Annotated in this window: 109 protein-coding genes, 1 tRNA gene, 1 other RNA gene and 1 pseudogene (2 of these 112 cut by a window edge); 47 read left to right on the plus strand and 65 right to left on the minus strand. The window is 71.2% G+C overall.

Annotated features, from left to right (window positions below; all coding sequences use genetic code 11):
- Window positions 1-828 carry the 3' portion of a D-alanyl-D-alanine carboxypeptidase/D-alanyl-D-alanine endopeptidase gene (gene dacB, locus IW248_RS19600; RefSeq protein WP_196928153.1) on the plus strand. It extends 756 nt beyond the left edge of the window, so 828 of the gene's 1,584 nt are visible here — the last part of the coding sequence; its start codon lies off the left edge, out of view; it ends in the stop codon at window positions 826-828.
- Window positions 829-873: 45 nt separating this feature from the next.
- Here the strand turns inward: dacB and IW248_RS19605 are convergent, their stop codons facing one another.
- The 3 genes from IW248_RS19605 to IW248_RS19615 all read right to left on the minus strand — a co-directional run bounded on the left by IW248_RS19605 (window position 874) and on the right by IW248_RS19615 (window position 3,055).
- Entirely contained in the window at window positions 874-1,203 is a 330-nt protein-coding gene (locus tag IW248_RS19605) for a hypothetical protein (RefSeq protein ID WP_124820651.1), read from the minus strand.
- A gap of 117 nt (window positions 1,204-1,320) precedes the next feature.
- Entirely contained in the window at window positions 1,321-2,178 is an 858-nt protein-coding gene (locus tag IW248_RS19610; RefSeq protein WP_307788083.1) for a hypothetical protein, read from the minus strand.
- A 283-nt stretch (window positions 2,179-2,461) separates the two neighbouring features.
- Window positions 2,462-3,055 (minus strand): pentapeptide repeat-containing protein, encoded by a 594-nt coding sequence (locus tag IW248_RS19615; protein ID WP_196928155.1) that lies wholly within the window; start codon window positions 3,053-3,055, stop codon window positions 2,462-2,464.
- A gap of 97 nt (window positions 3,056-3,152) precedes the next feature.
- On the opposite strand from IW248_RS19615, the gene IW248_RS19620 reads away from it, so the two are divergent.
- Window positions 3,153-4,385 (plus strand): serine hydrolase domain-containing protein, encoded by a 1,233-nt coding sequence (locus IW248_RS19620; protein ID WP_196928156.1) that lies wholly within the window; start codon window positions 3,153-3,155, stop codon window positions 4,383-4,385.
- Between the two features lie 31 nt (window positions 4,386-4,416).
- Here IW248_RS19620 and IW248_RS19625 read toward each other — a convergent pair whose 3' ends face one another.
- Entirely contained in the window at window positions 4,417-4,881 is a 465-nt protein-coding gene (locus IW248_RS19625; RefSeq protein WP_196928157.1) for a PPOX class F420-dependent oxidoreductase, read from the minus strand.
- 42 nt (window positions 4,882-4,923) lie between these two features.
- Window positions 4,924-5,562 (minus strand): DUF6642 family protein, encoded by a 639-nt coding sequence (locus tag IW248_RS19630; protein ID WP_124820694.1) that lies wholly within the window; start codon window positions 5,560-5,562, stop codon window positions 4,924-4,926.
- 305 nt (window positions 5,563-5,867) lie between these two features.
- On the opposite strand from IW248_RS19630, the gene IW248_RS19635 reads away from it, so the two are divergent.
- Window positions 5,868-6,647: a D-Ala-D-Ala carboxypeptidase family metallohydrolase gene (locus IW248_RS19635; protein WP_196928158.1), complete on the plus strand. Its 780-nt coding sequence runs from the start codon at window positions 5,868-5,870 to the stop codon at window positions 6,645-6,647.
- Window positions 6,648-6,748: 101 nt separating this feature from the next.
- On the opposite strand, the gene IW248_RS19640 is transcribed toward IW248_RS19635, so the two are convergent.
- From IW248_RS19640 to IW248_RS19655, 4 genes are all read right to left on the minus strand, one after another.
- Window positions 6,749-7,102, minus strand: coding sequence for a hypothetical protein (locus tag IW248_RS19640; protein WP_231396361.1), 354 nt, complete (start codon window positions 7,100-7,102; stop codon window positions 6,749-6,751).
- A 145-nt stretch (window positions 7,103-7,247) separates the two neighbouring features.
- Window positions 7,248-8,672 (minus strand): ATP-binding protein, encoded by a 1,425-nt coding sequence (locus IW248_RS19645; protein WP_307788085.1) that lies wholly within the window; start codon window positions 8,670-8,672, stop codon window positions 7,248-7,250.
- Window positions 8,673-8,769: 97 nt separating this feature from the next.
- A complete protein-coding gene (locus IW248_RS19650) occupies window positions 8,770-9,501 on the minus strand; it encodes a response regulator transcription factor (protein WP_196930274.1) in 732 nt (243 codons plus the stop codon).
- A complete protein-coding gene (locus tag IW248_RS19655) occupies window positions 9,480-10,733 on the minus strand; it encodes a sensor histidine kinase (protein WP_196928159.1) in 1,254 nt (417 codons plus the stop codon). Before IW248_RS19655 ends, IW248_RS19650 begins: the two co-directional genes overlap by 22 nt.
- Window positions 10,734-10,865: 132 nt before the next feature.
- Here IW248_RS19655 and IW248_RS19660 point away from each other — a divergent pair, with 132 nt between their 5' ends.
- Genes IW248_RS19660 through IW248_RS19675 form a run of 4 tightly spaced genes read left to right on the plus strand, consistent with a single transcriptional unit; the run spans window position 10,866 to window position 13,904 of the window.
- Complete coding sequence (locus IW248_RS19660) at window positions 10,866-11,762, plus strand: ABC transporter ATP-binding protein (RefSeq protein WP_196928160.1); 897 nt, start codon at window positions 10,866-10,868, stop codon at window positions 11,760-11,762.
- Complete coding sequence (locus IW248_RS19665) at window positions 11,759-12,556, plus strand: ABC transporter permease (RefSeq protein WP_196928161.1); 798 nt, start codon at window positions 11,759-11,761, stop codon at window positions 12,554-12,556. Before IW248_RS19660 ends, IW248_RS19665 begins: the two co-directional genes overlap by 4 nt.
- 2 nt (window positions 12,557-12,558) lie before the next feature.
- Complete coding sequence (locus IW248_RS19670; RefSeq protein ID WP_196928162.1) at window positions 12,559-13,308, plus strand: YqeB family protein; 750 nt, start codon at window positions 12,559-12,561, stop codon at window positions 13,306-13,308.
- A 32-nt stretch (window positions 13,309-13,340) separates the two neighbouring features.
- Window positions 13,341-13,904, plus strand: a complete 564-nt coding sequence (locus IW248_RS19675; RefSeq protein WP_196928163.1) for an SOUL family heme-binding protein — start codon at window positions 13,341-13,343, stop codon at window positions 13,902-13,904.
- A 1-nt stretch (window position 13,905) separates the two neighbouring features.
- Here the strand turns inward: IW248_RS19675 and IW248_RS19680 are convergent, their stop codons facing one another.
- From IW248_RS19680 to IW248_RS19690, 3 genes are read right to left on the minus strand one after another with little or no spacing between them, the layout of a single operon-like run.
- Complete coding sequence (locus tag IW248_RS19680) at window positions 13,906-14,916, minus strand: hypothetical protein (protein ID WP_196928164.1); 1,011 nt, start codon at window positions 14,914-14,916, stop codon at window positions 13,906-13,908.
- Between the two features lie 42 nt (window positions 14,917-14,958).
- Window positions 14,959-17,388: an ABC transporter permease gene (locus IW248_RS19685; RefSeq protein ID WP_307788086.1), complete on the minus strand. Its 2,430-nt coding sequence runs from the start codon at window positions 17,386-17,388 to the stop codon at window positions 14,959-14,961.
- Window positions 17,382-18,131 carry an ABC transporter ATP-binding protein gene (locus IW248_RS19690; RefSeq protein WP_196928165.1) on the minus strand — a complete coding sequence of 250 codons (750 nt, stop codon included), beginning with the start codon at window positions 18,129-18,131 and terminating at the stop codon, window positions 17,382-17,384. Before IW248_RS19690 ends, IW248_RS19685 begins: the two co-directional genes overlap by 7 nt.
- 168 nt (window positions 18,132-18,299) lie before the next feature.
- Between IW248_RS19690 and IW248_RS19695 the strand changes: the two genes are divergently transcribed.
- Genes IW248_RS19695 through IW248_RS19705 form a run of 3 tightly spaced genes read left to right on the plus strand, consistent with a single transcriptional unit; the run spans window position 18,300 to window position 20,691 of the window.
- Window positions 18,300-19,457 carry a sensor histidine kinase gene (locus IW248_RS19695; RefSeq protein WP_307788087.1) on the plus strand — a complete coding sequence of 386 codons (1,158 nt, stop codon included), beginning with the start codon at window positions 18,300-18,302 and terminating at the stop codon, window positions 19,455-19,457.
- Window positions 19,454-20,122 carry a response regulator gene (locus IW248_RS19700; protein ID WP_196928167.1) on the plus strand — a complete coding sequence of 223 codons (669 nt, stop codon included), beginning with the start codon at window positions 19,454-19,456 and terminating at the stop codon, window positions 20,120-20,122. The genes IW248_RS19695 and IW248_RS19700 overlap by 4 nt, the downstream gene beginning before the upstream one ends.
- A 29-nt stretch (window positions 20,123-20,151) precedes the next feature.
- On the plus strand, window positions 20,152-20,691 hold the full coding sequence (locus IW248_RS19705; protein WP_124820668.1) for a DUF1697 domain-containing protein: 540 nt from the start codon (window positions 20,152-20,154) through the stop codon (window positions 20,689-20,691).
- A 43-nt stretch (window positions 20,692-20,734) separates the two neighbouring features.
- Here IW248_RS19705 and IW248_RS19710 read toward each other — a convergent pair whose 3' ends face one another.
- Window positions 20,735-21,715, minus strand: coding sequence for an MBL fold metallo-hydrolase (locus IW248_RS19710; protein WP_196928168.1), 981 nt, complete (start codon window positions 21,713-21,715; stop codon window positions 20,735-20,737).
- Window positions 21,716-21,869: 154 nt separating this feature from the next.
- The gene (locus tag IW248_RS19715) at window positions 21,870-22,796 is read right to left on the minus strand and encodes a serine hydrolase (protein WP_196928169.1); all 927 of its coding nucleotides are present in this window, start codon (window positions 22,794-22,796) and stop codon (window positions 21,870-21,872) included.
- Between the two features lie 52 nt (window positions 22,797-22,848).
- Here IW248_RS19715 and IW248_RS19720 point away from each other — a divergent pair, with 52 nt between their 5' ends.
- Window positions 22,849-23,814, plus strand: coding sequence for a LysR family transcriptional regulator (locus IW248_RS19720; RefSeq protein WP_196928170.1), 966 nt, complete (start codon window positions 22,849-22,851; stop codon window positions 23,812-23,814).
- A gap of 97 nt (window positions 23,815-23,911) precedes the next feature.
- On the plus strand, window positions 23,912-24,763 hold the full coding sequence (locus IW248_RS19725) for an aldo/keto reductase (RefSeq protein WP_196928171.1): 852 nt from the start codon (window positions 23,912-23,914) through the stop codon (window positions 24,761-24,763).
- 95 nt (window positions 24,764-24,858) lie between these two features.
- Here the strand turns inward: IW248_RS19725 and IW248_RS19730 are convergent, their stop codons facing one another.
- Complete coding sequence (locus IW248_RS19730; RefSeq protein ID WP_196928172.1) at window positions 24,859-25,701, minus strand: helix-turn-helix transcriptional regulator; 843 nt, start codon at window positions 25,699-25,701, stop codon at window positions 24,859-24,861.
- Between the two features lie 102 nt (window positions 25,702-25,803).
- On the opposite strand from IW248_RS19730, the gene IW248_RS19735 reads away from it, so the two are divergent.
- On the plus strand, window positions 25,804-26,556 hold the full coding sequence (locus IW248_RS19735) for an SDR family oxidoreductase (RefSeq protein ID WP_196928173.1): 753 nt from the start codon (window positions 25,804-25,806) through the stop codon (window positions 26,554-26,556).
- Between the two features lie 83 nt (window positions 26,557-26,639).
- Window positions 26,640-27,626, plus strand: coding sequence for an aldo/keto reductase (locus tag IW248_RS19740; protein ID WP_196928174.1), 987 nt, complete (start codon window positions 26,640-26,642; stop codon window positions 27,624-27,626).
- A gap of 23 nt (window positions 27,627-27,649) precedes the next feature.
- Here the strand turns inward: IW248_RS19740 and IW248_RS19745 are convergent, their stop codons facing one another.
- Window positions 27,650-28,165: a GNAT family N-acetyltransferase gene (locus IW248_RS19745; protein WP_196928175.1), complete on the minus strand. Its 516-nt coding sequence runs from the start codon at window positions 28,163-28,165 to the stop codon at window positions 27,650-27,652.
- Between the two features lie 130 nt (window positions 28,166-28,295).
- On the opposite strand from IW248_RS19745, the gene IW248_RS19750 reads away from it, so the two are divergent.
- From IW248_RS19750 to IW248_RS19760, 3 genes are read left to right on the plus strand one after another with little or no spacing between them, the layout of a single operon-like run.
- Window positions 28,296-28,850, plus strand: a complete 555-nt coding sequence (locus IW248_RS19750) for an NADPH-dependent FMN reductase (RefSeq protein ID WP_196928176.1) — start codon at window positions 28,296-28,298, stop codon at window positions 28,848-28,850.
- Window positions 28,851-28,877: 27 nt separating this feature from the next.
- Window positions 28,878-29,891: an ATP-binding cassette domain-containing protein gene (locus IW248_RS19755; protein WP_196928177.1), complete on the plus strand. Its 1,014-nt coding sequence runs from the start codon at window positions 28,878-28,880 to the stop codon at window positions 29,889-29,891.
- Entirely contained in the window at window positions 29,888-30,745 is an 858-nt protein-coding gene (locus tag IW248_RS19760; RefSeq protein WP_196928178.1) for an ABC transporter permease, read from the plus strand. The genes IW248_RS19755 and IW248_RS19760 overlap by 4 nt, the downstream gene beginning before the upstream one ends.
- Before the next feature lie 114 nt (window positions 30,746-30,859).
- Here the strand turns inward: IW248_RS19760 and IW248_RS19765 are convergent, their stop codons facing one another.
- Window positions 30,860-34,189 carry an ATP-binding protein gene (locus IW248_RS19765; RefSeq protein WP_196928179.1) on the minus strand — a complete coding sequence of 1,110 codons (3,330 nt, stop codon included), beginning with the start codon at window positions 34,187-34,189 and terminating at the stop codon, window positions 30,860-30,862.
- Between the two features lie 168 nt (window positions 34,190-34,357).
- On the opposite strand from IW248_RS19765, the gene IW248_RS19770 reads away from it, so the two are divergent.
- Both IW248_RS19770 and IW248_RS19775 read left to right on the plus strand, forming a co-directional pair.
- On the plus strand, window positions 34,358-34,810 hold the full coding sequence (locus tag IW248_RS19770; RefSeq protein WP_196928180.1) for a helix-turn-helix domain-containing protein: 453 nt from the start codon (window positions 34,358-34,360) through the stop codon (window positions 34,808-34,810).
- A complete protein-coding gene (locus tag IW248_RS19775; RefSeq protein WP_196928181.1) occupies window positions 34,803-35,171 on the plus strand; it encodes a DUF4180 domain-containing protein in 369 nt (122 codons plus the stop codon). Before IW248_RS19770 ends, IW248_RS19775 begins: the two co-directional genes overlap by 8 nt.
- Window positions 35,172-35,176: 5 nt before the next feature.
- Here IW248_RS19775 and IW248_RS19780 read toward each other — a convergent pair whose 3' ends face one another.
- Window positions 35,177-35,812 (minus strand): 8-oxoguanine DNA glycosylase OGG fold protein, encoded by a 636-nt coding sequence (locus tag IW248_RS19780; RefSeq protein ID WP_196928182.1) that lies wholly within the window; start codon window positions 35,810-35,812, stop codon window positions 35,177-35,179.
- 180 nt (window positions 35,813-35,992) lie between these two features.
- Here IW248_RS19780 and IW248_RS19785 point away from each other — a divergent pair, with 180 nt between their 5' ends.
- Both IW248_RS19785 and IW248_RS19790 read left to right on the plus strand, forming a co-directional pair.
- Window positions 35,993-36,826, plus strand: a complete 834-nt coding sequence (locus tag IW248_RS19785) for a hypothetical protein (RefSeq protein ID WP_196928183.1) — start codon at window positions 35,993-35,995, stop codon at window positions 36,824-36,826.
- 68 nt (window positions 36,827-36,894) lie between these two features.
- Window positions 36,895-37,116 carry a hypothetical protein gene (locus tag IW248_RS19790; protein WP_145787082.1) on the plus strand — a complete coding sequence of 74 codons (222 nt, stop codon included), beginning with the start codon at window positions 36,895-36,897 and terminating at the stop codon, window positions 37,114-37,116.
- A gap of 65 nt (window positions 37,117-37,181) precedes the next feature.
- Here IW248_RS19790 and IW248_RS19795 read toward each other — a convergent pair whose 3' ends face one another.
- On the minus strand, window positions 37,182-38,087 hold the full coding sequence (locus IW248_RS19795) for a hypothetical protein (RefSeq protein ID WP_196928184.1): 906 nt from the start codon (window positions 38,085-38,087) through the stop codon (window positions 37,182-37,184).
- Between the two features lie 195 nt (window positions 38,088-38,282).
- On the minus strand, window positions 38,283-39,209 hold the full coding sequence (locus tag IW248_RS19800; protein WP_196928185.1) for an S-4TM family putative pore-forming effector: 927 nt from the start codon (window positions 39,207-39,209) through the stop codon (window positions 38,283-38,285).
- A 250-nt stretch (window positions 39,210-39,459) separates the two neighbouring features.
- On the opposite strand from IW248_RS19800, the gene IW248_RS19805 reads away from it, so the two are divergent.
- Window positions 39,460-41,928 (plus strand): hypothetical protein, encoded by a 2,469-nt coding sequence (locus IW248_RS19805; RefSeq protein ID WP_196928186.1) that lies wholly within the window; start codon window positions 39,460-39,462, stop codon window positions 41,926-41,928.
- 19 nt (window positions 41,929-41,947) lie between these two features.
- Here the strand turns inward: IW248_RS19805 and IW248_RS19810 are convergent, their stop codons facing one another.
- Entirely contained in the window at window positions 41,948-42,445 is a 498-nt protein-coding gene (locus tag IW248_RS19810; RefSeq protein WP_196928187.1) for a peptidase inhibitor family I36 protein, read from the minus strand.
- Between the two features lie 235 nt (window positions 42,446-42,680).
- Here IW248_RS19810 and IW248_RS19815 point away from each other — a divergent pair, with 235 nt between their 5' ends.
- Complete coding sequence (locus tag IW248_RS19815; protein WP_231396362.1) at window positions 42,681-43,565, plus strand: cellulose binding domain-containing protein; 885 nt, start codon at window positions 42,681-42,683, stop codon at window positions 43,563-43,565.
- Between the two features lie 207 nt (window positions 43,566-43,772).
- Here the strand turns inward: IW248_RS19815 and IW248_RS19820 are convergent, their stop codons facing one another.
- Window positions 43,773-44,876, minus strand: coding sequence for an FAD-binding oxidoreductase (locus tag IW248_RS19820; RefSeq protein WP_231396363.1), 1,104 nt, complete (start codon window positions 44,874-44,876; stop codon window positions 43,773-43,775).
- Window positions 44,877-45,095: 219 nt separating this feature from the next.
- On the opposite strand from IW248_RS19820, the gene IW248_RS19825 reads away from it, so the two are divergent.
- Window positions 45,096-45,614, plus strand: coding sequence for a flavoprotein (locus tag IW248_RS19825; RefSeq protein ID WP_196928188.1), 519 nt, complete (start codon window positions 45,096-45,098; stop codon window positions 45,612-45,614).
- Here the strand turns inward: IW248_RS19825 and IW248_RS19830 are convergent.
- Window positions 45,580-46,467, minus strand: coding sequence for a hypothetical protein (locus IW248_RS19830; protein ID WP_196928189.1), 888 nt, complete (start codon window positions 46,465-46,467; stop codon window positions 45,580-45,582). The two genes, IW248_RS19825 and IW248_RS19830, sit on opposite strands and share 35 nt — an antisense overlap.
- Window positions 46,468-46,532: 65 nt before the next feature.
- Window positions 46,533-46,991, minus strand: coding sequence for a glycine-rich domain-containing protein (locus IW248_RS19835; RefSeq protein WP_231396364.1), 459 nt, complete (start codon window positions 46,989-46,991; stop codon window positions 46,533-46,535).
- A 156-nt stretch (window positions 46,992-47,147) separates the two neighbouring features.
- Between IW248_RS19835 and IW248_RS19840 the strand changes: the two genes are divergently transcribed.
- From IW248_RS19840 to IW248_RS19850, 3 genes are all read left to right on the plus strand, one after another.
- On the plus strand, window positions 47,148-48,605 hold the full coding sequence (locus tag IW248_RS19840; protein WP_196928190.1) for a helix-turn-helix domain-containing protein: 1,458 nt from the start codon (window positions 47,148-47,150) through the stop codon (window positions 48,603-48,605).
- Window positions 48,602-49,510, plus strand: a complete 909-nt coding sequence (locus tag IW248_RS19845) for an aminoglycoside phosphotransferase family protein (RefSeq protein ID WP_231396365.1) — start codon at window positions 48,602-48,604, stop codon at window positions 49,508-49,510. Before IW248_RS19840 ends, IW248_RS19845 begins: the two co-directional genes overlap by 4 nt.
- Before the next feature lie 87 nt (window positions 49,511-49,597).
- On the plus strand, window positions 49,598-52,681 hold the full coding sequence (locus tag IW248_RS19850) for a DEAD/DEAH box helicase (protein ID WP_196928191.1): 3,084 nt from the start codon (window positions 49,598-49,600) through the stop codon (window positions 52,679-52,681).
- Window positions 52,682-52,707: 26 nt separating this feature from the next.
- On the opposite strand, the gene IW248_RS19855 is transcribed toward IW248_RS19850, so the two are convergent.
- Window positions 52,708-54,861, minus strand: coding sequence for an MMPL family transporter (locus IW248_RS19855; RefSeq protein WP_196928192.1), 2,154 nt, complete (start codon window positions 54,859-54,861; stop codon window positions 52,708-52,710).
- A 221-nt stretch (window positions 54,862-55,082) separates the two neighbouring features.
- Here IW248_RS19855 and IW248_RS19860 point away from each other — a divergent pair, with 221 nt between their 5' ends.
- Window positions 55,083-55,520 (plus strand): VOC family protein, encoded by a 438-nt coding sequence (locus IW248_RS19860; protein ID WP_196928193.1) that lies wholly within the window; start codon window positions 55,083-55,085, stop codon window positions 55,518-55,520.
- A 22-nt stretch (window positions 55,521-55,542) separates the two neighbouring features.
- Here IW248_RS19860 and IW248_RS19865 read toward each other — a convergent pair whose 3' ends face one another.
- From IW248_RS19865 to IW248_RS19875, 3 genes are all read right to left on the minus strand, one after another.
- A complete protein-coding gene (locus IW248_RS19865; RefSeq protein WP_196928194.1) occupies window positions 55,543-56,760 on the minus strand; it encodes a hypothetical protein in 1,218 nt (405 codons plus the stop codon).
- Window positions 56,761-56,854: 94 nt separating this feature from the next.
- Window positions 56,855-57,388 (minus strand): WapI family immunity protein, encoded by a 534-nt coding sequence (locus tag IW248_RS19870; RefSeq protein ID WP_196928195.1) that lies wholly within the window; start codon window positions 57,386-57,388, stop codon window positions 56,855-56,857.
- Between the two features lie 45 nt (window positions 57,389-57,433).
- The gene (locus IW248_RS19875; RefSeq protein WP_196928196.1) at window positions 57,434-58,576 is read right to left on the minus strand and encodes a hypothetical protein; all 1,143 of its coding nucleotides are present in this window, start codon (window positions 58,574-58,576) and stop codon (window positions 57,434-57,436) included.
- A gap of 168 nt (window positions 58,577-58,744) precedes the next feature.
- On the opposite strand from IW248_RS19875, the gene IW248_RS19880 reads away from it, so the two are divergent.
- Window positions 58,745-60,286, plus strand: coding sequence for a gluconokinase (locus tag IW248_RS19880; protein ID WP_196928197.1), 1,542 nt, complete (start codon window positions 58,745-58,747; stop codon window positions 60,284-60,286).
- 9 nt (window positions 60,287-60,295) lie between these two features.
- On the opposite strand, the gene IW248_RS19885 is transcribed toward IW248_RS19880, so the two are convergent.
- On the minus strand, window positions 60,296-60,580 hold the full coding sequence (locus IW248_RS19885) for a putative quinol monooxygenase (RefSeq protein ID WP_196928198.1): 285 nt from the start codon (window positions 60,578-60,580) through the stop codon (window positions 60,296-60,298).
- A gap of 216 nt (window positions 60,581-60,796) precedes the next feature.
- Between IW248_RS19885 and IW248_RS19890 the strand changes: the two genes are divergently transcribed.
- Window positions 60,797-62,164 carry a serine hydrolase gene (locus IW248_RS19890; protein WP_196928199.1) on the plus strand — a complete coding sequence of 456 codons (1,368 nt, stop codon included), beginning with the start codon at window positions 60,797-60,799 and terminating at the stop codon, window positions 62,162-62,164.
- 7 nt (window positions 62,165-62,171) lie between these two features.
- On the opposite strand, the gene IW248_RS19895 is transcribed toward IW248_RS19890, so the two are convergent.
- The 4 genes from IW248_RS19895 to IW248_RS19910 form a co-directional block, all read right to left on the minus strand.
- Window positions 62,172-62,945 (minus strand): hypothetical protein, encoded by a 774-nt coding sequence (locus IW248_RS19895; RefSeq protein WP_196928200.1) that lies wholly within the window; start codon window positions 62,943-62,945, stop codon window positions 62,172-62,174.
- A gap of 53 nt (window positions 62,946-62,998) precedes the next feature.
- On the minus strand, window positions 62,999-63,757 hold the full coding sequence (locus IW248_RS19900) for a MerR family transcriptional regulator (protein ID WP_196928201.1): 759 nt from the start codon (window positions 63,755-63,757) through the stop codon (window positions 62,999-63,001).
- A gap of 50 nt (window positions 63,758-63,807) precedes the next feature.
- Window positions 63,808-66,063 carry a putative bifunctional diguanylate cyclase/phosphodiesterase gene (locus tag IW248_RS19905; RefSeq protein ID WP_196928202.1) on the minus strand — a complete coding sequence of 752 codons (2,256 nt, stop codon included), beginning with the start codon at window positions 66,061-66,063 and terminating at the stop codon, window positions 63,808-63,810.
- Between the two features lie 310 nt (window positions 66,064-66,373).
- Window positions 66,374-66,607 carry a zinc-ribbon domain-containing protein gene (locus IW248_RS19910; RefSeq protein WP_030490878.1) on the minus strand — a complete coding sequence of 78 codons (234 nt, stop codon included), beginning with the start codon at window positions 66,605-66,607 and terminating at the stop codon, window positions 66,374-66,376.
- A gap of 154 nt (window positions 66,608-66,761) precedes the next feature.
- On the opposite strand from IW248_RS19910, the gene IW248_RS19915 reads away from it, so the two are divergent.
- On the plus strand, window positions 66,762-67,079 hold the full coding sequence (locus IW248_RS19915) for a helix-turn-helix domain-containing protein (RefSeq protein WP_196928203.1): 318 nt from the start codon (window positions 66,762-66,764) through the stop codon (window positions 67,077-67,079).
- A gap of 39 nt (window positions 67,080-67,118) precedes the next feature.
- Here IW248_RS19915 and IW248_RS19920 read toward each other — a convergent pair whose 3' ends face one another.
- The 8 genes from IW248_RS19920 to IW248_RS19955 form a co-directional block, all read right to left on the minus strand.
- The gene (locus tag IW248_RS19920; protein ID WP_196928204.1) at window positions 67,119-67,400 is read right to left on the minus strand and encodes a hypothetical protein; all 282 of its coding nucleotides are present in this window, start codon (window positions 67,398-67,400) and stop codon (window positions 67,119-67,121) included.
- Between the two features lie 21 nt (window positions 67,401-67,421).
- Window positions 67,422-68,519, minus strand: coding sequence for an IQM protein middle domain-containing protein (locus IW248_RS19925; protein ID WP_196928205.1), 1,098 nt, complete (start codon window positions 68,517-68,519; stop codon window positions 67,422-67,424).
- Entirely contained in the window at window positions 68,497-68,838 is a 342-nt protein-coding gene (locus tag IW248_RS19930; protein WP_196928206.1) for a WXG100 family type VII secretion target, read from the minus strand. Before IW248_RS19930 ends, IW248_RS19925 begins: the two co-directional genes overlap by 23 nt.
- A 4-nt stretch (window positions 68,839-68,842) precedes the next feature.
- A complete protein-coding gene (locus tag IW248_RS19935) occupies window positions 68,843-69,238 on the minus strand; it encodes a YbaB/EbfC family nucleoid-associated protein (protein WP_196928207.1) in 396 nt (131 codons plus the stop codon).
- Between the two features lie 203 nt (window positions 69,239-69,441).
- Entirely contained in the window at window positions 69,442-70,311 is an 870-nt protein-coding gene (locus IW248_RS19940; RefSeq protein ID WP_196928208.1) for an SRPBCC family protein, read from the minus strand.
- Window positions 70,304-70,861, minus strand: coding sequence for a winged helix-turn-helix domain-containing protein (locus IW248_RS19945; RefSeq protein ID WP_124820022.1), 558 nt, complete (start codon window positions 70,859-70,861; stop codon window positions 70,304-70,306). Before IW248_RS19945 ends, IW248_RS19940 begins: the two co-directional genes overlap by 8 nt.
- A 100-nt stretch (window positions 70,862-70,961) precedes the next feature.
- Window positions 70,962-72,305 (minus strand): class I SAM-dependent methyltransferase, encoded by a 1,344-nt coding sequence (locus IW248_RS19950; RefSeq protein ID WP_196928209.1) that lies wholly within the window; start codon window positions 72,303-72,305, stop codon window positions 70,962-70,964.
- Window positions 72,302-73,699 carry an FAD-binding oxidoreductase gene (locus tag IW248_RS19955; protein WP_196928210.1) on the minus strand — a complete coding sequence of 466 codons (1,398 nt, stop codon included), beginning with the start codon at window positions 73,697-73,699 and terminating at the stop codon, window positions 72,302-72,304. The genes IW248_RS19950 and IW248_RS19955 overlap by 4 nt, the downstream gene beginning before the upstream one ends.
- Window positions 73,700-73,792: 93 nt before the next feature.
- On the opposite strand from IW248_RS19955, the gene IW248_RS19960 reads away from it, so the two are divergent.
- Genes IW248_RS19960 through IW248_RS19970 form a run of 3 tightly spaced genes read left to right on the plus strand, consistent with a single transcriptional unit; the run spans window position 73,793 to window position 75,349 of the window.
- Window positions 73,793-74,263 carry an aminoacyl-tRNA deacylase gene (locus IW248_RS19960; protein WP_196928211.1) on the plus strand — a complete coding sequence of 157 codons (471 nt, stop codon included), beginning with the start codon at window positions 73,793-73,795 and terminating at the stop codon, window positions 74,261-74,263.
- A gap of 37 nt (window positions 74,264-74,300) precedes the next feature.
- On the plus strand, window positions 74,301-74,585 hold the full coding sequence (locus tag IW248_RS19965) for a DUF427 domain-containing protein (RefSeq protein WP_124820018.1): 285 nt from the start codon (window positions 74,301-74,303) through the stop codon (window positions 74,583-74,585).
- A gap of 47 nt (window positions 74,586-74,632) precedes the next feature.
- A complete protein-coding gene (locus IW248_RS19970) occupies window positions 74,633-75,349 on the plus strand; it encodes an RICIN domain-containing protein (protein ID WP_196928212.1) in 717 nt (238 codons plus the stop codon).
- 19 nt (window positions 75,350-75,368) lie between these two features.
- Here IW248_RS19970 and IW248_RS19975 read toward each other — a convergent pair.
- Window positions 75,369-76,724 (minus strand): annotated as a pseudogene (locus IW248_RS19975) (MFS transporter).
- A 19-nt stretch (window positions 76,725-76,743) separates the two neighbouring features.
- Here IW248_RS19975 and IW248_RS19980 point away from each other — a divergent pair.
- A complete protein-coding gene (locus IW248_RS19980; RefSeq protein ID WP_231396366.1) occupies window positions 76,744-77,733 on the plus strand; it encodes a GlxA family transcriptional regulator in 990 nt (329 codons plus the stop codon).
- A 212-nt stretch (window positions 77,734-77,945) separates the two neighbouring features.
- Here IW248_RS19980 and IW248_RS19985 read toward each other — a convergent pair whose 3' ends face one another.
- The 7 genes from IW248_RS19985 to IW248_RS20015 all read right to left on the minus strand — a co-directional run bounded on the left by IW248_RS19985 (window position 77,946) and on the right by IW248_RS20015 (window position 85,551).
- Complete coding sequence (locus IW248_RS19985) at window positions 77,946-78,410, minus strand: hypothetical protein (RefSeq protein WP_124821484.1); 465 nt, start codon at window positions 78,408-78,410, stop codon at window positions 77,946-77,948.
- Window positions 78,411-78,438: 28 nt separating this feature from the next.
- Complete coding sequence (locus IW248_RS19990; RefSeq protein WP_196928214.1) at window positions 78,439-80,391, minus strand: vWA domain-containing protein; 1,953 nt, start codon at window positions 80,389-80,391, stop codon at window positions 78,439-78,441.
- A 2-nt stretch (window positions 80,392-80,393) separates the two neighbouring features.
- On the minus strand, window positions 80,394-81,854 hold the full coding sequence (locus tag IW248_RS19995) for a magnesium chelatase ATPase subunit I (RefSeq protein WP_196928215.1): 1,461 nt from the start codon (window positions 81,852-81,854) through the stop codon (window positions 80,394-80,396).
- A 57-nt stretch (window positions 81,855-81,911) separates the two neighbouring features.
- Window positions 81,912-82,988 (minus strand): hypothetical protein, encoded by a 1,077-nt coding sequence (locus tag IW248_RS20000; protein ID WP_196928216.1) that lies wholly within the window; start codon window positions 82,986-82,988, stop codon window positions 81,912-81,914.
- A 76-nt stretch (window positions 82,989-83,064) separates the two neighbouring features.
- Entirely contained in the window at window positions 83,065-83,715 is a 651-nt protein-coding gene (locus IW248_RS20005) for a response regulator transcription factor (RefSeq protein WP_196928217.1), read from the minus strand.
- On the minus strand, window positions 83,712-84,956 hold the full coding sequence (locus tag IW248_RS20010) for a sensor histidine kinase (protein WP_196928218.1): 1,245 nt from the start codon (window positions 84,954-84,956) through the stop codon (window positions 83,712-83,714). Before IW248_RS20010 ends, IW248_RS20005 begins: the two co-directional genes overlap by 4 nt.
- Window positions 84,957-85,011: 55 nt before the next feature.
- Window positions 85,012-85,551 (minus strand): hemerythrin domain-containing protein, encoded by a 540-nt coding sequence (locus IW248_RS20015; RefSeq protein ID WP_231396367.1) that lies wholly within the window; start codon window positions 85,549-85,551, stop codon window positions 85,012-85,014.
- A gap of 70 nt (window positions 85,552-85,621) precedes the next feature.
- On the opposite strand from IW248_RS20015, the gene mgrA reads away from it, so the two are divergent.
- Window positions 85,622-86,617 carry an L-glyceraldehyde 3-phosphate reductase gene (gene mgrA, locus IW248_RS20020; RefSeq protein WP_196928219.1) on the plus strand — a complete coding sequence of 332 codons (996 nt, stop codon included), beginning with the start codon at window positions 85,622-85,624 and terminating at the stop codon, window positions 86,615-86,617.
- Window positions 86,618-86,644: 27 nt separating this feature from the next.
- On the opposite strand, the gene IW248_RS20025 is transcribed toward mgrA, so the two are convergent.
- Window positions 86,645-87,571: a lytic polysaccharide monooxygenase auxiliary activity family 9 protein gene (locus tag IW248_RS20025; RefSeq protein ID WP_196928220.1), complete on the minus strand. Its 927-nt coding sequence runs from the start codon at window positions 87,569-87,571 to the stop codon at window positions 86,645-86,647.
- A gap of 124 nt (window positions 87,572-87,695) precedes the next feature.
- Here IW248_RS20025 and IW248_RS20030 point away from each other — a divergent pair, with 124 nt between their 5' ends.
- Entirely contained in the window at window positions 87,696-87,818 is a 123-nt protein-coding gene (locus IW248_RS20030) for a 50S ribosomal protein L36 (RefSeq protein WP_030490864.1), read from the plus strand.
- A gap of 78 nt (window positions 87,819-87,896) precedes the next feature.
- Here IW248_RS20030 and IW248_RS20035 read toward each other — a convergent pair whose 3' ends face one another.
- Together IW248_RS20035 and IW248_RS20040 are read right to left on the minus strand one after the other, a co-directional pair.
- The gene (locus tag IW248_RS20035; protein ID WP_196928221.1) at window positions 87,897-89,288 is read right to left on the minus strand and encodes a class I adenylate-forming enzyme family protein; all 1,392 of its coding nucleotides are present in this window, start codon (window positions 89,286-89,288) and stop codon (window positions 87,897-87,899) included.
- Complete coding sequence (locus tag IW248_RS20040) at window positions 89,278-90,816, minus strand: NAD(P)-binding domain-containing protein (protein ID WP_196928222.1); 1,539 nt, start codon at window positions 90,814-90,816, stop codon at window positions 89,278-89,280. The genes IW248_RS20035 and IW248_RS20040 overlap by 11 nt, the downstream gene beginning before the upstream one ends.
- A gap of 63 nt (window positions 90,817-90,879) precedes the next feature.
- Between IW248_RS20040 and IW248_RS20045 the strand changes: the two genes are divergently transcribed.
- The 7 genes from IW248_RS20045 (at window position 90,880) to IW248_RS20075 (ending at window position 99,375) form a co-directional block, all read left to right on the plus strand.
- Entirely contained in the window at window positions 90,880-92,394 is a 1,515-nt protein-coding gene (locus IW248_RS20045) for an aromatic amino acid ammonia-lyase (protein ID WP_231396368.1), read from the plus strand.
- Window positions 92,384-93,949, plus strand: a complete 1,566-nt coding sequence (locus IW248_RS20050) for an NAD(P)-binding domain-containing protein (protein WP_196928223.1) — start codon at window positions 92,384-92,386, stop codon at window positions 93,947-93,949. The genes IW248_RS20045 and IW248_RS20050 overlap by 11 nt, the downstream gene beginning before the upstream one ends.
- Window position 93,950: 1 nt before the next feature.
- A complete protein-coding gene (locus IW248_RS20055; protein WP_196928224.1) occupies window positions 93,951-94,940 on the plus strand; it encodes an alpha-hydroxy acid oxidase in 990 nt (329 codons plus the stop codon).
- The gene (locus tag IW248_RS33740; protein WP_196928225.1) at window positions 94,937-96,190 is read left to right on the plus strand and encodes a cytochrome P450; all 1,254 of its coding nucleotides are present in this window, start codon (window positions 94,937-94,939) and stop codon (window positions 96,188-96,190) included. The genes IW248_RS20055 and IW248_RS33740 overlap by 4 nt, the downstream gene beginning before the upstream one ends.
- Complete coding sequence (locus IW248_RS20065; RefSeq protein WP_196928226.1) at window positions 96,187-97,446, plus strand: cation:proton antiporter; 1,260 nt, start codon at window positions 96,187-96,189, stop codon at window positions 97,444-97,446. Before IW248_RS33740 ends, IW248_RS20065 begins: the two co-directional genes overlap by 4 nt.
- A gap of 64 nt (window positions 97,447-97,510) precedes the next feature.
- Window positions 97,511-98,167: a response regulator transcription factor gene (locus tag IW248_RS20070; protein WP_196928227.1), complete on the plus strand. Its 657-nt coding sequence runs from the start codon at window positions 97,511-97,513 to the stop codon at window positions 98,165-98,167.
- Window positions 98,164-99,375 (plus strand): sensor histidine kinase, encoded by a 1,212-nt coding sequence (locus IW248_RS20075; RefSeq protein WP_307788091.1) that lies wholly within the window; start codon window positions 98,164-98,166, stop codon window positions 99,373-99,375. Before IW248_RS20070 ends, IW248_RS20075 begins: the two co-directional genes overlap by 4 nt.
- A gap of 79 nt (window positions 99,376-99,454) precedes the next feature.
- Here the strand turns inward: IW248_RS20075 and IW248_RS20080 are convergent.
- Together IW248_RS20080 and IW248_RS20085 are read right to left on the minus strand one after the other, a co-directional pair.
- Window positions 99,455-99,527, minus strand: a tRNA-Ala gene (locus tag IW248_RS20080).
- Window positions 99,528-99,615: 88 nt separating this feature from the next.
- Window positions 99,616-100,206 (minus strand): YqgE/AlgH family protein, encoded by a 591-nt coding sequence (locus tag IW248_RS20085; RefSeq protein WP_112582369.1) that lies wholly within the window; start codon window positions 100,204-100,206, stop codon window positions 99,616-99,618.
- 322 nt (window positions 100,207-100,528) lie between these two features.
- Here IW248_RS20085 and mdlC point away from each other — a divergent pair, with 322 nt between their 5' ends.
- Entirely contained in the window at window positions 100,529-102,124 is a 1,596-nt protein-coding gene (gene mdlC, locus IW248_RS20090; protein ID WP_196928228.1) for a benzoylformate decarboxylase, read from the plus strand.
- 6 nt (window positions 102,125-102,130) lie between these two features.
- On the opposite strand, the gene IW248_RS20095 is transcribed toward mdlC, so the two are convergent.
- From IW248_RS20095 to pruA, 10 genes are all read right to left on the minus strand, one after another.
- Window positions 102,131-103,087, minus strand: coding sequence for a hypothetical protein (locus tag IW248_RS20095; RefSeq protein ID WP_196928229.1), 957 nt, complete (start codon window positions 103,085-103,087; stop codon window positions 102,131-102,133).
- A 45-nt stretch (window positions 103,088-103,132) separates the two neighbouring features.
- Window positions 103,133-103,639 carry a hypothetical protein gene (locus tag IW248_RS20100; protein ID WP_231396369.1) on the minus strand — a complete coding sequence of 169 codons (507 nt, stop codon included), beginning with the start codon at window positions 103,637-103,639 and terminating at the stop codon, window positions 103,133-103,135.
- A gap of 151 nt (window positions 103,640-103,790) precedes the next feature.
- Window positions 103,791-104,468 (minus strand): hypothetical protein, encoded by a 678-nt coding sequence (locus tag IW248_RS20105; RefSeq protein ID WP_196928230.1) that lies wholly within the window; start codon window positions 104,466-104,468, stop codon window positions 103,791-103,793.
- Window positions 104,469-104,539: 71 nt separating this feature from the next.
- Window positions 104,540-104,915, minus strand: a transfer-messenger RNA (tmRNA) gene (ssrA, locus tag IW248_RS20110).
- A 104-nt stretch (window positions 104,916-105,019) separates the two neighbouring features.
- On the minus strand, window positions 105,020-105,499 hold the full coding sequence (gene smpB, locus IW248_RS20115; protein ID WP_124821485.1) for an SsrA-binding protein SmpB: 480 nt from the start codon (window positions 105,497-105,499) through the stop codon (window positions 105,020-105,022).
- Window positions 105,500-105,647: 148 nt separating this feature from the next.
- Window positions 105,648-106,523 carry a permease-like cell division protein FtsX gene (gene ftsX / locus IW248_RS20120; protein WP_196928231.1) on the minus strand — a complete coding sequence of 292 codons (876 nt, stop codon included), beginning with the start codon at window positions 106,521-106,523 and terminating at the stop codon, window positions 105,648-105,650.
- 67 nt (window positions 106,524-106,590) lie between these two features.
- Window positions 106,591-107,271, minus strand: coding sequence for a cell division ATP-binding protein FtsE (ftsE, locus tag IW248_RS20125; RefSeq protein WP_030331491.1), 681 nt, complete (start codon window positions 107,269-107,271; stop codon window positions 106,591-106,593).
- Between the two features lie 118 nt (window positions 107,272-107,389).
- Window positions 107,390-108,511 carry a peptide chain release factor 2 gene (gene prfB, locus IW248_RS20130; protein ID WP_196928232.1) on the minus strand — a complete coding sequence of 374 codons (1,122 nt, stop codon included), beginning with the start codon at window positions 108,509-108,511 and terminating at the stop codon, window positions 107,390-107,392.
- Between the two features lie 64 nt (window positions 108,512-108,575).
- Window positions 108,576-109,091, minus strand: a complete 516-nt coding sequence (locus IW248_RS20135) for a PadR family transcriptional regulator (RefSeq protein WP_091393967.1) — start codon at window positions 109,089-109,091, stop codon at window positions 108,576-108,578.
- Between the two features lie 177 nt (window positions 109,092-109,268).
- A complete protein-coding gene (gene pruA, locus IW248_RS20140) occupies window positions 109,269-110,897 on the minus strand; it encodes an L-glutamate gamma-semialdehyde dehydrogenase (RefSeq protein WP_196928233.1) in 1,629 nt (542 codons plus the stop codon).
- A gap of 291 nt (window positions 110,898-111,188) precedes the next feature.
- Between pruA and IW248_RS20145 the strand changes: the two genes are divergently transcribed.
- A complete protein-coding gene (locus IW248_RS20145) occupies window positions 111,189-112,349 on the plus strand; it encodes a hypothetical protein (protein ID WP_231396370.1) in 1,161 nt (386 codons plus the stop codon).
- Window positions 112,350-112,374: 25 nt separating this feature from the next.
- Here IW248_RS20145 and IW248_RS20150 read toward each other — a convergent pair whose 3' ends face one another.
- On the minus strand, window positions 112,375-112,884 hold the full coding sequence (locus IW248_RS20150; RefSeq protein WP_196928234.1) for a DUF6912 family protein: 510 nt from the start codon (window positions 112,882-112,884) through the stop codon (window positions 112,375-112,377).
- Between the two features lie 216 nt (window positions 112,885-113,100).
- Between IW248_RS20150 and IW248_RS20155 the strand changes: the two genes are divergently transcribed.
- Window positions 113,101-113,292, plus strand: partial view of a helix-turn-helix domain-containing protein gene (locus IW248_RS20155; protein ID WP_196928235.1) — the 5' portion only. 36 nt of this gene lie beyond the right edge of the window; 192 of the gene's 228 nt are visible here — the first part of the coding sequence; its start codon is at window positions 113,101-113,103; its stop codon lies beyond the right edge, outside the window.

Consider the following 113,292-nt stretch of genomic DNA (forward strand, 5'->3'; position numbering starts at 1 on the left):
GTCGTGGTGACCGGTCAGATCGCCGTCGGCGACGAGCCCGCCAGCGACTGGGTCACCGTCTGGGAACCCACCGGCTACGCGGCCGACGTGTTCCGGGCGGCGCTGCACCGACACGGCGTTCGGGTTCTCGGCCGGACCGTGCTCGGCCAGCCCACCCCGGAGACGGCCCAGCCGGTGGCGCGACACGACTCGATGAGCCTGGGTGAGCTGATGACGCCATTCCTCAAGCTGTCCAACAACGGGCACGCCGAGGTGTTGACCAAGGAGATCGGTCGTGTCCTCTCCGGCTCGGGCACGTGGACGGCCGGGATCACCGCGATCAGCGAGTACGTCGCCGACACCGGCATGGACACCGGGAGACTGCGCCAACGCGACGGCTCAGGATTGTCCCGGCGCAACCTGGTCCCGGCGGCGGAGTTCGTCGACCTGCTGAGCGCCGTCCGCGCCGAACCGTGGTTCGCGACCTGGTACGCGGCGCTACCGATCGCCGGCCAGCCCGAGCGATTCGTCGGCGGCACCCTGCGCAGCCGGATGGCCGGCACGCCGGCGGCGGGCAACGTACACGCCAAGACCGGCAGCCTGACCGGTGTCTCCGGGCTCTCCGGTTACGTCACCAGCGCCGATGGTCGACTGCTGGCGTTCTCCATCCTGCTCAACAACTACCTGACCGCGTCGGTGAAGCCGCTGGAGGACCAGATCGCCGTGGCGCTTGCCGGTTTCCGCGAGGGTGGTGCGTCGGCGGCGCGGGTGGCACCGCCGTCGGCGCCGGAGACACCGCGCACCCCGGAGGGCGTCGAGTGCTCCTGGGTCAAGCCGATCACCTGCTGAGCGGCGGCCGGGAGGCGCGAACACGCCTCCCGGCCCGGCGAACGCTCAGGCCGGACGGTCCGGTGGGGGGACCACCGCCGTCGGGTCACCACGCTCGATGAGCGCGGCGATCTCGGCGGCCCGCAACCCGCGCAACGCCAGCACCTGCGTGCCCCAGCGGTGCAGGCGGCACGGGTGCGGGCTGGCATCGTTGCGACAGACCACACCCCCGGACCACCGCCGGGGGGCGTGCACCACCACCGCCCGTACGGCGAACTGGGTGTCCTCGCCCGTCACGTACGGCGGCAGTGGAATGTCGCGAAGAACCTCCCCGGACGCTTCACCGGTGCCGGACGAAGCGGCACGACGGACGCGGTGGGCGGTGCTGCTACTCATCTCCGCTGCCTCCACACTGGATGGTCGGATGGGGACAGCAGAAAGTTACGACGCGTTCGACGGTCCGCGACGGACAAACTGTCCCGGGGTGGCGACGCGCGGCGATCGATCAGTCAGTCAGCGCACGGCCACGGCCTGGAGGCCGACGTTGCCGCAGTGCGGCGTGAAGACCTTCTCGACGGTCCAGTTCAGCAGCAACCGAGCGCCCTTCGGCACTGTGAAGCGGATGGTGAACTGGGCACTCTGACTGGTGTAGGGGTCTTCCAGTCGAGCGGTGCTGGCGGGCCCACCGGTGGACAGCCGCGCTTCCAGTCGCCCCCGGGCCATCCAGATGCCGCCGTAGAGCTGGACAGTGCGCGGCTCGCCGCTGCCGGCGATGGCGAGGCTGAACCCGTTCCCGGCACCGCAGGTGTAGACGCCGTTGGAGCTGCCGTTCGTCGACCGCTCCGGCGTGCCGTCGGACCAGCGCACGTACTCCTGGTTGCCGTCCCAACCGACCCGTCGGCCGGCGCCACCCCCGTCGATGATCTCGCCGGAGCCGGAGCGCTTGCGGATCGTCGACCTGCCGCCACGCTCCCCCCAGTGCACCCAGTCCCTGGTGCCCACTGCGGTGAGGTCGACGGCGGCGGGCATCTCCCCCCGGCTCACCGACAGCGCCGGCGCGCCGGGCTTGGCCGGCGGCGGTGCGGGCGCGCTTGTCGACGGCGTCGGTTCCGGCGAGGGTGGGCGCTGGCGCGGACGCAGACCGGGAGTCGCCGGCCCCGCCTCGCCGGTGCGCCCGTCGGCGGCGGGGAGACCTGGGGAACGGGCGACCCCGGCGGGCACGCCGCCCGGACCCGCCCGGTCGTCGTCCGGCTCCGGGCCGGTCCGGGTGCTGAGGTACGAGATCAACACCACCAGGCAGACGAGTACGGCGACTCCCTCCACCGCCCAGCGTCGCCGCTGTCGGGCCCGGTGCAGCACGACGCGGATCACCCCGGTGGTAATGGCAGGCGGACGGTGCCTCGGCGGCGAGTCGCCAGCCCTCGAACCAGCCCGCGTGCGGTCTTCGTCCGCCACCGACCCCTCCAACTCCGCCGCCCGGCCGTTCTGGACCGCCGCGGACCACACCATCCACTGTGGGCCGATTCACGTTTATCCGGGCGTGGACGACACGCTAGATCCGGACTGCCGGACGTGTCCAGCCCACAACGGGACGCTGTCGGACAACCTGGCCCGCCCGGACGGACACTTCGGCGGACCACCAGCGCCTTTCGCGTCAACCGATCCGGAAACCCAGCAGCTGCGCGATGACCACGGCCTGCTCGACGTCGATGACGGCGCCGGCCCGCTCGACGACCGTCGGGTCCAGCGCGGTGAGATCGCTGCCCCGCAGGTCGGCGCCGCCGAGCCGGACGTTGGTCAGCTGCGCGCCGGAAAGATCGACACCGGTGACGGTAGCACCGGTGAGGTTGGCCCTCGTGAGGTCCACCTCGCGCATCCGCACGCCGGTCAGCCGGACGCCGCGCAGGTCGGCGCCGGGCAGCGCGGCGAAGGACCAGTCGCCGCCGTCCACCGTCAACGGACGCATGTCGCACTCGCTGAAGGTGCTGCCGACCAGCTTGCAGCCGGTGAATTCGGCCTCGAAGAAGTTGCACCGCCGAAAGACGCAACGGGTGAAGGCGGAGTCGACGTGTCGGGAGGCGTTGAACGCCACGTTGCCGAACGTGCACCCGGTGAAGACCGCACCTCTGGTCACCGCCTCGGTCAGGTCCACCCCGAAGAACTCGCAACCCACGAAGTGCCGGTCGGTCAACTCCTCGCCGTACCAGTCCTCGTTGCGGAAGGTCACGTCCTCGGTCAACTCCGGCATCCGGCCAGGCTAGTGGGCGGCGCCGACAGCCGGGGGCCGGCGTGGCCGGTGCCGGCCCCCTTCCGCTGTCGAGGTACCGGCGAGTAGGTTCGGCGGCGTGAGTGTGGCTCGGAGCAAGGACCCGGATCAGATCGGTTTCGACACGGCGCGCCTGGCACGGATCGACGAGCACTTCGGTCGGTACGTCGACGACGGCCGGCTCGCCGGCTGGCAGGTGGTGGTCACCCGTGGCGGCGAGGTGGCGCACTCCTCGACGTACGGGCTGCGCGACCGGGAGTCCGGCGCACCGGTCGAGCCCGACACGCTCTGGCGGATCTACTCGATGACCAAGCCGGTCACCTCGGTCGCGGCCATGATGCTGTGGGAGGAAGGCCGGTTCGAGCTGACCGACGAGATCAGCCGCTGGTTGCCCGAGTTCGCCGACCTGCGCGTCTACTCCAAGGGGTCGGTGCTCAAGCCGTACACCGTGCCGGCGGTCGAGCCGATCCGGGTCTGGCACCTGCTCACCCACACGGCCGGCCTGACGTACGGCTTCATGCAGACCTCGGTGGTCGACGGGCTCTACCGGGCCGCCGGCTACGACCTGCACCCGCCGGCGGACGTCGACCTGGCCGGCGCCTGCGCGACCTACGGCGAGCTGCCGCTGCTGTTCCAGCCCGGCTCGGCGTGGGGCTACTCCGTCGCCACCGACGTGCTCGGCCGACTCGTCGAGGTGGTCTCCGGGCAGAGCCTCGACGCGTTCTTCGCCGACCGGATCTTCGGCCCGCTGGGCATGACCGACACCCGCTGGTGGGTGGAGGGCGACGAGGCCGACCGGCTGGCCGCACTCTACGTACCGGAACCGCGCAGCGGCCGGGCCGTCCGCTACGACAGCCTCGGGTCGCTCGCGTTCAGCAAGCCGGCGCTGCTCTCCGGCGGCGGCGGCCTGATCTCCAGCGCCGCCGACTACCACCGCTTCACGCAGTTGCTGCTGCGCGGCGGCGAACTGGACGGCGTCCGGCTGCTCGGGCCGCGCACGGTCCGGTTCATGACCCGCAACCACCTGCCCGGTGGTCAGGACCTGGGCAGCCTGTCCACCGGCGGCTTCGCCGAGAGCACCCTGGACGGGATCGGCTTCGGCCTCGGCTTCGCGGTGGTCGACGACCCGATCCCCAGCCGGGTGCCGAGCAGCGTCGGCGAGTACTACTGGGGCGGGGTGGCCAGCACCGCGTTCTGGGTCGACCCGGCCGAAGAGATCACCGCGCTGCTGTTCACGCAGCTGATGCCGTCGAGCACCTACCCGCTCCGCTCCCAGCTGCGCCAGCTCGTCTACGCCGCCCTGGTCGACTGAGTTCGGCTCGGCGTCGGTCGGTCGAAGCGGGTCAGTCGGCGAGGCGGGCGGGGAAGCCGCCGGTGGCGATCGGGCCCCAGGCGTCGATGGTGACCCGGATCAGCGACTTGCCCTGGCGCACCATGGCCGCCCGGTAGTCGTCCCAGTCCGGGTGCTCGCCGGAGATGCTGCGAAAGTATTCGACAAGCGGCTCCAGCGCGTCGGGCAGGTCGAGCACCTCGGCGGTGCCGTCGATCTGCACCCAGGGGCCGTTCCAGTCGTCGCTGAGCACGCAGGCCGAGACCCGGGGGTCGCGACGCAGGTTGGTCACCTTGGCCCGCTCGGGGTAGGTGGAGACGACCAGCCGCCCCTGCCCGTCGACCCCGGCGGAGACCGGGGAGGACTGCGGGCGTCCGTCGGCCCGGGTGGTGATCAGCAGGACGCGGTGTCGCGGGCGGAGGAAGTCGAGCAGGCCGTCCCGGTCGACCCGGGTGTTCCTTGCGATGCTGCGTGCCATTCCCCGTTCCTACCAGGGCACGGGCGCAGCCGCAGCGGCGGGTCAGCTGGGTCGGGCCGCTGCCCGGTGCACCGACTGGGTGGGCACGCGGGGGCGGCCGGACGGCCGCCAGGCCCGACCGTTGGCGTAGATCACCCGAAAACCGAGGTACGACGCGAGCGGCGCCCAGTGCGCGGAGCCCATCCGCAGCTCGGCGGCGTTGTGTCGTTGGCCGTTGGCGAGCACGTCGAGGAGGACGGTTTCGAAGGCCGCCGATTCGACCCAGTCGACTTCGCGGGTGAAACCGCAGATCAGAGCCGCTCCGGTGACTTCCAGGAACTCGCGCAGCACCGCGTCCGAGGCGCGCAGCACCGAGCAGCTGCCGAAATAGAGTCGCCGGCCCTCGGCGCGGCCGGCCATCAGCTCGGCCACCTCGTTCAACTCGACCGACTGCCAGTCGGTGAGGCAGAGCCGGCTCGGCTCGCCGTGCATGGCGAAGAAGCCGACCCGGTGGTCGGCGTACTGCTTGAGCAGCCACCGGTCCAGGAAGTAGAACAACTCGTCGCGGGTGGCCGCGTCCTTGTGGATGAAGCGGATCTTGCCCAGCCGCTCCAGCAGCTCCAGCGTGGGCAGCACCGAGCCCCGCTCGTTGAGGTCACGGTGCCACTGACCCTCGACACAGAAGACGCCACCGCGTGCCACGCGCACCTCCGCCAGTCCGCCCATCCGAGGCTGACGTTACCGGCCGTCGTTGACCCGGGAACATCACCCTCCGTGTGACAGATTGCGACGTTCGGTGTCCTTGCCCGCAGGAGGGTCGATCGGCGGGAAATGACTGTTTCGCAAATCAGCCGAATTCCCAGGCAATACCCAGGGATAGCGGATTGTGAGCACGATTCTCGTTAACCACCTCCAACCGCACGGATCGGTGCGAGGGTGGAAATCGCAGGACTTCTCGGTCGATGTCCTGGAGCCACCCCATTCGCTCTCCTATCGGGAGGACTTCTGTGCGCGTAAACACCTTGAAGCGGGTCGCCGTCGCATTCGCCCTGGCGCTGCCCGGGGCCGCAATCGCCACGGTGATCGCCGCACCGGCGGCGCACGCGGACGGCTGTTACACCTGGAACCGCACCCTGACCCAGGGGCGTTCCGGAGACGACGTCCGCCAGTTGCAGATTCGGGTCGCCGGATGGGCCGGCTACCGGGACATCGTGGAGAACGACGGGCGCTACGGGCCGAAGACCGCCGCCGCGGTCAAGCGGTTCCAGCAGGCGTACGGGCTGCGCGCCGACGGCATCGCCGGCCCACAGACCTTCGCCAAGCTGTACCAACTCCAGGACAACGACTGCACGCCGGCGCACTTCAGCTACAGCGAGCTGGACAACGGGTGCGGCGGGAGCGGGTGGAGCGGCGGCCCGCTGTCGGCGAACCAGACCAAGCAGAACGCGCTGCGCACCATGTGGAAGCTGGAGGCGCTGCGTAAGGGCCTCGGCGACAAGCCGCTCAACGTGTCCAGCGGTTTCCGCAGCCGTGCCTGCAACAACCAGGTCGGCGGCGCGTCCGACAGCCAACACCTCTACGGCAACGCGGCCGACGTGACCTCACGGACGTCCTCGCTCTGCCAGGTCGCCCGCGGCGCCCGCAACAACGGCTTCAGTGGGATCTACGGGCCGGGCTACCCCGATCACGACGACCACGTGCACGTCGACTCGCGGCGGGAGAACAACAGCGACAACAGCTCGAACACGACGAACTGGTCCGCCCCGGACTGCGGGGTCGGTAACTGAGCCGCCCGCTCAGAGCGACGTCGGCCCGACGCGGAGGGGGAATCTTCGCGCCGGGCCGACGTCGTGTCGCCCCGGGTCGGGTGGGCGGAGGGGTAGCGCGCTCAGCTCGCCCGGGGCCAGCGCGGCGCGGTGACGGGGGGAGTCACCGGCCGGCCAGCAACGGTGGGCCGTATCCCCTGGGGGACGACCCGCGCGGCCTGTTGCCGCGACGGCCCAGTCGCCGTGAACGGGAACGGCACGTGCACGAACGGATTACCGTGCCGGATCAACGCCTCGATCTGCCGCTCGTTGAGCCCGTGTGCCTCCAACACCCGTCGCCCCCAGCGGTGCAGCCGGCACGGGTAGGAGGCGCCGTCGTTGCGGCACAGCGGCCCGGTGGGCCACTCCTCGGCGGTGTGCACGACCACCGCCCGGACCGCGAGCCGGACATCCTCCGGGGTCAGGGGTGCCGGCATTGGCACCTCACCCAGTACCTGATCGATGGGATCCGTCGACTGCTCACCAACTCGCACGGCAGGCCTCCCGCAGTTCGGCAGCGGTACGGCGGACCCACCGCACCGACATCCTCGGCCATGGGTACGGCGGACACTGGACGAAAGTTCAATTCCGGTACGCGGTAAGCAGATCCTCCGCCGACAACACCCGGATGCCGTCGACGGCAGTGCCGCTGCGCGACACGGCGAGGACCGGCACCGATTCGTCGGCGCCGGGGAGCCGAGACCGGTGCAGAAGTAGCCGGCCCAGGTCGTGGGCGTCAAAGGGGCGGTTCTCCTGCCACTTGACCGATCCGACGAAGCTGATGCTCCGAGCGACGGGCGCACGGTCGGCGCCGACTATGTCGATCTCCGGGTCGTTGGTCCGGGTCCAGTAGCCGCCGATCACCGCTGCCTCCGCCGGCAGGTGGTCACCGGGCAGCCGGCGCAGCGCCTCCCGGACGACAGGTTCGATGGCTCGACCTCGCCAGGACGCCCACGACCTGTCGATCCGGTCCAGGGTCAGGTCGCCCCGCCCCCGCTCGATCTCGGAGAGGTGCGACCCCAGGAACGACAGCCAGAAGCGCAGGTACGGGTCGGCCACCGCGTACCGGGTTTCCCGCGACGGCTTGGTCGACAGCGGAACGGTGATCTCCACGGCCCGCTTCTGCGTCAGCAGGCGCAGGGCCCGGTTGAGGGACGCCTGCGGAAGATCCCCCGCCGCGCGGGAGATCAGCGAGAAGGTCCGCTCACCGGAGCCGATGGCCCGCAGCACCAGACCCGCCTGGGACTGGGGCGGGAACTCCGCCGCCAGTGCCCGCTCGCCGCTGACCAGCAGGGCAGAGGTCGGATCTCGTACCGCATCGGTCAGGTATTCGTGGACCGATGCACCCGTCGGCCACTCGTCGAGGATCAGCGGCAGACCACCGGACACCAGGTAGGCGTCGAACGCGTCGGCGGCGGACAGGCCGAGCATGTCGCTGACGTCGGCCGGGCTCAACGGCGGAATGACCATCTCGGTGGCTCGCTGGTGGAACGGCCGGCCGTAGTCGTTGAGGGCTTCCATCATGGCCAGGTCCGAACCGACACAGATCAGCAGGACGGGTCGCTTGGACAACTCGCGGTCGAAGACCTTCTGCAGCGTTCCTTCGAAGCCCGGGTCGCCCGCGATGAGGTACGGCATCTCGTCCAGGACGACGACGCTCGGCCGGTCGGACGGCAGCGCGGCGGCGAGCAGGGTCAACGCCGCGTCCCAGGTCCGTGGTTGCTGCTCCCGAAGGATCTGTGCACCCGGCAGCGTCGAGGCGGCCGCCTCCTCCACGAAGAGGGCCAGCTCGGCTGCGACGGTCGGCTGCGCGGAGGCGGTGAAGAAGAGGTACGGCACCTCGGCCCGCTCGACGAACTCCTCGACCAGTCGGGACTTGCCTACCCGTCGGCGACCGCGCATGAGCAGGGCGCGCCCCGGCCGACCAGCGCGGCCACCGCGCTGCACCCGGCCGAGCATGCCGCCCAGGAGGTGGAGTTCACGGTCCCGTCCGACAAAGCCGTCCACGATCACCCCTGACACTACCAACGATGGAACAACCAAAAATGATTGTAACCTCTTCAGTATTGGTGTGCCTGATCATTCGGCCCGGCGAAACCGATCGTCAGACGAGGCCGGCGTCGTGCACGAGCAGCGCCACCTGGACCCGGTTGTTCAGCTCCAGTCGGGTCAGCAGCCGGGACACGTACGCCTTCACGGTCGCCACGCTCATGAACAACTCCCCCGCGATCTCCGCGTTGGTGTGGCCCCGCCCCAGCGCGACCGCCACCTGCCGCTCCCGCTCACTGAGCCCTCTGAGCAGCCGCAGTGCCCGCTCCCGGCGTGGGTCGGGACCGGCTGGTCCGGGAGTGGCGGCGGTCACGTGGGCGATCAGCGTTCGGGTCACCGTCGGGGAGAGCGTGGCCTCGCCGGCCGCCACCCGTCGTACGGCGTGCACGATCTCCGCCGGCGGGGTGTCCTTGAGCAGGAATCCGGCCGCCCCGGCGCGCAGCGCCCGCAGCACCTGCTCGTCGGCATCGAAGGTGGTCAGCACCAACACCTCCGGCGGGTGCGGCTGGGCGCGCAGCGCCTCGGTGGCGGTCAGCCCGTCGACCCGGGGCATCCGGATGTCCATCAGCACCACGTCCGGGGCGTACGCGGCGACCGCGGCGGGCACCTCGCCGCCGTCGGCTGCCTCACCGACCACTGTCAGGTCCGGCAGACCGCCGAGGATCATCGACAGGCCGGCCCGGACCAGTGCGTCGTCGTCCACGATCAACACGCGCACCGGCGGCGCAGTCACACCCGAGGGCCCGGTCACACCCGACGGCCCGGTCACGCCGGCCACGGCAGCCAGGCGGCCAGCCGGAAGTCGCCGGCGTCGTCCCGGCCGTAGGCCAGCCGGCCGCCGGCCAGCGTGACCCGTTCGCTGATGCCCACCAGGCCGGTGCCGGCGCCCGGCAGCGTGCCGCCGGGCGGTGCGCCGACCGGCCACCGGTTGCCGATCGCCACGGTCAGCCCGGCGCCCGGTCCGCCGGCCACGTCCACGGTGACGGCCGCGCCGGCCGCGTGCTTGCGGGCGTTGGTCAGCCCCTCCTGCACGATCCGGTACGCGGCCCGGCCCAGCGCCGCCGGTACCTCCCCCGACCGGTCGACGATGTCGCTGACGTTGACGTTGACGCCAGCCGAGCGCGACTCGGCGATCAGGGTCGGCAGGTCGGCGAGGGTCGGCTGGGGCGGCTCCGGGGCGTCGACGTCGTTGTCGCCCTCGGCGCGGAGCACCCCGATCACCTCCCGCAGGTCCTGAAGGGCGGCGTGCGCGCTGCCCCGGATCACCCCGGCCGCGCGAGCCACCTCCTCGGCCGGCGCGTCCGGGCGGAACTCCAACGCCCCGGCGTGCAGGCTGAGCAGGGAGATCCGGTGGGCCAGCACGTCGTGCATCTCCCGGGCGATGCGGGTGCGTTCGAGGTGGCGGGCCTGGGCGACCCGGAGCTGCTGCTCGGCCTCGGCCCGCTCGGCCCGCTCGCGTAGCGACACGATCAACTGCCGGCGGGCCCGGACGAACATCCCCCAGGCCAGCACGGCGAAGCTGAACACCACGCCCCACGACGCTGTCGCCCAGTACGGCCAGGCCGGGTCCGGACGCAGCCAACTGAAGACCAGGTTGGTGACCAGACCCGCGACGGTCACCGCCATCGCGATGGCGGTCCGGCGGTGCACCACCACCGTGAAGAACATGATCAACAGTGGGATCGCGGAGGCCAGCGAGAACATGGTCAGTGGCGTGGTGGCCACCAGCAACCCGAGCGGCCACCGCCGGCGCAGCCAGAGCAAGCCGCAGCAGACCAGCCCGATCAGGGCGTCAGCGACGGTCATCCAGTCGTGCGGGAGCGGGATCGCGATCGCCGGATCCGGCGACAGGGCGTCCGCGGTGACGAACAGCACCCAGAGCAGCGAACCCAGAAACGCGACGATGTCCACGATCCAGTCGCGGGTGGTGCGGCGCGGGTGGGTGCGCCCCTGATCGGCCGGCACGGCCAGCTCCCCTGGCAGCAGCCAGGGGTGCTCCGGGACGGCGAGGCTGGTCACCGCCCCATGCTAGGCAGCCGACGGGCACCACGACCAGCTACCAAAGTCGAGACCCAAACGTCGACCAAGGTCGACGTGGCGCCGACCGGTGGCCGCAGCGGATGGCCGGGCGGCGCGGGCAGGCTCAACAGCATGATCAGCGTGGAGAACCTCACCAAGCGATACGGGCCACACCCGGCCGTGGACGACGTCTCGTTCCAGTGCGAGCCGGGCACCGTCACCGGCTTCCTCGGCCCCAACGGCGCCGGCAAGTCCACCACCATGCGGATGATCTGCGGGCTCACCGCCCCGACCGCGGGCCGTGCCACCGTCTCCGGACACCCGTACCGGGAGCTGCCCAACCCGGGGCGGGAGGTCGGGGTGCTGCTGGACGCCTCCGCCCAACACGCCGGGCGCACCGGCCGCGAGGCGTTGACGCTGTCCGCGTACACCATGGGTTTGGACCGGCGCGAGGTCGCCGCGAAGCTCGACCTGGTCGGGTTGAACGCGGTGGCGGCGAAGCGTCGGGTACGGGCGTACTCGTTGGGCATGCGCCAGCGGCTCGGCTTGGCGCAGGCGCTGCTCGGCGACCCGCGGGTGTTGATCCTCGACGAGCCGGCGAACGGGCTGGACCCGGAGGGGATCTTCTGGATGCGCGGTCTGCTGCGCGACTTCGCCGACCGGGGCGGCACCGTGCTGCTCTCCTCCCACCTGCTGCGCGAGGTGGAGGCGGTCGCGGACCGGCTGGTGGTGATCGGGGGTGGCCGGATCGTGGCCCAGGGCAACAAGAATGAGCTGCTGGCCGGCGGCGGCACTGTGGTCCGGGCCCGCGACGGCGCGGCGCTGCGCCGGGCGCTGGAGGTAGCCAACCTGAGCGCCGCCGACAGCTCCGAGGGGCTGCTCGTGCAGGCCGACGCCGAGGCGGTCGGCCAGGCCGCCGCCGATGCCGGCGTCGCGTTGGCCGAGCTGCGCCCCGCCAGCGGCGGTGGCCTCGAACAGCTCTTCCTCACCCTGACCGCCGGCGAATCCACCAAGGAGTCCGTCCGATGACCACCACCACCGCGCCCGCCGCCGGCGCCGTCGCGCCCCGGCAGCACTCTTCGGTACGCCGCCCGTCGCTGCTTCGGCTCTCCGCCGTGGAGGTGCGCAAGCTCGTCGACACCCGGGCTGGCCGTTGGCTGCTGATCACCATCGGCCTGGCCACCGCCCTGATCGTCACCCTGCAACTGATCTACTCGAACGAGGCCGACCAGACCTTCCCCAACTTCTTCGTCCCCTCGCTGCTGCCGGTGTCGGTGCTGCTGCCGGTGCTCGGCATCCTGTCGATCACCAGCGAGTGGTCGCAACGGACGGCCCTCACCACGTACGCCCTCGTGCCCCGCCGGGAGAGGGTCGTCGTCGCTAAACTGATCGCCGTGATGCTGACAGCGCTCGCCTCGGTGCTGGCCAGCCTCGCCTTCGCCGCCGTCGGCACGCTTGTGGCGTCCGCCACCGGTGGCGCGGGCACCTGGCAGTTCGACTGGTCGCTGCTGCTGAACGCGGTGGTCATCCAGGTCACAAGCGTGTTGATGGGCGCGGCCTTCGGCCTGCTGCTGCTCAACCCGCCGCTGGCGATCGTCGGCTATTTCCTGCTGCCCACTCTGTGGGGGGTGCTCGGCGAGATGGTCAAGCCTCTGCGTGGCCCGTCCGAGTGGTTGGACACCAGCAAGACCATGGAACCGTTGTTCAGCAGCGACGCCGTCACCGGCGGGCAGTGGGGGCGGATAGTGGTGTCCCTGCTGGTCTGGATGGTCCTTCCGCTGGCCGCCGGTCTGTTCCGGACGCTACGCCGCGAGGTGTCCTGACCATGGACCTGGCCGGCGATCGACCACGGACCGTCGTCAGCGGCGGCGCCACAGAGCTGGCCGTCATGTGGGGTGGCTTCCCGCTGGTCGGCGCGGGCCTCGGGTGGCTCCTCGCGGCGACGACCGGCTGGCTGGCCCGGCTGCCCTGGGTGCCGTTCGGTGACCTGGTCGAGTGGCTGGACCGGCTGCCCGAGCCACAGGCCACCGCCGGCGCGGTCGTGGTGGGCGTGCTGGGCGGCCTGGTCGTCGCCGGGATCGGCACCGCCGAGCGGCTGATCGTCACCGTCGACGCGGCGCAGGTCCGGCTGCGCCGCGCCGACCAGGACCGGGCCGTCGCACGGGCCGACGCCCGGGTGGTCTTCCTCGCCGACAAGCACCTGGTGCTGCTCGACGCCGACGAAGCGGAACTGGTGCGGGAGTCCACCGACCTGCCGGCCGCGAAACTGGCGGCGGCGTTCCGGGCGCACGGCTGGGGTTGGGCGGACGACGACCCGCACCGATCGGCGTACCGGCTGTGGGTTCCGGACCTGCCCGGGTTGCCCGCCGGCGCGGACGCGCTGCTGCGCGCCCGGGAACGGGCGGTCGAGCGGGACCGCCGCGACGACGCCCGTGAGCTGCGCCGCGAGCTGGGTCTGCTCGGTGTGGTGCTGCGCGACGAGGGCAAGCGGCAGTACTGGAGGTTGACCGCGCGGGCCCTCGCCTCCGGGCCGGAGCAGCCGACTTCGGCCGAGCGGGAGCCGGACGGGCGGTAGCGTCTGTCCCAGCAGACCCTGGGAGCCGCGCGATGACCGAACAGCAGCCGTACCGGGTGGTGTCCCGACACCCCGGCTTCGAGCTGCGTCGGTACCCCGCCCACCTGGTGGCCGAGATGCAGATCCAGGCGTCTTTCACCCGGGCGCCGATCGAGGCGTTCCGGCCGCTCGCCGCGTACATCGGTGGCGCCAATCGGGCCCGGCACCCGATTGGTTCCGCCGCTCCGGCGATGGCGGCGGCCGGCGACTCGGAGAAGATCGCCATGACCGTGCCGGTGGTCCAGATCGAGGGCGAGTGGCCGGGCGCGTACCTGATCCAGTTCGTCATGCCGGCCACCTTCACCACCGCCACCCTGCCCGAGCCGGTGGATCCCCGGGTGCGGATCCATGCGGTTCCGGCGCGACTGGCGGCGGCGATACGGTTCTCCGGACGGTGGACGGAGCAGGCGTTCAGCCAGCGGGCCACCATGCTCGGCCGGTCGGTGACCGCCGCCGGGCTGCAACCGACGGGCGCCATCCGGTACGCGCGCTTCGACCTGCCGTGGAAGCCGTGGTTCCTGCGCCGCAACGAGGTGGTGCTGCCGGTCGTCGAGTGAGCTACCTGAGCTGCCGGCGGTCCTCCACGCTCGGTCGCGCCAGCAGCACTGCCATTCCGAGCCCGGAGAGCAGCCCGGCCAGGGAGACAAGCAGATCGGAGTCGGCGGCGTGGATCGGGCTGTTGCCGGCCAGTTCGGTGAACGTCGCGCCGATCGGCATCATGATCATCATGGGGATGGCCGTAGCCACCAGGAACGCCACCGGGCCCACAAGCGCGATGAGCGCGGCCAGGGCGTGGTGCCACCAGATCGGCCGACCACCCGGCCAGTCCCACGCCAGCAGTGTGACCCCGGTGAGCAGCACCGCCCCGAGAGCGACCTCCGGCAGGAGGCGTGTGCCGGGCGCGGTGGCACGGACCAGCCCGACGCCGAACAACGCCACCACTGTGAGACCGACCGCCAGCCCGACGCGAGCCCGGGTCCGCGTCGGAGCCGCCGCCAGCGCGGCGCCGACGGCCAGGGCCACCAGCAGCGCCGCGGTGACCAGGGCACCCTGGTTCAGTTCCGGCTCCCGGTCGGTCGGTGACTCCATGCCGGCCGCCACAAGTGTCAGCACCCCGGCCACGCAGGCCGCGCCGGTCAGCACCCGCCGGTCGGCGGCCGGAGTCGTGCCAGGCTCCCGCGTCTGCGGCGTGCGGCGCTCCCAGCACAACAGAATCGCCGCGACCACGCCGAGCACGGCGTAGCCGGCGGCGGCGAGCCGCACCGTCGCGTCGAAGCCGATCACGTCGGCCCGGTCGATCACCACGTCGGCGGCGACCCAGCAGCCGCCCAGCACCACCGCCGGGCCGCCCCACCGCACCTGCCCCCGCCCGGCCAGCACCAGACCGAGCGGCACCGCCATGATCGCCATGAACCGCAGGTCGCGCGCCCAGTAGGTGTTGTTGCCCGGCAGGTGCTCCGACCACGGTCCGAGTGGCTCGGTGAGCGGTTGCCACGTGGTCATGCCGTACGCCCAGAGCGCGACGGCGGCGGCGGAGAGGAGCAGCCCGACCGGGCGCGCGGATCGCATCCGTGGACGGTAACGGCCCGCCCGCCCGGGCGGGGGGCGCGGTCATCCGACCAGGCCGACCGGTGACCGGGCGGGGCGGTGACGCAGCAACCGCCACGTCGGCAGCACACTCGACACCACCGCGAGCAGCAGGCACAGCCCCACCACCCCGGCGACCACCGACCATGGCACCACCAGATCGACGGGGGCGCCGACCTGCTCGGCGAGGCCGGCGCTGATGCTGAGCAGACCGACGAACGCGACAGCCCCACCCAGCAGGGCGCCGATCAGGACCACCAGGGCGGACTCCGCCGTGACCAGCCAGATGACCTGCCGTCGGGTCGCCCCGGCCATCCGGATCAGCCGAAGATCCGCGGCCCGGCCGGCGGCGGCGAGCAGCAGCGTGTTGGCCACCGCGATGGCCCCGTAGCCGGCGGACACCCCGATCAGCAGCAGTGTGAAGAGCCAGACGAGGCGGTCCTCCGCGGCGTCCGCCTCGGCCGCCCAGCCCGGGACGTCGAGGATCCGCGCGCCGACCGGCGGATCGATGCGGTCCCGGACGTACACGGTGGACGTCAGCGCCGACGGGTCGTGCGCCCGCACCACGGCCCGGGGCACCAGCAGGTCGCCGGGGATCGAGGTGTCGTCGACCACGGCGACGACACGCAACGACACCGACGTCCCGTCGGCGAAGACCACCGGGTACGGCTCGGACGGCAGCCGGTTCGCCGAGGCGGTGACCACCACAGTGTCGTCGCCCTTCAGGTCGTTCAGCGAGCCGGCGACGACGGTGAGCACCCGGTTCGCGGCGGCGAAGCCCTCCGGTTCCACACCGAGCGCGGTCATCGGCCGGTCCCGTGGCGACGTTCCAGGATCGGTGCGGTAGACGGTGGTCGGCAGGAGGGCGGTGCCACCTGTCGCGGCGACGGCCCGGTCGGACAGGCCGGGCGCGCGGTCCGGCACGACGATCCAGCCGGCGTTCACGTTGTCCGCCCGACCGGCCGCGTACGCGGCGGTGGTGGTGCGCACCATGCCGGACACCAGCACCGCGAACGCGACAGTGAGCAGCACCGGCGCGGCGATGGCGGCGGTCCGCCGGGTCGCTGTCAACGCGCCGCCCCGGACCAGCATCCCGATCGCGCCACCGGGCCGACGCACCGGAGAACGCAGCAGCCACACCAGCGGCCCGACCACCACCGGGGCGAGCACCGTGGCACCGGCCACCAGCGCCATCACCGCGTAGAGCGCGTACTGCGCCCCGACCCGAGCCTCGTCGGCGGTCGCCGTGCCAACACTGAGCGCGGCCCCCGCCGCGACGAGCAGCACCCCGGTGGCGGCGCGCAGCCACCCGATCGGTCGCTGTTCCACAGCAGCCTCGCGCAACGCCTCCAACGGGCGGACCCGCGCCGCCCGTCGGGACGCCGACCAGACGGCCAGCAACGCGATCGCCGGCCCGGCGGCGAGCGAGACCGCGACCGGCCAGAGTTCGTAGCGGACCCGGAAGGTCGACGGTTCGTAGCCGACGTCGACCAGCAGCCGTCCCAGCAACGGGGCGAGCGCGGCGCCCACCAGCAGGCCGACGAGCCCCGCCGAGACGCCCACGGCGAGCGCCTCCGCGTACACCAGGCGGCGGACCTGACGCCCGGTGGCGCCGACGGCGCGCAGCAGGCCCAGCTCACGGCGGCGCTGCGCGATGGTGAACGCGAAGGTGGAGGCGACCACGAACACAGTGACGAAGCCGGCGAGGGCCGCCGTGGCGGTGAGCACCTGCATACCGATCCACCGGGTACGGGCGTCGCCGCGCGGCTCCAGCGCGCCACGGGCGTCGCCGGTGAGCACCCGCCCGTCCCCGCCGACGGCTCCGCGAGCCGCCGTCGCGACCCGTTCGGGATCGGCGCCCGGCGCGAGCACCAGCCCGATGGCCCGCACGCCCGGCGCGAGCGCGGCGGCGACAGCGTCCGCGACATGGACGCCGGGCCCGTCGACCAGACCGGAGACGGTGTACGACTCCGGGCCGCCGGCGGTCAGCACTGTGACAGGTGCACCGGCGCGCAGCCCGAGCGCGCTGTCGACGACCACCTCGCCGGGCCGGCGGGGTGGCTCGCCAGCCGTGAGGCGCAGTCCGCCCAGCTGGGCGCTGGACCAGCCGTGGCCCTGGTGGGCGTCCTCCCGCCGGGTGTCGGTTGCCGAGGGTCGGCCGTCGACGAGCGGCTGAGCGTAGAAGGTGCGGTCCGGCACCGCCGCGACCACGTCCGGCAGACCCGCCAGCCTGCGAACGAGCTCCGCGGCCGTGGTGGCGGACCAGGGCCGGCTCGGCACGAAGTCGTCCGGCGACGCGCCCGCCTCGGGGCTCTGCACCACGACCGCAGCCCGTGCCAGTCGGTCCGGCACCTGCGGACGCCCCGAAGCGAGCAGCAGTGTGGCCGCCGCGACAAGCGTGACCCCGATGGCGACGGCCACGAACGCGCTGGCCGACCGCCGGACGCTCACCACGACGACTCCGCGACGGTTTCCCGCTCGGCGATCCTCGCGGCGACGGCGGCGGCGCTGATCGGGCCGGTCAGCTCGTCGACGACGCGGCCGTCGGCCAGCAGGAGGACCCGATCGGCGTACGCGGCGGCGGCGGGATCGTGGGTCACCATCACGACGGTCTGCCCGTGGTCGTCGACGAGCGCACGCAGCAGCCGAAGCACCTGCCGGGAGGACGCGCTGTCCAGTGCCCCGGTGGGTTCGTCCGCGAAGACCACCGCCGGACGGGTGATCAACGCTCGGGCCACGGCGACGCGTTGCTGCTCGCCGCCGGACAGCTCACTCGGCCGGTGCCCGGCCCGGTCGGCGAGTCCGACGGCGTCGAGGGCGGCGGCGACGTCCCGGGCCGGCGGGCGGCGGCGGGCCAGGCGCGACGGCAACTCGACGTTCTGCGCGGCGGTCAGCGTGGACACGAGGTTGAACGCCTGGAACACGAAGCCGATCCGGTCCCGCCGCAGCCGGGTCAACGCGTCCTCACCGAGGTCGTTGAGGCGGATGCCGTCGATCGTGACGATCCCCTCGGTCGGGCGGTCCAGCCCCGCCGCGCAGTGCAGCAGTGTGGACTTTCCCGAGCCCGAGGGGCCCATCACCGCCGTGAACGTGCCGCTCGCGAAACCGGTGGTCACGCCATCGAGCGCCGTCACCCGCCGGGTTCCGGTGCCGTACACCGCGCGCAGCCCCGTCAGGGTCACCGTCTGTGTGGTCATGACCGTTACGGTCCCGAATGCGGGGCTGCGGCGCGTCGTGCCGGGGCGGGCACTTTCCGGCCCTCCCCCGGGTGGAGTCGGAGGCCCGGAAACGCCTGCACGTCGTCCTCCGGGATGACCACCCGCAGGCCGACGCGGCCGGCCCAGCCGGCCGATACCGTTCGACGGGTGACCGCTCCCCTGCTGACCCGACGGATGCGACCGGTGGACCTCTACACCGTGGACGCCCTGCTGGCGGTGGCCGTGGGCGGGCTGCTCTGCCCGTACGCGGCGCTGGAGTCGCCGATGCACGGTGGCGTACGCGAGCCGCTCTGGGTGTCCGTGCTGGTCGGGATGGCCCTCGGGCTGCCGTTGGCCGTCCGGCGACGGTGGCCGATGACGGTTGCCGTCGTGATCAGCTCCATCACCACAGTTGTCCTGGTCACCGGGGTGATACCCAACTTCGCGGCGGCCGCGCCGGCGTTCGCCATCGCCCTGTCCTTCTACACGGTGGCCGTGTCGACGCCCACGCGCCGGTCGCTGCTCTGCGCCACCGGTTGTCTCGCCCTGGTGAGCGTCGGCCTGGTGCTGACCGCGGGGGACCTCTGGTCGCGGACCGGCGCGGTCGCCTACGCCGCCGTCATGGTCGCGCCGGCCTGGGTGATCGGCTGGCTGGTCCGGGAGCGACGCGCCCTCGCCGCCCGGCAGAGTGACCAGTTGATCGTTCAGACCGCTGCGGAGGAACGGTTGCGGGTGGCGCGCGAGCTGCACGACGTGGTCGCGCACACGCTGAGCCTCATCGTGGTGAAGGCGGCCGTCGCCAACCACGTCGCCGAGGCGGACCCCCGCGAGGCGGGCGCCGCGCTGCGGGTCATCGAGGAGACCGGCCGCACCGCGCTGGCCGACGTCCGCCGGGTGCTCGGCGTCCTGCGCGAGGACACCCCGTACGCGCCGACACCTGGGCTGGACGAGTTGCCCTTCCTCGCTCGGCAGGCGGCGATCGGCGGCGTCGACGTGCAGCTCGACGTGCGGCGGGAGGAGCCGGCCGGCGCGGTGCCGGAGTCGGTGGGCCTCGCGGTGTACCGGATCGTTCAGGAGGCGGTGACGAACGTGGTGAAGCACGCCGCGCCGGCCGCCTGCCGGGCTACGGTGACCGTCCTGCCCGACGAGGTGCGGGTGGAGGTGACCGACGACGGCCAGCGGCCGGTCCTGCTCGGCGGGGAGGGACACGGGTTGATCGGCATGCGGGAACGGGTGGCGTTGCACGGCGGGGAGTTCCGCGCCGGCCCACGTTCCGACTGTGGTTTCACGGTGACGGCCAGCCTGCCCTACCGGGTGGCAGCGTGATCCGCGTGCTGATCGCCGACGACCAGGCGCTGCTGCGCGGCAGTTTCCGGCTGCTTGTCGACCTCAGCCCGGACTGCACCACGGTCGGCGAGGCGGGCACCGGCGTGGAGGCCGTCGCGTTGACCGGGCAGCACCGGCCGGACGTGGTGCTGATGGACGTCCGGATGCCGGAGATGGACGGCATCGAGGCCACCCGGCGGATCTGCGCCGACCCGGCGACGGCCGGCACCCGGGTCATCATCCTGACGACGTTCGACCTCGACGAGTACGTCTACGGTGCGCTGCGCGCAGGAGCCAGCGGCTTCCTGCTCAAGGACACCCCGCCGGCGGACCTGCTGACCGGCATCCGGGTGGTCGCCGCCGGGGATGGGCTGCTCGCACCGACGGTGACCCGCCGACTGATCGACGAGTTCGCCCGGCAGCCGGAGCCGACCCGGCCGCTGCCCCGCCAGCTCGACGGGGTGACCGATCGGGAACGGGAGGTGCTCGCGCTGATCGCCCGGGGCCTGTCCAACGCGGAGTTGGCCGCGCACCTCAACCTCAGCCAGGCCACCGTCAAGACGCACGTCGGGCGGCTGCTGACCAAGCTGGCGGTACGCGACCGGGCGCAACTGGTCATCGTCGCGTACGAGACGGGCCTGGTCGGGCCGGGCGGCCTACGCTGAGCCAGTCGGCCGCGAACCCAGGAGGAGCCATGACCCGGTACGTCGCCCTGCTGCGCGGGGTCAACGTCGGCACCACCCGGCTGGCGATGGCCGACCTGCGCCGGATCGTCACCGACCTCGGGCACGAGGACGCCAAGACGTACCTGCAGAGCGGCAACGTGGCCTTCGGCAGCACGGTGCGCGACGCGGAGAAGCTGGCCGCCGGGATCGAGCGGGCGCTCACCGACGAGCTGGCGTTGACGGTGCCGGTGCTGGTGCGCAGCGGTCGGGAGTTGGCGGCGATCGCCGGCGGCAACCCGTACGCCGATCGGGAGGACGACCCGACGCGCCTGCTGGTGGCCTTCCTCGCCACCGCACCGAAGAAGTCCACCGTGGACGCGCTGGCCGTGCCCGGTGGCGAGAACGTGTCGTTCACGGTGACCGGCCGGGAGGTGTTCCTGCACTACGTCGACGGCGGTTACGGGCGGTCGAAGTTCACGAACGCGTACCTGGAGAAGAAGCTCGGCGTGGTGGCCACCACCCGCAACTGGAAGTCGGTGCGGGCCCTGGCGGAGATGACCGCCCCCTGACCGGGGGTGGGGGCCGCGGCTCGGCGACCCCCACCGACGCCGCTCAGAAGTGGTAAGCGGTCTCGTACTCGGGCACCAGCACCCGGCTGCGCGGCGAGATCCGGCGCACCGCCGCGATCATCTCGTTCAACCGGGTGCGGTCGGTCGGGGCGACCGGCGGCGGGTTCTGCAACGCCGTCTCGAAGTTGTCGTAGTGCACCGGCACCACGACCTTCGGGTAGTCGAGCCCGGCCAGCAGTCGGGGCAGGTAGTCGCCGGTGGTGGTGGCGTTCTGCATGGCCACCATCGCCACGTCGGGTGCGAGGCCGGTGAGATTCCGCTCGGCGACGTCGCTGGCCCCGGTGAAGTAGACCGACGGGCCGCCGTCGACCCGCAGCAGGTAGCCCAGCGTGTCGCCCTCCGGCAGGTCCGCGATGGTGGCCGGCTGCGGCGGCGGGGTCACCCGCACCCCGGGAAAGGCCACCGAGTACGACGGGTTGCGGCTGTGCAGCGAGCCGACCACCTCGACACTGTGGTCGCCGAAGTCCAGCACCTCCCCACCTTTCACGGAGCTGAGCTGCGTCGACGGCAACCCGTAGGCCAACCCCAGGTGGTACGCGGTGAGCGTGCCGAACACCCGCGCGCCGGTGCGCTTGGCGATGTACGGCACGTCCATGAAGTGGTCCCAGTGGGTGTGCGTGACCAGCACCGTCATGGCCCGGTCGACGCGCGGGTCGATCACGTCGGTGCGCACGGTCAACGGGGTCTCCGTCTTGAACGGGCCGGTGAACAGCCCGGTGTCGATCCGGCTGAGGAACGGGTCGACGAGGACGGTGCGGTCGCCGATGTCGACGCGCCAGCCGGCCGTACCCCACCAGCGGAAGCTGACCGCGCCCTTGCGGCGGGCGGTCGGCGCGGCTGCGGCGGTCGGCGTGGGCGCGGCGTGGGCCGGGGTGGCGACGCCGGCGGCGAGGCCACCGGCGGAGACCAGGGCTGTGGTGGCGGCGGCGTCGCGCAGGAAGCGTCGGCGGTCGAGACTGGGCATGCGGATCTACTCCCCGTGGTCGGGCGATGTGTCGACCACGAGCCAACCAGCGGCACCGGGCCCTGGTCCAAGATCGAACGCCGCCGGCTCCGATACGTCAGCGGATATCGGTGCTGGTCGGTGGGGGTGCGGCGGCGCTCGGACGGGCGCGAAATCAGTAGCCGCGCAGCGCCTCGACGGCCGTCCGGGCCGCCTCGCCCATCGCCAGGTCCACGTCGATGCGACGCGGGGTCAACTGTTCGGCGCGGGCGAAGACGGCGATCGCGTACCGGCCGCCGTCGGGGTACTCGGCGACCCCGGCCTCCAGGTGGAACCCGGGCAGGGTGCCGGTCTTTCCGGACACCCGGACGCCCGGCGGAAAGCCGGCCGCCAGCCGGGTCCAGAAGATCTGCTGGGCCATCCAGGTGCGGACCATCGCGCAGGCCGCGGCCGGCCCGGCCTCGTCCCGCCAGATCAGCGTGAGCAGCCGGGTGATCTCCCGGGCGGTGCTGGACGTGGTGTGCGCGGGGTCGAAGACCCGCATGGCCCGGACCCGGTCCACCGGCAGCGTGGGGAAGATCCGGGCGAACTCCGCCTCGGTCCGGGCGCCCACGTCGGCGAGCATCATCTCGACCAGCTCCCGAGGCCCACCGAGCACACGGGTACGGGTCAGCCCCAGCTCGACGGCGAGCATCGGCAACAGATCCGGGCCGACCCGGCGCAGCAGCAGGTCGGCGGCCGTGTTGTCGGTGACCGACATGGCGAAGTACGCGAGGTCGCGCAGCGACACCTCGGCGTCGTCGGTGCAGCCGGCCAGACCCCACCCACCGAGCCGGTCGGCGGCGGTGACCAGTACCCGCTCGGTCGGATCCAGCTGACCGGCCTCGACCTGCCGGGCGAACTCCAGCACCAGCAGGATCTTGAAGATCGAGGCGATCACCACCTGCTCGTCGGCCCGCACCCCGACCTCGCGAAGACCGCCGCCGGTCGGGCCGCCACCCTCGACGGCGCTCAGGTCGACGGTGTCCAGGTCCACGACGTGCAGGCTGGCCGTCACCCCGACGGCGGCGAAGATGGCCTCGATGCGTTCCTCCACGTCCACGACAGCACGGTATCCAGCGACGGCGTGGCGGCGCTGGCGTAGGGTCCCGGCCGTGGATCTGCTCCGGCACCTGCGGCACTTCGTGGTGGTCGCACACGAACTGCACTTCGGGCGGGCCGCGGAGCTGCTCGGGATGGCCCAGCCACCGCTGAGCCAGTCGATCCAGCGGCTGGAACGGGAGCTGACTGTCGAGCTGTTCGACAGGTCCCGCCGCCAGGTACGCCTCACCACCGCCGGTGAGTTACTGCTCGGCGAGGCGGAGGAGCTACTCGCCGGCGAGGGTCGACTCCGCAGCCTGATGGGGCAGATCCGCGCCGGTGAGCTGGGCGTACTCCGGGCCGGGGTGCCACCGGAGACGCCCGCCGTGACGCTGCGCTCGCTGCTGGACGGGCTCACCACCCGGGCGCCCGGCCTGGACGTGGAACTGCACGAGCTGACCACTGCCGAGCAGGTGCGGATGCTCGCCGAGCGGACCCTGGACGTGGGGCTCGTGCATCACCCGGTGGCGGCGGAGGGGCTGCGTTTCGGCGCCCCTGTCGACGTACCCCTGGGGGTGCTGCTGCCGCGCACCTCACCGCTGGCCCGCGGCCGTGCGGTGACGCTCGCGTCGCTCTCCGACCTGGATCTGGTGGCCGCGCCCCGCGCCACCGCCCCCGGCTGGCACGACCACCTGCTGGCGGTGTGCCGGCAACACGGTTGGCGCCCGGCCCGGGTGCGCCCGGCCCGCAACCCGGAGTTCCTCTTCGGGCTGGTGCTGGCCGGAGGCGGGGTGGCCGTGGAACCGGCGGCGGTGGCCCGCCGGGAACCCCGGATGGCCTGGCGGCCGATCACCGAGGCGCCGCTGGCCAAGCGCACCTCGGCGGCCTGGCCGGACCGGTCGGCGCACCCGGCGGCCGCGATGTTCGGCCAACTCGCCGCGGAGGTGCTGGCCGATGCCGAACCCACCGCGCCCGCGCCGCCCGCGACGTCGGTGCCGGCGGAACGGCCGTGGCCGGTGCTGTTCGACACGACCGGGTGAACAGATCCGTCGTTGCGCTCGTCACCCCCGGTTGGGCGGTGAATCGTCCACCCACCCGGGTATGGATGACAGGTAACGAAGACGCGAAGGAGCCGCAGTGGCAATCACGATTCCCGACATCAGCCTGAACGACGGCACCACCATTCCGCAGCTCGGCTTCGGGGTGTTCCAGATCGAGCCGAAGGACACCGTCGCGGCGGTGACCACCGCTTTCGAGGCGGGCTACCGGCACATCGACACCGCCCAGATGTACGGCAACGAGGCCGAGGTCGGCGAGGCGGTACGCGTGTCCGGCCTCGACCGGGGCTCGGTCTACGTGACCAGCAAGCTGAGCAACGCCTTCCACCGCCCGGACGACGCCCGCAGGGCGTTCGACTCGACGCTCGCGGCGCTGAAGATGGACCACATCGACCTGTTCCTGATCCACTGGCCGCTGCCGACCCTGTACGACGGCGACTACGTCTCGACCTGGAAGGTGCTGGAGGAGCTTCAGCGCGACGGCCGGGCCCGCTCGATCGGCGTGTCGAACTTCCAGGTGCCGCACCTGGAGCGGCTGGCCGACGAGACGAGCGTCGTGCCGGTGGTCAACCAGATCGAGGCGCACCCGTACTTCGGCAACGACGAGGTCCGCGCCTACGGCCGTGCGCACAACATCCTCACCGAGGCGTGGTCGCCGATCGCGCAGGGCAAGGTGCTCGGCGACCCGACGGTGGTCGACATCGCCGAGCAGCTCGACCGGACCCCGGCGCAGGTGGTGCTCCGCTGGCATGTGCAGCGCGGCGACATCATCTTCCCGAAGTCGACCACCCCGAAGCGGATCGAGGAGAACACCCGGATCTTCGACTTCGAGCTGGACGACGCGGCGATGGAGCGGATCACCTCGCTGGACAAGGGCGAGGCCGGCCGCCAGGGCGCGAACCCGGACACCTTCGCCTACCTGCCCAACTGACCTGAGCCGCCGGCCGCCCGGCGGGTGATGTCCCGGTGAGCGCGATGCCTCAGAGTCATCATGATGACTCTGAGGCATCGCGCTCTTCGGCAAGGTCAGGAGCCGACACGTTCGGCGAGCCGGCGGACCACCGCCTGAGTGGGCGAACCGGGCTCGGGGACGTAGACGATCAGCCGCTGCTCGGTCTCCGGTACCAGCAGCACCCGGCACTCGAACTCCAACGACCCCAGGTGGGGATGCGGCACCCGCTTGATCACGGGACGGCGTTCCTCCACCTCGTGTTCCGCCCACAGTCGGGCAAACGAGGGCGAGGTGCCGAGCAGCTCGGTGACCAGCTCGCGGATCGCCGGGTCGCCCGGGTAGCGACCGTAGGCGGCCCGCAGGTCCGCCACCGTGCTGTGCACGAACCGGCGGGCGTCGGCATCGGTCCAGTGGCCCTCGGTCACCGAGTGCCGGAACGTCCAGCGGATCATGTTGCGCTCCGCGTCCGGCACGGCCGAGAGGTCGCCCATGAAGTACGTGGCAAGCCGGTTCCAGGCCAACACCTGGTACGCGGCGTCGACGAGGTACGCCGGAGTCTCGATCATCGCGTCGATCAGGTGCCGCAGCCCGGGGGTCACCTCCCGGCTCGGCCCGCCGGCCGGAAGCGGATTCTCCCCGGCGATCCGGAACAGGTACTCGCGCTCGTCCCGACTGAGCAGCAGCGCCCGGGCCATCGCGGCAAGCACCTGCCGCGACGGGTGCGGCCCGCGGCCCTGCTCCAGCCGGATGTAGTAGTCGATCGACATGCCGGCGAGCTGGGCGACCTCCTGCCGGCGCAGCCCGGGGGTCCGTCGGCGTTCACCCTCGGGGAGCCCGACCTCGGCGGGCCGCAACCGGGCACGGCGGGTACGCAGGAACGCCGCCAGTTCGTCACGCCGCAGGCCGCTGCTCGTCATGCCCCCAGCATGCCTCTGTCCGGGCCGACCAGGGTGGTACCGCCGGTCCCAGCCTCGGCCCGTCTCTCCCCGGACGCCGTCGGCGCGGACACGCTCGACGGCATGACGAACATGACAGCCCTGATCACCGGGGCCAACAAGGGGATCGGCTTCGCCACCGCCCGGCAGCTCGGCGCCCTCGGGATGACAGTCCTGGTGGGCGCGCGGGACGCCGAGCGGGGTCGGGCGGCGGAGCGGGAGCTGCGCGACGGCGGCGCGGACGCGGTGTTCGTGCCGCTCGACGTCACCGACGCCGAGTCGGTGACGGCCGCCGCGAAGCGGGTCGAGACGGAGTACGGCCGGCTGGACGTGCTGGTCAACAACGCCGGAATCGTCCTCGCCGACGGCGCTCGTGGGTTGCCCAGCGAGACGACAGTGGCGACGCTGCGCCGGCTGTACGAGACGAACGTCTTCGGGGTGGTGACTGTGACGAACGCGCTGCTGCCGTTGCTGCGCCGGGCACCCGCCGCCCGGATCGTCAACGTGTCGAGCGAGGTCGGCTCGATCGCGGTGATGACCGACCCCAACGGCGCCCTGTTCGAGCTGACCTCAGTGCCGTACCCGTCGTCGAAGGCGGCGCTGAACATGCTCACCGCGATGTACGCCAAGGAGCTGCGGGACACCCCGATCACTGTGAACGCGGCCAACCCGGGCTACTGCGCCACCGACCTCAACGGCAACAGCGGCTTCCGCACGGCCGAGCAGGGCGCCGAGGTGAGCGTGCACCTGGCGACCCTGCCCGCCGATGGGCCGAGCGGCCTGCTCTGGGGCTTCCAGATGGACGCCGGCGGCGGGTACGGCGTGCTGCCCTGGTGAGGATGAGCGCTTGACCTGGAGCGCGCTCCAGCCTGCAGGGTGATCTGTGCGCCCACCGGTAGGGCGCACGAGAGGAGATCCCCATGCGGTACCGCACGATCGGCTCCGACCCGGCGACCCGGCGCGAGGTCAGCGTGCTCAGCCTCGGCGCGATGCTCTTCGGCAGCGCCACCGACGAGGCCATCTCGTACGCGATCCTCGACCGGTACGTCGAGGCCGGCGGCACGTTCATCGACACGTCGGACAACTACGCGTTCTGGGTGGACGGCGGGCAGGGCGGGCAGAGTGAGGAACTGCTCGGTCGCTGGCGGCGCAGCCGGGGCGTCGGCGCCGAGATCGTCATCGCCACGAAGTTGGGCGCCCGACCGTTGGCCCCGGGCACCAGCTACCTGGACAACGCCGAGGGTCTCTCCGCCAAGGTGATCCGCGAGCCGGCGGAGCGCAGCCGGGACCGGCTCGGTGTGGAGCGACTGGACCTGCTCTACGCGCACATCGAGGACCGGACCGTGCCGCTCCAGGAGACCGTGGAAGGCTTCGCCGAGTTGGTCGCCGAGGGCACTGTGGGTCTGCTGGGAGCCAGCAACCACCGGGCCTGGCGGGTGGAACGGGCCCGCGCGTTGGCCGCCGCCGCCGGCCTGCCGGGGTACGAGGTGCTCCAGTACCACCGCAGCTACCTGCCGAACCGCACCGACCTGGTCAGCGAACTGGACCCGGACGGCGAGCCGGGTGGCGTCGGCGGTGACCTGCTCAGCTACCTGCGTGCCGAACCCGAGCTGACCCTGGTGGCGTACTCGCCGCTGCTCAAGGGGGCGTTCACCCGGGCGGACAAGCCGCTCAGCTCGGCGTACGACCTGCCGAGCGCGCCACGGCGACTGGAGGCGCTGCGGGAGGTGGCCGGGCAGAGCGGCGCGACTGTCAACCAGGTGGTACTCGCCTGGTTGCTGGGCGGCGAACTACCGTCCATTCCGCTGGTGGGCGCCTCCTCGATGGCGCAGCTGGAGGAGAGCCTGGCAGCTGTCGACCTGGAGTTGACCGCCGAGCAACGGCACCGCCTCGACACCACCTGGTGACCTGACCAGCCGCCCCGCCGACCTCAGCTCCCGGTCGGTGGGGCGGTCAGGTCGAGCTGCCAGTCGTTGGCCCGCATCATCTGCCCCGGCGGGTATTCGAAACCGGTCTCGCCGAGCAGCGTGAAGCCGGCCTTGCGGCACACAGCGTTCGAGGCGGGATTGTCGACCGAGGGGTAGGCGTGGGCGTAGTGCCGGTCCCGTCGGGCGCGGGCCACGTCGACGACCGCGCGCACCGCCGCGGTCGCCAGCCCCTGCCCCCGGTACGCGGGCAGCACCGCCCAGCCCATCTCGTACACCTGTCGCTCGCGCCACTCGCGGGCCCAGTAGCCGACGCTGCCCGCCCTCGCCCCGTCGGGCAGCACCAGCGTGAACATGCACCCCTGCTCGGTGCCGGAGAAGTGCACGTACCTGTCGTGTCGGGCGAGCACCTGCTCGTCGGTCTCCGGGCCGCCGGTGTGCTTGCGGGTGTCCGGTGAGTTGAGCTGCCGCAGCAGGTCGAGGTCGTCCTCGTGCCACGGCTCAATCCGTACCTGGGCCATCCGCTCCCCCGTTCGTCGACCCCAGTCAAGCCGATCCCACCGACATTTCGCCCCGAACCGCGCCCGCTAGATCGGATCTAGCGGGCGCGTGTCGTCACCTCGCGCCTTCAGTGTGGAAGGGGGGGTGGCCATGACGCAGTTGCGGATCGCCGTGATCGTCGGCAGCACCCGGGAGGGGCGGGTCGGCGATCGGCTCGCCCACTGGTTCGTGGAGCAGGCCGAGCGGCACGACGACCTGACGGTGACGGTCGTTGACCTGACCGAGTACGACTTCCCGGCCACCTACCCCGCCGAGCCGACCGCGTCCATCCGGGCGTTCGTCCGCGAGGTGGGCCGGGCGGACGCGTTCGTCGTGGTCACCCCCGAGTACAACCACAGTTTCCCGGCACCCTTGAAACAAGCCATCGACTACGCGTACGACGAGTGGCAGGCCAAACCGGTCGGCTTCGTGTCGTACGGCTGTCGGTCGACCGGCCTGCACGCGGTCGACCAGCTCCGTACCGTCTTCACCGCACTGCACGCGATGACGGTGCGCGACGTCGTCGGGATCGACCTGCTCGCCGGCGAGCCGACCGCCCAGAGCACCGACGAGCTGCGCCGCGACGTCGGCGTCCTGCTCGACCAGCTGCGCTGGTGGGGTCTGGCACTGCGCGAGGGCCGGGCGGCTCGACCCTACGTCTCCTGAACACGTCCAACACGAAAGGCAAGGATCATGAGTAGACGCACCACCGGTCTGGCCATCGAGGCCGAGGGGCTCACCCGCTCGTTCGGGGACACCCGGGCGCTGGCCGGCATCGACCTGCAGGTGCCCGCCGGCACCGTCTACGGCCTGCTCGGCCCGAACGGCGCGGGCAAGACCACAGCGGTCCGGGTGCTCGCCACGCTGCTGCGACCCGACGGCGGCTCGGCCCGGGTCTTCGGGCACGACGTGGTCACCGAGGCCGACAAGGTCCGGTCCCGGGTCAGCCTCACCGGCCAGTACGCCTCCGTCGACGAGGACCTGACCGGTACGGAGAACCTGGTGCTCCTCGCCCGCCTGCTCGGCCTGCGCAAGCCTGCCGCTCGGGAGCGCGCGGCGGCACTGCTGGCCGCGTTCGGTCTGACCGAGGCGAGCGACCGCCAGGTGAAGAAGTACTCGGGCGGGATGCGGCGACGCATCGACATCGCCGCCAGCATCCTGAACACCCCTGATCTGCTCTTCCTCGACGAGCCGACGACAGGTCTGGACCCGCGGAGCCGCAACCAGGTGTGGGAGATCATCCGGGCGGTGGTGTCGCACGGCACGACCGTGCTGCTGACCACCCAGTACCTCGACGAGGCCGACCAGCTCGCCGGGCGGATCGCGGTCGTCGACCACGGCCGGGTGATCGCGGAGGGCACCCCGGGTGAGTTGAAGTCGTCGATCGGCTCCGGCACCGTCCACCTGCGGCTGCGCGACCCGGGGCAGCGACCCGAGGCGGAGCGGGTGCTCCGGGAGGCGCTCGACGTGCCTGTGCAACTCGCCGCCGACCCGGCGGCGTTGACCGCCCGTGTCGGTGAGGCCGGCACCGACCTCGACGCCAGCGCCCAGGCCGCTCGCGCGCTCAACGACCTGGCCCGCGCCGGCATCGTCGTCGACAACTTCTCCCTCGGCCAGCCGAGCCTGGACGAGGTCTTCCTGGCCCTGACCGACCACCCCGCCGTGCCGACCGACGAGCGCGACGACGAGCTGGAGGCAGCCCGATGAGCGACACCACGACCACCACTACCGAACGGGCGCCGTCCGTCTACGTTCCGTCCGCCGAGGCGCTGGCGACAGTGCTCGCGCCAGGTGCCCGACCGCCCCGGCCGAGCGCGCTGGGCGCGTCGCTCACCTTCGGCTGGCGGGCCATGCTGAAGATCAAGCACGTGCCGGAGCAGCTCTTCGACGTGACCGCGTTCCCGATCATCATGGTGCTGATGTTCACGTACCTGTTCGGTGGCGCCCTCGCCGGCAGCCCGCGCGAATACCTGCAGTTCTTCCTGCCCGGCATCATGGTGACAAGCGTCGTCATGATCACCATGTACACGGGCGTCGGTCTCAACACCGACATCGAGAAGGGCATCTTCGACAGGTTCCGGACTCTGCCCGTCTGGCGCCCGTCCGCCCTGGTCGGCATGATCTTCGGCGACGTGCTGCGCTACATCCTCGCCGCCGTGGTGATCCTGAGCCTCGGGCTGGTGCTCGGGTTCCGGCCCGAAGGCGGGGTGGTCGGGGCTGCCGCCGGGATCGGTCTGCTGGTGGTCTTCTCGTTCGCGTTCTCCTGGGTCTGGACGTTCTTCGGGCTGATCCTGCGCAGCGAGAAGTCGGTGATGGGGGTCAGCATGATGGTGCTGTTCCCGCTGACGTTCCTCAGCAACGTCTTCGTCGAGCCGAGCACCATGCCCGGCTGGCTCCAGGCGTTCGTGAAGGTCAACCCGGTGACGCAGCTGGTGGCCGCGATCCGGGGCACGATGAGCGGCGAGTCGGACCCGTCGGCCACGATGTGGCTCCTGCTGTGGAGCGCCGGCTTCGTCCTGGTCTTCGGCACCCTGACCATGTACAGGTACAACCGCCGCTAACCCCCTCGCACCCCTAACCCCCGCGATCTTGCACTTACTGTCCCGACAAGGGTGGCAAATCCACCTGAATCGACGACCGAAAGTGCAAGATCGCGGAGGGCTGGGGGGTGTGGCTCAGAGCTGCCAGGGCTGCGGGCTGGCGGGCAGGTAGCGGCAGGTGGTGCCGGTGGAGACGGAGTCGCGCAGGTGGCTCGCCAACTCCGGGTGTCGGTCGTCGAGCTTGCGTAGCGTGTCGCGGATTCGCGCGGTCACCGTCTTGCGGGCCCGCTCGGCCTCGTCCCCCAGGCGGCGGCTCCGGCCAGCCAGCCCTGCTGCGGCGCGCAACTCGTCCAGCAACGCGCCCCGCTCGGCGTCCAGCTTGGACACCTTCCGGTCGTCATCGCGTGCGGCGGCCCGGTCGATCTCCTCGTCGAGACGGGCCAGGTGCCGCCGGTAGCGGGCCTTCGCCTCGTCGTCGAGGACCGGGTCGGCGCCCATCCGGCGGGCGGCCACCAACTCCGGCCCGGCCGCCGGGTCGAGCAGTTCGACCGCCGGCACGTCGGTGCCCGGGCGGCTGAGCAGCAGGTGCAGGTCGTGCAGGCCCTTGGCGTCGGGCAGGTGCACCACCACACCGTCGTACGCGAGCTGCCAGACCGGCCCGTCGCGCCGAAACTCGTACCCCTCGATCGCAGGCGCAATCGGCGCGGCCCGGCCGGGCGCAGCAACCCGGCCCGACCCGGCGGCCTGGCCCGACGCGACACCCTGACCCGACCCGACAACCTGGCCCCACCCGGCAACCTGGACCGGCTCGGCGGCCTGGTCTGGGCGGTCGGCGTCGGCGGCCGTCGGGGCGGCGAGGCGGTGGAGCACCTGCGTCATGCCGAGAGCGGTCGCCTCCTGGATGGTGGCGGCGCGCAGCGCGGTCAGCGTCGCGGTGTCGCCCGGGTGGCCTCGGCCGGCGAGGGCGTTGACGAGGCCGGTGCGGGCGAGCAGTGACCAGGGTCGGGAGCCCATCCGATCGGCGGAGTCCCGGGCGGCGGTGAAGCCGGCGATGGCGTCGTCCCAGCGTTCCTGGGCGGCGTCGATCAGCGCCAGCCAGTGGTCGACGGGGCCGCTGATGTCGCAGCCGAACAGCCCGACCGTCCACTCTCCACGATGTGGGGCGAGCGCGGCCCGCGCGGCGTCGCAGCGCTGCGGGTCGGCGGACGCGGCGGCGGCCTGCGCGCGTAGCCGTAGCCAGAGTGGTGACACCGGGCGCGGGTACCGGGTGGCGGCGGCCTCGATGCCGGCGGTCAGCCGGACCGCCGTCTCGCCGTCACCACGCTCGGCCGCGGTGATCGCCCGCAGCAGCTCCCGGTAGGGGTAGTCGACCGGGGCCAGCCCGTCCACGAGCGCGGCGGCCTCGGCGATCCGGCCCTGGAGCAGCAGCCGGGACCAGTGCAGGTGGTGGCCCATGAACCCGAACTCGGCGTGGTTCGGGTCGGCGTCGTCGCTGAGAACGGCGAACCGCTCGTCGGCCATGGCAAAGTCGCCCCGGAACGCCGCGATGATCCCGCTGTCGACGGCCGCGGCCATCCGGTGCCGGGCGAAGCCGCCCTGCCGTTCGGCGTCGACGAAGGTGGTGAACTCCTCGGCGAAGCGCGGGTCGCCCAGCTCCAGCAGGGCCACCCAGCGTAGCGAGGTGGCCCACAGTTCGGTCTCCCGGTCGCCCGTCCGGCGGGCCACGTCCCGAATCTCGGCCGTGAGCGCGGCTCGGGTCGCGGCTGTGCCGAGCCCCCACGTCGTGTCGTGGCGGGCCCAGAGGCTGAAGCTGAGCGCCTCGTCGTCCTGCCCTCGACGGGCGATCGTCTCGCTGGCGGTGATCAGGTCGGCGACCAGGGCGCCGATCGTCGAGGTGGCGTCCGGCTCGCCGATCAACCGGCGGTACGCCTCGCGCACCAACTCGGCCGCCTCGATCGACTGGGCGGTCTCCACCTGGCGGGAGCGGTTCACTGTGAGCGCGACCCGGGCCAGCAGCACCGGGTCGTCGAGTGAACGGGCCAGCCGGGCGGCCTCGGCCAGCAGTCGCATGACCTCTTCCCGGCCGGTGTGGTGATAGTGCGCCTCGGCGAACTCGACGAGGATCCGCACTCGTTGTGCCCGGTCTTCGACGACCTCGAGGGCTCGGTGAAAGTGCACCGTCGCCTCGTCGCCGGCCAACCGGGCGAACGCGTCCCGCCCGGCGGCGACCAGCAGGGTGGCCACCCGGGCCCGGTCGAGCGCGGGGCCGGCGAGGTAGGCGTGCCGGGCGAGGTCGGCCGGGATCAGCCGATCGGTGAGTTCCCGAAGGTCGTCGACCGCCCGGACCACCGCGCCGTGCCGGGCCCGCCGGTCGTCGTCGGTCAGCCCGTCGTAGAGCGTTTCGCGGACCAGATCGTGGGCGAAGGCGAAGCGGCCACCGCCCCGGGCCACCACCAGTCGGGCGGTCACCGCCCGGTCGAGCAGCCGGTCGACCTGCGCCGCCGGTGCGGCCACGCAGGCCGCGAGGACCTGACGGTGGAACTCGCGACCCAGTACGGCGGCGACGGTCAGCGCCTCGACCACGGCGGCGGGCAGTTGGGCCAGGCGACGGCGCACCGCCTCCCGTACGCCGGGTGCGATCGCGCCGACCGTGTCGTCGGCGTGCCACAACCGCGCGGTCTGCTCGACGAAGAACGGGTTGCCGCCGGTGCGCCGGTGCACCTCGTCGACCAGGCCGGCCTCGGGCTCCCGGCCGGCGGTCCGAGCCATCAGCTTGGCCACCTCGTCGCGGGAGAAACCGGTGAGGGTGATCGTGGTGGCCTTCGCGACCATCGGCATCAGCAGCGGACGCAGCGGATGTTCGCCGGATTCGACCTCGGCGTCCCGGTAGGTGCCGACCAGCAGGAGCCGTTCGAACCAGGTGTGTTGCGCGGTGAAGCTCAGCAACCGTAGTGAGGCCGGATCGGCCCAGTGCAGGTCGTCGAGGACGACCACGACCGGCCGGCGCTGGGAGACGGCGACCAGTGCGGCGGTCACCGCGTCGTACAGAGCGAACGCCTCCTGGTCGGCGGCGTCCGGGCCCGGGTCGACGCCGGCCCAACTGACGAGGCGACCGGCCTGCTCGCCGCCGGTGCCGGACTGGCCCAGCAGGGCTGCGAGGGCCGGCTCCGCGGACTGCCGCGCCACTGCCCAGTCGTCGGCGGAGCGCCGCAGGCCGCGCAGCACCTGCACCCACGGCCAGTAACCGGGGGCGCTGTCGGAATCCCAGCAGGCGGCGCCGAGCACCAGCGCGCCTCGCTGCCGGGCCTCCCGGGCTGCCGACGTGACGAGGGTCGTCTTGCCGATGCCCGGCTCGCCGGTGACCAGGACGAGACCGCCGTGGCTGCTGGTGGCGCGTTCCAACTCGGCGCGCAGCAGGCCCGCGGGGTGAGCCCGCCCGATGATGGCGTCGTCGAGCGCGTCCATGGTCCCCAGACCGTACTGGAACCGTCCGACAACGCGGGCGGGTTAACCGGCCGGACGCCTCGCGGGGCCTCGCCGGCCCAGGTCGGCTCGGAGCCTTTGGAGCTGATGCCGCAAAAGAGTCGGCCCCATCACTCCTCATACTTCCCTATCGGGGTATTGTAGGGAGCGATGACGGAAGAAATGTACTCGGTTGAGCAGGTGGCCGACCGGCTCAACCTGCACGTACGCACCGTGCGCGGCTACATCCGCTCGGGCCGGCTCCGGGCCGTGCGGATCGGCAAGCAGTACCGGATCGCCGCCAGCGACCTCGACGCCCTCACCGGGCAGGCCCCGGCCGCCACTCCCCTGAGGGGGCAGGCGGAGGTGTCGAGCATCGTGCAGATCGACGGCGTCGACCGGGCTGCCGCCGACCGGCTCGGCACGCTCGTGCTCACCAGCGCCAACACCGCCCACGACCAGGCCCACCCGCTGCGGGTGCAGACGGTGCACGACGAGGAACGCCAGCGTATGAAGATCATCATCCTGGGTGACCCGGCTGCCACCGCCGAACTGTTGCACCTGCTCGACGCCGTCCTCACTGCCGACAATGGCCTGCTCAACCGGGAGGTTCGCGATGTCTGACGAGATCCAGGAACGCGTTGGGGTGCCGGTGCTGGTCTGTGACCCGGCGGGGCCGCCGGTGGCCACCGAGCAGGACGCGCTGGACCTGATCGGCGCGGCGTTCCTCGGCGCCCAGGTGGTCGCCGTGCCGGCCAACCGGCTCGACGAACGCTTCTTCTCGCTGGGCACCCGCTTCGCCGGCGACGTGATGCAGAAGTTCGTCAACTACCGGGTAAGGCTGGCCGTCGTCGGCGACATCTCGGCGCAGCTCGCGGAGAGTTCCGCGTTGCGCGCACTGGTGCACGAGTCGAACCAGGGCGGGCAGATCTGGTTCGTCCCCGACCTCGACGCGCTGGACAACCGTCTCCGCGCCGCCCGGTAGCCACCTCACCGCTCGGGCACGACAGCCATCTCCACCGCGTCCGGCTCCACTCCCCTGACCCGAGCCTGCTCGGCCGCCCACCGCAGGTAGGCCAGCCACTCCTCGGACGACCAGTCGTTGCGCCGGCCGGCACCCGCCTTGGCCGGGAGTTGGCCGGCCACGACACGGTCGAGGATCAGGGGCTGCACCCCGCCCGCCCCGCGCCGGTAACCGGCGAAGTAGAGGACCTTCGTGGACAGGCCCGGACCCAACCAGGGCAGACGAGCGTGGTCGGGGTCGCGAAAGCGGCGGTACGCCGTTAGCAACGCCTCCTCGTCGGGCGCGGGCGTGGACACCTCTTCCAGCGCGTACGCCAGGCGTTTGCCGCTCGGATCGGCGTCGAGCGACCTGGCGGCGCGCCACGGGCCGTACCCGATGGGGCCGTAAGCCCAGGCCAGCACGGCGGTCAGCAGTTGACGGGGGCTCGCGGCGCCGGCGCGGTACGCCTCGGCCACCGCGAAGACGTCGCGGCGCCAGATCTCGCCGCTCGCCGGAAGGCCGTCGGGCCATGCGTCCGGCGGTAACCCGGCCCGCCAGCGGTCGACGTTCACGGTGACCGGGGCCCGCTCGCCCGGTAACACCACACCTTCGGTCGTCTGCATGGTCGCCTCCCACAGATCGCGCGCTCGCGGAACTCCGTGGTTCGGACGCTATGGTCGGCCGCTGCTACCTGCCGCCCGCCGACAGCAAATCGCGGTATCGGCCGCAGGGGCGCCTGCCTTCCGGGCGGCCGGCATTCGGCGGGGGTCGTGAACGTCGGACGGTTGACCTACGGTGCTCCCGTGCTTCCCCGAAACGTGAAGATTCTCGATCAGGTCCGTGCCGAGGCGCTGCGTCGGAACATCCCCGCCGCCGACGTGGAGCGCTGGCTGGAACTCGCCCGCCCGTCGGCGCTCCTGACACAGGGGGGTGACGGGCCGGTCGTGGGCGCCATCCGTGGACCCGTGATGCTCCCGGCCGACGCCGAGGACCCGACGTTCCCCTTGATCGCCAGCATCGACTGCGCTGCCCTCCCGGCAGACGTGACCGACCTTCCGCTACCGGCCGACGGCCACCTGCTGCTGTTCGGCTGGCCCGAAGAGCACGGCTACGGCCAGGTGATGTACGTGCCGGCGGGCGTGGCCGTCGAGGAGCGAGAAGAGCATCCGCCGGGCTTCTCTCCGGACGACGAGGAGTGCGCCGAGGTCTACGCGGAGATCCCGCAGGGCGATCTGCACCTCACTGTCGACATCTCTCTGCCCTACGTCAAGACGATCCCGGGGCCCCCGTGGTCGCCGCCGCTGCCGGGAGATCCCCCGTTCGAAGAGATGACCGAGGTGTGGCAGGAGGTCCTGGGCGACGTGCCAGACGGCATGTCCTCCTATGGCTGGACCACAACGCCGCTGCTGTTGGGCGGCTACGGCACTGACTGCAACGGTTTCAACCCCGCCTGGTTGGGCGCCAACCCCTCGGGCCGGTCCGGCCAGGACGAGTCGGACCATGGTGACTGGGTTCTGCTTGCCGAGTTCCATGGCGGCAGACAAGGCGGCGCGAGCATCCACTGGGTGATACAGCGTGCCGACCTGGAGGAGCGACGCCTCGACCAGGCCAGCGTCCTCGTCTACTGGAATCCGTGACTCCGCTCGCTCCCGTGAGCTGACGGGGGCTCAGGACTAGCCGCACAGTGACCGGGTACGCGCGATCCATGGGTAGCCACAAGCAGAACAAACACGACAATGGCGGCGAGTCGGCGCGAGGCCGGCGGCATCCGGGCAGCGGCGCTCGGGGCCGCCAGGGCTCGCCCGTGGAGCACTCGCCGGACCAACGGCACCGCCGTACCGCGACCGGCCCGGCCGGCACCGAACGCGACCTGGGCCGGGCCAAGGTCTCGGGCGACGGGCGGATCCAGCGCCAAGGCGGCTCCTGAGCCGAGAACTCAGCCGGTGCAGCGGCTCGCACGTTCGCAGGGCTGCTGCACCGGCCGACTGGGTTCTACGGCAAGGCGCAGATGGCGTACGCCGTGTCGGACCAGTTCCCGGCGAAGGCGTCCTCCTCGTACGCGCCGGACGCGGCGGACGTCGGGGCGGTAGCGGGGCCGCCGTTGGGGCGGAAATCGTCGACGATGCCCTCGCCGGTCACCCCGTTCAGCTCGTAGCCGGCGCCGGTCAGCACCTTCCCGACCGGGCACGTGGCCGTGACGCTGCGGAAGTCGAGGGAGTTGCTGGCCCCCACGGCCGAGGTGCGCACCAGGCCCGCGAGCGGGTTGGCGCAGATGGCGTACGCGGTGGCGGACCAGTTCAGGGCCGTCGCGTCCGACTCGTACGCGCCGACGGTGACAGCCGTCGGCGCTGTGGCGACGCCGCCGTTGGGGCGGAAGTCGTCGACGACACCTTCACCGGTGAGGCCGTTGAGCTCGTAACCGGTACCGGTCAGCACCTTCCCGACCGGGCACGTCGCCGTGACGCTGCGGAAGTCGGTCGAGTTGCTGACGCTGGCCGTGGAGACCCGGACCAGGCCGGGCACCGGGTTGGCGCAGATCGCGTACGCCGTCACTGACCAGTTCCCCGCGAACGCCTCGGTCTCGTAGGCGCCGACGGTGACGGCCGTCGGTGCCGTGGCGACGCCGCCGTTGGGGCGCAGGTCGTCGACGATGCCTTCGCCGGTGACGCCGTTGAGTTCGTAACCGGTGCCGGTGAGTACCTTTCCGGCCGGGCAGGTCGCCGTGACGCTGTGGAAGTCGGTCGAGTTGCTGACGCTGGTCGCAGCGACCCGCACCAGACCGGGGACCGCGGCGGACGCCGGGCTCGCCGGGACGAGCACCGCTCCGGTCGCGACAAGACCGAGCACGAGTACGGACACTCGGGCGCCGTACCGCCGGCTTTTGTTCTGAGTACGCATGTGTTTCTCCCGTCTGAGGCCGGACGGGGCGGCAGGTGCGACGCCGACGTCGAGGCCGTTCGTGATGACGGGGTTCACGCTAGGTAGCCGCGTGACCAGGCATTATCTCCAAGCCGACTACGTCGCGTAACGGACCATTCGGCCTGACGGTTCACGTTCGAATCACGCGTGCGACTCCGCTGGTTGCGGCGGATGTCAGTCGGGATGGGCGGCGGGCGTGCCGGTCCGCAGCAGGCCCGCGAGGTCGTCCATCGCCGCCTGGAAGTCGGTGCGGTCCGCGGCGTGGAACCGTCGGAAGAACCAGTCCGGGACTCGGGCCTGCCCCTGCCTACTGTGGAAGATCAGGTCCTGGGTCTGCCGGGCGAGGGTCAGCAGCTCCGCCTCGGTCGCCGGGTCGGCGTCGTGCCGGGCGGCGGCGGCGACCTGCTGCTGGAGGAGCGCGAGGGCCCGGTCCCGCTCGGCGGCCACCCCGCGCTGGCCCCGGTAGATCTCCAGGCCGAGCAGCAGGACGCCGAGCGACGGCACGAACCACTGCGTCAGCAGGGCCGAGACGGTCAGGTCGGCGGTCACCGCGAAAACGACCCCCACCGTCGCCCAGAGCGCCACGCCGGCGAGCACTGTGTACGCGTACCGTCGGCGCACCCGGGCGCCCCACCCGAGGTTCTGTTGCTGACAGGCGAGCACGTCGTACGGGCGGGGCAGGTCGGGGACCTCGTAGTAGTCGCGGAGGTACTGCTCGTCGCCCCGGTAGGCACGGTCGAGGCGGCTGACCTCAGGCGGGCCGACCGGGTCGCCGGCCGCGACCGTGTTCCACGGCAGCCGGAAGAGTCGTACGTCGAACATCTCCTGGAGCACGGCCGCCCGGCGGAGCTGCCCGGTCGACCAGGAGCCGAGCCCGATCGCGTTGACCACCGCCCAGAGGGCACCCACGGCGGTGACCGCGTTGGCCGACACGCCGGTGAAGGCGACCACCGCCCCAGCGACGCCAATGGCGACGGAGAGCGCCATTCGGAGGTTGTCGAGGCGTTGGGCCCTGCGGTGGCAGACCGACATAGCGTGCAGCAACGCCATCATTTCGGGTCGGCGCTGCCGCTGGAGCAGGGTTTCCGTGCGCTCTGTCACCTCAACCTCCCGTTCCGTGACGATCGTATATCCATTCATCGACATGTCACGGATTGCATTTTCGCGAGAGCGTAAAGTAACCCTTTGTTACCTTTAGGTAGGTGCGGGATCGGCTGCGAATAAATGCCGCGTTCGCCCGAAAATTGAGGTAGCTTGACCTTCGCGTTTACCCGCGCATCCCTCATTCGGACGTGCCACCCCTGCCCGTCCGCGTCCACTTTCACCACTCGTGGAAGGTCCAACGGCGGACATGGGCGACGGTCTCGTTGACGAGCTCGAACGGTACATAGCGGATGCGACGGTCACGGCCGCGCTGCGGGACTGGGCGGCCGGGCGCGACGCCGTCGTCCGCCCCCCGTGCCATTCCAGCCGACGCCGTGGGCGCAGCGACGCCGAGCTGATTCCGGTGATTGCCGAGCGGCGTGACGGCCGGAACGCCGAGCAGCTGTACGTCAAGGTGCTGCCCGCCGACCAGGCGGCCGAGGAGGCCGCCCGGCACACCAGGGCTGCCACTCTCGATCCCGGCTTCGCGGAGCGCCACCTGGTCGGCCAGCCGTACCCGCCGTACCCGGTGCGCGACGGCCGGTACCTGATGTTCCAGGACATCGCGCACGGCGCCGAGCAGGTCGTTCCGCTGGCCGACGTAGGCGACGACCAGCGCAGGGACGCCTACAAGGCCCTGCTCGACGAGGTGTGGAACCACTGGTACCGCCAGGGACGGCGAACCAGCCGGACCAGTGTCGGCCGATTCGTGCGACGGGAGCTGACCGACGCAGGGGCCCGGGACGAGCTGTCCGAAGCCATGAATTCGCTCGGCCTCGGCACCGCCCAAGGCGACTGGCTGCACGACGTAGCGACCGGGGCGGTGCTGCCGCACCCACTGCGATTCGTCGAGACCGGTTCGCTCTTCGACGACGACCAGCTCGACCAGCTCTGTGGGGCGTCACACGGCGACCTGCACTCGCGCAACGTCCTCTATGCCTGCTCCCGCGCCGGACAGGTGCACGTCAAGAAGTTCTGCCTGGTGGACACGGACCGGTTCGCCGTGGACGCGCCGCTCACCCGCGACCAGGCCACCCTGCTCCTGGACGCCGTCCGCCCGGACGTGGCGAACAGCCCCCGCGGCGTCGACACGGACGCCCTTCGCACCCTGCTGATCGACCCGGAGGAACGCGCTTCGGACCGGCTGTCCGCGCGGCAGGTCAAGGCGATCAAGGCCAGCTACTCGGTCGGGTTGACGGTGGCCAGGACGGGCAACTGGGGGGTGAGCTGGCGGGCGCAGTACCTGCTCTCGCTGCTGAGTCAGGCGCTGATCTGCTGCACCTACGAGGACGCCGGCCGCGCCGGGCGGGCCTGGTACTTCCAGCTGGCCGCCTACACCGCGCACGCCTATCAGCGTGAGTTCCGCCGCGATGTCGTCCCACCGGCGGGGGCCGGCCTGCCGACTCTGCCGCAGGCCGACCCGCTTCCGCAGCTCGCGTTTCCGGGCAACGACCAGTCGGCCCGGTTCAACGCGGTCGGACCGCAACCGAGCCAGCAGAACCGGGCTGCCCCGCTGGACCGGCTGCCCTTCGAGCAGACGCCTCGCGCGCTGGAGGTGGAGGCACCGGCGCGGCAGCGGGGCCCGGTGCCGATCCCTCCGCGGCAGACCTCGGCCGGCTGGCACGCGCTGCCCCACCGGACGGCTTCCTCGCCCGTCGCCCGCAGCAGCACGTCGGGTTGGCCCTCGGTGCGGGACGCAGGTCGACGGGTGAATCGGGCGGCCCCACGACACACCGGCGCCGCCCGGACGACCAGAATTCCGCGGCCGCGCCGACCGGCAGTCGAGGAAGTCGTCCGGGCCCCGACCGCCACCAGCCGGATCAATCGGCTGCCACCGAAGGTGCGTGCCGTCCTGGCGATCCTGCTCGGTGGGGTGTCACTGACGCCGCTGGTGGTGATCGGCGCTACCGCGATCAGGGGGCGCGACGAGGCCCCTGTCGTACCGACGACCGAGGCGACACCTGGCACCCACCCGCCGACGGGCAGCACCCCGACGGCCATCGGCAGGTCGGGGCGTCTCACCGATCTCGCGCTGACCGTGGCCGGCATCGCGCCGACCGCCGCCGCCGGGGCGTACACCGTGTCCTGTCTTCGGGTCTGGGCACCGGCGGACCTCGCGCCCGGGATCGATCGGGACAGCTACCGGGACGAGACGCTGTGGTGGACGGCGGAGCTGTCCGGCCGCCGGGTCGTCACCCCGGTCACCCACGGACGCCGATCGGCCGCGCCGGAGACGTTCCGCTATCTCCCGGGCGACCTGTCCGAGATCCCGCCAGCGCCGTCGGTGGACCCGCAGGAGCTGCGGCAACAGCTGGCCGCGCAGCTGGGCGAGCTGCCGCCGGAGATGCGCACGGCGGCCGGGATGCTGACCGTGGTCGGCCGCATCTTCCGCTACCACCTGCTGAGCCCGGGTCAGATCTCGGCGCTGCTGTTCGAGCTGGCGGCGACGCCGGGCATCCAGGACCGGGGCGCGTACCCGGATTGGGACGACCGGTCCGGGCTGGCTTTCAGCGCCGACGACGCACAGGACCGCCGGGAGACGTTGCAGTTCAACCCACTCACCGGCGAGCTGCTCAGCCACCAGACGACCACCGTGGCCGACGAGCAGATCCTCGGGTACGTGCTGTTCCTGGACAAGGGACGGACCGACCGGACCACCTCGCCCGAGTGCTCGTGAGGCGATCACGCCGCGGGGGTCATCGGCAGCGGCGGTCCACATAGTTCGGCCAGTTCCGGTAGGGGGACGCGTCGCTGCGGACCCGGTTGCCCGCCCCGATGTCGAAGAGCCGCGTGTCGTAGTAGTAGAACGACACCGTGCCACTAGCGAGGTTGTAGTGCGCCGACTCGACCCGGAACTGCCAGTGCCAGGTGGCGAGGCTCTGCCGGCCGCAGTCGGAGAGCCGGCCCCGGGGGTAGCCGTAGTTGGGCCACTCGTAGAAGCAGTACCAGCCGGAGGGACAGTCGGCGGCGGCCAGCGTCCCGATCGGTCGGCGCAGGGTCACGATGAGCGCCCCGCCGTCGTAGCTGATCTCGTTGTCGTTGAGCGCCTTCCCACCCGGGTGGGTAGCCAGATAATCCGCTATTTCCTGACTCCCGGCCGCGCCGGCACCGGCCGGACCGGGCGCCGAAAAGACGATCAGAAGCCAGCAGAGTACGGCCGCGAGCACGGCAACAACGGGACGAGGAATGACCATTCGACACCTCGCGATGTGGGCGCGCAGGGACGGACGGGCGGCAGCACCGACCAGGTCAACTGGGCGGTGTGCGCGGAGAACCGATGGATACGCCGCTTAGTCAGCGTATTGAGCAGTATTCATTGATCGCCAGGCGAACTCGGTGCAGAATTTTGACAATGCGCAATTCCGGCGCACCTCGGCCAACGAGTGGGACAGTGCATTGACCTCGATGCATGGCGGTTACGATTCGGTCATGTCTGCTCGCCGTGTCGCCGCCACCGTCGCCCTCGCCGCGCTGGCGAGCCTGCTCGCCGTCAACGCCGCCCGCGCCGACGGCCCGGCGATCAGCACCCCCGGCACCCCCACTGTGGTGGCCAACGAACCACATCAGCTCACCCTCAGCTGGGCGCCCTCCACCTGGGTCGAGCCCGGCACGGAGCAGCCGATCAACTACGAGGTGCAGGTGCCGCTGGGGCCGAACACGTACCGCTTCCTCGGCTCCACCACCGACACCACGATCACGCTGACCGACCTCGCACCCGGCACGACGTACCGGATCGCGGTTGCCGCCCGCGCGCTCGGCGGCTACTCCGACACCTCGCCCACCACCACAGTGCGCACCGCGGCCGGTCGCGCGACGGTCAGCTACCTCAACCTGGACTGGTCCCCCACGAACAACCAGATCCAGCACCTCCTGAAGGTGACAAACACCGGTACCGCGCCGCTTGACCTGAGCACGGTGCGGGTGCGCTACCACCTGCGCTTCGAGGGCGCCAACACCTCGCTGGTGCCGAACTGCGACTGGGCCGCGCTGGGTTGTTCCCGGATCCGGCAGACCGTGCAGTTCTTCATCCCGCCGGGCGGGCCGCCCGGCGGGATGACGACGCCAGCGCCGCCGGGTTACCCGATCCCGGGAACGCCGGTCCCCGGCTGGGTGGAGCTGACCTTCACCGACGGCACGCTCGCGCCGGGTCAGTCGACCGGGCCGATCCAGCTACGGCATCACCGGCACAGCTGGAGCAACATCGACGAACGCGACGACCCGAGCTGGGCCGCCGCCACCGGCAAGTGGACCGAGAACGACCGGATCACGCTGGACGTCGACGAGGTACGCGAATTCGGCGACACCTACTCCTGACCACTCCCGACCAGGCGCCGGGCGACCGGCGTGCCCCAGGTCCGGCCGGCCTTGTCCCGACGAACGTGATGCCTGTGAGTCATCATGATGACTCACAGGCATCACGCTTCAAGGGGAACTACTCCCGACCGTCCGGCGCCCTCCGTGCTGAGCCGTTGGCTCCGCCGCACGGGCGCGGTGTCCCTCACCGCTGCGCAGACAGAGCCATCAGCGGGTGAAGCTGTCGGGCAGATGGATGCGGCCTGCGGGGATGCCTCGCGCGAGCAGACGTGGCCGCGCACCGGCCAGCATTGCGGGTGGGCCGCAGAGGTAGATGTCCTGGCCGGGCCGGTGATGGTTGACTGCGATGGTCAGGGCGTCGCCCTGCTCGGCCGGCTCCGCGCAGGGGTCGTCGGAGAGGGCCGGCACGATGGTCAGCCAGTCGTGGGCGCACTGCAGCTTGTCGAGGGCGATCGCGTCGTACAGGTCGGTGAAGGTGCGCGCGCCGACGATCAGCGTCACCCGCCGACCGTTCGGTGCGGCGGCGACCTGCTCGACCAGGGCGCGCAGCGGCGCCAGGCCGGTGCCACCGGCGACGAGGAGCAGATCGCTCGTGGTCGCCGGGTCGAGGCTCAGGCCGGTGTCGCCGGGCGGGCCGAGCCAGAGCAGCTCGCCGGGGCGTACCTCATGGACCAGGCGGTGGGAGACGGTGCCGGCGGGTACGGCGCGGACGTGCAGCTCGACGGTGCCGTCCGCGCGTGGGGCGTTGGCCGGCGAGAGCCAACGCCAGTGGCCGGGCAGGCGCGGTGTGCAGACCGGCACGGCCTGACCTGGCTGGAAGGGCAGGCGCCGCCAGGGACGTACCGTCAGGATGGCGATGTCGGGCGACGGCCGGTCATGGCCGATGACCTGGACGTGCCACCAGGCCGGGCCGTTGTCGGCCTGCGCGGCGGCGCGGCGGATGGCGTGCGTGGCGCGGCACAGGGCACGCTCGGCGGCCGTCGTGAGCTGTGGCGTCCACAGTGGCTGCGCGTGGCGGGCCACGGTGGCGAGCAGCGCGTCGCCGATGGTGGTGGCGTGCGGGAGCAGGTCGAAATGACGGTACGCGCGGCCGAGCACCAGGAGCAGCGCCGCCCGGCTCGCCGGGGCGTCGCCGCCGACCAGGAGGCGGCCCAGCGCGGTGAAGAACAGTGGCGCGTCGCGGTGTGGGAGCAACCCGGTTCGGCGGTCTTCGAGGGTGCACCAGAAGTCGCCGGCGGCCCGCGCGTCGACCGACTCCCAGGCGGCGGCCAGACTCACGCGGGCCGGGTTGTCGTCGTTCACGGCAGGCATGCCGGCTCCAAGTCGTTGACTCATGGGCTGGCACCGGGGCGGGCGGGAGGAGCTGCGCCGTTGAGGGCCGGCGCAGTTCCGGGACAAGGCACCCGCCCCGGGCCATGCGTTGACTGTGGCGGCTGACCAGGTACAACGGGATGTCACGGTGATCATCGGCGCTATGCGCGATCGGTATGCGGTCGACGTCGCGGCTGTCGAATCGGGCAGACTGCGGGCATGACGGAACGCCCGGTGCTGTATCTGGTCGTCTGTGCCGCGGGCCCGGCGGAGCACATCGACGAGCTGGTCGACCTCCTGATCGCCGACGGGTGGCGGGTGTGCATGATCGTCAGCCCGACCGCGGCGCCGTGGCTCGACCGGGCGTCGTTACAAGACAAGACCGGCTATCTGGTACGCGTGGAGTGGCGGATGCCCGGCGACCCCGAGCCGCACCCGCCTGCTGATGTGGTGGTGGCCGCGCCGGTCACGTTCAACACGGTGACGAAGTGGGCGTTGGGCATCAACGACACGCTGGCGCTCGGCGTCCTCAACGAGTCGCTGGGGGCGGGGTTGCCGATCATTGCGTTTCCGCACGTCAAGGATGAGCTGGCCGCCCATCCGGCGTACGCGGGTCACCTGGCGGTGCTGCGCGCCGCCGGCGTTATCGTGGCGGACGGGAAGCCGCTGAACTCGGTAAACGGGCGCGGCCGTTGGGGCGTGGTCATCGACGGGGTGCGCTCGGCTCGGCGGTCTTGAGGGTGGTCCCCGTCGGCGCTGTCGGGCCGCCGGACCGATGCGCGCGTTTTCGGTAGGCCGACCACCGCTGAGCCGCATCGAGGAGCGGGCCGTGGTGGGGTGCCGACGCGGCAAGCTGTTTGCGTTGCCAGAGCCGCGTCAGGGCGTCGACGAAGCCAGTCACCGACTGTTCGGGTGCGGAGGCGTACACGGGGATCTGCATGGCCCAAGCCTCGGCCGCAGCCGGCGTGTGACCAGCGCGAACGAGTCGAAGCAGGAGGAACGCAGCGTCGATCCAAGCCGCGCCACGAGCCGGGCTGGACCAGTCGACGAGTCGAACTCGCATCGCAGCCCCAGCTCTCCCCTCGGGCACCAGGAAGTTCCGGGGCGTCATGTCGGTATGCAGGAGAGCGTCGCCGTCGACCCACTTCGGATCGATGAGGGTGTGCCAACGGTCGGCGAAGGGGCGCACAGCTAACGGTGGGCAGGGCGTGAGCTGGCCGCTCAGCTCGGTGAGCAGTGCCACCAGCAGTGGCAGGTCGGGTGATCCGGGGGCCAGGTCGGGGTGCCTCCCCGCGACGTGCTCGAAGCCTAGGAGTAGCCAGCCGTCGCGCTCGACGGTCCAGAGCAGGCGGGGTGCCGCTTCCGGCAGCCACGGGTTGACGCGAGCCTCGTTGCGATAGAGCCAGGCGGGCGGGCTGCTCGACTCCCCGCCCTTGCAGAAGAGTGGGCCGGTGGCGGTGTCGAGGGTGACTGCCACCTCGCCGGAGGCCCCGGTAGGAATCGTCCTGGCCGAACGGATCGGGCCGGTGCGCCGCTCGACTTCGGCTCGTACCGGCTCGGGAAGCTCGTGCCAGTGGCGACGGCGTGGCATACGGCGGCCCTCCGAACGGCGAGCGGTCCCGGGCAGTCTATGCCCGGGACCGCTGGTCAGCCGCTCTATCCTGTTGGGCTGTCGGTGCATCCGGCGTGGCACTGGGTGCACTCAGCTGCACCCTCAATCGTCCAGACCGCGGCGTCAACGATGAAGCCGGCGGCTCGGATCGCATCGACCGTCCGCGAGATCGGGGCGCCGATTGGATGCGGGACGTCATCGTCGGGTGTCGGCTCGGGCTCGTGGTGGATGAAACGGCCGGCGATGCGGTGGCAGAACTCCGCGTAGTCGTGGGTGTGAAGGATGAACGTGTGCCAGCCGACGTCGACCAGGACGCTCGGACCGATCGGCTCGGCGGTCACGGCGCAGGTGCCGAGGAAGGCCAGCGCCTGGTCCAGGATCCTGGGCGGCAGGTCGGTGGCCAGCTCGGGATGGTCGTGGGCGATGCGGGCGGACAGCCGGGCGAAGAGTTCGTCGGAGACGAGTGCCCTCCCCGTGCTCGGTCGGGACGTGGTCAGCAGCATGGCGCTCCTTCCGGTGGCTTTCACCCACCGTGCGGCCCGGCGGCCTGACATTGAATGACGGCACGAGCATCATCGATATGCGCGCTGCGTATACCGCGCCTACACGCAGCGGGTTCAATGGATAGGCTCGATGAAGCTGGATGGACGGAGCCGCCTGTGACCCACTCGAACTGCCCCCGCTGCGGCGGACGGCTGGCCCGGGACAACGACAGCGGGCGGTGTACGCCGTGCCAGGCCGCCGAGCGCGATCGGTTGAGCGCGCCGCCGGTGGTACCCGCGAGCTTCTGGGAGCACGAGCCGGTACGGCAGGCGCTGGCCGGGCGGCATCTGGGGCGGGCGATCAGGGCGTACCGGTGCCATCCGTACCACGGGCGGGTCGCCTTGCCGCAGACCGTGGTAGCGGGGTGGCTGGGGATCACGCAGGCGCAGTTGAGCCGGGTAGAGAACGGGCCGCCCCTCGTGCACCTGGACCGGCTGGCGCACTGGGCGCAGCTTCTCGGGATACCCGCTTCTTGTCTCTGGTTCTCCCTCCCTGGACAGACTCGGCAGTCGGTCGAGAAGGTCGAGACCACCCGCGACTCAACTGATCCACAGGGCGCTAGGCCGGACGAGGGTCGGCGGGCCCTGTTGGCCGGTATCGCCGCTGTTGCTGCGGGCGCGGGTCTGCTCGGCGGCAGCGAGCTTGTCCAGCCTCGGAGAATTGGCACAGCGGACATCGCTCGACTGAACGCGGTGCTGGAGCTGTACCGATCGGTGGACCGGGAGTCTGGCGGTGGTCTGCTGTATCGGGAGGTGGCCCGGTTCGCGGAGTCGGTGTACCGGATGCTTGATTGGTCGCACCCGGCTGGGCTTACATCGCCCCTCATCGCGGCGGTTGCGACAGCTCGCCAATTGGCTGGCTGGACCGCCTTAGATGCGGGTAGGCATGCCGACGCTCAGCGGCATTTCGTTGCTGGGGAGCGCGCCGCGCTCGCTGCTCAAGACGTGCCGTTGGTCGCGATGATTCGCTACGCACAGGCCAAGCAGCTTCAACACCTCCGGCATAACCGGGATGCGCTCGCGACACTGCAGCTCACTCACGCGCAGCTCGGGTCACACGCCACGCCAGCGGCCAAGGCTCTGCTCTGGGGCGCGGAGGCGGCCTCGATCGCGGCGCTCGGGGACCATCAGACCGCTGTGAGAGCCCTCGGCAAGGCGAGTGATCAGTTCGAGCGCATCAACAAGGAGCAGGAGCCGGACCGGATGGGCTTCTATGACCGCGGTGAGCTGTTGGCTCAGCACGGTCGCGTCTACCGCGACATGGCACGGCGAGACGCCCGGCACGCGGCCAAGGCGGTGCGCTGGGGCAGGGATTCCATCGCGGCCTTCGGAGCGGGGAACGTGCGCAGCACCGTGCTCAACGAGGTCGGGATGTGCAGCGCGCTGTTCCTCGCCGATGAGCCCGAGCAGGCCATCGAGATCGGGAATCGGTTGCTGGAGAAGTCGCAAGTGATGACTTCCAAGCGCGTCATCGACCGAGTGATCAATCTGCGCCGTGATCTCGCTCGGCATCGGGAGCTTCCGGAGGTGGCCGCGTTCGACCGTGTCCTCACCGCTCGGGCTGCGGCCGCATGAGCGAGCGGTTCTCCGAGGCGGCGATGACTGCGGCCATGCGGGAAATCGCCGCCACCCTTGGAGTCTCTCCCGAGGCTGCCCAGTTGCTGCAGTTGACCAACAACGCCGTCTTCGCGTTGCCTCGATCTGGAATCGTCATCCGGATCGCGCGAACCCATCAGCTCCTGGACCGGGTGACCAAGGTCGTTCAGCTTGGGCGTTGGTTTGCTGGGATCAACGCGCCGACGATCCGGCTCGCGCCCGTTGTCGAGCAGCCGGTCCGAGTCGGAGACCATGTTGCCTCGGTCTGGTCCTACGTTCAACCACAACCGCCCGCTCCGACGGTGAGGGATCTCGGCCTTGTGCTGCGCGAGTTCCATGCTCTCGACGTGGCCCCCATTGCACTCCCGACTTGGGATCCGGTCGGCGACGCCCGACGACGCCTGGCTGACGCCGAAGGTCTCGATCCGAATGACCACGACTTCCTCATGAAGTGGTGCGATCGCTTGGAGCCGCAGCTCGTTGCGCTCAGCCACAGGGAGGAGCCGAAACTCGTCCACGGGGACGCCCATGTCGGCAACCTGCTGCGAGAGGCAACAGGCCGGACGGTGATGTGCGACTTCGATGCCACCTGCATCGGGCCATGGCAGGTTGACCTGGCAGCTGTGGCGGTAGGCGAGGCACGGTTCGGAGGCACGGGCCTACATCGAGGGTTGGCTAGCGCCTACGGCTACGACGTAACCTCGGACCAGTCATGGACACTTTTGCGGGAAGCGCGCGAGTTGAAGATGATCGTAGCCGCCGCGCCGGTCATTACTGACTCGCCAAGTGTCGCGGGCGAGTTTGCAGACCGCCTCCAATCAGTACGAAAAGGCGATCTGAAAGCCCGTTGGAAGCCATTCGCCGACCTCGCGCCAAGCCGCTAGGGAATACGTCTGTCGGCGAACCGACACTCGTGATGGGACGTCAGCCAGGGGCAGCCTCAAAGCGTCGCGATCGATTAGATTGCGCGGATGACGGATCTTGAGCGGGGTGTTTACGAGCACCTGATCACCCGTGAGCTGGCCACGCGCCTCCAGCACGTCGATCCCGCCCTGATCCAGCACCACAAACTCGATCCCGCAGACGCACACCACACCCTCGCCCGCCACATCGCCGCCCTGGCCGCCCGCGCCCTCCACTCCGTCCCCAACGGTGACGACAAGCTCCATCACCAGATCGCAATGGCGAACCAGATCGCCGAGGCCATCGCTACCCTCAGCCCAAAGGCGGCCACGGAGCAGGACCAGGTAACCGACGCCAAGCACCTGCTCCACGCCATCGCCGCCCCACCAATCCCACCCGCGGAGCCCACGTTCCCGCAGCGCCCCACCACTCCCCTCTCCACCGGCGCGCTGCTGGTCAACGGCCGTCACCAGCCCCGCATCGGCCACGAGGTCAACCACGAGATGGCGTCGGCCGAGAGCGTCGACCTGCTCTGCGCGTTCATCAAGTGGTACGGCCTGCGGATCGTCGAGCCGGCCATCCGCGAGCTGATTGCCCGAGGCGGCAAGGTCCGCGTCATCACCACCACCTACCTCGGCGCGACCGACCAGCGGGCGCTAGACCGGCTCGCCGAGCTCGGTGCCGAGGTCAAGGTGTCGTACGAAACGAGGACCACCCGTCTGCACGCCAAGGCGTGGCTGTTCCGCCGTAACAACGGCACCACCACCGCGTACGTCGGCTCGTCGAACCTGTCAAAGACCGCGCTGGTGGATGGCGTGGAGTGGAACGTGCGCATCTCGAACATGGAGCAGCCGCACGTCATCGACACGTTCACGGCGACGTTCGAGGACTACTGGAACGATCCGGCGTTCGAGACGTACGACGCGACCAGGGACGCCGAGCGGCTACGGCATGCGTTGAGCGGGGAGCGCCGCGACGATGCACCGACCGCGATCTCGAACCTCGACGTGCGCCCGTACCCGTATCAGGCCGAGATCCTGGCCGACCTGGACGCCGAGCGACTGGTGCACGGACGCTGGCGCAACCTGGTGGTGATGGCGACCGGTACCGGCAAGACCGTTGTCGCGGCCCTCGACTACCGCCGGCTGCACCGCAGCAAGAAGGCCGATTCGCTGCTGTTCGTGGCTCATCAGGAGCAGATCCTGCGGCAGAGCCTGTCGACGTTCCGGCAGGTTATGGGGGACGGTAGCTTCGGCGAGACACTGGTCGCGGGCGAGAAGCCGAACGGTTGGAAGCACGTCTTCGCCTCCATCCAGTCGCTGCACCGCCGGGAGGTCGACCCCGAGGCGTACGACATGGTGATCGTCGACGAGTTCCACCACGCCGAGGCCCCGACGTACACGCGGTTGTTGGAGCGGCTGCGTCCCCGCGTACTCCTGGGCCTGACCGCGACCCCCGACCGCGCCGACGGCGGCGACGTGCGCCGGTGGTTCGATGGCCGCGCGGCCGTTGAGTTGCACCTGTGGGACGCGTTGGAGCGGCAGTTGTTGGCGCCGTTCCAGTATTTCGGGCTACACGACAACGAGGACCTCTCGCACCTCACCTGGAAACGCGGCCAGGGCTACGACCCGACGCAGCTGAGCACCATCTACACCGGCAACGATGCTCGGGCGAAGACAGTGCTGCGCGCGGTCCGCGAGAAGGTGGACGTCGGGCGGATGCGGGCGCTTGGGTTCTGCGTGAGCATCGGGCACGCGGAGTTCATGGCCAACTCGTTCAGGAAACACGGTGTCGAAGCGGCGGCGGTGACCTCGCGGACCGGCACCGATCGGGCGGGGCTGCTGCGGGACTTCAAGGCCGGCAAGCTGCGGGTGCTCTTCACGGTGGACCTGTTCAACGAGGGCGTCGACCTGCCGATGGTCGACACGATCCTGATGCTGCGACCCACCGAGAGCGCCACGATCTTCCTGCAACAACTCGGCCGCGGCCTACGCCTCGACGACGACAAGCCCTGCCTCACGGTGCTCGACTTCATCGGTGGGCAACACGCCAACTTCCGGTTCGACCTGCGCTGGCGTGCCCTGACCGGGGTCAGCCGGCGGGCGATCACCGAGGCGGTCCGGGACGACTTCCCGAGCCTGCCCAGCGGCTGCCACGTTGAACTGGACCGGGTGGCGAAGGAGGTCGTGCTCGCCAACCTGCGATCGGCGCTACCCACCTCGAAAGCCGGCCTCGTGTCTGAGCTGCGGCAACTCGGCGACGTCACCCTGGCGACGTTCCTGCGCGAGACCGGCCTGGAGATCGAGGACGTGTACCGATCGGCCAGCGTCGGCGGCTGGACCGGGCTGCGGCGGCTCGCCGGCATCGAGACGTCCGCTCCCGGTCCGGATGACCGGGAGTTGGGCCGGGCCATCGGTCGCATGCTGCACACCGACGACATCGACCGGCTAGAGCTACTGACGAGGGTCGCGGCCGGACCGCCCGCTCCAGGTCAGCAGGTGTACGCGGGCAGCAGCCGACTGCTGGACATGCTGCACTTCAGCCTGTGGGGGCCGAACGCCCCGCTGGCGATGCGCGACGAACGGCTGGCGCGGCTGTGGAAGGAACCGGCCCGCTGCGCCGAGCTGCGGCAGGTCGCCGAGGTGCTGCGGGACCGCATTCACCGGGTCACGCCGAGCGTCGCGCCCGGTGCGGTGCCGCTGCGGGTGCACGCGCGGTACAGCCGCAACGAGGCATGTGCCGCCTTCAGGATGACCAACCCGGGGTCACTGCGCGAGGGCGTGAAGTGGCTGCCCGACGCCCACGCCGACCTGTTCTTCGTCACCCTGGTCAAGTCCGAGGCGCACTACTCCCCCACCACCATGTACGCCGACCGGGCCATTACCGACACGCTGTTCCAGTGGGAGTCGCAGAGCACGACGTCCGCGACGTCGACGACCGGGCAGCGCTACACGTCGGGCGGCTCGACCGTGCACCTCTTCGTTCGGGAAACCCGCATCGCCGACCGCGACCTGGGCGCGCCGCCGTACCTCTACGCCGGCACCATGACGTACGAATCGCACACCGGCGACCGACCCATGCGCGTCCTGTGGCAGCTCCACCACGCCCTACCCGCCGACACGTACGCCGCAGCTCGGGCCATCGCCGCCTGATATCGGCCGTCCGTCCGCTCGCCCGGCTACCCCTTCGCCACGGCCTCCGGCTCCGGCGGGACGTGCGGCCCGCCGGCCGGTCGCTCGTCGCCGTGGCCCGGCCACCACGCCTTGTGCCCGATCAGCGCGGTCAGCGCTGGCACGAAGAACATCGACATGACGAACGCCGACAGCACGATGCCGATCGCCACCGCGAAGCCCATCTGCTGCAGGAACGAGATCGGAGCAAGCAGCAGCACCGCGAACGTCCCGGCCAGGATCAAGCCTGCTGCCGCGACCGTCGGGCCGGCGTGTTCGACCCCGATGGCGGCGGCCTGGTGCGGCTCATTGCCCTCCCGCGCCTCCTCGCGTAGTCGGGCGATCATCAGGATGTTGTAGTCAGTCCCGATCGCCACCACGAAGAGGTAAAGGATGATCGGCAGCTGGAAGGTGACACCGGGCTCGCCCTGCAACCCTTGGAAGAGGTAGACAGTGGCACCCAGCGTGGCGGCGAAGTTGAGCAGCACCGCTATCACGAGGTAGATCGGCGCGACCAGACTGCGCAGCAGCAGCGCGAGGATAAGCGCGATCAGGCCGGCCGCGACCGGCAGGATCACCGACAGGTCCCGGTTGTTGGCCGAGTTGATGTCCGCGAAGATCGCGGTGGTCCCGCCGACCAGCGCCCGGGTGCCCGGGGGGGCCGCCGCGTGCACGGCACTGCGCAAGTCGTCGCGGACGAGGGTGATCGCCTCGTTGGAGACCGGGTTCTCGTTGAGCAGCAGGTTGACCCGGGCCACACTCGGGTCGGTGCTGCGCTCCGGGGGCTGTGCCTGGCCCACACCCGGGGCTTTCGCCACGGCCGCCGCGAAGTCGTTGACCTGCTGCTCGTTCAACGGCGACCCGTTGCTGGTGGTCAGGTAGACCTCGGTAGGGGCGAGCGCACCGGCGGCGAACCCGCGCTGTAGGTCCTGTGCGGCCTTCGCCGACTCGGTCTCCTGCGGGAAGCCGGCGCTGAAGTCGTAGTCGGCCTTGTAGCCGAGCACGCCCGCGGCGAGCGCGACCAGGAGGACGCCGGAGGCCGCCGCGACAAGCGCCGGCCGGCGCCCGACCGTGTTGCCGAGCCGGTGCCAGATGGTGGCCTTGGGCGCACGCTGCCACGCCTTCGAGGGCCAGAAGACGTAACGGCCGAGCAGGGAGACGACCGCCGGGATGAGGGTGAGCGAGGTGACCAGCATGACGCCGACCGCGATCGCGAGCGCCGGACCGAGGGAGCCGAAGAAGCCCAGCGAGGCGAGGAGCAGCACGAGGAACGCGACGATGACCGCTCCGGCGGCCGAGGTGATGACCTCGCCGACCCGCTGGACGGTGACGATCATCGCGGTGCGCTTGTCGTCGCCGGCGCGCAGCCGCTCCCGGTAGCGGAAGAGCAGGAACAGGATGTAGTCGGTGCCGATGCCGAACAGCACGATCAGCAGGATCGTCTGCAGATCCTGGCTGACACTGAGGTCGAATGCCTTGCCTGCGGCGGCGACGAGACCCGTCGTGATGCTCAGGACGACGCCGACGACCACCACGGGCAGCAGCGCCGCGATGGGGCTGCGGAAGATGACGAGGATCAGTCCGATGATCAGGATGATCGTCGCGACGCCGACCACGGCGAAGGCGTTGTTGAAGGTGTCCTCGTTGTCGACGAAGCTCGCCACGTCACCGGCCACGCCTGCGGTCAGCCCACTGTTCGCCAGCTCCGGGCCGATGTCCGCGCGCAGGTCGCGCACGGCGTCGAGCAGTGCCGGGTCGTCGGGGGTGGGGGCGTCGAGCCCGACGTTGATGATCTGCACCGACTTGTCCGGTGCGACCGCAGGCGGGCCGGTCAGGTAGCCGGACGTGCGCGGGATGTTCTTGGCCTTGAGCGACTGGGCGAGCTGGCCCACCTTCGCCTCGTCCGCCGACGTGAGTTTCTGACCGTCGGCGCGCTTGACCACGATGGTCGCCGTCGCGGTGGCCTGCTGCGGGAACGCCTTCTGCCCCAGCTCGGTGGCCTGCACCGACTCGTACGAGCGAGGCAGGAAGCTTTCCTGGTCGGCGGAGGTGATGTCGCTCAGGGACGGTGTGGTGAGGATGATGGCGGCTGCCGCGACCACCCACCCGGCGATCACCCACCACGCTCTGCCCACGACGAATCTGCCCAGCCGCTCGAACATGGTTCCCCCCGTGTTTCCGGCACAACCGACGTCTGGTGGCCGAGGCGCCCACAGACGCCCCGATCACCACCCTGCGCTACCGACATGCAGCGTACCGTCACGCCCTAATCCTTTTCGGACGCACGGGAGTGTCAGGCGCGTGCTTTTCAGCCTCGCCGCCGATGACCAGGCAGCCGTCCGGGTACCACACCCGGCGGCTGATCACGCACTAGGTTGAGGGCATGGAGCAGCGGATCAGCCTGATCACCCTTGGCGTCAGCGACCTGGCGCGCGCCAAGGCGTTCTACGAGCACCTTGGCTGGCGTGGCCAGGAGGTTGAGGAGACGGTCTTCATCCAGGCCGGTGGCCTGGCGGTCGTTCTGTGGGGCCGCGACAAGCTCGCCGACGACGCCGGCATCGCCGACCCGGGCACCGACGGCTTCGGCGGTGTGGCCCTCGCCCAGAACGTCCGATCCCGCGAGGAGGTGGACGAGGTGATCACCACGGCCACCGAGGCGGGTGCCACGGTGACCAAGCCGGCCCGGGAGACCTTCTACGGCGGCTACGCGGGCTACTTCACCGACCTGGACGGCCACGTCTGGGAGATCGCGTGGAATCCCGGCTTCGCCCTCGCGGACGACGGCACCCTCAATGTCCCTGACTTCAGCGCCATGGGCTGAGCCGCGCACCCACGAACACGGATCAGGGCGTCGGAGGCGGGCAGAGCAGCGGGTCCAGCAACGGCAGTTGCAGAGGGTTCAGGCAGACCGCCAGCAACGAGTTCGGCGAAGCCGTCGCAGTAGGGGTTGGAGTCGGAGAGGCCGACGTGACGGGCGGCGTCGGGACGGCTGAGGTGGACGGTTCCGTGGTGGGGATCGGCCCAGAGGTCGGCACCGGGGTGGGCGACGGCGCAGGGAGGTCCGACGGGGTGACGGCCGGCGCTACAGCCAACGCCACGGCCGGTGACAGCACTCTGGAGACGGCTGCCGCAGTCGACGGCCGGACAGCCGGGGCGTGCGGCGGGCTCCAGACGGCACTGTCGGCCGAACCGACCCGCGACCGGGGTGCCACCGGCCCGACGGCACCGATCGGCACGAGGGTCGCACCAGCCCTCGGCACGTCCAGGGCGATGGTCTCCGCCAGCGGCACGGGCTCGGATGCCAAGAGGTGCGGGTTCGGGCCGAGAGCGCCGGGGCCGACCGTCGCGAACACCACAGCTGCGATGGCGGCAGCACCGAGCGCCCGCCGGTCGGGGCGTACCGCGGTCAGGGGCGCGTCGTCGGGTGCCGCCAGCACGATAGGCGCGGGTCGGGCGCCCCGGTGTGCGGCCAGCAGCGCGTCGACCTGCGCCAGGACGGCAGCGCGATCCGTAGCGACAGCGAGGGTGAGGTAGAAGCGGAAGTTCGCCACGGCGTTGGCAGGGACGAGCAGCCCGGAGAGTCGACTGTGGTCGGGCAGCAGGGTGAACGGGGTGTCGGGGTGGTGGGCGGGGCCGACCAGGTCCTTGTACCGCCACTCGCGCCGGTGCTCACGGCCGTCGAAGGCCACCCGGTGGCTGGTCACGACGGCCATGCCGGTGTCGACGACACGTAGGCCCGCCGGCAGCGCCTCGCCCGAAGCCTCAGCGAAGGAACAGGAGCCGCCCGGCGTGGGCAGCCCGGGGATGTGCCGCGCCTCGGCCTCGACGAGCTGGGCGACGGGGAGGACGCGGAAGACGAGTTCGTCGTCGTCGAGGTCCACCGGTAGGCCGGTGCGGGGCTGCGTACACCCGAGGAAGCTGGCGGCTTCGATGCGGAGCCGGGCCAGGTGGTCGTCGCGGTCCCGCCAGGCGTCGGTGGCGTCGCGGTACGCGCGCTGCCGGCGCTCGTTCTCGCGCTCGGCCCAGGCGATCCGCCAGGGGGCGCAGGACACAGAGGTCACGGTCACACGCGGTACAACCGCTCATGTACGTGACAGGGAACGCGACCAGGATCGATGTGTCCCCTTGTGCCCGGAAGGAGAGAGTTGCAGGTGATCAGCCGGCCTGCCGCCGGTACGGCTGCGGGCCGTGGGTCGGGAACCGCGACTGGGTACGCGGTGGGTACGCCTCGCAGTGCTCGGCCCAGTGTTCGGCGGCGGTGGCGAGGGCGTCCGCGGACACGGTGAGGATCAGCGGGTAGATAGCCGTGGACGGGCGGCGCATCCACGGTGGCAGGGACTCGGCGGAGAACTCCACGATCAGTTCCAGCCGGCGGCGGCGCAGCACCCGGCTGCGCAGGGCCAGGTTGGGTTCGGTGAAGCTGACCATCGCCGGCGGCGCGCTGAGCCCGAGGGCGGCGGTGGCCTGCCCGTGCAGCCAGCCGCCGAGCGCGCGGGCCTCCTCGACCATCAGGCTCGGGTAGTGGTGTGACCAGGTCTGACCGTCGGCGGTGCGGGCGTCGACCTCGATGAGCAGCCAGTCGTGCCAGCCGGGCGTGGCGCGGTCGGGGTCGTCGGGCGGGTCGATGCCGGGCTGGTAGCCGACGGGGCGTACCCGCACCCGAGCGCCATCGTCAGACCGGATCTCCACTCGATCATTCTCGCCGAGTGAAGCGGACTTTTGGCCCCGAATCGGTCACTTGGTGATGGTCCGCCGCACACCCTGGTGGTTGGCGCAGGCCTTGGACCCGCCGCCGGCCAGGCTGATCGAGCCGTCGCGGCACTGCACGAGGTAACCCCGACCCGCCCAGAACTGCGGTACGCAGTCGAACCAGTCGCACACCTCGGCGGCCGGCTTGCGGATCCGCGTGCCGCCGCAGAAGTCGTACCCCAGCGGGTTCTCCGGCGCCCCGCAGCGCGGGCCCTGGGTCGCGCCTGGCGACGGGCGTGGTGACTTCGTCGGCTTCGTCGGCGGGGGTTTCAGGGCAAGCGCCGGGCCGATCCGCGCCGGCGCCACGCTGGGAGTGGTCGCCGGGGTGGCTGCGGCGGCGACCTCCGCGCCACCGGTCGGGTCGGACGGGTCCGACTCGATCAGCGCCGCCGGCACCAGCAGCGCGATGGCCGCCGCCACCGCGATGGTCCGCCGACCACCCGGCACCAGCGCGGAAACCCGGGCCTGCGCCGGGGTGTTCACGGCCGGCCGGAACGGCTTGAGCTGGGCGTGTTCGGCGATCAGCTCGTCGAGTTGGGCGATCACCGCGGCGCGCTGTTCGATCGCGTCGGCGAAGGCCAGCGTGAGCTTGAACCGGAAGTCCGGCGCCGCGTCGGTGGGCAGCAACAACCCGGAGGTACGCCGCCGGTCCAGCACCTGGATCAGGGTGACCGGGGCCGCCGGGTCGTGGGCCAGCCCGGTTATCCGGCCGTACGCCCAGTCGCGCCGGCCCCGCCCGCCGAGCAGCACGAGTCGACGGCTGGTGATCACGGCCATGCCGGCGTCGGTGACGCGTACGCCGTCCGGGCGGCGCGGGCGCAGCGGCCCGGTTGGCGGGGCGACAGTGAGGTCCGGCGCGGGCAGCACTGTGGTGTGCCGCACCTCGACCAGTTGTGCCGCGGGCAGTGCCCAGAGCACCACCTCGTCGGCGGCCAACTCCAACGGCAGACCGGAGCCGGCGGCCGCCGAGCCCTGGAAGTCGGCGGCCAGGGCGCGCAGCCGCCGTAATTCGTCGTCGCGTCGTCGCCACGCCGCCTCAGCGCCTCGGTAGGTGCTGACCCGCCGCACGTTCTGCCGGTGCGCCCACCGGTACCGCCAGGTGGAACCCGTCGATTCAGTCTTTGCCACGCCGACTCCTTCGCCGCGTAGGCCACCAATCTGGGGTGTCACACGGTTTAACAGGCGCGGCGCGGCGCCCGGACACGCCGAAACGGGCGAAGTACCCGATCAGCGGACCAACCAGCACGATAGGGGGATACTGGTGCGTCGGTTCATGTTTTCCGAGGGGGTGGCGTCGTGCCGGCAGTAACGCTGCCCGGGGTCGTGATCGGGGTCGACATCGGCACCACAAGCACGAAGGCCGTCGCGTACGACACCGAGGGGCGGCAGCTCGGCAGCCACCTGGAGGGCTACCCGCTGAACAACCCGCAACCCGGCTACGCCGAGCAGGACCCGCAGCTCATCCTCGAAGCGGTGTTCAGGTCGATCAGCATGGTCGTGGCCGAGTTGGTCCAGCCGGTCGCCGGGCTGTCGTTCGGCTCCGCCATGCACAGCTTGATCGGGTTGGACCGAGACGGCAATCCGCTCACCCCGTCGGTGACCTGGGCCGACTCGCGATCGACCCGGCAGGCCGAGCGGTTGCGGGCGGTGCCGTCGGGGCTGGCCCTGCACAGGCGCACCGGCACGCCGATGCATCCGATGTCACCGCTGCCCAAGTTGCTCTGGTTCGCCGAGCAGGAGCCGAAACTCTTCGAACGGGTGGCGCACTGGGTGGGCATCAAGGAATGGGTGCTGCTGCGGCTCTGCGGCACGCTGGTCACCGACCACTCGATCGCCTCGGCCACCGGCCTGCTCGACATCCACACGCTGGAGTGGGACCCGCAGGCGCTGGGCATCGCCGGCATCACCGAGGAACAGCTCCCGCGGCTCGTCGCGACCACCGCCGTGCTGCCCAATCTGATCCCGCAGGCCGCCGCCGAGACCGGCCTGCCGGAGCGCACCCCGGTGGTGGTCGGCGCGGGCGACGGACCGCTGGCGAACCTGGGCCTGGGCGCGGTGCACCCGGGCATGGTGGCCTGCTCGATCGGCACCAGCGGCGCGATGCGGGTGATGGTCGAGCGGCCCGGCGTGGACCCGCTCGGCGGGGTGTTCTGCTACGCGCTGACCGAGCAGCGCTGGGCGGTCGGTGGCGCGATCAACAACGGCGGCATCGTGCTCAAGTGGGCCGGCGCGGCGCTCGCCCCGGATCTGGGCGAGCACTCCGAGGAGGACCTGGTCGCCCTGGCGGCCCGCGCGCCTGTCGGTTCGGGTGGGCTCATCATGCTGCCGTACCTGCACAGCGAACGGGCACCGCACTGGAGCGCCCTGCCGCGCGGCGCGTACGTGGGGTTGACCCACGCGCATCGCCGCGAGCACCTGGTACGGGCCGCGCTGGAGGGCGTCTGCCAACAGATGGCGCTGGTGCTCAGCTCGGTGCGCGCGGCCGGCAACGAGGTCCGCGAGGTCCGGGCCGGTGGCGGCTTCGCCCGCAGCGGACTGTGGCGGCAGATGCTCGCCGACGTGCTCGGCCTGCCGGTGAGCTTCCCGGCCGCGCACGAGGGGTCGAGCTTCGGCGCGGCGCTGCTCGGCATGGAGGCGCTCGGGCTGATCCCCAGCATCGACGTCGCCGCCGAGCTGGTGCGGATCGAGGAGACCGTCCGCCCCGACCCGGCCGCCGCCGCCACCTACGCGTCGCTGCTGCCGCTCTTCGCCGAGCTGTACGACGCCCTCACGCCCACCTTCGCCTCGATCCGCCGGATGGCGCCCGGCCTGCCCACCGGCCCCGAACCACAGGCGTGAGCGGTGGGGTCAGGGTGCTTCCACGCCGGCGATCAGGTAGCGCTGCACGTCGGCGTCGAGGATTGCCACTTCCTGCGCGTCGTCCGGCCCGGAGCCACGGAACGCCGCCAACTGCTCCGGTGACTCCCAGCGTTCGTAGACGTGGATCCGGCCGGGCTCCAACGGGTCAGCCGCCAGCAGGAAGTCGAGGCAGCCGGCGGTGGCGCGCGCCCGCGCGATGACCTGCTCGCAGTCGGACAGGTACGCCTCACGGGTGGCCGGTTCGACGTGCAGACTGCCGGCGATGATCAGCATGGGTCCTCCAGGTTGGTGGCTGACCTTTGCTCTGCACCCGCCGGCGCGCCATGCACGGTCCGTAACTGGCGCATGGGCGGGTGCAGAGCAAAGCGTGATACCTGTGGGTCACAGTTATACCTGTGGGTCGTCGCGCTCGGGGGGACATTGCCGCCCGGACGGGTGACGCCGGTCCCGCCGGTCTCACCAGCCTCCAGCGCTCCATATCGTGCAAACGTGAGAAAAAGCGACAAGAGGCGCTCATCTTCCCTGCTGGGGAACTCTGCCCGCGTACCCCTGAAGGTGCTGACGGCGGCGGTCGCGCTCGCGGTCCTCGCGACGACCGGGCCGGCCACCGCGGACGGCCCGGGCCGCGCGCCCGGCGCGGACCCGGCGCAGACGACCGAGCCGGGGTACGGGGTTGAGCCCGGTGACGGTCAGAGCCACGAGCCCGGGGTGGACCCGACGCCGGAGCGCCCGCCGACCAGCGAGGTTTCCTGGCTGTCGTTTCCCGGCGGGGTCTTCGCGGTGGACTCGCTCGGGCACACAGTGCGCTACCGCGCCTGCGACGGCGACACCGGCCGGGTCGCCGACCCGACCATGCGGGTCGCCGCCGGGGTGGCCAGCGGCGCGGTAGTCGTCGGCGGCACGGCCTACCGCTACCGGGTGCCGCTGGTGGGGCGCAGCGAGGGCACGATTGAGGTGATCCAACGGCACCGCCCGCCGACGACGCTTACCGGCGTGGTGGTCACCAGCCCTCAGCCGCCCACCGACCCGGTCGAAGGGGCCCGGCTGTTTCCGCTCAGCGGGCAGCTCGCCCGGGTGGTCGCCGACGCGAGCCTCAACCCGGCCGGGGTCACCGTCCGCGACCTGTCCGGCCGCTACGGCGACCAGCAGATCGCCGTCAACGGATCGCTACGGCCCAAGGCGGCAAGCGTCATCAAACTGTGGATCCTCGTCGAACTGCTGCGACGGGTCGACTGTGGACAGGTTTCCCTCGACGACGGGGTGCTGGTCACCCCGGAGGACGTGGTCGGCGGCACCGGTCAGCTCCAGTTCGAGACGTTCCCGCAGGTGGTCACACTGCATCGGCTCGCCCAGTACCTGATCAAGTACAGCGACAATGTGGCAGCGAACGTGCTGATCACCTACCTGGGTGGGTTCGCCCCGGTCAACGCGCTCATCGACTCGATGAACCAACGCTCCACCATCCTGGCCCGCCGGATGCTCGACAGCGCGGCGGCGCAACGCGGCGAGGAGAACTACACAAGCCCGGACGACGTGGTGTCACTGCTCGGCGCGGTCTGGGACGGCGAGATCCTCACCCCCGCCTCCCGCGACATGATGATCGGGTTCATGCGGGAGCAGACGCTGAACACGAAGATCCCGGCGGCGTTGCCACAGGGTGTGCCGGTGGCCCACAAGACCGGTGACTTGCCGGACGCCTCACACGACGTCGGCTACTACCTGATCCCCGGCACCGAGACCGCCGTCGCGTTCCTCACCGCCGGACCCATGGCCACCGGCGACGAGACGGTCCGGCGGATGGCCCGCACCGTCTACGACTTCCTGGTCACCCCGGTCGAGGGGGCGGTCGAGGAGTGAACCGACGTCAGGCGCCCGGAATGTTCGCCGGCGGGTCCTCGCCGATCAGTTCGGCCGCCGGCGGGTCCGCCGACACCGACAGCCCGAAGTCCGAGTACGTCAGGTCGAGCTGGGCGGTCTGCGACTGCTCGCTGGCCAACTCGATGCGGTAACGGACCAACCGCCCCTGCTCGTCGACGGCCGCGGTGAACGGCACCGCGCCGGCCCGGTCACCGAGCACGCTACCGACACCGCTGCCCAGCACCGCGTCGCTCTGGCGCAGGTCCAGCGTGCCCGCGTACTCCCGCTCGGCGGTCTGCCGGACCCCCGCCGGCGCGCCCAACGTGCTGGCCAGCCGGGTGTTGTCCAGGCCCTGTTTGGCCGCCGGGGCGCCCGGAGCGCCGACGTGCCACCAGGTCTTGCCGTCCCACACCGGCACGCGGCGGTCCGGAGCGGTGACCCGCACGTACACGTCCGGCCCGGTGGTCAACCGCTCGATCTTCACCACGCCGGTGGGCACCTTCAGCGACGTGGTCTCCAGACCGCGCTTCGCCGTCGGGTCCCAGAGCAGCACCGTGGCGTCCCCGTCCGCGCCGCCGGTGCCGACGGTCAGCCGGTACGGCTGCTCGTCGGCCTTCCCGGCGGCTGCCTTCAGCACACCGGCCGGGTCGGCCGGGCCCGCCGCCGCCGTCGGGCGACCCGCGTCCGGCTCGTGGTCGCCGGCGGCGACCAGCGCCCATGCCCCGGCGCCGACCGCCACCACGAGCACGGCGACAGCGGCGATCAGCTTCGGTTTCTGCACTGTCATCTCCCCCGGGCGGTGCGGTCCGGCCAGACTAGCCGGACCGCACCCCGTCAGGCCCGGCTGATCGCGTTGGCGTGGATCGCCTCGTGCAGATAGGCGGCCAGCCCCGGCGCGATGTTCTCGTAGTACGCGGTGAACCGCTCGTCGGCCAGGTACATGTCGGCCAACCCGGTCTGCATCTCGTACGAGCACTCGTAGAACCAGCGGCTGATCAGCTGCCGGTGCTCCTCGGCCAGGTCCATCGCCTCCGGGCCGTCCGCCGGCGCGCCCGAGGCCAGCACGGCGACGATCCGCCGACCCCAGTCCTCGTTCTCCGCCTTGATCCGCAGCCAGTCGTCCTTGCTGTAGCGGGAGGCCCGGCGGTTCGACTCCCGGTACGCGTCGGTGTCACCCCACCGCTGCTCCGCCTCGGCCTCGTGCGCCTCCGGGCTGAAGTCACCGAAGACCTCGAACCGTTCCTCCGGCGTGAGTTGGATGTTCATCTTGCTCGCCTCCATCGCGAACTCGATCGCCGTGACCATCTCCTGCAACCGCCTGAGCCGTGCCGTCAGCAGTTCGTGCTGTCGGCGCAGGTGCGCGGCCGGATCGGCCGCCGGGTCGTCGATGATCGCGGTGATCTCCTCAAGCGGGAAACCAAGCTCCCGGTAGTACAGGACGAGTTGCAGCCGTTGCAGGTCCGCGTCGTCGTAGCGGCGGTAACCGGCCGAGGTGCGCCCGCTGGGCGAGAGCAACCCGATCTCGTCGTAGTGGTGCAGCGTCCGCACCGTCACGCCGGCAACCTTCGCCACCTGACCCACCGTGTACGCCATGGTCCCCCTCCCTTCCGGGAACCAGGCTCCTGCCTGCCGTTACGTGAGAGTCAACTCCGATTCTGGCCCACCATGGCGGGGGCGTCCGGCCGCCCGTACAGATAGCCCTGGCCGCGTGGGCAGCCGATCGCGGTGACCGCCTCGTGCTGGCGTTCGGTCTCCACCCCCTCGGCCACCACCGCCAGGTCGAACGCGCCGGCCAGGCGGGTGACCATCTCCACCGTCGCGTACGCCCGGTCGTCGGTGCCCAGCCGGGCCACGAACGACCTGTCGATCTTCAGCTCGGTGGCCGGGATGCGATGCAGGTAGCTCAGCGACGAGTAGCCGGTGCCGAAGTCGTCGATGGCGATCTTGATGCCCAGCTCCCGGAGTTGGTGCAGCCGCTCCAGCACCGCCTCGGTGCCCTCGATCAGCGCCGACTCGGTCAACTCCAGCGTCAACGCCCGCGGTGCCAGCCCGGCGGCGCTGGTGGCCGCGGTGACAGTGGCGATCAGATCCGGCCGACGCAGGTGCGCGGCGGCGATGTTCACAGCGACTGTCGCCTCCGGCGCCCGGCCCCGCCAGGTCGCGGCGGCCCGGCACGCCTCGTGGATCACCCAGCGGTCGATCGGCAGGATCAGCCCGGTCTCCTCGGCCAGCGGCAGGAACTTCGACGGCGGCAACATCCCCAGCCGGGGGTGCCGCCAGCGCACCAACGCCTCGGCGCTGCGCACCGCACCGGTGGCCAGGTCGACGATGGGTTGGAACTCCAGGTGCAGCTGGTCCTCGTCGACAGCCCGGCGCAGGTCGGCGATCAGCTCGGCGCGGGAGACGGCCGACTCGCGCAACACCGGCGTACACGTCCGGTACGCGGACTTCCCGGCCGCCTTGGCCGCGTACATCGCGATGTCGGCGTCGCGCAGCAGGTCGCTGTGCGAGGCGTGCTGCGGGCCGTACTCGGCGATACCGATGCTCGCCGACGGGTGCACCCCGACGTCCTCCTCGTCGTCGGAGGGCCGCAACGCGTCCAGCAGCCGCTCGGCGAGCCGCTCGGGTGACACCGGCCGCTCACCGTCGACAAGCACCGCGAACTCGTCACCGCCGAGCCGGGCGATGGTGCCGTCACCGTCGACGGCAGCGTGCATCCGTGCCGCGAGCCCGGTCAGCAGGGTGTCGCCGGTGGCGTGCCCGAACCGGTCGTTGACCTGCTTGAACCCGTCCAGGTCGAGCAGCAGCACGGCCACCGGTCGCCCGTCGCGCAGGGCCACGCGCAGCCGCCGGTTGAACAACAGCCGGTTGGGCAGCCCGGTGAGCTGGTCGCCGTACGCGAGCCGACGCAACCGGACCACCAACCGGAGGTTCTCGTTGGCGGCCAACCCCTGACGGACGGCGAGGGCCGCCAGCAACACCATCATGGTCACGAACACCAGCTGCGGGGTCTGCCCGGTGGGCCGACGCGCCAACACCACAGCGATGATCGCCCCACCCACCGGCAGGTACGGCAACGCCACCCGCCACCACGGCGGCAGCGGCGACTCGGCGGTGTCGTCGGTGGCGTCACAGTCCGGTGGCGGCGGATTCCGGGTGGCCAGCCCGATCAGCAGGTAACTCAACGGCCAACACAGGTCGATCGGGTGACCGGCGGCGTAGTCGGCGCGGGCGACAAGCGACACGTAGACGACGTCGGCGACGACCCGCAGGGTGAGGCTCGCCGCGAGGATGCTCATCGGCCGCCACATCGGCCGGGCCGGGCCGGACACCGCGACCAGGATGGTGAGCTGCATCAGGTCGAACATCGGGAAGAGCAGCCCCAGCGTGCGCGCCGGATCGGCCAGCTCGGCGGCGGCGACCCCACGGAAGACCAGCACCCAACCGATCGGCACCAGGGCCAGGGCGACGATCACACCGTCCAGCAACGTACGGGCCCGACCGACCGCGGTCCGTGGTGCGGACGGCGAACTGAGCAGCGCGGCCGTGCCGGTGAGAATGCCGGCGGTGAAGACCACCCCGACCACCGGCGTGTGCGGCAGGTCACCGCCGACGAGCCGTTGCGCCGTCCAGATCGCCCGGCCGATCGCGGCGAGCGCCATGGTGAGGGCGAGCAGCGTCCAGAATCGGCGCAGCGGCGCCGGATGCCGGCGGGCCACCCCTACACACGCGAGCGTCGCCCAGCCGGCGACAAGCATCGCGCCGATGTCACTGACCAGCGCGGCGCCCGGCAACCCGGCGACCAGCCAGCAGGCCTCCAGCAGGATGACCGCAGCCGCGACGAACGCGCCGACGGGGTTCAGCGCCCCCGCAGCCTGCTTTCCGTCCTGTCGGGACACGGTCGCTCCGGCCCTTTCGTCGTGCGTGCACCCTCGGCAGGACCGGTCCACGGCAAACCCCGAAAGCCTAACCAGCGCTCAGAAACGCCACCAGAGCCGAACGTGCACGCCGTCCCCGCCCCCGGGTCAACGGCCGGCCGATCGGTTCCAGGGTGAACGGGGCAGTGCGGTGCCGGCCAACGGACGGCGTGCGCGGCGGCGTCTGCGCCGGCCAGGGGTGCAGGGCGGGCGGGCAACTGTGTGCACTGCCACGTCGACCGGAGGCGTTGGTCGGCCGATCAGCCAGCAGAGGAAACGTTCCATCGTCGGATCAGCCGACCGGGAGACGCTCGGCGTCGGACTTGGAGATTTCGTACTCAGCCGCGCAGAACGTGCACTGCTGGGCGTACCGGGTGCGGATCGGAATGAGGGGGATGAAGAAGAGTGTGAATTTCGTCGAGCGGCGGGTGATCACCTGCGCGGCCTGGTTGCCGCAGTGGCGGCAGACCTGCTGCACGACACCGGACCGGTCGACCTTGGTACGCAGACCAAAGATGAAGAACATCGCCCGCCAGTACCCACTCAACCGCGAAAAGTCACCAGATCCCGCCACCGGATCGCCAACCATCGCCACCGGCCAACCGGAGGGGTATAGCGATTGGTATACAACCGTACGAGCTTTACTTGAAGGAACGTGCACAGCAGGAGGGGGGACACCAGTGAGTGGTCACGTGCGGTGGACAGACATCCGAGCCGAGTACGTGCAGCGTGCTGGTGGCGAGGCGGCTGTCGAAGCGGGTAAGGAAGAGCTGCTTGCGCAGGTCGTCGGGCACCGCCTCGCGGAGGTACGACGCTCTCGCGGCTTCACTCAGCAGCAGATCGCTGAGCGGATGGGCGTGACCAAGGGTCGGGTGTCCCAGATCGAGCAGGGCAGGATCTCCGGTCAGGATGTGGTGGCTCGATACGCTGCTGCTCTCGGAGGCCGGCTCCACCAAGCCATCTACTTCGACGACGGTGACATCGCCGCCATCGCGTAAGGATCCTGACGCGAGATCGAGGCGGGGCGGTCAGCCGCCTCAGTGCCAGGGCCGGCGCTGGTCCAGCTCGCCCGCCAGCCGGCGGAGAAAATCGCGGAACCCCTGTTCGCTGTGCGACGTCTCGATCTCGTCGGTGAGCGGGCCGTCGTACTGCTGCGCCTGGACGATCGCGTCCGCGTACACAGCCGGGCCGTCTCCGAAGTAGCGCCGCTCCACCATGGCCGCAGCCATCTGCTTGGCAGCGGCGTCGTCCAACTGCGCTGTGAACATCACCCCATGCAAGATCTGGTTGGTGACGCCCTTCCAGTCACGGTCGCCCATTCCGCACACCTTTCCGACGGGTCAATTCAACCGGGTACGGCCGTCGAAGCCGAAGAGCGGGATGTCGTTGACGCCGTTACGGCTCAACTCGTCGGTGACCTGCCGCATCTGTTGCGGATCAGGTCGATAGTGCCCGCTGGCAGAGGTCACGTACTGCACTCTACCGTCGACGACCGCGATCTCTCCGGCCGCCGCTACCGGCTGACCGTTGCCCAGGGTCGAGTGGTGGAAGGCACCGACCTCCTGGTAGTTCGAGGCGTAGATGTTGCCACGTTCGTCCATGACGAAGATGGCCCGGCCGCCGTCCTGGGTCCAGTGGGTGGACGCGGCGCGGGTGTCGAAGGGCTGGCCGTCCTTTGCCTGGCGCACGATGCCGTCCGAGTCGACGTACACCCGGTGCGCTTCCCGTTCCGCCTCGCTGAGTCGACGCACCGATTTGGGCCGAAAGGGGTTTCCCGGATGGTCGCCGGCGGTCTCGTACCGGTAGTCGTCCCGCATCGGCCGACCCTGGTAGCGGACCTCCTGCAGCGGTCCCGGCACACCGGGGCGCCCCGGACGTCGATCCGGACCCTTGCGGTTGAACCTGCGCAGCAACGTCTTGGCGCGGCGAAGTAGTCGCGGAATGATGTCGTTGACGACCCGTTGCACGACCTCCTTGATGATTCGACGGATCGCGACCCGGGCCACGCCGATCGCGATCGGGATCTGTGCCAGCGAGCCGCCGAGGGTGGGGGCCGCGGCCGCCAGCGCCATGGCAACCTGGACCACCAGGATCGTGAGCTGGACGATCGTGAGGACCTTCTGGGTCAACGTGATCACGGCCATCACGAGCAGCGCGGCGGCGATGAGCTCCGCGGCCTCGGCACCGTCCTCGATACGGCTGGTCGGGCCCTCCTCGCCGCGCCACATCGCCTCGAAGGCGGCGACGTCCCGCCCCCGGTTGGTTGCGCTCACGACACTCGCGCCGGCGTTCGCCCCGCTGGCCGCCGTGCGCAGGGTGCCCGCGAAGGACATCCACGCCTGGGCGGCCTCGTACAGCAGCTCCTCGTCGGCCTCTGGCCAGGTGAAGCCCACCCAGTTGAGGGCCTCGGCGAGCTCAGCTGGCAGCTGTAGGCCCACCGGGCAGCCCCAGTCTCGTGAACAGGGCCGCGTTGTCGAGGTCGCTGCGCTCATGGGCGTCGGCGGCGGCGCCAAGCCTGTCGGCCACGCTCAGGAGCTGGTCGGCCATCGAGGCGTAGACGTCGAGAGCGTGTTGCAGCACCTCGGTGTAGGCCGCTCCGAAGACCGTCCCGGCCTCGTCGCCACCCCAGGGACTGGCCGAACCGGTGACGGTGCCCTGCAACCGCTGCACCTCGGCGCCGAGCCGCTCACCGCTGGCCTCGATGCTCCGCGCCGCCGAGTGCAGCGCGGTGACGTCGACCTCCAGGGCGTCGGTCATCCGGTCACCGCTTGTCGAATCGGCGGGTCAACGCGTCCAGGTCGCCGATCATCCCGTCCAGCCCACGCCAAGCCTCTGCCGCGACCGCCTCCAACTGCCGATGCGTCGCTGCCTGGTCGATGTCGCCGCCGAGCATCTCCTGGCGCTGTCGCAGCTCATCATCCTGTGCGGTGCGCACCGCCTCGATCACGTGGTCGGCGATGGCCCCGGTGCCGCGCCGCAGCAGGCGGGGGTCGATCTCCAGCGACTCCAGCCGGCCATAGCCGACCACCACGGCCTCGACCAGCCCGTCGGCGGCGGTGCCGCGCCCGCGCAGCTCGCCCTCGCCGGTTGGCACAACTGGTGGCGACGTCGACTCCGTCAGTGCCGACGGACCGGCGGCCTGGCCCAACAGGCGCATTGCCGCTTCCAGCGAACGCCCGACAGCTGTGTGATCTGCATGCTCTGGACCTGCCACTCGCACCGCCCGGCCGCCGACTCGACACTGACTCAGCCGACCTTACCGATCGGCCGGCCGTTTGACGGACCCGCTGCCCGGTCCCTCCACCTTGGACACCGATGGCTCGGTGTGCCCAAGGTGGAGGTCGACCGTGGCTGTCGAGGTCAGCTGGTCGGTGCGGGCTCCAGGCCGGGGATCTCCTCGGAGATCCAGATCGGCTGCCAGTTCGGCACCTCGTGGAAGCGGCGCAGCTCGAACAGCCCGGCAACCGAGCCACTCCAGGCCCCGTACGGCGGGTTGGCCTCGTCGAAGCCACTCTGCACGAAGGTCAGCGTCGTCCGGCCACCGGACTCGGCCAGCTCCCAGCTCGTCACGCCGGTCGGCCCCCAGTCGATGGACATCCGTCGACCGGGCTCCAGGTCGACGACCTTGGCCGCGTAACCGGTCTCGAAGCCGCCCATGGCGTACCGGCCGCCGACCCAGGGCTCGATGCCGATCGGGTAGCCGAACCATGCGCTGGCCTGCTCGGAGTCGGTAAGCGACTCCCACACCTTGTCGGCGGGGGCGGCGATGACCAGCTCACCGCGCAGGTCGGCGGAGGTGAAGTCGGTGCGGGGCAGCAGTGGCTTGCCCTCCACGTGGGCGGCCAGGTTGGCGATGGACAGCGCCCAGAACGTCTGGAGCACACCCCGGATGCTGGAGCCGCTCATCGCCTCGGCGAAGTCGAAGTGGCTCTGGGTCAGCATCAGCACGGTGCTGTCGGTGCCCTCGGCGGTCAACTGAAACTCGGTGGTGGTCTCCACCCCGTCGAGCAGCCAGCCGAAGCGCAGCGTGTCGTCATCGGCGTGCAGCAGCCGCTGGTGCGGGGCGTCGCCCTCGGGCGTGTAGCGGCCCCAGAACTCGTACCGCTGGGGCAGCTCGACCTCGGCGTGCTCGGCCAGCCAGAGACGCAGCTCGGCCGGGTCGGTCAGGGCCTGGCGGACGCGCCCGACGGGCGCGGAGAGACGGGCCTGGACCTTCATCGGCTCACTCATTGTCGTTCCCTTTCGGATAGCAGGCGACGGCCAGCTTGAAGGCATCGCCTTCGCTGCCGCCGTAGCGGGTGAACAACTCCTGAAGTGCGGTTTGCAGGTCGTGCAGGAACTGCTGGCGCTGCTCGGCCGGCACCCGGATCTCGCCGGAGACCCCGATCGAGGGCAGCTCGGGTGCCGCCCGGTCCAGGCCGGCGATGTCGGCCTGCACCTCCTCCATCAGGTCGAGCAGGTAGCCCAGGCTCAGCTCGTCGCGGGCCCGGCGCAGGCCGATCCGGCCGACGAGCCGCGGGGAGAGCCAGTAGGAGCGGGCGGCGGCCTGGTAGATGCCTTCGGTGATGCCGCGGACCTTGCGTTCGTTGACCAGCTCGACGAGGCCGGCCGCGACGAGCTGCTTGACGTGGTAGTAGACGCGCTGTGGCGTCTGGTCGAGTCGGGCCGCGACCTCGGTGCAGGTGCGCGGCTCGGCCAGTTGCCGCAGCACCTCGACGCGCTGCGGCTTGAGCAGGACTTCGGCCTGCTCGATCTGCTCCAGGTACAGGACGTCTCTCATGGCAAAATCAGTTTGTACGTACAAAACTTCTTTGTCAATCACTTCGCGAGAAGCCGCGCCGACTTTCTCGGCGCGGCTTCAGGCAACGGTCAGCAGGTGGTCAGGGCAACCAGTCCGGTCGCAGCGGGTAGCCGCTCACGCCGTTCGGGCCGTTGTGGGTGGCCAGCACCTGGTGCAGCTGGATGCCGTTGCGTTCGAACGCCATCCGCGACCCGGCCATGTAGAGCCCCCACACCCGGGCGGTGCCCGCGCCGACCTCCGAGACGCAGAAATCCCAGTGCTCGACCAGGTTGCGACACCACGCGGCCAGCGTCAGCGCGTAGTGCTGGCGCAGGTTCTCCTCGTGGTGCACCTCGAACCCGGCGTCGTGCACCTCGCTGATCAACCGGCCCGGACCGGCCAGCTCACCGTCCGGAAAGACGTACCTGTCGATGAACGCGCCGGAGCGGTGCGGCGCCCGGTTGTCCGCGCGGGTGATGCAGTGGTTGAGCAGACGCCCGCCCTGCCGCAGCCGACTGCGCAGCGCCCCGAAGTACATCGGGTAGTTACGCACCCCGATGTGCTCGGTCAACCCGATCGAGGAGATGGCGTCGAACTGCTCGGCCGGCGCGTCCCGGTAGTCCAGATATCGCACCTCCGCCAGCTCGGTCAACCCCTCCCGCTCGATCGCGGCCTGCGCCCACTGCGCCTGCGCCTTCGACAGGGTCACACCGAGCGCCTTGACGCCGTACTCGCGCGCGGCGTGGCGCACCATGCCACCCCAGCCGCACCCGACATCCAGCAGCCGCATCCCCTTCTTGAGCGCCAGCTTGCCGGCGACCAGGTCGTACTTCGCCGCCTGGGCCTGCTCCAGCGTGTCGTCCGGAGACCGGAAAACCGCGCAGGTGTACGTCATCGACGGGCCGAGCACCTTCTCGTAGAAGGCGTTGGAGACGTCGTAGTGGTGCGAGATGGCAGTGCTGTCCCGTACCCGCGAGTGCCGCAGGCCGTTCACCACCCGCTTCCAGCGGGGCTGCGCCTCCTGCGGCGGCGCCGGCGGCGGCATCAGCCGCTCCCAGCCCAGCCCACGGACCAGCGCCAGCCCCTCAGCCAGCGACGGTGGACGCAACCGCAGCTCATCCTTGAGCACCCGCAACGCCTCGTACGGGTCACCCGGGTGCACGCCCTGCAACGCCAGGTCACCACTGACGTACGCCCGGGCCATGCCCAGGTCGCCGGGTGCGGTGAGCAGGTACGACAGCCCCCGCTCGGATTGGATCGCCAGGGTGATGCCGGCGTCGGACGGGCCGACGGCGCTGCCGTCGTACCCGGTGATCCGCACCGGCAACGGCCCCGTGGTGACCGCGCGGACGACATCCGCGACGGTCGGACCCGTGTGCCGGCCCCCCGCCGGCGGGGTGGCGGGGACGCTCGCCGCCCCCTGATCTCTGTCGGTCAGGCTCATGCTCGTGCTACCGCCTTTTCGTACAGTCCCGTCAGCCGGTGGTCCGGGTCGTAGCGGTCTTTCACCGCGCGCCACGTGTCGCCGCCGTAGAGGCGATCGAAGGCGTCCCGGTCGTAGTACGCGTCGGAGTAGAGCGACTTGTGGCCGCCCGACTCCGACACCCTGCGTTCGATCGTGCGGTTGACGTCGCCGTCGGCGGCGCCCGGCGCGATCGGCACGCTCCCCCAGAACCCAATGTTGACGTAGTCCTGCCCCGGCCGGAGCGGATACAGCGGCCAGGACCGCGCCGAACCGGGCCCCGCCGGCTCACGCAGTCGCAACGGGCACAGCCACACCGGGTTCATCCCCACCGCGCCGGCGAACCAGCGCAGGAAGTCAGCCGTCCGGTCCAGCGGGATCTCCACGTCCTGCACGACCCGCTCCCGGGCCGGTTGCCCGCGCAGCCGGTCGATCCGGGCCGCCACCTGGTGGCGGTGCTCAAGGCGGACCAGTCGGTGGTAGAAGTCGCTGCGTCGGTAACGCGCCGGCCAGAGCCTGCGCACGACCGGGTGCTGCGCGCCGAACGCCGACGAGCACCAGAACCAGTCGGTGTCCCAGCGCCACAGATAGTCGTACGCGGTGAGCACGTCGCGGGTGCGCTGGCGCAGCGACCGGTAGTAGATCGCCTGACCGGTGTAGTCGCTGGGCGGGTCGGCCACGTCGGTGAACGTGGCGAACACCAGGTACGACTCGCCGGGGCTGAACATCACCCCGTCCATCGCGTCCACCGGCTCGCCGGCCCAGGATCGGGTCGCGCTCACCTCCGCGATCGCGTCGGTCAGCGCCTCCAGTTGGGTGAACCGGACGTTGCGCAACGCCACGTACCGGCCGACCGGTTGCAGCTCGATGCGCAGCCGGGTGGCGTAGCCGAGGCTGCCCAGCGAGTTGGGGAACGCGGTGAACAGGTCGGCGTGCTCGCCGTCGGGTCGGGCGGTGACGATCTCGCCGGAGCCGGTGAGGATGTCCATCTCCAGCACCGACTCGTGCGGCAGGCCGTTGCGGAACGAGGTCGACTCGATCCCGAGGCCGGTGACCGCGCCGCCCAGTGTGATGGTGCGCAACTGCGGCACCACCAACGGCATCAACCCGTGCGGCAGCGTCGCGTCGACCAGGTCCTCGTAGGTGCACATGCCCTGCACGTCGGCGGTGCGGCCGGCCGGGTCGACCGACAGCACGCCGTTCAGGCCACTCACGTCGAGCCCCGGAGTCCGTGGAGCGGACCGGGGGCGGAACAGGTTGGAGGTGCGTTTGGCCAGCCGGACAGGCTCGCCAGTGGGCACCGCGGCGTACGACCGCCGCAGCGTGTCCACCGCTTGATCATGGTCAATCGGATGATCCACACGCTCAGCGCGCATGTGATCACCTTACGCTCGCCGTTCGGAAACCGTGGGATGTCGGCGCTGGCAGTTTCCCGTCCGGTAGCAGGCCGGACGGCTACCGTGGCGGGCATGCCATCGCCAGCGATCGTCGCCCTGGACGCCGCCCAACTGCCGTATCGGCTGGTCAGCCACGGTGCGGTCGGCAGTCTCGCGGAGGCGGCCGCCGTCCGGGGCGTGGCCGTCCCCGACGTGGTCAAGACGATAGTGGTCCGCCGCGGTGAAGCCGATCACCTGTTCGTGCTCACCCCCGGCGACCGGGTCATCTCCTGGCCCAAGCTGCGCGCCCTGCTCGGGGTACACCGGCTCTCCATGCCGGACGCGGCGGGCGCCCTGGCCGCCACCGGCTACGAACGCGGCACCATCACCCCGTTCGGCGCGAGCACTGCCTGGCCGGTGGTCGCCGACGAGCGACTGCGCGGCCGGGAGATCACGCTGGGGGCCGGCGAGCGCGGTCTCGCCGTCGCGATCGCCGCCGACGCCGCGATAGCCGCCCTCGACGCCACAGTGGCCGACGTCACCGATCCGCAGCCCACCCGCTGAGCGCTGCCGGCGCGGCGACGCGGCCTACTGTTGAGACATGCCGAAAGCCGTGTGGAACGACCTGGTCATCGCCGAGAGCGACGACACCGTGCTGGTGGAGGGCAACCACTACTTCCCCCGCTCCGCCCTGCGCGACGACCTGATTCGCGAGTCCGCGACCCACACCGTCTGCCCGTGGAAGGGCACCGCCTCCTACTACTCCCTCGAACACGAGGGCAGCACCAGCAGGGACGCCGTCTGGTATTACCCGGAGCCCAAACCGGATGCCGAGATGGTGCGTGACCGGGTGGCGTTCTGGAAGGACGTCCGGGTCGTCGACTGACGTCGCCGACTGGCCGTGACCGCCGGCGGTGGGTGAGGATGGCCGGTATGTCCGCGCCCGAGGAACGCCCCGACCCCCACGGCACCGTCTACGGCGGTCACCGGGCACCGCGCTCCGGCCCGCTGGCCGATCCGCTCTTGCGGGTCGCGGTGGCGGTCGGCGTCGTCGGCGTGCTCCTGGGGGTCGTGTTCGCCACCGGGCTGCTCGACGGTGACGACCAGCCGGCCGTGCCGGCGTCGGTCGGTACGTCGTCCAGCGCGGCCCAGCTGCCCAGCGAACCGGCCGGCGAGCCGAGCCCGACCGCCTCGGCCGAGCCGTCACCGACCCCGTCGGCCAGCGCGCCGGCCGCCCCGCCCACCGGGCCCCGGGTGCTGCGCGCCCCCTCGGGTCTCTGCCTGGGGCTCGACGGCGACGGCGAGAAGGCCGAGGCCGAGTTGGCCGTCTGCACCGGCGCCCCGGAGCAGCAGTGGGTGGTCAGCCCGGCCGGCGCGGACGTACTGACGTTGACCAATGCCAAGTACGGGCAGTGCCTCGACGTCGAGGGCGGCAGCGGGGACGACGGCGCGCGGTTGCAGCAGTTCCCCTGCCACGGCGAGGCCAACCAGCAGTGGCGGTTCGGCGGGACCGGCACTGGCGCGGTGCTGCTCGTCGCCGCGCACAGCAACAAGTGCGCCCAGGCCGACGACGACGCTGTCGAGGCCGGCGAGGACATCCGGCAGCGACAGTGCGACGGCCGGCCGGCCCAGCAGTGGACAGTGAGCTGACCGGCCGACGGGTCACGGTTCAGCCCCGGAAGCTCCACGCCCGGGGCGCGGTCGCAGCGACCAGCACGGCCTCCGGCACCGGCCGGCCCGGTCGCCTACGCAGCAGCAACGACAGCCCGGCGGCGCCGATCGACAGCGCACCCGCCACGTACCAGGCCATCGCATAGTCGCCCAACCGATCCCGGACCAGTCCCGCACCGGTCGCGGCGACCGCCGCGCCGAGTTGGTGCGCGGCGAACACCCAGCCGAACACCACAGCTCCGGCGCCACCGAAGTACTCCCGGCACAGCGCCACGGTCGGCGGCACGGTGGCCACCCAGTCCAGGCCGTAGAAGACGATGAACACCAGCATGCTCGGCTCGGCCGTGCCGGAGAACAGGCTCGGCAGCACCAGCAGGGACAGTCCCCGCAGCGCGTAGTACATGCCGAGCAGCAACCGGCTGTCCACCCGGTCGGTGAGCCAGCCGGAGGCGATCGTGCCGACGATGTCGAAGAGCCCCACCAGGGCGAGCAACCCGGCCGCGGTGGTCTGGGCCATGCCGTGGTCGTGCGCGGCCGGCACGAAGTGCGTACCGACCAGGCCGTTGGTGGTCGCCCCGCAGATCGCGAACCCTCCGGCCAGCAGCCAGAACGGTCGGGTCCGGGCCGCGGTGGCCAGCGCGCCGAGCGCCCGGGACGCCGCGCCGCCGGTCGCCGGCGGCGCCGCCACGACCTCGGTCGCCCCGTAGGCGGGCAGGCCGAGATCCGCCGGGTGCTCGCGCAGCAGCTACACCACCAGGGGTACGACCGCCAGCGCCGCCGCGGCCACGACAAGCGCGGCGGTACGCCAGCCGTGGTCGCGTACCAGGATGGCGATCAGTGGCAGGAACACCAGTTGTCCGGCCGCCCCGCCGGCGGTCAGCACTCCGGTGACCAGGCCCCGGCGGTGGACGAACCAGCGCCCGGTGACGGTGGCCACGAACGCCAGCGCCATCGAGCCGGTGCCCAACCCCACCAGCACACCCCAGCAGAGCAGAAGCTGCCAGCTGGCGGTCATGAAGATCGTCAACCCGCTGCCGGCGGCGACCAGCAGCAGCGCCACCGAGACCACCCGGCGGATGCCGAACCGGTCCATCAGGGCGGCCGCGAACGGCGCGGTGAGCCCGTAGAGCAGCAGGTTGACCGAGACGGCCGCGGAGATCGTGGCCAGGGGCCAGCCGAACTCCTCGTGCAGTGGGTGCAACAGCACCGACGGGGTGGCGCGGAAGCCGGCCGCGCCGACCAGCGCCACGAAGGCGACGGCGGCGACCAGCCAGGCGGGATGCAGACGGCGGTTCTTGGTCACGGAACAAGTCTGAGGCGGGCCGCACACCTCGACGAGTGGCCGGAAAGCCATCATGCGCAATAATCGGGCCATGAGCGCTCGCCCGCACCGGATCGCCGTACTCGCCCTGCACCAGGTGGTCGGCCTGGACCTCGGCACCCCGTCGCAGGTCTTCGGCACCGCTCGGGCCGCCGACGGGACGCCCTTCTACGACGTCCGGGTATGCACCCCGGGCGGGCAGCCGGTACGCAGCACCGGCGGCTTCCAGGTGCTCCCCGACCATGGTCTGGAGCTGCTCGACACCGCCGACACGGTGATCGTCCCGGGCATCCACGACAGCTCCACGTTGGCCTCGGGCACCGTCGAGCCGGAGGTGATCGAGGCGCTGCGCGTTGCGCACGAACGGGGTGCCCGGATCATGTCGATCTGCACCGGGGCGTTCGTGCTCGCGGCCGCCGGGCTCCTCGACGGGCGGCGGGCGACCACCCACTGGGCGTACGCCGAGCGGTTCCGCCACCTGCACGGCCGGGTGGACCTCGACCCGGGCGTGCTGTTCATCGCCGACGACAGGGTGCTCACCTCGGCCGGAGTCGCCGCCGGCATCGACCTCTGCCTGCACGTCATCCGTCTCGACCACGGCAGCGAGGTGGCCAACCGGGCGGCCCGCCGCTGTGTGATGCCACCGTGGCGCGACGGCGGCCAGGCGCAGTACATCGAGCAGCCGGTGCCGAAGGCGACCGACACCAGCACGGCGGGCGCCCGGGAGTGGGCGCGGCAGCGGCTGCACGAGCCGATCGCGCTGCGCGACCTGGCCGAGCGCGCGCGGATGAGCGTGCGCACCTTCACCCGACGCTTCCGGTTGGAGACCGGCCTGAGCCCGGCCCAGTGGCTGCTGCAACAGCGCACCGACCACGCGAGACTGCTGCTGGAGACGACCGACCTCACCGTCGACCAGATCGCCCACCGCTCGGGTTTCGGCACCACCGCCGCCCTACGCCAGCAACTGCACCAACGCATCGGCGTAGCGCCCTCGACCTACCGCCGCACCTTCCACCCCCGCCCAGCCCTAACCAAAACCTGACCCGCCCCGCCCCCGCGATCTTGCACTTACTGTTGTCGATCCGCCCTTTTATGCGGCTTTTGTCGGGACAGAAAGTGCAAGATCGGCGGAGGACTTGGGGCGGGGTGGGCAGCACGAGCGCGAGCGTGATGTCTGTGGGTCATCGTGATGACTCACCGACATCACGCTCAACTGGGCAAGACCTTCGGCGCCGACCGGCCGATCGACGTCGCTCAGGACCGCAGGACGTGCAGCTGGGACTGATGCTTCGGCAGGTGCACCCGCATGTGCAGGTCCAGGGTGCGGGACCAAGGCAGCGGCTCGTCGACGATGAGGTCGAAGCCCTCGCGTAAATGCGTCGCGACCGGGGTCTCGGCGGCCAGGCCGAGCTGATCGACCAGCCCGCACAGCCGATCGCTGGTGCCGTGCAGCAGCGCGGTCAGACCGCGCAGACCACCCTGCTCGGCGGCGAGCGCGTCCAGCTGCGGACGGTGCATGTCCTCTTCCAACTCGTAGTAGGCGAACGGCGACCCGGCCAGCAGCGCCTCGGTGGCCTGGATCATCAGCTCGTCGTTGGCGACCAGATGCGCGACGATCTGCTCGGCACTGAGCTGCCCCTCCGGAGCCGGACCGAACCCGCCGGCGTCGACCTCCGCGAACAGGGCACCGTAAGCCCGCCGCAATCCCCCGCTCTCCATCCCCCCAGTCAACCCGCCCCAACGGGAGTTAGCGGCGGGATTGGCGGGAGCGGAGGTAGTCGCTGACCACGTACTCGCCCAGGTCGTCGGTGTCCGGGGTGAACATGCGGCCCCGGCTGCGGCGGGCCACCGCGTCCACGAAGCGCCGCAGGCCCGGGTCGTCACCGAGCATGAACAGGTTGAGCGTGGCGCCGTAGCGGCTCAGCCGGTCCACCTCGCGGACCGTCGCCTCGATCGTCTCCGGCAGCGGCGGCCAGTGGAACAGCGCCTCCCCGTCGTCCGGGTCCAGGTGGGCGGTCGGCTCGCCGTCGGTGACCACCAGCACGATCGGCTCGGCGTCCGGGTGTCGGCGCAGGTGCCGGCCCGCCAACCGCAGCGCGTGCTGGAGGTTGGTGCCCTGCTCCATGTCCGGCTCCACGGCCGCCAACTCCCGCTGGGTGAGCGTCATCGCCTCCCGACCGAAGCCCACGATCTGCAGGGCGTCCTGCGGGAAGCGCGTCTCCATCAGGTGCGCCAGCGCCATCGCCGTCTGCTTCATCGGCCCCCAACGACCCTGCGAGATCATCGAGTACGACAGGTCGACGCAGAGCACCACAGCGGCCGAGGCCCGTTTCTCGGTCTCCACCACCTCGAAGTCGTCCACCGCGAGCTGCACGGGAACCGTCGGCCCGGCCCGACTGACCGCCCGGGTCAGCGTCCGGACCACGTCCAACGGTTGCTCATCGCCGTACTGCCAGGGCCTGGACGCGCCGCTGACCTCGCCCGCCGCACCGGCCGAGCGGAGGTCGTGCTGGCCACGCGGCCCGGCCGTCAGATCGGCGAATACCCGTCGCAGCGCGGTCCCACCGAGCCGGCGCAGCGCCTTCGGGCTCAGCGTGAGCCCCTCCGCGTCCCGGCTCACCCAACCCTGGCGGCGCAGCTCCCGCTCCAGATCGCGCAGTCGGCGCACGTCGTCGGCCGCGTCCCGGCCCAGCGTGCGCGCCACCGCGTCGACGTCCACGTCGTCGAGGGTCGCCCCCGGGTGTTCCTGGTCGAGCTGGTCCAGCAGGTCGTCCAGTTCGCCGATCTCACCCAACGCGCCGGCCGCGTCGGCGTAGTCCAACGGCTGGTCGCCGCGGACCCGCTCGCCGCGCCCCCAGCGCAGATCGGGTCGCAGCGCCCGCAGGTTCGCGTCGAGCGCGGACATCTCGCCCGCGAGGCGGTCACCGAGCGACTGCTGCATGAGCCCGGCCAGTTCGGCGCGTTGCCGGTCGGAGAGCGAGTTCATCAGCCGCTCACCGGCCGCCGCTCGGCGGGCCAGCACGTCGATCAACTCGTCGACGGTCTCCGGCTTCTCCGGGAAGAAGTCGCCGTGTCGGCGCATGAACTCGGCGAACACGTCGGTGGTGTCCTCCGCGCGACCGTGCCGGGCCAGCAGGTCGTTCAGGTCGCCCATCATCTCGGCGAGCCGCTGCTGGGCGGCCGGGTCGGCGGAGGCGCGCACCGCGTCGCGCAGGCCGGCGAAACGCTGACCGAGCACGTCGTCGCGGAGTTGGTCGAGGATCTGCTGGTACGAACGGCGGGCGTCGTCGCTGGCCCACTGGTAGCCAGACAGCTCCTCCACCGCCCGCGCGGTCGAGCGGGGCAGATTGTCCAGCACCGCCTCGGCGAACCGCGCGGCGTCGTCGTCGCGACCCCGCAGCTCGTCCCGCTCGGCGGCGAGGGCCTGGTCGAGGAGGGCCTGGGCCCTGGTCACGGCACCGTCCAGGTCACCCCTGCGCATCGCCTCCCGGCGCAGCCGCCGGGCCCGGGCGGCCAGGTCGTCCAGGCCACCCCGTCCCTGCGGGCCACGGCGCAACAGGTCGCGCAGCGCCTCCCGCAGGCTGCCGCCGGCCAGCACCTCGGCACCGACCGCGTCCACCGCCTCGCGCACGTCGTACGGGGGTGCGAGCGGGTCGGGCCCGCCGTTCCACTGCCCGTAACGGAACCGGTTGCCGGCCACTGTCAGCCCCGGCCGCCGTAGACGGTGCGCCCCGAGTCGGTGACGTCCTTGCCGAGCCGGCGGGTCAGGTGCAGCCCTTCCAGCACGAACTCGACGGCGGCGGCAGCCTCCTCCGAGGTCGGCGCGTCGCCCAGGTCGAGCCGGTCCAGGACCTTCGCCAACCCGGGTACGGTGCCGACCTGGCGCAGCAACTCGGTGGCGCTGACCAACTCGCCGGTCTCGATCGCGGCGCCGTCCTCGACCAAGGCGGTGAACCCGGACAGGTCCAGCCCGGCGAGGTGGGCCCGGAACGTCTCGGCGGTCGCGGTGCGCAGCAGATGCGCGAGGATCTCGGTCTCCCGGCCCTCCTCGCCGCTCTCGAACTCGACCTTGCCGCGCAGCGTGCTGGTCACCGACACCGCGTCACCGACGCGGGCAACGGCGGCCTCGGGGCGCCCCTCCGGGGTGTCGGAGGCGGCGAGCAGGCCGGCGCGACGCAGCGCGGCACCGGCGACCGTTTCGGCGGCGGCGATGGCGAATCGGGCGGAGACACCGGAGCGCGGGTCCACCGACGGCGACTCCCGGACGGCGCGGGCGAAGCGGGCCAACACCTCCAGCACGTGCTCCGGCACCTCGGCGACCAGGTCGGCCTCCTGGCGGATCAGCGCCAGCTCCAACTCCAGGTCGACCGGGTAGTGGGTACGGATCTCCGCGCCGAACCGGTCCTTGAGGGGGGTGATGATCCGGCCCCGGTTGGTGTAGTCCTCCGGGTTGGCGCTGGCCACCAGGAGCAGGTCCAGCGGCAGGCGCAGCTGGTAGCCGCGAACCTGGATGTCCCGCTCCTCCAGCACGTTCAGCAGCGCCACCTGGATGCGTTCGGCCAGGTCGGGCAGCTCGTTGACGGCGAAGATGCCCCGGTTGGTGCGGGGCACCAACCCGAAGTGGATGGTTTCCGGGTCGCCGAGGGTACGACCCTGGGCGATGCGGATCGGGTCGACGTCACCGATCAGGTCGCCGACGCTGGTGTCCGGGGTGGCCAACTTCTCGCCGTACCGCATCGAGCGGTGCAGCCAACCGATCGGCAGCTCGTCGCCGGCCTCGGCGACCTGGGCGCGGGACGCCGGGGTGAGCGGGTGCATCGGGTGCTCGTTGAGCACCGAGCCGGGCAGAACCGGGGTCCACTCGTCGAGCAACGCGCCCAGCGAGCGGATCAGCCGGGTCTTGCCCTGGCCTCGCTCGCCGAGCAGCACCATGTCGTGCCCGGCGAGCAGGGCCCGCTCGACCTCGGGCAGCACGCTGTCGTCGTAGCCGACGATGCCGGGGAAACGGGTCTCGCCGGAGCGCATCCGGGCGAGGAGGTTGTCGCGGAGTTCCTGCTTGACGGTGCGGTACTGGTGACCGGCCGCCCGTAGCGCGCCGAGCGTGCCGGGCAGGTCGGCCGGTGGAACCGGGATTACCGGGGTAGGCGCAGTCACCCGACCCACGCTAGCTCACATTCGCGGGGGCGCCCCGGGCATCGGGGGGCACCCCCGCCACCACCCTCAGCCCCGGTCGCACCGCTGGCAGGTGCCGCGGCGGCGCAGGTGGTACGCGTAGGTGGCCACGCCGAGCGCCACGCCCCACAGCGGCCAGAGCAGCATCGGCGCCCCGGTCAGGCTGAACCCGCCGGTCAGCTCCCAGAACTTCGGATTGCTGAGCAGCCCCAACGAGGCGGCGGTCACGGAGATGGCGACCAGGCTGGCAGGGACCACGGCCAGCTTCACCGGCACCCGCCGACCGGCGAGCCCGAACATCCAGCCCGGGAACCGCTCGCCCCAGCGCTGCACCAGGCCGAGGGTGAGGATCGCGCCGACGGTGGCGAAGGCGGCCAGCCCGAACCCGGCCCAGACCAGCCCGGTGTCCTGCATCTCGGTCAGGAACTCGCGGGAGATGCCGAGCGGGATGCCGGCCGCCCAGGCGAACCGGGTCACCGCGTACGTCAATGGGATGGCCGCGGCGATGCCGGCGGCCCACCGGCCCCAGCGGGTGGCGGCGGCCCGGGTGGTCCACCCCTGGGCGGTGTCGGCGCGGCCGCAGCCGACGCAGGCCCCGACGGTGCGGCGCTGCCAGGCGAGCACCGCCCCGGCCAACAGCAGCCCGCCGGCCAGCGCGGCGAAACGGCCGAACAGCGCCCAGTTGAAGACGTCGGAGTAGTCGACCGGCGGCCAACCGAACGGTGCCCCGACGATCAGTATCGGCAGGTAGCCGAGAATGACCAGCACTCGGACATCCGGCACGACCAGGACGAGCACGAAGGCCACCGCCCAGCCGTAGCCGGCGAGCAGCGCCCGCAGCGGGCCGGGTGGGCGCGCCGCCGGGCGGCTCATGGCCAGGGCGGCGACCGCGGCGGTGAGCAGTACACCGGCGAAGAGCGGGGTGGCCACCTCCACCGGCACCAGGCGCAGCAGGCTGACGTCGCCGCCGTGGGGGTCGTTCGGGCCGAACGGGTAGCCGGCGCCGGTGAGTGTGCCGAGCAGGGCGAGTACGCCCCACAGGCCCAACCACGCGGCGGCCAGTGGGGCGAGCCGGTCGGGCCAGCGGGAGTCGGTACGGGGTGGAGAGGCAGTGATCGTTGTCATGCTCTCAGCCTCGACGGACAGCCGCCGGATTCCCTCCCGGCCGCCGGTGAACCCGCTCCCCCGGTGGAGGGACCGTTCAGCCGGACGGGGTGACGAAGCCGGACTCGTAGGCGGCTATCACCGCTTGCGTACGGTCGCGGACGCCCAGCTTGGCCAGCACGTTGCCGACGTGCGTCTTGACCGTCTCCACCCCGACCACCAGGTGCGCGGCGATCTCCGGGTTGGACCGGCCGGTGGTCATCAACCGCAGCACCTCGGCCTCCCGTTCGGTGAGCCGGGCAGCACCCAACCGGTCGCCGCCCGTCGGCCCGTACGCCCCGACCAGCTGGCGGATCGCGGCCGGGAAGAGCAGCGACTCACCCGCCGCGACCACCCGGACCGCCTCCACCACCTCGGCGGGCCGGGCCCGTTTGAGCAGGAACCCGGAGGCGCCGGCGCGCAGCGCCTCGTAGACGTACTCGTCGTTGGCGAACGTGGTGACCACCAGCACCCGGGGCGGGTCGGCGGAGGTGGCCAGCAGGTGCCGGGTGGCCTGGATGCCGTCGATGCCGGGCATCCGCACGTCCATCAGCACCACATCGGGACGGTGCCGGGCGACCAGCGGCGGCACCTCGGCTCCGTCGGCGGCTTCGGCGAGCACGCGCAGGTCGGGTTGGGCGTCGATGATGGCCCGTAGCCCGATTCGGATCAGCTCGTCGTCGTCGACGATGAGCACGCCGGTGGTCATCGCGTCTCCTCGTAGGGCAGGCGGGCCCGGATCAGCCACCGGTCGCCGTCCGGGCCGACGGTGAGCCGGCCACCGAGCAGCAGCACCCGCTCCCGCATGCCGTCCAGTCCTCGACCGCCCCGCCCCAGCCGGGTCCGGTCCCTGTGGTTCACTGCGTTGACCAGCTCCAACTCCAGCGCGTCGGTGTGCAGGTCCAGGCGTACCGTCACCGGCCCGTGGCCGTGCCGGGCGGCGTTGGTCAGTCCTTCCTGGACGATCCGGTACCCCTCCCGGGAGACCACAGCGGGCACCCGTGCCGGGTCGCCGGCGCGATGCGCGTGCACGGCCAGGCCGGCCGCGCGAGCGTCGGTGACCAACCGGTCCAGGTCGGCGAGGGTACGCTGCGGCGCCACCACGGGCCGGTCGTGTCCGTTCTCCCGGAGCAGCCCGAGCACGTGGTCGAGGTCGTCCATCGCGTTGCGCCCGACGTCCTCGATGGCGGTGAGCGCCCGCCGGACGAACTCCGGGTCGGTGTCGAGGACCTCGCGGGCGGCCCCGGCCTGGAGGGTGGCCACTGTCAGCGCGTGACCGACCGAGTCGTGCAGCTCCCGGGCCAGCCGGTTGCGTTCGGCGAGCCGGGTGGCGCGCGCTTCGAGGGCGGCGATCCGTTCCGCCTGGGCCGGGCCGAGCAGCACCGGCGCCATGGACCCGGCGAGCGCGCCGAGCCCGGCGACTGCGTAGCCGAGGCCGACCAGCAGGAGCACCCCGGTCACTGTCAGCCAGCCGCTGTCCTGCCCGTCCAGTGGCCCGAACTGTTCCCGGCTGGTCAGCTCGGCGCCGATGCCGAACTGCTGGGCGATGAACGCCAGCGCCATCGGCAGGGCGCTGAACAGCGCGAGCATCACCAGCGCGCCGACGATGAGGTGGGTGGCGATCCAGAGCGCGCTGCGCAGCCGGGTCTCCCGGTCGCCGTGGTGGCCGGGCGCGGGGTCGGGCAGGTCGACACCGAGCAGAGCCCGGACGGCGGCGATCTCCAGAGCCCGGCTGCCGTCCAGCAGCAACGGGACGACGGCGATCAGCACCGCGATGACCAGCAGGACGTAGACCAGTGGGCGCGGGATCGCCGAGTCGGCGAGCAGTTGGGCGAAGGTCACCGCGAGGAGCCCGTACGGCAGCGCCAGCACGCCCCCGAGCAGCAGGAACACGCCGCGTCGCCAGGTGGTGCCGGCGACCAGCGGGGCCAGCGCCGCTCGGAGGGTCACCTCGCCATTCTGCTGCCGGGACCGGTCCCGGCGACTCCCCCTCGTCGGGGAGATGTCAGCGGTGGTCGGCGACGTACTGCTGCGGGTCCTTGTCGCGGAACGGGAGGTTGCGGCCGTTCTTGTGTTCGCCGTAGAAGGTCAGCCAGCGTTGGCCCAGCTCGGCGCGGAGTTCGGTGCTGGCGTGCCGGCGGAAGTCGGGCAGCGCCTCGTCCTCCTCTTCGGCCAGGTGCTCGCTGTTCTCCCGGCGGGCCGTGCCGACCGCCTCCCACCACTGATCCGAGCCGACCGGGTGCAGCTTCGCCTCGGCGATGGCGTCGCGGATCTTGTTGTGGTCGCCGATCGCGTCGGCGGTCTCGTCCTCGCCGTCGTCGCCGTGCTTCACCAGGTGCGGGTAGAGGATCGCCTCCTCGGCCTCGGCGTGGATGTCCAGGTGCAGGGCGAGGGCGTCCCAGATGGCGAGCATCTCCTGCTCGTCGCGGGCGTCGTCGAGGCGGGCGAAGCCACGCCGGAAGGCGGCGTGGTCGTCCAGGATCAGCGCGGTGATGTCGTCCACTGTGCTCACTTTCCGTTGGCCGGCGAGCCGGGCACGCGGCATTGCGTCGAAACTACCCCGATGTCCCGGTTTCCACGCCCGATCCCCGCTACGCTGGGCCGGAGCTAGGCTCATGATCGTGACCTACCTCGCCGCGGATGACCGCTACGACACCATGACCTACCGGCGCAGCGGACGCAGTGGCCTGCGGCTGCCCGCCGTCTCGCTCGGCCTGTGGCACAACTTCGGCCCGGACCGCCCGTTCGAACGGCAGCGCGACATCGTGCGCCGCGCCTTCGACCTGGGTGTCACCCACTTCGACCTGGCCAACAACTATGGCCCGCCGCCCGGTTCGGCGGAGGAGAACTTCGGCCGGATGCTCGCCACCGACCTGAAGCCGTACCGGGACGAGCTGGTGATCTCCAGCAAGGCCGGGTACCTGATGTGGCCCGGCCCGTACGGCGAGTGGGGCTCGCGTAAGAACCTGATCTCGTCGCTGGACCAGTCGCTGGGCCGGATGGGGCTGGACTACGTCGACATCTTCTACTCGCACCGGTTCGATCCGGACACCCCGCTCGAGGAGACGATGGGGGCGCTCGACGCCATCGTCCGCTCCGGCAAGGCCCTCTACGTCGGCGTCTCGAACTACAACTCGGAGCAGACCACGCGGGCCGCCGCGATCCTGCGTGAGCTGGGTACGCCGCTGCTGATCAACCAGCCGTCGTACTCGATGCTCAACCGCTGGACCGAGTCCGACGGCCTGCTCGACACGCTGGAGCAGGTCGGCGCGGGCTGCATCGCGTACAGCCCGTTGGCCCAGGGCCTGCTGACCGACCGCTACCTGGGTGGCATCCCGGCCGATTCGCGGGTTCGCACAAGCGTCTTCCTCAACGAGAGCGACCTCAGCGAGGAGAAGATGGCAACGATCCGTGGCCTCGGCGCTGTCGCCGAGCGGCGTGGCCAGTCGCTGGCCCAACTCGCGTTGGCCTGGGCGCTGCGTGACCCGCGGATGACCAGCCTGATCATCGGCGCGAGCAGCGTCGAGCAGTTGGAGACGAACATCGCCGCCCTGGACAACCTCGACTTCACGGCCGACGAGTTGGCCGAGATCGAGCGCCACCTCGGCTGAACACCTCCGGGTCCCGGGCGGGTCGGGTCACCAGATCCGGCGCCGCCCGGCCCGGTGGTTGCGGACCTCGCACTGCCGGCCCACCGGTGCGGCGGCGCTGCGGCGTCGCCGTCCGGCACCGATCAGCAGCGCGAGGACCAGCACGGCAGCGGCGCCGGCCAGCACCGGCCACCGGCCGCGGAGGTCGGTCACCGACGCCACCGGCACGCCGGGATCGGCCGCCGCGGCCACCGCCGACCCGGTGGCGGCCGGCGAACTCGCGGCGGTACGCGGCGCGCTCTTCGTCGCGGCGGCCTTCGACGGGGTGGCTTTCGACGGGGTGGCGGCGGCCTTGGCAACACGGAACACCACGTCCGAGCAGGAGTAGTAGGTGTCCGGGGTGTTGGAGTTCTGCCAGATCGTGTAGATCAGGTGTCGGCCGCTGCGGCCCGCCGGCAGCCGACCCGCCAACTGGTACGCCCCGGCGCGCACCGGCGGGTCGGTCCGGGTCAGGAACGGACGCGACTCCAGATCCGCCCAGGTCAGCTTCTTGCGCGGGTCGTAGTCGGGAGTGGTCACGTAGAGCCGGAAGGTGCCCCGGTGCTCGATGGTGGTCCGGTACCGGAAGGTGAACTTCGCGTCGGTGGTCAGCTCGGTGCTCGGCCAGTCGGTGCGGGGCAGGTCCAATCCTCGGTACGCGGACAGCCCGCCGCTGCACAGTTCACCGTCCGGGATCCGTTCCCGGTCTCGCCCGTTGATCGCGGCGACGCGTACGTTGTCCCATTCCCGGACGGCGGCGCCCGCTTCGACAGCGGCCCGGCAGGCGGCGGTGGCCGCGTACCGGCCCTCGGGGCCGCAGGCCGCCGCGCGACTGACCGGGTCGGTCGGGGCGCCGTGCGCGGCGGCGGGTGTGGCGGCCAGCGGCACTGTCGCGGCAGCGACCAGCACCGTGGCGAGGAGCCGGCGTACGGGCATGAGGATGACCTCCGCCCAGTGGTACGGCTGAGAGGCGGCAAAGGTTCGACGCTGACCGGCCGGGAATCCTGCGGGTGGGTGTGGCGTTTCGATACTCGGAACCGCTGAGACCGAGGAGGCAGACATGAAGGTACGTAGCTCGTTGCGTGCGCTGAAGCAGAAGCCGGGTTCGGTGGTGGTCCGCCGTCGTGGCCGGGTGGTCGTGGTCAACCGCGCCAACCCGCAGTGGAAGAGCCGCCAGGGCTGACCCCCGCCCGTACCGGACATATAGTCGACAACCGCCCTGACCGGGTCTTCCGGTCAGGGCGGTTGGCATGTGCGCCCGTCACATCTCGTCATCGGGTCGTGGGAGTTGGCTCTTGTCCGGTTTGCCGCTGGGCCCGAGCGGGACTCGGTCGATGACCGTGACGGTTCGCGGCACCGCGAGGTCGTTCACCTGTGCGGCCACGAGCGCACGCAGCACGTCCGGATCGGGTGTTCTCCCGGCCACCGGCACCACGTAGGCGTGCACGGCCTCGCCGGTCATCTCGTCCGGACCCCCGACGACGTACGCCTCGGCGACCGCGGCATCGGCGGCGAGCGCCCGTTCCACCGGCCCGGCGTGGACCATCTGTGCGTTGACGATGATCACGTCCCGCGCCCGGCCGAGCAGCCGCAGGTATCCGTCGGCGTCCAGCTCCCCCAGGTCACGGGTACGCACCCAGCCGTCCACGAACACCTCGGCCGATTCGTCCGGATCCTGCCAGTACGAGGATGCCTGCGTGGGTGTGCGGACATAGATCTCCCCGTCGCGAACGGAGACGTCCACGGCCGGACGACCGACAGTGCCGAGCGTGGCCGTGTCGGTAAGCATCTCGGCGGGGGTCACCATGGAGATCATCGACGTTTCGGTCTGCCCGTAGCCGTGGAAGAGCACCGGGCCCAGCACGTCGAGCGCCTCCGCCAGCCGGCCCGGCGCGAGTGGCGATCCGGAGACCATCAGCGCCCGCAGGTGACGCAGGTCCACCGGGTTGGCGCGCTGGTCCCTGATCAACTGGTGCAGCTTGCCGACGGTGGTCACGCTCGCCGTGGCCCGGTGTTCGACAAGGGCATCCGGGAAGACCGGGCGGGGCGCCACGACCAGGGTGCCGCCTGCCGCGAGGGCGAGGATGCCGTACTCCAGCATCACCTGACTGGCCAGCGAGCCGAAGACCAGGTAGCGCTGCATCCGGGTGGCCAGTTCGGCGATGGCCGGGGGCCAACGCTCCGGGTACGGGACCCAGGCCGCCGACATCGCCGCATAGGTCTGCACCACACCCTTCGGCGTCCCCGTACTGCCACTGGTCCAGGTGATCCGCGCGGGATCCTCGGCCCGTCCGGCCGCGACGAGGGGCATCCCGTCGTCGGGGTGCTCGGCGAGCGCGGCCAGTTGAGCCGAGTCGACGACGAGGGAGCCGGACAGCTGTGCCGGGCTCAGGTCGGCACGCCACCCGGACACCCGGGCCCCGACGGCGAAGGCGGCAATCGTGGCGGCGAAGGCGGGGGCGGTGACCGGCAGGTCGAGCGTGACGCCCACTCCGGGCCCCGCGCCGGACGAGCGCAGCCCGGCCATGATGCGCCGGATCAGACCCGCCATCACCGAAGCGGTCGTGACGATCGGCCCGTCCTCGAAGACCGGCCGGTCCCCGCCGGCTGCCAGGAGGTCGAGGACGGGCTGCGGCCAGACGTCAGCGGGCATCGGCGAGGACGCCCTTGACGAAGACCTCGAGGGGCTGCCGATGCACCGTCGGCAGGTCCCAGTTGTTCTCCAGGTTCTCCGCCAGGTGGTGCGCGGCGACGACCTGCCCGTCGCGCAGCACCCGGACCACGGGGTGGAGATAGCTGGCGTCGTGCGCGGCGGTCGCGTCGTTCTCGGCCGGACGCGACACGGTGATGTCGAACGGGTCGACCTGGTCGTGGTCGGGGCCGTACTCCAGGGTGACCAGGAACGCGAACACGTCCGGCTCCGCGTCCCGCAGATAGGCGACCGGCACCTCCTCGCGGTAGCGGGCGGCGTCGCCCTCGACGGTGACGACATCGCCGAGCACCGAGAACTGCTGCCACAGCGCGGAACTCACGTTGACCCGGGCGATTATCGAATCGGCGATCGCCTCGGGCGTCGGGGGGATCTGCCGGGACGGCCAGGGCTGCCCGTGGTGCCGCTCGCGGAGGATGTGGTGCAGTGCGCGGGTGGCATAGCGGAAGCCGTGGATGAAGCCGTTCGTGGACTTCTTGAAATCACGCTGCTGGCTGAGGGTGCCGGCGAAGTAGAGACCTGGGACGTTCACCGACTCGAAGGCCGGCGTCTGCGCCGGGAACCGATCCTTGATGACCAGCTCCGGTCGGGCCGACTCGGCGAAGATGGACGCGTCGAAGCGGAATCCGGTGCAGAGGATGACCCGGTCGTACTCAAGCTCGCGCAGATTCTCGACTGTCCGGGCGTACCGGAAAAGCACCCGGAATCCGCCGCCCTCCCGCTGGCTGATCTGCTCCACCGTGCCGTCCAGGACGGCGTTCTGTGACTTGAGCTGATAGGTGTCCAGGAAGTTGTTGTTCACCGCGCGCAGGTGCCCGACGTAATGGGTCTGCCAGGCCAGCCTGATGGAGTGCGGCCCGGCGACGTGAATCGTGGCGGCGGTCTCGACGAGCGCGTCCGCGGTCTCGAAGGCCGAGTTGCCCTTACCGATGATCAGCACGCGCTGATTGACGAAATCGGTGGGGTCCACGCTGACGGTGTCGTAGCGCTCGGCCAGGTCCGCGCCCTCGATCGGCGGCTGGTAGAGCTGGGAGACGCCGGTGGCGACGACGACTCTCCGGGCCGTCCAGCTGTGGTCGCCGGCCCGCACTGTGAACACGTCGTCGGTCTTCGACACCGAGGTCACGCGGGTGTCGTAAACGACGTTCAGACCCCGCGCGAAGTCGGCGAGATAACGCACGAGATCCTCGGCGGCGGGAAAATAGCGCGTGCTGTAGTACTTGAAGAGCATCCCCGGATCGTCGGTCAGCAACGAGTTCCAGTCCGACCGTAGATTGAACTCCGGATCGGTCGACCCGGTCCACACCTTGTTGATCGAGATCAGCTTGCGATGCCGGGGATAGGTCTCGAAGAATGTGCCCGCCTGTGGGCCGCCCTCCAGCACCACGTAGTCGTGACCGTCGCGCTCGAGCAGGGTCGCGAGCTGCAGGCCTGCCGGCCCGGCTCCAATGATCAGGCAATCGTGCGTCATGCGCCGCAATTTACTGACGCAATTTCAGAGCGCTCTGAGAAATTGCCTCTAGCATCCGCTCCCATGACGATTAAGGTGGATTTGGCAGCGCCGCTGCGCCTCGCCGACCTGCGCGTCGCGGCAGGCCCGGTCACTGTCGTGTTCGGCGATGAGGTGCGGGCCCGCGTGGCGACCGGCCGCACGTTCCTCGGCAAGGCACTCGGCGACGACCGGGCGATCTACGGTGCCACCACCGGCTTCGGGGCGCTCGTCGGCTACGCGGGCCGGGCCGACCAGCGCGACCAGGCCGACAACACCCTCGCCCACCTCGGCGCGGGCCAGGGCCCGGACCTCGCCCCGGATGTCGTGCGCGCGACGCTGCTGGTGCGCGCCTGGTCCCTGGCCCGGGGCGCGTCGGGGGTCTCGCCGCACGTGATCGACGCGCTCGCGGCCATGCTCGGTACGACGTTCACGCCGGCGATGCCCCGATTCGGCTCGGTGGGAGCCAGCGGTGACCTGATCCCGCTCGGTGCCGCCGCCCAGGCGCTGCGCGGTCGCGGGCACGCCTACGTCGACGGCGTCCGGATGCCCGCCGCGGATGCCTTGACGAAGGCATGCCTGGAGCCGCTGCCGCTCGACGGCCGGGACGCACTCGCGCTTGTCAACGGCACGTCGCTCACCACTGCGGCGCTGGGCCTCGCCCTGGACCGGGTCCGCACCTCACACCGCGTGGTGCAGACGCTCACCTGCCTGCTCGCCGACCTGCTCGGCTGCGATCCGCAGTTCCTCGATCCGGCCCTCCTCGCCGCCTACGGTCACCCGGGCGCCATCGAGGTCGGCCACGCGATGCGGGCGGCCTCCGCCGGCCTGCGAGAGTCCGGCACGAGACCGTTGCAGGAGCCCTACAGCATCCGCTGCGCGCCGCAGTTGCTCGGCGCGGCCGAGGACGCCCTGCGCTATGTCGACGGCGTCGTGGCGGCGGACCTCGGCGGGGTGAGCGACAACCCGCTGTTCTTCCCGGCCGACGACAAGGTCGTGCACGGCGGCAACTTCTTCGGCCAACCCGCCGCGTTCGCCGCCGACGTCCTGACCATGGTGATCGCCCAGGTCGGCAACCTCGCCGAGCGCCAACTCGACCTGCTCGTGGATCCCGGGCGCAACGGCGGACTGCCGCCGATGCTCGCGGCGGGACCAGGTCAGCAGCACGGGTTGCAGGGTGTCCAGCTCGCGTCGACCGCGCTCATCGCCGAGATCAGGCGCGACTCCGTGCCCGCAAGCCTGCAGAGCCTCCCCACCAACCTGCACAACCAGGACGTGATCCCGCTCGGCACGCAGGCCGCTCTCCGCGCCCTGGACCAGGCGGAGCTGCTGCGCCTGATCACCGGTTCCCTCGGGCTCGGGCTGCGCCAGGCGGTGCACGTCGGGGCGCGCCGGCCCACGGCGGTGGGCTGTGACCGCACCCTTCGGGCCCTGGAGGAGATCGCACCGATCGACCCGGACCGGCCGCTCGACTCCGACGTGCGAAGAACAGCCGACATTCTGGAAGAGCTTGAAATCTCTCTGATTTCCCACTCGTACGGTGAGCGCCGTGACGCTTGATTACCTGATCATCGGGGCCGGTCCGGCCGGTCTTCAACTCGCCGCCCTGCTCGATGCCGAGGGCAAGGGTGACTATCTGGTGTTGGAGAGTGCCGACGGGCCGGGGGCGTTCTTCGCCACCTATCCGCGGCACCGCCAACTCATCTCGATCAACAAACCGCACACGGGCACTGACGATCCCGAGCTGAATCTGCGGCTCGACTGGAACTCCCTGCTCACCGACGACCCGGCGCTGCTGTTCACGAAGTACACCGAGCGGTACTTCCCCGACGCCGACGTCATGGTGCGATACCTCGCGGACTTCGCGGCGAAGACCGGCGTCAAGGTCAGTTACGACACCCGGGTGACCCGGGTGTCCAAGCACGACGACGTGTTCACGGTCGAGGCAGGTGACCGGCGCTGGGAGGCCCGCGCGGTGATCGTCGCCACCGGCGTGTCGAAGACCTACCAGCCGGACATTCCAGGATTCGAGCTGGCCGAGGGGTACGACGTGATGAGCGTCGAGCCACGTGACTACCTCGACCAGAAGGTGCTCATCATCGGCAAGGGCAACTCCGCCTTCGAGACTGCCGAGAACCTCATGGAGACCACGACGCTGATCCACCTCGCGGGGCCCAGCTCGGTCCGGATGGCGTGGCGCACCCACTACGTCGGGCACCTGCGCGCGGTGAACAACAACTTCCTGGACACCTATCAGCTCAAGTCCGCGAACGCGATCCTCGACGGCACCATCAAGAGCATCGAGCGCGACGGCACGGGCTACAAGGTCACGTTCAGCTTCTCGCGGGCGAACGAGGTCGTGAAGGAACTGCATTACGACCGGGTGCTGGCGTGCACGGGATTCCGTTTCGACGACTCGATCTTCGACTCCTCGGCCCGGCCACAGCTCGCCATCAGGGACCGATTCCCGGCACAGACCGAGGCGTGGGAGTCGGTGAACGTCCCGGGGCTGTTCTTCGCCGGGACGATCTCCCAGGAACGCGACTTCAAGAAGTCCACGAGTGGTTTCGTGCACGGTTTCCGCTACGCCGTACGCGCGTTGCACCGGATCCTCTCCCGCCGCTACGACGCCAGGGAGTGGCCGTCCGACAAGCTCGCCGCCGAGCCGGCGGCCCTGACCGCGGCCGTCATCGAGCGGGTCAACCGCACCTCGGCCCTGTGGCAGCAGTTCGGGTTCCTCGCCGACGTGCTCACCGTCGCCGGATCCGAGGCCCGCTACCACGAGGAGGTGCCGGTGGACTACTTCGTGTCGACCGGGCTCCGCACCGCCGAGCACGACTACGACCAGGCGTTCGTGATCACTCTCGAGTACGGCCCCGACCACGACCAGGTCGACCCGTTCGACATCACCGTGACCCGGGTGGCCCAGGACGTCGTGGGGCAGGCGCACGACGCGGCGTACCTGCACCCGGTCGTCCGTTACCACCGCGAGGGCCAACTGGTCAGCACGCACCACCTCGCCGAGAACCTGGAGAACCAGTGGGACCGGCCGGAGGTCCACGTGCGGCCGCTGCGGGAGTTCCTGGGCCGCTGCCTCTCCGACGCCGAGGGCTGACATGGACCCGGTTCACCAGGACTTCTTCGAGGGTGGGGCCGGGCGGGAGCGCACCCTGGCCGCCAACGAGCGGGCCTTCGAGCGACGGTGGATCGTGCCGCGTGTGCTGCGGGCGACCGGCGAGCGGGACCTGGAAGTCACGGTGGCCGGAACGTCGCTCGCCGCGCCGGTCCTGGTCGCCCCGACGGCCTTCCATCGGCTCGCGCACCCGGACGGCGAGGCGGCTACCGCGCGGGGGGCCGCGGCGGCCGGCGCGGCGATGGTGGTGAGCATGGCCGCCACCCAGCCGGTCGAGGAGATCGCGGCGGCGGGCGGGACGCTGTGGTTCCAGCTGTACCCGCAACCCGACCTCGACTTCACCGAGTACGTGGTCAAGCGCGCCGAGTCGGCGGGCTGTCGGGCGCTCGTGGTGACAGTGGACTCCCCGGTGTTCGGACGGCGCGAGCGTGACCTGCGCAACGGCTTCACGGACCTGCCGCCCGGCTACGCCTGCGAGAACATGCGCGACGCGACGGGCCGGGTGCGCTCGATCGTGATGGACGCGACGGCAGGCTGGGACCGGATCGCGTGGCTGCGCGGCGTCACGGGACTACCGATCCTGCTCAAGGGCATCCTGCATCCCGCGGATGCCCGCCTCGCCGTCGAGCACGGCGCCGCCGGCGTGATCGTGTCCAACCACGGTGGACGACAGCTCGACGGGGTGATTCCGACGCTCGACGCGCTGCCCGCAGTCGTGGCGGCCGTGGATGGGCAGATCCCGGTGCTGCTCGACGGGGGTGTGCGCTGCGGCACCGACGTGGTGATCGCGCTGGCGCTGGGGGCGGGGGCGGTGCTGGTGGGGCGCCCGGTGGTGCGGGCGCTCGCGACGGGCGGTGCGGTGGGCGTACGGGAAGCTCTCGAACGATTCACCACCGAGCTGGATCAGGCCCTCGCCCTGGCCGGGGCGCGGCGGCCGGCCGATCTGACGCCCGACCAGGTGGCGACCCGGTGAAGGCAGTTGTCGCCCTCCGGGAGTGGATCTTCGAACGTGTCAACGGGACCGAGGGCATACCCGTCCCCGGGCCGCTGGTGGGGCCGGAGGACTTCCTTCGGGTCTACAGCGACCCGGCCGCCGACGGGCGCAGCCGCGGGGCCGGCCTGTCGGACCTCTTCTGGTACTGGCTCGCGCCCGGTCCGCAGATGCACCAGGAGCACCTTGAGCCCGGCGAGCGGTACAGGACCGTCGCGCGGACGACCCGACAGGTGCTCGCCGTCCCGCACGCGCGCTCCGACGAGTTGGCGACGGCCGCGACCCGGCGGATCCTCGACGCGCTCCCGGCCGGTCGGGTCAGCCACGTGCGGCTCCGTGACCTGATGATGCCGATCTGGGCCGAGGTCTCGTACGAGCTGGTGTTCGACGCGCCCTGCCCGCGTGCGGTCCGCGATCTCGTAGTGGCGAACGCGGACGACGTGGTTACCGCCCTCAAGGGGATGGGTCTGCGGCACATGTCCCGGCGGGCTCGCCTGACCCGCTACCTGTTGGAGCGGATCGAGGCGGGGACGTGCCCGGTCGTGCTGCCGCCACCCTTCACCGCACTGGAGACAGCCTGGTACCTCCAGGGCGCGTTCTTCAACACGGCTGTGGTGCAGATGTCGGAGGCCATGGCGCACATCCTGCTGTGCGCCGGGTCCGTCACGGACACGTCGGACGGGTCGCTCGACCGGATCATCGACGAGACGCTGCGGGTCTACCCGCTCTTCGGCATCGCGCACCGGATCACCTCCGGCCCCATCACGGTCGGCGATCACGTCCTGCCCACCGGATCCGTGCTCCTCTTCAACTATCGGGCCCATCAGCGCACCGGTCCCGCCGCGGACGACGAGTTCAACCCGGACCGCTGGCTGTCGTTGCGCCGGCAGGACGCCCACTTCATCCCGTACGGCGTAACCGCCAACCGGGCCTGCCCGGCGCGCGGCTCGGCCCCCGTCCAACTCCGTGCGGCGACCCGGGAGGTGCTGCGGCGTTTCTCGGTCAGCTCGTCGGCAGCGCACACCCGCTCGCTGCCGAGTCGCGGTCCGGCGTACCTGACGCCCCGGGGTCTCCCCGGTCCCAGCCGCAACCGGCTCATCCTCATGCGGCAGCGCGACCGGATCTTCGATGTGGGGCGCTCGGTCACGCAGCTGGTCTGCGGCACCTGGATGGTCGTCGACGCCCGGCGACAGAAGTTGTGCACCCATTTCTTCGAGGAGGCCAGCGCGTGACCCCCAGCGAACTCGCCCCGCGGTTCTTCATCGCGGTCGCGGTCATTCTGCTCTTCTGCAAGCTGGTCTCCTGGCTCCTGGGCAAGGTGGGCCAGCCTCCCGTCGTGAGCGAGATGCTCGCCGGGGTGCTGCTCGGCCCGTCGCTGCTCGGCCTGCTCTGGCCGGGCGCCCAGGCCGCGCTCTTCCCCGCGCCGCTGCTGCCGATCCTGTACGTGGTCGGCCAGGTCGGCCTGGTGCTGTTCATGTTCCAGGCCGGGTACGCCTTCACCTCCCACCGGGTGACCGGGCTCGCGGGCACGGCGGGAGCGGTGTCGCTCGCGGGTGTCGCCGCTCCACTGGTGCTGGGGATCCTGCTGGTCCTGGGCATGGCGGGCTTCGTCCCGATCCGCGCAGACGGCGTGTCGCTCGGTGTGTCCGCGGCGTTCGTCGGTGTGGCGCTGGCGATCACGGCCTTCCCGATGCTCGCCCGGATCATCACCGAGCGCGGCCATACCGGCACCCGCCATGGTTTGCTCGCCCTGGCCAGCGGCGCGATCGACGACATGGTCGCGTGGATCATGCTGGCCGCGGTGCTGGCGTTCGCCTCGGGCTCGGTCGGCCCGGCGCTGGTCTGCGTGGGTGGTGCGCTGCTGTTCGGGGCGGCGCTGTGGCTGGGTGGGCGGCGGGTGACCGGCTTCGTCATCGGGCTACCGGGCGATCGCGCGCGGCTGCTGGGCACCGTGGCGCTGCTCTTCCTGGTCGCCTGGTACACCGACGAGATCGGGCTCTACGCGGTCTTCGGCGCCTTCGCGGTCGGCGTGGTGATGCCGCGCTCGGAGAAGACCGACAAGGTGGTCGACACGCTGACGCCGATCGCCGCGACGGTGTTCCTGCCGCTGTTCTTCACCTACTCCGGGCTGCGCACCGAGTTCGCGCTGCTGGGCAACCTGGCCGTACTCGGCTTCGCCGCCGCGTGCGTGGCCGTGGCGATCGTCGGCAAGTTCGGTGCCTGCTGGGCCGCGGCCCGGATGCGCGGCGAGCCGAACGGCGTCGCGCTGCGCGTCGGCGCTCTCATGAACGCCCGGGGCCTGATGCAGCTGATCGCCCTGAACGTGGGACTGGAGGCGGGCATCGTGAACCCGTCGCTCTTCACGGTGCTGGTGGTGGTCGCGCTCGTCACGACACTCATGACGACGCCGCTGCTCACCTGGATCGAGCGACGCGAGGCACGCGCTCCCGCTTCTACACCGTCGCTCGTGCCCGCCGGAACCCCGTAGCATGTTTGTTTGAGGAGACAAGTTTCACAGACATTAACGTTTATCGATCTGTCACCATCGCTGTATGACTCGACTCCTGCTCGTCGAGGACGACTCGGAGCTGCGCGGCATGGTGGCCGAGACACTCACCGGCGAGGGATACGTCGTCGACCAGGCCCCCGACGGCCAGCGCGGCCTGCACCTGGGGCTCACCCGGCCGTACGACGTCATGGTGATCGACCGACGCCTACCCGCCCTCGACGGGCTGGACCTGGTCATCCGCCTGCGTTCCCGTGCGGTGCTCGCCCGGGCACTGCTGCTGACCGCGCTCGGCACCGTCGAGGACCGGGTCGCCGGCCTCGACGCGGGCGCCGACGACTACCTGACGAAGCCCTTCGACCTGGACGAGTTGAGCGCCCGCATCCGGGCACTCTGCCGCCGGACCAGCGAGTCCGCCGAGGTGCTGCGGCTCGGATCGGGCCAGCTCGACCTCTCCGTGCGCGACGCCGTCCTGCCCGACGGCACCCGGATCGCCCTGTCCGCACGCGAGTTCGAGCTGCTGCGGGTCCTCGCGGCCCGGCCGCGCACCGTCCACTCCCGCTCCGAGCTGCGCAGCCGGGTCTTCGACGAGGCGGGCGCGGCGTCCCTGGTCGACACGTACGTCTACTACCTGCGCCGCAAGCTCGGCCGCTCGGTGATCCGGACCGTGCACGGCCTCGGCTACCGGCTGGGAACCCTGTGAGCTTCGAGGACACCATGCTGCGCCGGGCCAGGGCGCGGGTCAGTCTGCTCGTCGGGCTCACCATGACGGCGCTGCTCGCCCTGGGCGCCGCCATCTCCTATGCCGCGCTGCTGCGTTACCAGCACGAACAAATCGAACGAGAGCTCAACTACGGCGCGGTCCACGGCACCATCGCAGGCCCGCCGGGCTGCAGCTGGATCATCCTGTACGACGGCAGCCGCACCGACTCGGGCCGGAACCCGCCCCCTGCGGGCTTCCCACTACGGTCCGCCATCGACGCGGTGGCCCTCGACCGTCAGGTCCGCAGCGACAAGGTCGAACGCAACGGCACGACCTATTACGTCCGCACCCAGCCCCGCGGCACCGGGGTCGTGCAAGCGGTGTTCGACGCCCGTTTCCAGCTCGCCGACCGACGTCACCTACTCGCCGCCTTCTTCCTCGCCGCGATTGTCGGCCTCGCCGCGGCGGTGCTCACGGGCATCACCGTGGGCCGCCGAGCCGTGGCGCCGCTCGCCGAGGCGCTCGGCCGGCAACGCCGCTTCGTCGCCGACGCCAGCCACGAGTTGCGCACCCCCATCGCCCAGGTCCACACCCGCGCCCAGATCCTGGCCCGCCGCGCCGGTGCCGACCACGCCGACTACGACCGTTTGATCGATACCACCCGCCGCCTCGGCGAGATCGTCGACGAACTCCTGCTCTCCGCCCGCCTCGCCGCCACCCCGGCTGATCGGCACCCCTCCGAGCCCGTCAACCTGACCCTCCTCGCCACCCAAGCCGTCGACTGCGAGGCCGACCGTGCCGCCGAGCAGGGCGTCCAGCTGCACCTGTCGGTCCCGGACACTCCGATCCTCGTCCCCGGCATCGCCTCGGCCCTACGCCGCATGGTCGGCGAACTGCTCGCCAACGCCCTCACTCACACCCCGACCGGCGGCCGTATCGACGTCGCCCTGCGCACCTCCCGCCGCGGTGCGGACCTGGTGGTCACGGACAGCGGAGCTGGCTTCGACCCCGCCGACGCGGAACACCTCTTCGACCGCTTCCACCGCGGCGCCGGGGCCAAGGACCGGCGCTTCGGTCTGGGGCTGGCTCTCCTGCGCGAGGTGGTGACCAGCCACGGCGGGACGATCTCCACCGACAGCCGGCCCGGCGCCGGGGCGACCTTCACCGTCCGGTTACCGACGATTCCGCCACGGGCCTCCGCGGGCTGACTCCGACGGACGGATGCCCCGACAAGGAGGAAAGCGAACGCCCTGGCCGGGTATCCCCGACCAGGGCGTTTCTCAAGGGTGGAGCCGAGGGGACTCGAACCCCTGACCCCCACACTGCCAGTGTGGTGCGCTACCAGCTGCGCCACGGCCCCTTGCTGTTGTCCCGGTCTCCCGGGCACTGGGAAACTATACACAGACCGGCCCGCATGGTCATCTCGCGGGGTGCCCCGCCGGGCCGGGTCAGTTGAGCGCCACGTCCGGCGGGAAGTGCGCCACGGCGGCCATCATCCCGCCCTGCCGGCGAAGCACCATCGGCCACAGGTCGTCGGGCCGGTCGACGAAGGCGTCCCCGGGCAGCCCGTCCAGCACGAACCAGGAGCCGTCGGCGATCTCCTGCTCCAACTGGCCGCTGCCCCAACCGGAGTAGCCGGCGAAGACACGGATGCCGCCGATGCTCTCCCGCAGCCGCTCCGGGTCGACCGAGAGGTCGATCGTGCCGACCGCCCCGGAAACCTGGTGGAAGCCCTTCACCCGGCGCATCGGGTGCCGCATCCGGGCGAGGCAGATGGCCGAGTCGGGCTGCACCGGACCGCCCTCGAAGAGCACCGCCGGGTGGCGGGCCAGGTCGCTCCAGTCACCGAGCACCTCGGCCACCGGCACCTCGGTGGCCCGGTTCAGCACCACGCCGAGCGCGCCGCCCGGCTCGTGGGCGACCAGCAGCACCACCGTACGGTCGAAGTTCGGGTCCTTGAGCGCCGGAGTCGCGACCAGCAGCCGCCCGGTCATCGACTCCATCGCTCGTCCGCCGATCGCCTGGCCCTCTCCCTGCATGCCACACACCCGTCAACCGTGAGCCCGGACCGGGGGCCGGTCATCGACCGGATCCGCCCGGCGCATCGGGTTCAGCCACGCTGTCAACGCCATGCCTGGCACCATAGCCTGCGTCCTGGGTGCTGGCTAAGGTCTGACCGGCGGGTGATCAGACAGTTAAGACGAAGGGCCGTTGCACCCGACGACACACCTCCCGGTGATCGACGGATCGGGAGCACCGACGGCCGAGAAACGCCCGAAAGGTCCGTCACATCCCGATAGATTCGGCTGATCGGGAGGGCGACCGCGGTCGCCCCTGCCCGCGACACGGAGGCGGGTGGCGATGGCAACTGTCCGGGACGCGACGTACGACGTGCTCCGCACCCTCGGTATGACCACTGTCTTCGGCAACCCCGGCTCCACCGAGGAGCCGTTCCTCCAGGACTTCCCCGCCGACTTCCACTACGTCCACGCGTTGCACGAGGCGTCGGCCGTCGCGATGGCCGACGGCTACGCCCAGGCCACCGGACTGCCCGCCCACGTCAACCTGCATACCGCCCCGGGCACCGGCAACGGCATGGGCAACCTGGTCACCGCCTGGCACAACAAGACCCCGCTGATCGTCACCGCCGGCCAGCAGACCCGGGAGATGCTGCTCCTCGAACCCCGGCTGGCCAGCCGCCGACCCACCGAGCTTCCGCAGCCCTACGTGAAGTGGGCCTACGAGCCGGTCCGGGCGCAGGACATCCCCGCGGCGATGCTGCGGGCGTACGCGACGGCGGTGCAGCCACCGGCCGGACCGGTCTTCCTCTCCCTACCGATGGACGACTGGGACCAGCCAGCCGACCCGCCGCCCGCGCCCCGAACGGTGGCCACCCGTTTCGCACCGGACCCTGAGCGGTTGGACGAGTTCGTTCGGGTGCTGGCCGGCAGCCGCAACCCGGTGCTCGTGTACGGGCCGGGGGTGGACCGCTCCGCGAGCTGGTCGACCGCGGTCGCGCTGGCCGAGCGGCTCGCCGCGCCGGTCTGGTCGGCCCCCGCCCCCGAGCGGGCCGTGTTCCCGGAGGACCACCCGCACTTCCGCGGCGTGCTGCCGTACGCGATCGGTCCGCTCGCCGAGGCGTTGCGCGGGCACGACACTGTGCTTGTCGTCGGCGCACCAGTGTTCCGCTACTACCCGTACGTGCCGGGTGGGCACCTGCCCGACGGCGCCCGGCTGCTGCACGTCACGGACGACCCGGACGAGGCCGCGCGAGCCCCGGTCGGTGACAGTCTGCTCAGCGACCCGGGGCTGGCCCTGGCCGCGCTTGTCGAACGGGTGCCGCCGAGCGACCGGCCACCACCCACGCGGCGGGACGCGCCGCCACCGCCGGAGGTAGGCACCCCACCGAGCGCCGACGCCCTGTTCGCGGCGCTGGCCGCGCACTGGCCGACCGACGGCGTACTGGTCCAGGAGTCACCATCCAATCTGTCCGCGCTGCGTCGTCAGCTGCGGATCACCCGCCCGGCGTCGTACTTCACGATGGCCAGCGGCGGCCTCGGCTACGGCCTGCCGGCGGCGATCGGGATCGCACTGGCCGAGCGGGACACCGGGCGTGGCCGCCCGGTGGTGGCGGTGATCGGTGACGGCTCCTTCCACTACTCGGTGCAGGCACTCTGGACGGCCGCGCGCCTGGCACTGCCGGTGGTGGTCGTGGTCCCGGTCAACCAGCAGTACGCGATCCTCAAGGCGTTCGCCGAGCTGAAGCACACTCCCGGGGTGCCCGGCCTGGACCTGCCGGGGTTGGACATCGTGGCGATCGCGGCCGGTTACGGCTGTGCCACGGAGGTGGTGGAGACCCCCGATCAGCTCGGCGCGGCGGTCGCCGCCGGGTTGCGCGCCGACCGTCCCACTGTGTTGCCGGTGCCGATCAGCACCGACGTGCCCAGCATCCTCTGAACCGGGTCAGCGCCCTCTGATCGACAGCGGGGCACCGGTGAAGACGTCCAGCACCGGCCGGGCACCCAGCGGCGCCGCGAGGGTGACGGTGACCGGCTCCAGTTTCAGCACGGCAATGCACTCGCCGGTGGCCCGGGTGACGCCACCACCGACCACCACGACGTCCGGCCGTTCCCACACCAACGGCGTGATCCCGGTGTCACAGGCGCCGACGCCGAGCCGCACGGTCAGCCGGGCGCCGTCGACCGCTGCCATGTCCTGGGCCGCCACCAATCCGTCCGGCAGCGGCCGGGCCGGCGCGGTGGGCTCGGGTACGGGGGTGACCGCCGTCGGCGCGACGGCGAGCCGGGCCACCGGCGTGGCCAGCTCCTTGACGGTGAACAGCCAGGCCGGAACCTGCGCCACACCGCGGCTCGTGCGGACCGGCACGGCGCCGAACGTCACAGCGGTGACGGTGAGCGGGAGACAGGCGGTCTGCGTGCTGCTCGTGGCCCACCCGTCGGGCCCTGGTTCGACTGTGGGACCGCCGGGGGTGGGCCGGCCGGGCCGCTTCGGCCGCCCAGGGCAGGGCAGTGGATCACCCTGGTCGAGCTGCCGGTACGCCTCGGCGGCGCTGACCAACGGCAGCGTCAGCCGCCCGTCCGGGAAGTGGATCTCGCCGCCCACCCGGGTGGGCGGTATCCCGACCTGCGCGCTGTACCACCCGGCCCGGAAGGCCGCCTCGGTGTCGGGGGTGAAGCCCGGGTCACCGGTGAGCACTGTCGGACCCTCCAACGGCACGTAGCCCGTGCGCCAGTCGGGACCGGGCCGCCACGCCTCGGCCACCTGAGCCGCCCGCTGGTCGAACGCTTCCGCGCCGGGCGTGGGGCCGCCGGGCGCGGGGCTACGCGGACCGTCGGCCGGGCCGGCACAGCCCGCGCCGAACAGAAACGGGAGTACGAGCAACAGGGCCGATCGACGCATGTACGGTTCGACGCCTCCGCCGACCGGCCGGTTCCCGACCCGGGTTCAGGTTTCGCCACCCAGATCCGTCTGGTACGCCTCCCAGAGCAGGTCGGCGCCACGCCGCCGATGCCGGGCCAACCTCCGCAGCAGGTGCCCGGCCCGATGCCGCAGTTCGTCGGGGGGCGCCTCGGACCGCTCGGCGATCTGCTGGACCGCCAGGATCGCGGCGACGATCGCCGCGTGCTCCCGGGTCAGCAGCCGCACGCCGTGGTCCAGTCGCGGCGACTGGGTGAGCAACTCCCGGTAGAGGCCGCTGGGTCCTTCGGTGACCCGGACGTGCTCGGCGAAGCCCTGGCGCACCGGACGCAGCCGAAGGAGGACGTCTTCGCGCCAGCGCGGCCCGGTGGTGACGGAGACGGCCCGGCCGAGGGCGTGCACGTCACCGGCGAGGCCGGCCGGGCGCGGCTCGCCGGGTAGACCGATGGAGTGTGGGTCGGCGGGGAGCCCCGCCGGATGCGCGACGCGTGGTCGGGCGACGACTGACGGCTGCTGGACCGGACCGGTGACCATGGCACCTCCCGCGCGGCGCTGCTACCCCATACCGCGATGGTGAGCCTGCCCGGCCCGCCCTGTCCAGGGTCCTGGATCGCCTCATCTGCCCCGTTGCACCCACTGACCCCACCAGCCGCACTGATCCGGCCCAGGACGCCGTGCAGCCGCGTCAGTCGGTCGACGGGCGCTCCGCCATGCGGTGCAGGTGGTCGACCACGGCGTGCGCGTCACCGTCCCGCCCGTCGCCCGGTCGAGCCGTCGTGATCGCCTCGGCCAGCGCCCGCAGCTCGGACGGCGGCAGGCTGGGCAGCCCCATGCCGCGCAGTGGGATGGTGACTCCCCGCGTACTCCCCGGGTCGGTCACGAGGATTGCCCGCACCTGCGGTCCACCGGCCGGACCATCGTCGTCCGCCTCGCGGTATGACACCGCGCCCGACTCGACCCGGGCGGTGGCGAGGTCGACGGTGCGGGTGCGCAGCGCACCGCGTACGCGCACTCGGCTGCCGTCCAGCCAGGCTGCCGTACGGAGCACCCGCAGCACCAGGTAGAGGCCGAGCAGGACGAAGGGCAGGCCGCACAGGCCGATGAACGGGCTGGGACCGGGCTGGTTCGGGTCAGCGGAGTCCCGTAGCCCGGACGGCAGCAACCCCGGTGGCAGGTCGCGAGCCTCCTCATAGGAGGCGAACGCGTCGCCCGGGCCGGTCAGCCGGCGCAGCAGCCCGTCGGCGAAGAGCGGCAACGCCACGAATGCCGCGCCGACGGCCGCGAGGAGGACGCCCGCCACCACCGCCGCGACGCGCTGGCCGGGCGACGCGCCGACCGACAGGCGTAGCTCCTGGTTGGTCACAGGGGGCAGCGTAAGACCCTCCCGACACAACGAAGCGCCCCGGCTGGTGGGCCGGGGCGCTTCGTTCGAGGTGGTGGAGGTGCCGGGAATCGAACCCGGGTCCTTCGCCGGTTTGTCAGGGCTTCTCCGAGCGCAGCTCGCTGTGCCTCTACTCGGCCCCACCGCTCACGCGAGCAAGTTGGTGTGACGGGCCCAGTCGCTGATTAATCTCGCCGCACGGACCCCGCGACCGGGTCCGGTTGGCCAGCCTCCTAGCTGATGCCGGCTACTGGGACGAAGGCGTTCCCAGACCGACAGACTTAGCTACTCGCCTCAGGCGGCGAGAGCGAAGTCAGCGCGATTGTTATTGGCGCTTATAAAGTTCCGACGACCGATTCTCGAGACGACGTCGGCTTCCTCGGCTCGCTTCCCCTGTCGCTGCGTACGAAGTCGAAACCAGTCACCCCCTCGACAGACCGCCGATGTGGCGGCACTGACAAGACTAACGCCTGGCGCAACAGCTTTCATCCCGAGCCCCGGGCCGACACACCGACCCGGACAAACAGGATGAACTAGTCGTCCATCCCCTTGCCTCGTCGACCGGAAACCCGGGCGATCTCCCGGTCCGCATCGCGCTTGGCGAGGTCCTGACGCTTGTCGTACGACTTCTTGCCCTTGGCCAGGGCGATCTCGACCTTGGCCCAGCCGTCCGAGAAGTAGACCTGCAACGGGACGATTGTGAAACCGCCCTCACGGGTCTTGCCGAGGAGCTTGTCGATCTCGACCCGGTTGAGCAGCAGCTTGCGGGTACGCCGGGGCTCGTGGTTGGTCCAGGTGCCCTGGGTGTACTCCGGGATGTGCATCGAGTGCAGGTACAACTCGCCGTCACGTTCCTGCGCGAACGCGTCGACAAGCGACGCCCGCCCGGCCCGCAGCGACTTGACCTCGGTGCCGGTCAGCGCCATGCCCGCCTCGTACGTGTCGAGGATGGCGTAGTCGTGGCGCGCCTTCTTGTTGGAGGCGACCACCTTGCGCCCCTTTTCCCGTGGCATCGGTGCCACCCCCTCTCCTTCGTCCGCGGCCGGGTTCACCCCGGCCGGACAACCGATCATGCTACCCGAATGACAAGGACCCTCCCGCGCCGTTTATTTCCGGCTGCGGGAGGGTCCCCGGGCGACGACGGGACGACCCGTACGGTGCCTAGACCCGCAGGTAGAAGCGCAGGGTGATCCAGGCGGTGCCCGCGCTGACCAGACCACCGACGCCAGCCATCAACGGGAAGATGAACAGGATGTCGCCCCAGGTGATCGGCGAGAGAAGACCTTCCAGAGCGCTCAACGCCCCGTCGAAGAGCAGATACTTCGCCGCGACCAGGGCGGCCAGACCCAGCAGCGAACCGATCAGGCCGGCCACCACGGCCTCCAGCACGAACGGCGCCTGGATGAACCAGTTGGACGCGCCGACCAGCTTCATGACGGCCACCTCACGCCGCTTGCTGTACGCGGCCACCTGGATGGTGTTCGCGACAAGCAGCAGGGCGGCGACCGCCATCACGACGGCGGCGGCCAGGGCGATGTTCTGGATCGCGGTGAGGATGTTGAAGATCTTGTCGAGCAGTCGACTCTGGTCGACGATCTCCTCGACACCCTCGGTGTCCTTGTACTGGTCGTAGATGTTCTTGTACTGCTCCGGGTTGTTCAGTGTGAGCCGGAACGACTCGGGCAGCTGGTCCGGCTTGACGGCGTTGACCAGGTCCGGCGCGTCCTGGTACATCGCCTTGAAGCGCTCGTACGCCTGGGCCTTGTCGACGTAGATGACTTCCTTGACCAGGGGGTCGCTCTTCAGCTTGCCGTCCAGGTCGGTGCGCTGCTGCTCGCTCACCTCCTGCTTCATGAAGATCGAGACCTGGATGTTCTTGTAGTAGAGGTCCTTCATGTCGTCGACCTGGCGGTACATGAGACCGCTGGCGCCGAGCATGGTCAGCGAAACCGCCATCGTGATGATCATCGCGATGGACATGGTCACGTTGCGCCACAGTCCGACCAGTACCTCGGACAGGACGTATTTCAACCGCATCGGGATTTCCTCCGGGTCTCCGGCATGAGGTGTTCGTCGTCAGGCTGCGCAGGGGTGGAGCGCCGGCTCACCCGTAGACGCCGCGGGCCTGGTCACGCACGATGCGACCGCTCTCAATCTCAACGACGCGGCGGCGCATCTGGTTCACGATGTTGGAGTCGTGGGTGACCATCACGACGGTCGTGCCGGTGCGATTGATCCGGTCCAGCAGACGCATGATCTCGATCGAGGTGTCCGGGTCCAGGTTTCCGGTGGGCTCGTCCGCCAGCAGGATCAGCGGACGGTTCACGAACGCCCGGGCGACGGCGACCCGCTGCTGCTCACCACCGGACAGCTCGTGCGGGTAGCGGTGCTCCTTGCCACCGAGCCCGACCAGCTCCAGCACCTCCGGCACGACCCGGCGGGCAACCGCCTTCGTCTTGCCGATCACCTCGAGGGCGAACGCCACGTTCTCGTAGGCGGTGCGGTTGGGCAGCAGCCGGAAGTCCTGGAACACACAGCCGATCGAACGCCGGAAGTGGGGTCGCTTCCAGGAGCGCATCGACGTGACGTCCTTGCCGTTGACGACGACGCGCCCCTTGTTGGGGGCCACCTCGTGCAGCAGCATTTTGATGATCGTGGACTTGCCGGAGCCGGATGGACCGATGAAGAAGACGAACTCGCCCTTCTCGATCGAGACGGACACGTTGTCGAGCGAAGGCCGGGACGCCTTCGGGTACGTCTTCGTCACTTGCTCAAGCTGAATCACGGGTGGTGAGTCTACGCGGTGTAACAACTGAGCCAAGCCCCACGCCCCGCCGATCCGGCACGAGTCGTCGAATCAGGCTCCTACCTGGAGATCGACGACGCGCTCCGCCCGCGCGCCGTCACGCACCGTCGCCGGCGAGCTGCCGCTGCTTGCGCCAACGGATGCCCGCCTCGATGAAGCCGTCCAAATCGCCGTCGAAGACCGCGCTCGGATTGCCGGTCTCCTGCTCGGTTCGGAGATCCTTCACCATCTGATAGGGGTGCAGGACGTAGGAGCGCATCTGGTCGCCCCACGAGCCCGCCGCGTTCTCCTTGAGCCCTTCGAGCTTGGCCTGCTCCTCCTGGCGCTTACGCTCCAGCAGCCGGGCCTGGAGCACCCGCAGCGCGGAGGCCTTGTTCTGCAGTTGGGACTTCTCGTTCTGACAGGTCACCACGATGCCGGTCGGGACGTGCGTCAGCCGCACGGCCGAGTCGGTGGTGTTGACGCTCTGCCCACCCGGGCCGGAGGAGCGGTAGACGTCGACCCGTACCTCGTTCTCCGGGATGTCGATGTGGTCGGTCTGCTCGGTGACGGGCAGGACCTCGACGCCGGCGAAGCTGGTCTGCCGACGACCCTGGTTGTCGAACGGGCTGATCCGGACCAGCCGGTGCGTGCCCGACTCGACGCTGAGCGTGCCGTACGCGTACGGCACCTTGACCGCGAAGGTGGCCGACTTCAGGCCCGCCTCCTCGGCGTACGAGGTCTCGTAGACCTCGGTCGGGTAGCCGTGCCGCTCCGCCCAGCGCAGGTACATCCGCAGCAGCATCTCGGCGAAGTCCGCGGCGTCCACGCCACCGGCGCCGGCCCGGATGGCGACCAGCGCCTCCCGGGAGTCGTACTCGCCGGAGAGCAGGGTGCGGACCTCCATCTCCTGGATGGCCTTGGTCAACCCGGTGATCTCCGACTCGACCTCGGTCAACACACCCGGGTCGGCCTCAGCCTCGGCCAGCTCGAGCAGCACCTGGGCGTCGTCGAGGCCGGAACGCAGGCTGCCCAGCTTGCTGATCTCGCCGTTGACGTACGACAGCTGCGAGGTCACCTGCTGGGCCTTGGCCTGGTCGTCCCACAGGTCGGGGGCGGAGGCCTCCTGCTCAAGGCGGGCCTTGTCCTCGTGGAGACGGTCGATGTTGAGGACGGCCTCGATGTTTCGCAGGGTCGCGTCGAGTTCCTTGAGCTGTTCGGCGTAATCGGCAGCGGTCACGACAGATAAGCGTACTGTGCCGCAGCCTGCTCAGCTCGGTCCGTGTCCGTGGACCCGCTGATCGTCACCCGACGGGGGCGGACTTCAACCACGACAGGGCCGCCCGGTGGTAGGCGACGGCGAACTCCAGCGCGCTGGCGTCGTACGTCTCGCCGTCCCGTTTGGCGTTCTTCACCTGCTCCCGGACCTGGGCGAGGGCCTCGGTGTGGTATTCGTTCGCCGAGGCGTACAGGCCCTTCAGCTGGCTGGCGGAGTGCAGGTTGCCAAAGGCCATCCGCAGCGCTATCGGGTTGCGGATGGTGTCCCGCCCCGGGTTCTCCGCGAGCCAGCGGGAAAACGTCCGTTTTCCGCTGGCGGTGAGTGCGTACGGCTGGCTCATGCGCGGGCCCGGCTTGCCGAGCCGCACAAAACCCCGCTCAGCCAGCACCGGCAACTCGCGGTACACCTGACTGCGGGTCATCGACCAGTACGGCGCCAGACGGCGCTCAGCGGCGGCCATCAACTGACCGCCTGTCATCGGGCCCTCGTGGAGGAGGCCGAGCAGGGCCGCCGCCGTAGGGTTGACTCCGGAATCCGCCATGCCCACTACGCTGCCACTTTGCGCACCCGGCGTCCAGGATTTGCCGGTTTGCCACCCAACAGGACTTCCTAAGTGCACTGTCGGCGACAGACTGTCCGTTGAGGACTATCGATGGATAGGGTCATTCCGGGCGTCCGCCGGCGGCGCCACGCGGCGCCGCCGGCGGGTCGTCGCCGGTCAGCCCATGTGGGGGTACGTGTGGTCGGTCGGCGGCACGAAGGTCTCCTTGATCGTCCGCGGGGAGACCCAGCGGACCAGGTTGAGCCAGGAGCCGGCCTTGTCGTTGGTGCCGCTGGCGCGGGCGCCACCGAAGGGCTGCTGCCCGACCACCGCGCCGGTCGGCTTGTCGTTGATGTAGAAGTTGCCGGCCGCGTACCGCATACGCTCGCCGACCGACTCGACGACCCGGCGGTCGGTGGCGAACACCGAGCCGGTCAGCGCGTACGGGGCGATCGACTCCGCCTGAGCGACCACCTCGTCGAAACGGGCGTCGTCGAACACGTGCACGCCCAGGATCGGCCCGAAGTATTCGGTGGTGAAGGTCTCGTGGGCGGCGTCGCCGCACTCGAAGAGCGTCGGTCGCACGAAGTAGCCGACCGAGTCGTCGGCGGTGCCACCGGCCAGCACCCGGCAGCTGTCGTCACCGGCGATCAGCTCCAGCGCGGCGGTGTGCCGGGCGAACGCCTTGTCGTCGATCACGGCGCCACCGAAGTTGCCGAAGTCGGTCACGTCACCGTAGGTCAGCGAGTCCGCGGTGGCGGCCAGCCGGTCACGCAGCCCACCCTCCCAGATCGAGCGCGGCACGTACGCCCGCGAGGCCGCCGAGCACTTCTGGCCCTGGTACTCGTACGCGCCACGGATCAGCGCGGTGTGCAGAGCGTCCACGTCGGCACTGGTGTGCGCGACGACGAAGTCCTTGCCGCCGGTCTCGCCGACCAGGCGCGGGTAGCCACGGTAACGGGAGATGTTGTCGCCCACGGTCCGCCACAACTGCTGGAAGACCTTTGTCGAACCGGTGAAGTGGATGCCGGCCAGATCCGGGTCGGCGAGCACCACGTCGGAGACCTCCTCGCCCCGGCCGGTGACCATGTTGATCACGCCGGGCGGCAGGCCGGCGGCCTCGAACAGCCGCATGGTGAAGTGCGCGGCGAACTGCTGGGTCGGGCCCGGCTTCCAGACCACCGTGTTGCCCAGCAGGGCCGGCGCCGACGGCAGGTTGCCGGCGATGGCGGTGAAGTTGAACGGGGTGACCGCGTAGACGAAGCCCTCCAGCGGGCGGTGGTCGAAGCGGTTCCACACGCCGGGCGAGGACGCCGGCTGCTCCTCGAGCAGGCGGCGCGCGAAGTGCACGTTGAACCGCAGGAAGTCGATGAACTCGCACGCCGCGTCGATCTCCGCCTGGATCGCGGTCTTCGACTGGCCGAGCATGGTGGCGGCGTTGAGGGTGTCGCGCCAGGGACCGGCGAGCAGCTCTGCGGCACGCAGGAAGATCGCGGCACGCTCCTCGAAGGGCAGGGCCCGCCACATCGGCGCGGCGTCCTTGGCCGCCCTGGTGGCGGCGCGCGCGTCGTCGTGGGTGGCGTGCGCGGTCACACCCAGCACGTGGGCGTGCTTGTGCGGCTGCACCACGTTGATCGGCTCACCGCCGGCCATCCGCTGCTCACCACCGATGGTCATCGGCAGGTCGATGCGCTCGGCGGCGAGCTCGGTCAGCCGCCGCTGGAGCCGGTCCCGGTCGGGGCTGCCCGGCTCGTAGTTGCGAACCGGCTCGTTGCGCGGCTCGGGAACGGAGAACACGGCATCCATCAAGGCTCCTGGCGATCTCGACAGCAGTGGCGAAACCGGACCCGCGGGCACCGACCGGATGGCCGGACACCGGACGCCGCACGGGAGGCCGAGCAGCGGCGGGACCTCCCGTGATTCTCCCACGACGGGCCGCGCGACCCACCTCGGCCACCGCCCTGCACCAAGGACCGCCCCACCCCTCCTCCCCTTACCGACCGGTCTCGATCCGTCCCACCGTCCCGGGGCGACAGGCAGCCCAGCGGGCCCGCGTACCCTGAATGGTCGGTGACCTGCCGCCGCGAAGGGGAGACGATGACCAAGCAGCCCGGCCGCGTCCCGGCGGCCAAGCAGCCCGGCCGCGTCCCGGCCGCCGAGTCGAACGAGCCGGCGGCCGACGCGGCCAGTGCCGGCAGTCGGCCGCTGCCCGCGCCCGGCGCCGCGGTGCTCGCGCTGCTGGCGCTCGGGTGGCTGGCCGCCATGCTCTGGTCCACCCGGGAGGCCATCACCTCGGCGGCGGCCGGAGTCACAGCGATCAGCCTCTCCGCGTTCGCCCTGCCCGGCGTCATCTCGGCCGCGCTGGTGGCCGGGGCGGCCGTCGCGCTGGCCGGTGGCAACCTGCTGACCCGCCGGTACGGCGACTGGGCCACCCTGCGCTTCGCCGGGGCGATCGGCGGCGGAATGCTGGTCGGGCTCGCCGCCGCGCTGGCCATCAACCTCACCTACTTCGACACGTCCACCACCAACGTGATCGCCGGCACCACGGCGGCCGCGGCGATCATCGGAGGCGCGCTGGCCGGTGCGCGGACCGCCCCCGCTATCGGCGCGGTGGTCACCGCCGCGCTGGGCACGCTGATCTTCGTGGTCGCGTTCAGCCGCGCCCGGGACCCGCTGTTCGACCTCTTCGGCGCCGGCGACAGCCAACAATCGCTGATCAGCGCCGCCAAGTGGGTGTCCCGCACCGAATCGCTCGTCGCCGGGCTGCTCGCCGGGCTACTGGCCTTCGGCTACCTGACCTGGGCACGGCGTCGAGCCGTCCGCCGCGACCCCACGGCTCCGGCGCTGCGCTGGCCGGCGTACCTGCTCGCCGGCGCCGGCCCGGGCCTCCTCCTGCTGCTCGCCGAGGTGATCATCCGGATCGGCGGCCGGTCGTTGCTCGACCTCGCCAGCGCGCTCAGCGAGGCGGACGCCGTGGCGCAGACCTCGCTGGGCACCTCGCGGGTGGACAACGGCATCTGGGTGCTCTTCGTGGGGGCACTGACCGCGCTCATCGCGTTCGGCCGCACGCTCAGCCCAGCCCACGCCGACGACGACGAACCGCCCGAAAGCCCGAGGCCCGTCCCGGACCAGGTCGACCCGGCGGACGACAAGCCGGGCTACGCCAAGGCGTTCGACGCCGACCCGGCCGAGACATTCGACGGCGACGCGGCTGAGACGTCCGACGCGGACCCCGCGAAGGCGGACCCGGCCCGCTGACGCTGAACCGTGCTCGGTGTGCGGCTCAGTCGGTCGCGCGTAGCAGTTGGTCCAGCTCCGTCACGTCGTACCACTCCAGCTCGTGGTCCTCGGCGCCGTCGACAATGAACTGGGCGTCCGGGTCACCAGCAGCCGCCTCGGCCACCACGTCGGCCGCCGCGCCGATCGCCTCGGCCGCGTCCGCGCTATCCACGTGGATGGCCGCGACGGCGCCCACCGGCACGGCGTCGGCCAACGTCACAGTGCTGGAGCCCAGCTCACCGTCGCCACGACCGATCGCTGCCGACGGCAGGTCGACCGAGACGACGACACGTCGGCGGGGAGCGGTCGGGTCGGCCCGGAGCAGGTGCAGGGCGTCCTGAGCAGCCCGGGTGAAGGCGACGTACTCCAACTCCTCCTCGTCACCCTCGGCGTACCACTCGCGCAGCGCCGGAGTCACGGCGTGCGCCTGGTCGGCGGCCAGCCCCTCCTCACGCAGCCGGGCCAGCATCGGTACGGTCGCCGGCACGTACACCCGGACAATCTCGTCGGTCACCGGTCGTCTCCCCGCGTCGTCCTCCACCGGCGGCCGCCGGCACGGGCGCAGATCATGCCGCACGCCGTGACCGTCATACACCCCGCCTCCGGCCGGAGGAAGCTCCCAGCCGGTGTGTCCCGTACGGTCGGCCTGTCACCGAGCCGGTCCGGTGCTGGGCGGCCGGAGCTGTCGGTGGCAAACTAAGCCAAACGACATCAACACCGGGAGTTTCCTGTGGAGCCGAGGTTCCTGCTGCTCTCCGACGTGGCCACCGAGCTCAACGTGTCGGACTCGCAGGTCTACCACATGGTGCGCAGCGGCGAACTGCCGGCGATCAAGATCGGCGGACGCGGCCAGTGGCGCGTCGAGCGCGCCCGCCTGGAAGAGTACATAGCGCGTAAATACGACGAGACTGCGGACTGGGTG

Origin of the sequence: Micromonospora ureilytica (genome assembly GCF_015751765.1) — a bacterium.
GTDB classification, from domain to species: domain Bacteria; phylum Actinomycetota; class Actinomycetes; order Mycobacteriales; family Micromonosporaceae; genus Micromonospora; species Micromonospora ureilytica.

Bases quoted from the DNA above. Each gene is read 5' to 3' on its own strand.
- IW248_RS19735 (WP_196928173.1), top strand. From the start codon at position 25,804: ATGACGAACATGACAGCCCTGATCACCGGGGCCAACAAGGGGATCGGC.
- IW248_RS19775 (WP_196928181.1), top strand. From the start codon at position 34,803: ATGTCTGACGAGATCCAGGAACGCGTTGGGGTGCCGGTGCTGGTCTGT.
- IW248_RS19660 (WP_196928160.1), top strand. From the start codon at position 10,866: ATGATCAGCGTGGAGAACCTCACCAAGCGATACGGGCCACACCCGGCC.
- IW248_RS19920 (WP_196928204.1), bottom strand. From the start codon at position 67,400: ATGGGCGACCGTGACTGGAAGGGCGTCACCAACCAGATCTTGCATGGG.
- IW248_RS19670 (WP_196928162.1), top strand. From the start codon at position 12,559: ATGGACCTGGCCGGCGATCGACCACGGACCGTCGTCAGCGGCGGCGCC.
- IW248_RS20040 (WP_196928222.1), bottom strand. From the start codon at position 90,816: ATGACGCACGATTGCCTGATCATTGGAGCCGGGCCGGCAGGCCTGCAG.
- mgrA (WP_196928219.1), top strand. From the start codon at position 85,622: ATGATCGTGACCTACCTCGCCGCGGATGACCGCTACGACACCATGACC.
- IW248_RS19855 (WP_196928192.1), bottom strand. From the start codon at position 54,861: ATGTTCGAGCGGCTGGGCAGATTCGTCGTGGGCAGAGCGTGGTGGGTG.
- IW248_RS20135 (WP_091393967.1), bottom strand. From the start codon at position 109,091: ATGGCGGATTCCGGAGTCAACCCTACGGCGGCGGCCCTGCTCGGCCTC.
- IW248_RS20045 (WP_231396368.1), top strand. From the start codon at position 90,880: ATGACGATTAAGGTGGATTTGGCAGCGCCGCTGCGCCTCGCCGACCTG.
- IW248_RS19940 (WP_196928208.1), bottom strand. From the start codon at position 70,311: ATGAGTGAGCCGATGAAGGTCCAGGCCCGTCTCTCCGCGCCCGTCGGG.
- ftsX (WP_196928231.1), bottom strand. From the start codon at position 106,523: ATGCGGTTGAAATACGTCCTGTCCGAGGTACTGGTCGGACTGTGGCGC.
- IW248_RS20025 (WP_196928220.1), bottom strand. From the start codon at position 87,571: ATGCCCGTACGCCGGCTCCTCGCCACGGTGCTGGTCGCTGCCGCGACA.
- IW248_RS19825 (WP_196928188.1), top strand. From the start codon at position 45,096: ATGACGGAACGCCCGGTGCTGTATCTGGTCGTCTGTGCCGCGGGCCCG.
- IW248_RS20055 (WP_196928224.1), top strand. From the start codon at position 93,951: ATGGACCCGGTTCACCAGGACTTCTTCGAGGGTGGGGCCGGGCGGGAG.
- IW248_RS20145 (WP_231396370.1), top strand. From the start codon at position 111,189: ATGACCAAGCAGCCCGGCCGCGTCCCGGCGGCCAAGCAGCCCGGCCGC.
- IW248_RS19760 (WP_196928178.1), top strand. From the start codon at position 29,888: ATGAGCGACACCACGACCACCACTACCGAACGGGCGCCGTCCGTCTAC.
- IW248_RS20100 (WP_231396369.1), bottom strand. From the start codon at position 103,639: ATGGTCACCGGTCCGGTCCAGCAGCCGTCAGTCGTCGCCCGACCACGC.
- IW248_RS19965 (WP_124820018.1), top strand. From the start codon at position 74,301: ATGCCGAAAGCCGTGTGGAACGACCTGGTCATCGCCGAGAGCGACGAC.
- IW248_RS19970 (WP_196928212.1), top strand. From the start codon at position 74,633: ATGTCCGCGCCCGAGGAACGCCCCGACCCCCACGGCACCGTCTACGGC.
- IW248_RS20095 (WP_196928229.1), bottom strand. From the start codon at position 103,087: ATGCGTCGATCGGCCCTGTTGCTCGTACTCCCGTTTCTGTTCGGCGCG.
- IW248_RS20015 (WP_231396367.1), bottom strand. From the start codon at position 85,551: ATGCCGCGTGCCCGGCTCGCCGGCCAACGGAAAGTGAGCACAGTGGAC.
- IW248_RS19730 (WP_196928172.1), bottom strand. From the start codon at position 25,701: ATGACGAGCAGCGGCCTGCGGCGTGACGAACTGGCGGCGTTCCTGCGT.
- IW248_RS19845 (WP_231396365.1), top strand. From the start codon at position 48,602: ATGAGCGAGCGGTTCTCCGAGGCGGCGATGACTGCGGCCATGCGGGAA.
- IW248_RS19980 (WP_231396366.1), top strand. From the start codon at position 76,744: ATGAGCGCTCGCCCGCACCGGATCGCCGTACTCGCCCTGCACCAGGTG.
- IW248_RS19955 (WP_196928210.1), bottom strand. From the start codon at position 73,699: ATGCGCGCTGAGCGTGTGGATCATCCGATTGACCATGATCAAGCGGTG.
- IW248_RS19810 (WP_196928187.1), bottom strand. From the start codon at position 42,445: ATGGTCATTCCTCGTCCCGTTGTTGCCGTGCTCGCGGCCGTACTCTGC.
- IW248_RS20005 (WP_196928217.1), bottom strand. From the start codon at position 83,715: ATGACCACCGGCGTGCTCATCGTCGACGACGACGAGCTGATCCGAATC.
- IW248_RS20085 (WP_112582369.1), bottom strand. From the start codon at position 100,206: ATGCAGGGAGAGGGCCAGGCGATCGGCGGACGAGCGATGGAGTCGATG.
- IW248_RS19790 (WP_145787082.1), top strand. From the start codon at position 36,895: ATGGGTAGCCACAAGCAGAACAAACACGACAATGGCGGCGAGTCGGCG.
- IW248_RS19750 (WP_196928176.1), top strand. From the start codon at position 28,296: ATGACGCAGTTGCGGATCGCCGTGATCGTCGGCAGCACCCGGGAGGGG.
- IW248_RS19690 (WP_196928165.1), bottom strand. From the start codon at position 18,131: ATGACCACACAGACGGTGACCCTGACGGGGCTGCGCGCGGTGTACGGC.
- IW248_RS19640 (WP_231396361.1), bottom strand. From the start codon at position 7,102: ATGCCGGCACCCCTGACCCCGGAGGATGTCCGGCTCGCGGTCCGGGCG.
- IW248_RS19615 (WP_196928155.1), bottom strand. From the start codon at position 3,055: ATGCCGGAGTTGACCGAGGACGTGACCTTCCGCAACGAGGACTGGTAC.
- IW248_RS19805 (WP_196928186.1), top strand. From the start codon at position 39,460: ATGGGCGACGGTCTCGTTGACGAGCTCGAACGGTACATAGCGGATGCG.
- IW248_RS19765 (WP_196928179.1), bottom strand. From the start codon at position 34,189: ATGGACGCGCTCGACGACGCCATCATCGGGCGGGCTCACCCCGCGGGC.
- IW248_RS19705 (WP_124820668.1), top strand. From the start codon at position 20,152: ATGACCCGGTACGTCGCCCTGCTGCGCGGGGTCAACGTCGGCACCACC.
- IW248_RS19945 (WP_124820022.1), bottom strand. From the start codon at position 70,861: ATGAGAGACGTCCTGTACCTGGAGCAGATCGAGCAGGCCGAAGTCCTG.
- IW248_RS20030 (WP_030490864.1), top strand. From the start codon at position 87,696: ATGAAGGTACGTAGCTCGTTGCGTGCGCTGAAGCAGAAGCCGGGTTCG.
- IW248_RS19835 (WP_231396364.1), bottom strand. From the start codon at position 46,991: ATGCTGCTGACCACGTCCCGACCGAGCACGGGGAGGGCACTCGTCTCC.
- pruA (WP_196928233.1), bottom strand. From the start codon at position 110,897: ATGGATGCCGTGTTCTCCGTTCCCGAGCCGCGCAACGAGCCGGTTCGC.
- IW248_RS19960 (WP_196928211.1), top strand. From the start codon at position 73,793: ATGCCATCGCCAGCGATCGTCGCCCTGGACGCCGCCCAACTGCCGTAT.
- IW248_RS19745 (WP_196928175.1), bottom strand. From the start codon at position 28,165: ATGGCCCAGGTACGGATTGAGCCGTGGCACGAGGACGACCTCGACCTG.
- mdlC (WP_196928228.1), top strand. From the start codon at position 100,529: ATGGCAACTGTCCGGGACGCGACGTACGACGTGCTCCGCACCCTCGGT.
- IW248_RS19770 (WP_196928180.1), top strand. From the start codon at position 34,358: ATGACGGAAGAAATGTACTCGGTTGAGCAGGTGGCCGACCGGCTCAAC.
- IW248_RS19625 (WP_196928157.1), bottom strand. From the start codon at position 4,881: ATGGCACGCAGCATCGCAAGGAACACCCGGGTCGACCGGGACGGCCTG.
- IW248_RS19795 (WP_196928184.1), bottom strand. From the start codon at position 38,087: ATGCGTACTCAGAACAAAAGCCGGCGGTACGGCGCCCGAGTGTCCGTA.
- IW248_RS19675 (WP_196928163.1), top strand. From the start codon at position 13,341: ATGACCGAACAGCAGCCGTACCGGGTGGTGTCCCGACACCCCGGCTTC.
- IW248_RS20035 (WP_196928221.1), bottom strand. From the start codon at position 89,288: ATGCCCGCTGACGTCTGGCCGCAGCCCGTCCTCGACCTCCTGGCAGCC.
- IW248_RS19860 (WP_196928193.1), top strand. From the start codon at position 55,083: ATGGAGCAGCGGATCAGCCTGATCACCCTTGGCGTCAGCGACCTGGCG.
- IW248_RS19780 (WP_196928182.1), bottom strand. From the start codon at position 35,812: ATGCAGACGACCGAAGGTGTGGTGTTACCGGGCGAGCGGGCCCCGGTC.
- IW248_RS19850 (WP_196928191.1), top strand. From the start codon at position 49,598: ATGACGGATCTTGAGCGGGGTGTTTACGAGCACCTGATCACCCGTGAG.
- IW248_RS19815 (WP_231396362.1), top strand. From the start codon at position 42,681: ATGTCTGCTCGCCGTGTCGCCGCCACCGTCGCCCTCGCCGCGCTGGCG.
- IW248_RS19710 (WP_196928168.1), bottom strand. From the start codon at position 21,715: ATGCCCAGTCTCGACCGCCGACGCTTCCTGCGCGACGCCGCCGCCACC.
- IW248_RS19755 (WP_196928177.1), top strand. From the start codon at position 28,878: ATGAGTAGACGCACCACCGGTCTGGCCATCGAGGCCGAGGGGCTCACC.
- IW248_RS19820 (WP_231396363.1), bottom strand. From the start codon at position 44,876: ATGCCTGCCGTGAACGACGACAACCCGGCCCGCGTGAGTCTGGCCGCC.
- IW248_RS20070 (WP_196928227.1), top strand. From the start codon at position 97,511: ATGACTCGACTCCTGCTCGTCGAGGACGACTCGGAGCTGCGCGGCATG.
- IW248_RS19900 (WP_196928201.1), bottom strand. From the start codon at position 63,757: ATGGCGTACACGGTGGGTCAGGTGGCGAAGGTTGCCGGCGTGACGGTG.
- IW248_RS19985 (WP_124821484.1), bottom strand. From the start codon at position 78,410: ATGGAGAGCGGGGGATTGCGGCGGGCTTACGGTGCCCTGTTCGCGGAG.
- IW248_RS19830 (WP_196928189.1), bottom strand. From the start codon at position 46,467: ATGCCACGCCGTCGCCACTGGCACGAGCTTCCCGAGCCGGTACGAGCC.
- IW248_RS19930 (WP_196928206.1), bottom strand. From the start codon at position 68,838: ATGACCGACGCCCTGGAGGTCGACGTCACCGCGCTGCACTCGGCGGCG.
- IW248_RS20000 (WP_196928216.1), bottom strand. From the start codon at position 82,988: ATGACAACGATCACTGCCTCTCCACCCCGTACCGACTCCCGCTGGCCC.
- IW248_RS19935 (WP_196928207.1), bottom strand. From the start codon at position 69,238: ATGCGCCTGTTGGGCCAGGCCGCCGGTCCGTCGGCACTGACGGAGTCG.
- IW248_RS19950 (WP_196928209.1), bottom strand. From the start codon at position 72,305: ATGAGCCTGACCGACAGAGATCAGGGGGCGGCGAGCGTCCCCGCCACC.
- IW248_RS19910 (WP_030490878.1), bottom strand. From the start codon at position 66,607: ATGTTCTTCATCTTTGGTCTGCGTACCAAGGTCGACCGGTCCGGTGTC.
- IW248_RS19680 (WP_196928164.1), bottom strand. From the start codon at position 14,916: ATGCGATCCGCGCGCCCGGTCGGGCTGCTCCTCTCCGCCGCCGCCGTC.
- IW248_RS19605 (WP_124820651.1), bottom strand. From the start codon at position 1,203: ATGAGTAGCAGCACCGCCCACCGCGTCCGTCGTGCCGCTTCGTCCGGC.
- IW248_RS19665 (WP_196928161.1), top strand. From the start codon at position 11,759: ATGACCACCACCACCGCGCCCGCCGCCGGCGCCGTCGCGCCCCGGCAG.
- smpB (WP_124821485.1), bottom strand. From the start codon at position 105,499: ATGCCACGGGAAAAGGGGCGCAAGGTGGTCGCCTCCAACAAGAAGGCG.
- IW248_RS19885 (WP_196928198.1), bottom strand. From the start codon at position 60,580: ATGCTGATCATCGCCGGCAGTCTGCACGTCGAACCGGCCACCCGTGAG.
- IW248_RS19740 (WP_196928174.1), top strand. From the start codon at position 26,640: ATGCGGTACCGCACGATCGGCTCCGACCCGGCGACCCGGCGCGAGGTC.